General features: G+C 49.2%; 121 protein-coding genes and 7 tRNA genes (2 of these 128 cut by a window edge). 34 read left to right on the forward strand and 94 right to left on the reverse strand.

Translation table 11 applies throughout. The features are described 5' to 3' along the window. The 17 genes from fadA to KXJ70_RS00345 form a co-directional block, all read right to left on the reverse strand. A protein-coding gene (gene fadA, locus KXJ70_RS00265; RefSeq protein ID WP_219041475.1) for an acetyl-CoA C-acyltransferase FadA crosses the window boundary here: on the reverse strand, positions 1 to 575 show its start. It extends 601 nt beyond the left edge of the window; only the first 575 of its 1,176 coding nucleotides appear in the window; its start codon is at positions 573 to 575; its stop codon lies beyond the left edge, outside the window. A gap of 18 nt (positions 576 to 593) precedes the next feature. Beyond that, entirely contained in the window at positions 594 to 2,741 is a 2,148-nt protein-coding gene (fadB, locus tag KXJ70_RS00270) for a fatty acid oxidation complex subunit alpha FadB (protein WP_219041476.1), read from the reverse strand. A 117-nt stretch (positions 2,742 to 2,858) separates the two neighbouring features. Continuing rightward, on the reverse strand, positions 2,859 to 4,028 hold the full coding sequence (locus tag KXJ70_RS00275; RefSeq protein ID WP_219041477.1) for a beta-N-acetylglucosaminidase domain-containing protein: 1,170 nt from the start codon (positions 4,026 to 4,028) through the stop codon (positions 2,859 to 2,861). After that, a complete protein-coding gene (gcvT, locus tag KXJ70_RS00280) occupies positions 3,955 to 5,073 on the reverse strand; it encodes a glycine cleavage system aminomethyltransferase GcvT (protein WP_219041478.1) in 1,119 nt (372 codons plus the stop codon). Before gcvT ends, KXJ70_RS00275 begins: the two co-directional genes overlap by 74 nt. A gap of 44 nt (positions 5,074 to 5,117) precedes the next feature. Continuing rightward, positions 5,118 to 5,894, reverse strand: a complete 777-nt coding sequence (locus KXJ70_RS00285; RefSeq protein WP_219041479.1) for a TatD family hydrolase — start codon at positions 5,892 to 5,894, stop codon at positions 5,118 to 5,120. A 57-nt stretch (positions 5,895 to 5,951) separates the two neighbouring features. After that, positions 5,952 to 6,302, reverse strand: coding sequence for a PilZ domain-containing protein (locus KXJ70_RS00290; protein WP_219041480.1), 351 nt, complete (start codon positions 6,300 to 6,302; stop codon positions 5,952 to 5,954). 60 nt (positions 6,303 to 6,362) lie between these two features. Continuing rightward, complete coding sequence (locus KXJ70_RS00295) at positions 6,363 to 7,352, reverse strand: DNA polymerase III subunit delta' (protein WP_219041481.1); 990 nt, start codon at positions 7,350 to 7,352, stop codon at positions 6,363 to 6,365. Continuing rightward, a complete protein-coding gene (tmk, locus tag KXJ70_RS00300) occupies positions 7,345 to 8,025 on the reverse strand; it encodes a dTMP kinase (RefSeq protein ID WP_255558142.1) in 681 nt (226 codons plus the stop codon). Before tmk ends, KXJ70_RS00295 begins: the two co-directional genes overlap by 8 nt. Beyond that, on the reverse strand, positions 8,026 to 9,096 hold the full coding sequence (gene mltG, locus KXJ70_RS00305) for an endolytic transglycosylase MltG (RefSeq protein WP_255558143.1): 1,071 nt from the start codon (positions 9,094 to 9,096) through the stop codon (positions 8,026 to 8,028). Further along, on the reverse strand, positions 9,074 to 9,901 hold the full coding sequence (gene pabC, locus KXJ70_RS00310) for an aminodeoxychorismate lyase (RefSeq protein WP_219041482.1): 828 nt from the start codon (positions 9,899 to 9,901) through the stop codon (positions 9,074 to 9,076). The genes mltG and pabC overlap by 23 nt, the downstream gene beginning before the upstream one ends. After that, positions 9,901 to 11,145 carry a beta-ketoacyl-ACP synthase II gene (gene fabF / locus KXJ70_RS00315; RefSeq protein WP_219041483.1) on the reverse strand — a complete coding sequence of 415 codons (1,245 nt, stop codon included), beginning with the start codon at positions 11,143 to 11,145 and terminating at the stop codon, positions 9,901 to 9,903. Before fabF ends, pabC begins: the two co-directional genes overlap by 1 nt. Positions 11,146 to 11,280: 135 nt before the next feature. Continuing rightward, positions 11,281 to 11,517 (reverse strand): acyl carrier protein, encoded by a 237-nt coding sequence (acpP, locus tag KXJ70_RS00320; protein ID WP_103684682.1) that lies wholly within the window; start codon positions 11,515 to 11,517, stop codon positions 11,281 to 11,283. Positions 11,518 to 11,728: 211 nt separating this feature from the next. Beyond that, positions 11,729 to 12,466 (reverse strand): 3-oxoacyl-ACP reductase FabG, encoded by a 738-nt coding sequence (gene fabG, locus KXJ70_RS00325; protein WP_219041484.1) that lies wholly within the window; start codon positions 12,464 to 12,466, stop codon positions 11,729 to 11,731. 39 nt (positions 12,467 to 12,505) lie between these two features. Further along, complete coding sequence (gene fabD / locus KXJ70_RS00330; protein WP_219041485.1) at positions 12,506 to 13,450, reverse strand: ACP S-malonyltransferase; 945 nt, start codon at positions 13,448 to 13,450, stop codon at positions 12,506 to 12,508. 27 nt (positions 13,451 to 13,477) lie between these two features. After that, positions 13,478 to 14,488, reverse strand: coding sequence for a phosphate acyltransferase PlsX (gene plsX, locus KXJ70_RS00335; protein WP_219041486.1), 1,011 nt, complete (start codon positions 14,486 to 14,488; stop codon positions 13,478 to 13,480). A gap of 8 nt (positions 14,489 to 14,496) precedes the next feature. Continuing rightward, positions 14,497 to 14,676 (reverse strand): 50S ribosomal protein L32, encoded by a 180-nt coding sequence (gene rpmF, locus KXJ70_RS00340; RefSeq protein WP_103684678.1) that lies wholly within the window; start codon positions 14,674 to 14,676, stop codon positions 14,497 to 14,499. 26 nt (positions 14,677 to 14,702) lie between these two features. Continuing rightward, entirely contained in the window at positions 14,703 to 15,224 is a 522-nt protein-coding gene (locus tag KXJ70_RS00345) for a YceD family protein (RefSeq protein ID WP_219041487.1), read from the reverse strand. A 182-nt stretch (positions 15,225 to 15,406) separates the two neighbouring features. Here KXJ70_RS00345 and KXJ70_RS00350 point away from each other — a divergent pair, with 182 nt between their 5' ends. Next, positions 15,407 to 16,006 (forward strand): Maf family protein, encoded by a 600-nt coding sequence (locus KXJ70_RS00350; RefSeq protein ID WP_219041488.1) that lies wholly within the window; start codon positions 15,407 to 15,409, stop codon positions 16,004 to 16,006. A 13-nt stretch (positions 16,007 to 16,019) separates the two neighbouring features. Here KXJ70_RS00350 and KXJ70_RS00355 read toward each other — a convergent pair whose 3' ends face one another. Continuing rightward, on the reverse strand, positions 16,020 to 16,664 hold the full coding sequence (locus tag KXJ70_RS00355; RefSeq protein WP_219041489.1) for an HAD-IA family hydrolase: 645 nt from the start codon (positions 16,662 to 16,664) through the stop codon (positions 16,020 to 16,022). Further along, positions 16,664 to 17,617 carry a 23S rRNA pseudouridine(955/2504/2580) synthase RluC gene (gene rluC, locus KXJ70_RS00360; protein WP_369409734.1) on the reverse strand — a complete coding sequence of 318 codons (954 nt, stop codon included), beginning with the start codon at positions 17,615 to 17,617 and terminating at the stop codon, positions 16,664 to 16,666. The genes KXJ70_RS00355 and rluC overlap by 1 nt, the downstream gene beginning before the upstream one ends. 530 nt (positions 17,618 to 18,147) lie before the next feature. Between rluC and rne the strand changes: the two genes are divergently transcribed. The 10 genes from rne to KXJ70_RS00410 all read left to right on the forward strand — a co-directional run bounded on the left by rne (position 18,148) and on the right by KXJ70_RS00410 (position 25,805). After that, positions 18,148 to 20,955 carry a ribonuclease E gene (rne, locus tag KXJ70_RS00365; RefSeq protein WP_219041490.1) on the forward strand — a complete coding sequence of 936 codons (2,808 nt, stop codon included), beginning with the start codon at positions 18,148 to 18,150 and terminating at the stop codon, positions 20,953 to 20,955. 161 nt (positions 20,956 to 21,116) lie between these two features. Then, a tRNA-Ser gene (locus KXJ70_RS00370) sits at positions 21,117 to 21,206 on the forward strand. A 108-nt stretch (positions 21,207 to 21,314) separates the two neighbouring features. Further along, on the forward strand, positions 21,315 to 21,986 hold the full coding sequence (locus KXJ70_RS00375) for a Bax inhibitor-1/YccA family protein (protein WP_219041491.1): 672 nt from the start codon (positions 21,315 to 21,317) through the stop codon (positions 21,984 to 21,986). Between the two features lie 45 nt (positions 21,987 to 22,031). Next, positions 22,032 to 22,430 carry a sulfurtransferase complex subunit TusD gene (gene tusD, locus KXJ70_RS00380; RefSeq protein ID WP_219041492.1) on the forward strand — a complete coding sequence of 133 codons (399 nt, stop codon included), beginning with the start codon at positions 22,032 to 22,034 and terminating at the stop codon, positions 22,428 to 22,430. Beyond that, the gene (gene tusC, locus KXJ70_RS00385; protein WP_219041493.1) at positions 22,431 to 22,784 is read left to right on the forward strand and encodes a sulfurtransferase complex subunit TusC; all 354 of its coding nucleotides are present in this window, start codon (positions 22,431 to 22,433) and stop codon (positions 22,782 to 22,784) included. It abuts the gene before it with no gap. Then, positions 22,784 to 23,047, forward strand: a complete 264-nt coding sequence (locus tag KXJ70_RS00390; protein ID WP_219041494.1) for a DsrH/TusB family sulfur relay protein — start codon at positions 22,784 to 22,786, stop codon at positions 23,045 to 23,047. The genes tusC and KXJ70_RS00390 overlap by 1 nt, the downstream gene beginning before the upstream one ends. A gap of 1 nt (position 23,048) precedes the next feature. Next, positions 23,049 to 23,384 (forward strand): TusE/DsrC/DsvC family sulfur relay protein, encoded by a 336-nt coding sequence (locus KXJ70_RS00395; protein ID WP_219041495.1) that lies wholly within the window; start codon positions 23,049 to 23,051, stop codon positions 23,382 to 23,384. Positions 23,385 to 23,402: 18 nt separating this feature from the next. Further along, positions 23,403 to 24,395, forward strand: a complete 993-nt coding sequence (locus KXJ70_RS00400; protein ID WP_219041496.1) for a glycosyl transferase family protein — start codon at positions 23,403 to 23,405, stop codon at positions 24,393 to 24,395. Between the two features lie 25 nt (positions 24,396 to 24,420). After that, on the forward strand, positions 24,421 to 25,521 hold the full coding sequence (gene trmA / locus KXJ70_RS00405; protein ID WP_219041497.1) for a tRNA (uridine(54)-C5)-methyltransferase TrmA: 1,101 nt from the start codon (positions 24,421 to 24,423) through the stop codon (positions 25,519 to 25,521). After that, entirely contained in the window at positions 25,518 to 25,805 is a 288-nt protein-coding gene (locus KXJ70_RS00410; RefSeq protein WP_219041498.1) for a 4a-hydroxytetrahydrobiopterin dehydratase, read from the forward strand. Before trmA ends, KXJ70_RS00410 begins: the two co-directional genes overlap by 4 nt. Positions 25,806 to 25,837: 32 nt before the next feature. Here the strand turns inward: KXJ70_RS00410 and KXJ70_RS00415 are convergent, their stop codons facing one another. From KXJ70_RS00415 to KXJ70_RS00445, 7 genes are all read right to left on the reverse strand, one after another. Then, positions 25,838 to 26,695: a hypothetical protein gene (locus KXJ70_RS00415; RefSeq protein WP_219041499.1), complete on the reverse strand. Its 858-nt coding sequence runs from the start codon at positions 26,693 to 26,695 to the stop codon at positions 25,838 to 25,840. Positions 26,696 to 26,707: 12 nt separating this feature from the next. Beyond that, a complete protein-coding gene (locus KXJ70_RS00420; protein WP_219043039.1) occupies positions 26,708 to 27,304 on the reverse strand; it encodes a dUTP diphosphatase in 597 nt (198 codons plus the stop codon). Between the two features lie 145 nt (positions 27,305 to 27,449). Further along, positions 27,450 to 27,671 carry a hypothetical protein gene (locus tag KXJ70_RS00425; RefSeq protein ID WP_219041500.1) on the reverse strand — a complete coding sequence of 74 codons (222 nt, stop codon included), beginning with the start codon at positions 27,669 to 27,671 and terminating at the stop codon, positions 27,450 to 27,452. Between the two features lie 10 nt (positions 27,672 to 27,681). Next, entirely contained in the window at positions 27,682 to 28,008 is a 327-nt protein-coding gene (locus KXJ70_RS00430; RefSeq protein ID WP_219041501.1) for a hypothetical protein, read from the reverse strand. A gap of 106 nt (positions 28,009 to 28,114) precedes the next feature. Then, entirely contained in the window at positions 28,115 to 28,951 is an 837-nt protein-coding gene (gene queF / locus KXJ70_RS00435; protein ID WP_219041502.1) for an NADPH-dependent 7-cyano-7-deazaguanine reductase QueF, read from the reverse strand. A 12-nt stretch (positions 28,952 to 28,963) separates the two neighbouring features. Continuing rightward, positions 28,964 to 29,737, reverse strand: a complete 774-nt coding sequence (locus tag KXJ70_RS00440) for an ABC transporter permease (protein ID WP_219041503.1) — start codon at positions 29,735 to 29,737, stop codon at positions 28,964 to 28,966. Between the two features lie 64 nt (positions 29,738 to 29,801). Next, positions 29,802 to 30,716 carry an ABC transporter ATP-binding protein gene (locus KXJ70_RS00445; RefSeq protein ID WP_219041504.1) on the reverse strand — a complete coding sequence of 305 codons (915 nt, stop codon included), beginning with the start codon at positions 30,714 to 30,716 and terminating at the stop codon, positions 29,802 to 29,804. A 226-nt stretch (positions 30,717 to 30,942) separates the two neighbouring features. Here KXJ70_RS00445 and KXJ70_RS00450 point away from each other — a divergent pair, with 226 nt between their 5' ends. Then, positions 30,943 to 31,335 (forward strand): PA2817 family protein, encoded by a 393-nt coding sequence (locus KXJ70_RS00450; protein ID WP_219041505.1) that lies wholly within the window; start codon positions 30,943 to 30,945, stop codon positions 31,333 to 31,335. Between the two features lie 53 nt (positions 31,336 to 31,388). Here the strand turns inward: KXJ70_RS00450 and KXJ70_RS00455 are convergent. From KXJ70_RS00455 to msrB, 4 genes are all read right to left on the reverse strand, one after another. Further along, positions 31,389 to 31,464 (reverse strand) — tRNA-Gly (locus KXJ70_RS00455). A gap of 175 nt (positions 31,465 to 31,639) precedes the next feature. Next, positions 31,640 to 31,715: transfer RNA gene (locus KXJ70_RS00460), tRNA-Glu, on the reverse strand. A 175-nt stretch (positions 31,716 to 31,890) separates the two neighbouring features. Further along, positions 31,891 to 31,966, reverse strand: a tRNA-Glu gene (locus KXJ70_RS00465). 156 nt (positions 31,967 to 32,122) lie between these two features. Continuing rightward, positions 32,123 to 32,521 carry a peptide-methionine (R)-S-oxide reductase MsrB gene (gene msrB / locus KXJ70_RS00470; RefSeq protein WP_219041506.1) on the reverse strand — a complete coding sequence of 133 codons (399 nt, stop codon included), beginning with the start codon at positions 32,519 to 32,521 and terminating at the stop codon, positions 32,123 to 32,125. Between the two features lie 184 nt (positions 32,522 to 32,705). On the opposite strand from msrB, the gene KXJ70_RS00475 reads away from it, so the two are divergent. After that, the gene (locus KXJ70_RS00475) at positions 32,706 to 33,944 is read left to right on the forward strand and encodes a pyridoxal phosphate-dependent aminotransferase (protein WP_219041507.1); all 1,239 of its coding nucleotides are present in this window, start codon (positions 32,706 to 32,708) and stop codon (positions 33,942 to 33,944) included. Positions 33,945 to 33,971: 27 nt separating this feature from the next. On the opposite strand, the gene KXJ70_RS00480 is transcribed toward KXJ70_RS00475, so the two are convergent. The 6 genes from KXJ70_RS00480 to KXJ70_RS00505 all read right to left on the reverse strand — a co-directional run bounded on the left by KXJ70_RS00480 (position 33,972) and on the right by KXJ70_RS00505 (position 39,218). Beyond that, a complete protein-coding gene (locus KXJ70_RS00480; RefSeq protein WP_219041508.1) occupies positions 33,972 to 34,670 on the reverse strand; it encodes a YceI family protein in 699 nt (232 codons plus the stop codon). A 168-nt stretch (positions 34,671 to 34,838) separates the two neighbouring features. Beyond that, a complete protein-coding gene (locus tag KXJ70_RS00485; RefSeq protein ID WP_219041509.1) occupies positions 34,839 to 35,762 on the reverse strand; it encodes a class I SAM-dependent methyltransferase in 924 nt (307 codons plus the stop codon). Further along, complete coding sequence (locus KXJ70_RS00490) at positions 35,755 to 36,900, reverse strand: ATP-NAD kinase family protein (RefSeq protein ID WP_219041510.1); 1,146 nt, start codon at positions 36,898 to 36,900, stop codon at positions 35,755 to 35,757. Before KXJ70_RS00490 ends, KXJ70_RS00485 begins: the two co-directional genes overlap by 8 nt. 62 nt (positions 36,901 to 36,962) lie before the next feature. After that, positions 36,963 to 38,081 carry a 4-phosphoerythronate dehydrogenase gene (locus tag KXJ70_RS00495; RefSeq protein WP_219041511.1) on the reverse strand — a complete coding sequence of 373 codons (1,119 nt, stop codon included), beginning with the start codon at positions 38,079 to 38,081 and terminating at the stop codon, positions 36,963 to 36,965. Positions 38,082 to 38,155: 74 nt separating this feature from the next. Beyond that, the gene (locus KXJ70_RS00500; protein WP_219041512.1) at positions 38,156 to 38,731 is read right to left on the reverse strand and encodes an elongation factor P hydroxylase; all 576 of its coding nucleotides are present in this window, start codon (positions 38,729 to 38,731) and stop codon (positions 38,156 to 38,158) included. Then, on the reverse strand, positions 38,724 to 39,218 hold the full coding sequence (locus tag KXJ70_RS00505) for a gamma-glutamylcyclotransferase family protein (RefSeq protein ID WP_219041513.1): 495 nt from the start codon (positions 39,216 to 39,218) through the stop codon (positions 38,724 to 38,726). The genes KXJ70_RS00500 and KXJ70_RS00505 overlap by 8 nt, the downstream gene beginning before the upstream one ends. 177 nt (positions 39,219 to 39,395) lie before the next feature. Between KXJ70_RS00505 and KXJ70_RS00510 the strand changes: the two genes are divergently transcribed. Continuing rightward, positions 39,396 to 40,076 carry a hypothetical protein gene (locus KXJ70_RS00510; RefSeq protein WP_219041514.1) on the forward strand — a complete coding sequence of 227 codons (681 nt, stop codon included), beginning with the start codon at positions 39,396 to 39,398 and terminating at the stop codon, positions 40,074 to 40,076. 10 nt (positions 40,077 to 40,086) lie between these two features. Here the strand turns inward: KXJ70_RS00510 and tusA are convergent, their stop codons facing one another. Genes tusA through KXJ70_RS00530 form a run of 4 tightly spaced genes read right to left on the reverse strand, consistent with a single transcriptional unit; the run spans position 40,087 to position 41,763 of the window. Beyond that, on the reverse strand, positions 40,087 to 40,320 hold the full coding sequence (gene tusA / locus KXJ70_RS00515; RefSeq protein WP_219041515.1) for a sulfurtransferase TusA: 234 nt from the start codon (positions 40,318 to 40,320) through the stop codon (positions 40,087 to 40,089). Between the two features lie 60 nt (positions 40,321 to 40,380). Continuing rightward, positions 40,381 to 40,599 (reverse strand): YheU family protein, encoded by a 219-nt coding sequence (locus KXJ70_RS00520; protein ID WP_255558145.1) that lies wholly within the window; start codon positions 40,597 to 40,599, stop codon positions 40,381 to 40,383. Next, the gene (locus tag KXJ70_RS00525; protein WP_219041516.1) at positions 40,592 to 41,413 is read right to left on the reverse strand and encodes a class I SAM-dependent methyltransferase; all 822 of its coding nucleotides are present in this window, start codon (positions 41,411 to 41,413) and stop codon (positions 40,592 to 40,594) included. Before KXJ70_RS00525 ends, KXJ70_RS00520 begins: the two co-directional genes overlap by 8 nt. 32 nt (positions 41,414 to 41,445) lie before the next feature. Beyond that, on the reverse strand, positions 41,446 to 41,763 hold the full coding sequence (locus KXJ70_RS00530) for an MTH1187 family thiamine-binding protein (RefSeq protein ID WP_219041517.1): 318 nt from the start codon (positions 41,761 to 41,763) through the stop codon (positions 41,446 to 41,448). A gap of 88 nt (positions 41,764 to 41,851) precedes the next feature. On the opposite strand from KXJ70_RS00530, the gene KXJ70_RS00535 reads away from it, so the two are divergent. Next, positions 41,852 to 42,367: a glycine cleavage system transcriptional repressor gene (locus KXJ70_RS00535; protein WP_219041518.1), complete on the forward strand. Its 516-nt coding sequence runs from the start codon at positions 41,852 to 41,854 to the stop codon at positions 42,365 to 42,367. A gap of 11 nt (positions 42,368 to 42,378) precedes the next feature. On the opposite strand, the gene KXJ70_RS00540 is transcribed toward KXJ70_RS00535, so the two are convergent. The 5 genes from KXJ70_RS00540 to prmB all read right to left on the reverse strand — a co-directional run bounded on the left by KXJ70_RS00540 (position 42,379) and on the right by prmB (position 46,394). Then, positions 42,379 to 42,591: a hypothetical protein gene (locus KXJ70_RS00540; protein ID WP_219041519.1), complete on the reverse strand. Its 213-nt coding sequence runs from the start codon at positions 42,589 to 42,591 to the stop codon at positions 42,379 to 42,381. A gap of 32 nt (positions 42,592 to 42,623) precedes the next feature. Beyond that, positions 42,624 to 43,055 (reverse strand): hypothetical protein, encoded by a 432-nt coding sequence (locus KXJ70_RS00545; protein WP_219041520.1) that lies wholly within the window; start codon positions 43,053 to 43,055, stop codon positions 42,624 to 42,626. Between the two features lie 64 nt (positions 43,056 to 43,119). Beyond that, positions 43,120 to 44,292, reverse strand: coding sequence for an MFS transporter (locus KXJ70_RS00550; RefSeq protein WP_219041521.1), 1,173 nt, complete (start codon positions 44,290 to 44,292; stop codon positions 43,120 to 43,122). 5 nt (positions 44,293 to 44,297) lie between these two features. Next, positions 44,298 to 45,398: a chorismate synthase gene (gene aroC / locus KXJ70_RS00555; protein WP_219041522.1), complete on the reverse strand. Its 1,101-nt coding sequence runs from the start codon at positions 45,396 to 45,398 to the stop codon at positions 44,298 to 44,300. Between the two features lie 78 nt (positions 45,399 to 45,476). After that, complete coding sequence (gene prmB, locus KXJ70_RS00560; RefSeq protein ID WP_219041523.1) at positions 45,477 to 46,394, reverse strand: 50S ribosomal protein L3 N(5)-glutamine methyltransferase; 918 nt, start codon at positions 46,392 to 46,394, stop codon at positions 45,477 to 45,479. Between the two features lie 174 nt (positions 46,395 to 46,568). Between prmB and folE the strand changes: the two genes are divergently transcribed. After that, complete coding sequence (folE, locus tag KXJ70_RS00565) at positions 46,569 to 47,111, forward strand: GTP cyclohydrolase I FolE (protein WP_219041524.1); 543 nt, start codon at positions 46,569 to 46,571, stop codon at positions 47,109 to 47,111. Between the two features lie 72 nt (positions 47,112 to 47,183). Here folE and KXJ70_RS00570 read toward each other — a convergent pair whose 3' ends face one another. From KXJ70_RS00570 to sdhC, 15 genes are all read right to left on the reverse strand, one after another. Beyond that, on the reverse strand, positions 47,184 to 48,050 hold the full coding sequence (locus KXJ70_RS00570) for an alpha/beta hydrolase (protein ID WP_219041525.1): 867 nt from the start codon (positions 48,048 to 48,050) through the stop codon (positions 47,184 to 47,186). Then, positions 48,047 to 48,526, reverse strand: a complete 480-nt coding sequence (locus tag KXJ70_RS00575) for a SixA phosphatase family protein (RefSeq protein WP_219041526.1) — start codon at positions 48,524 to 48,526, stop codon at positions 48,047 to 48,049. Before KXJ70_RS00575 ends, KXJ70_RS00570 begins: the two co-directional genes overlap by 4 nt. 13 nt (positions 48,527 to 48,539) lie before the next feature. Then, positions 48,540 to 49,556, reverse strand: a complete 1,017-nt coding sequence (locus tag KXJ70_RS00580; protein ID WP_219041527.1) for an NAD(P)H-dependent glycerol-3-phosphate dehydrogenase — start codon at positions 49,554 to 49,556, stop codon at positions 48,540 to 48,542. A gap of 98 nt (positions 49,557 to 49,654) precedes the next feature. Further along, entirely contained in the window at positions 49,655 to 51,559 is a 1,905-nt protein-coding gene (gene htpG, locus KXJ70_RS00585; RefSeq protein ID WP_219041528.1) for a molecular chaperone HtpG, read from the reverse strand. 84 nt (positions 51,560 to 51,643) lie between these two features. Further along, on the reverse strand, positions 51,644 to 53,335 hold the full coding sequence (locus tag KXJ70_RS00590; RefSeq protein ID WP_219041529.1) for an acyl-CoA dehydrogenase family protein: 1,692 nt from the start codon (positions 53,333 to 53,335) through the stop codon (positions 51,644 to 51,646). Positions 53,336 to 53,364: 29 nt separating this feature from the next. Beyond that, positions 53,365 to 53,970 (reverse strand): TetR/AcrR family transcriptional regulator, encoded by a 606-nt coding sequence (locus KXJ70_RS00595; RefSeq protein WP_219041530.1) that lies wholly within the window; start codon positions 53,968 to 53,970, stop codon positions 53,365 to 53,367. Positions 53,971 to 54,102: 132 nt separating this feature from the next. Next, positions 54,103 to 54,975 (reverse strand): succinate--CoA ligase subunit alpha, encoded by an 873-nt coding sequence (gene sucD / locus KXJ70_RS00600; RefSeq protein WP_219041531.1) that lies wholly within the window; start codon positions 54,973 to 54,975, stop codon positions 54,103 to 54,105. Further along, positions 54,975 to 56,141, reverse strand: a complete 1,167-nt coding sequence (gene sucC / locus KXJ70_RS00605) for an ADP-forming succinate--CoA ligase subunit beta (protein WP_219041532.1) — start codon at positions 56,139 to 56,141, stop codon at positions 54,975 to 54,977. Before sucC ends, sucD begins: the two co-directional genes overlap by 1 nt. A 140-nt stretch (positions 56,142 to 56,281) precedes the next feature. Beyond that, the gene (lpdA, locus tag KXJ70_RS00610) at positions 56,282 to 57,718 is read right to left on the reverse strand and encodes a dihydrolipoyl dehydrogenase (protein WP_219041533.1); all 1,437 of its coding nucleotides are present in this window, start codon (positions 57,716 to 57,718) and stop codon (positions 56,282 to 56,284) included. Between the two features lie 95 nt (positions 57,719 to 57,813). Continuing rightward, positions 57,814 to 59,013: a 2-oxoglutarate dehydrogenase complex dihydrolipoyllysine-residue succinyltransferase gene (gene odhB / locus KXJ70_RS00615; protein ID WP_219041534.1), complete on the reverse strand. Its 1,200-nt coding sequence runs from the start codon at positions 59,011 to 59,013 to the stop codon at positions 57,814 to 57,816. Between the two features lie 58 nt (positions 59,014 to 59,071). Then, complete coding sequence (locus KXJ70_RS00620; RefSeq protein WP_219041535.1) at positions 59,072 to 61,906, reverse strand: 2-oxoglutarate dehydrogenase E1 component; 2,835 nt, start codon at positions 61,904 to 61,906, stop codon at positions 59,072 to 59,074. 266 nt (positions 61,907 to 62,172) lie between these two features. Next, entirely contained in the window at positions 62,173 to 62,889 is a 717-nt protein-coding gene (locus tag KXJ70_RS00625; RefSeq protein ID WP_219041536.1) for a succinate dehydrogenase iron-sulfur subunit, read from the reverse strand. A 17-nt stretch (positions 62,890 to 62,906) separates the two neighbouring features. Further along, positions 62,907 to 64,679, reverse strand: coding sequence for a succinate dehydrogenase flavoprotein subunit (sdhA, locus tag KXJ70_RS00630; RefSeq protein WP_219041537.1), 1,773 nt, complete (start codon positions 64,677 to 64,679; stop codon positions 62,907 to 62,909). A 3-nt stretch (positions 64,680 to 64,682) separates the two neighbouring features. Further along, positions 64,683 to 65,051 (reverse strand): succinate dehydrogenase, hydrophobic membrane anchor protein, encoded by a 369-nt coding sequence (sdhD, locus tag KXJ70_RS00635; RefSeq protein WP_219041538.1) that lies wholly within the window; start codon positions 65,049 to 65,051, stop codon positions 64,683 to 64,685. Then, positions 65,045 to 65,419 carry a succinate dehydrogenase, cytochrome b556 subunit gene (sdhC, locus tag KXJ70_RS00640; RefSeq protein ID WP_219041539.1) on the reverse strand — a complete coding sequence of 125 codons (375 nt, stop codon included), beginning with the start codon at positions 65,417 to 65,419 and terminating at the stop codon, positions 65,045 to 65,047. Before sdhC ends, sdhD begins: the two co-directional genes overlap by 7 nt. A gap of 526 nt (positions 65,420 to 65,945) precedes the next feature. Between sdhC and gltA the strand changes: the two genes are divergently transcribed. Continuing rightward, on the forward strand, positions 65,946 to 67,229 hold the full coding sequence (gene gltA / locus KXJ70_RS00645) for a citrate synthase (RefSeq protein ID WP_219041540.1): 1,284 nt from the start codon (positions 65,946 to 65,948) through the stop codon (positions 67,227 to 67,229). Positions 67,230 to 67,297: 68 nt separating this feature from the next. Here gltA and KXJ70_RS00650 read toward each other — a convergent pair whose 3' ends face one another. Further along, entirely contained in the window at positions 67,298 to 67,741 is a 444-nt protein-coding gene (locus KXJ70_RS00650; RefSeq protein ID WP_219041541.1) for a hypothetical protein, read from the reverse strand. A 326-nt stretch (positions 67,742 to 68,067) separates the two neighbouring features. Between KXJ70_RS00650 and KXJ70_RS00655 the strand changes: the two genes are divergently transcribed. Beyond that, entirely contained in the window at positions 68,068 to 68,841 is a 774-nt protein-coding gene (locus KXJ70_RS00655; protein ID WP_219041542.1) for a glucose 1-dehydrogenase, read from the forward strand. A gap of 89 nt (positions 68,842 to 68,930) precedes the next feature. Continuing rightward, entirely contained in the window at positions 68,931 to 69,164 is a 234-nt protein-coding gene (locus KXJ70_RS00660) for a DUF2789 domain-containing protein (RefSeq protein WP_219041543.1), read from the forward strand. Between the two features lie 20 nt (positions 69,165 to 69,184). Here KXJ70_RS00660 and KXJ70_RS00665 read toward each other — a convergent pair whose 3' ends face one another. Beyond that, a complete protein-coding gene (locus KXJ70_RS00665; protein WP_219041544.1) occupies positions 69,185 to 69,394 on the reverse strand; it encodes a type II citrate synthase in 210 nt (69 codons plus the stop codon). 15 nt (positions 69,395 to 69,409) lie between these two features. After that, a complete protein-coding gene (locus KXJ70_RS00670; protein ID WP_219041545.1) occupies positions 69,410 to 69,796 on the reverse strand; it encodes a hypothetical protein in 387 nt (128 codons plus the stop codon). 147 nt (positions 69,797 to 69,943) lie between these two features. On the opposite strand from KXJ70_RS00670, the gene KXJ70_RS00675 reads away from it, so the two are divergent. Continuing rightward, entirely contained in the window at positions 69,944 to 71,212 is a 1,269-nt protein-coding gene (locus tag KXJ70_RS00675) for a CinA family nicotinamide mononucleotide deamidase-related protein (RefSeq protein WP_219041546.1), read from the forward strand. Positions 71,213 to 71,239: 27 nt separating this feature from the next. Here KXJ70_RS00675 and KXJ70_RS00680 read toward each other — a convergent pair whose 3' ends face one another. Continuing rightward, positions 71,240 to 71,665, reverse strand: coding sequence for an SRPBCC family protein (locus KXJ70_RS00680; RefSeq protein ID WP_219041547.1), 426 nt, complete (start codon positions 71,663 to 71,665; stop codon positions 71,240 to 71,242). A gap of 208 nt (positions 71,666 to 71,873) precedes the next feature. Between KXJ70_RS00680 and KXJ70_RS00685 the strand changes: the two genes are divergently transcribed. Next, positions 71,874 to 73,796 (forward strand): B12-binding domain-containing radical SAM protein, encoded by a 1,923-nt coding sequence (locus tag KXJ70_RS00685; RefSeq protein ID WP_219041548.1) that lies wholly within the window; start codon positions 71,874 to 71,876, stop codon positions 73,794 to 73,796. Between the two features lies 1 nt (position 73,797). Here the strand turns inward: KXJ70_RS00685 and KXJ70_RS00690 are convergent, their stop codons facing one another. The 7 genes from KXJ70_RS00690 to KXJ70_RS00720 all read right to left on the reverse strand — a co-directional run bounded on the left by KXJ70_RS00690 (position 73,798) and on the right by KXJ70_RS00720 (position 81,395). Continuing rightward, entirely contained in the window at positions 73,798 to 74,196 is a 399-nt protein-coding gene (locus KXJ70_RS00690; protein WP_219041549.1) for an HIT family protein, read from the reverse strand. Next, entirely contained in the window at positions 74,193 to 76,277 is a 2,085-nt protein-coding gene (locus tag KXJ70_RS00695; protein ID WP_219041550.1) for a GNAT family N-acetyltransferase, read from the reverse strand. The genes KXJ70_RS00690 and KXJ70_RS00695 overlap by 4 nt, the downstream gene beginning before the upstream one ends. A 4-nt stretch (positions 76,278 to 76,281) precedes the next feature. Further along, on the reverse strand, positions 76,282 to 76,581 hold the full coding sequence (locus tag KXJ70_RS00700; protein ID WP_219041551.1) for a hypothetical protein: 300 nt from the start codon (positions 76,579 to 76,581) through the stop codon (positions 76,282 to 76,284). Continuing rightward, on the reverse strand, positions 76,578 to 76,889 hold the full coding sequence (locus KXJ70_RS00705; protein WP_369409735.1) for a DUF2288 family protein: 312 nt from the start codon (positions 76,887 to 76,889) through the stop codon (positions 76,578 to 76,580). Before KXJ70_RS00705 ends, KXJ70_RS00700 begins: the two co-directional genes overlap by 4 nt. 65 nt (positions 76,890 to 76,954) lie before the next feature. Beyond that, on the reverse strand, positions 76,955 to 77,659 hold the full coding sequence (locus KXJ70_RS00710; protein ID WP_219041552.1) for a TIGR01621 family pseudouridine synthase: 705 nt from the start codon (positions 77,657 to 77,659) through the stop codon (positions 76,955 to 76,957). A gap of 7 nt (positions 77,660 to 77,666) precedes the next feature. Then, positions 77,667 to 79,790 (reverse strand): type IV pilus assembly protein FimV, encoded by a 2,124-nt coding sequence (locus KXJ70_RS00715; RefSeq protein ID WP_219041553.1) that lies wholly within the window; start codon positions 79,788 to 79,790, stop codon positions 77,667 to 77,669. A gap of 342 nt (positions 79,791 to 80,132) precedes the next feature. After that, positions 80,133 to 81,395: an MFS transporter gene (locus tag KXJ70_RS00720; RefSeq protein ID WP_219041554.1), complete on the reverse strand. Its 1,263-nt coding sequence runs from the start codon at positions 81,393 to 81,395 to the stop codon at positions 80,133 to 80,135. 386 nt (positions 81,396 to 81,781) lie between these two features. On the opposite strand from KXJ70_RS00720, the gene KXJ70_RS00725 reads away from it, so the two are divergent. Then, positions 81,782 to 83,296, forward strand: a complete 1,515-nt coding sequence (locus KXJ70_RS00725; RefSeq protein ID WP_219041555.1) for an AbgT family transporter — start codon at positions 81,782 to 81,784, stop codon at positions 83,294 to 83,296. A 27-nt stretch (positions 83,297 to 83,323) separates the two neighbouring features. Here the strand turns inward: KXJ70_RS00725 and phoU are convergent, their stop codons facing one another. The 10 genes from phoU to KXJ70_RS00775 all read right to left on the reverse strand — a co-directional run bounded on the left by phoU (position 83,324) and on the right by KXJ70_RS00775 (position 94,495). Beyond that, a complete protein-coding gene (phoU, locus tag KXJ70_RS00730) occupies positions 83,324 to 84,040 on the reverse strand; it encodes a phosphate signaling complex protein PhoU (protein ID WP_219041556.1) in 717 nt (238 codons plus the stop codon). 61 nt (positions 84,041 to 84,101) lie between these two features. Then, entirely contained in the window at positions 84,102 to 84,902 is an 801-nt protein-coding gene (pstB, locus tag KXJ70_RS00735) for a phosphate ABC transporter ATP-binding protein PstB (RefSeq protein WP_255558240.1), read from the reverse strand. A 77-nt stretch (positions 84,903 to 84,979) separates the two neighbouring features. Then, positions 84,980 to 86,680 (reverse strand): phosphate ABC transporter permease PstA, encoded by a 1,701-nt coding sequence (pstA, locus tag KXJ70_RS00740; protein ID WP_219041557.1) that lies wholly within the window; start codon positions 86,678 to 86,680, stop codon positions 84,980 to 84,982. A gap of 54 nt (positions 86,681 to 86,734) precedes the next feature. Next, on the reverse strand, positions 86,735 to 88,966 hold the full coding sequence (locus KXJ70_RS00745; RefSeq protein WP_219041558.1) for an ABC transporter permease subunit: 2,232 nt from the start codon (positions 88,964 to 88,966) through the stop codon (positions 86,735 to 86,737). A gap of 126 nt (positions 88,967 to 89,092) precedes the next feature. Then, positions 89,093 to 90,061 carry a PstS family phosphate ABC transporter substrate-binding protein gene (locus KXJ70_RS00750; protein ID WP_219041559.1) on the reverse strand — a complete coding sequence of 323 codons (969 nt, stop codon included), beginning with the start codon at positions 90,059 to 90,061 and terminating at the stop codon, positions 89,093 to 89,095. Positions 90,062 to 90,156: 95 nt separating this feature from the next. Next, positions 90,157 to 91,458: a phosphate regulon sensor histidine kinase PhoR gene (gene phoR, locus KXJ70_RS00755; protein WP_219041560.1), complete on the reverse strand. Its 1,302-nt coding sequence runs from the start codon at positions 91,456 to 91,458 to the stop codon at positions 90,157 to 90,159. A 13-nt stretch (positions 91,459 to 91,471) separates the two neighbouring features. Next, positions 91,472 to 92,179, reverse strand: a complete 708-nt coding sequence (gene phoB, locus KXJ70_RS00760; RefSeq protein WP_219041561.1) for a phosphate regulon transcriptional regulator PhoB — start codon at positions 92,177 to 92,179, stop codon at positions 91,472 to 91,474. Between the two features lie 85 nt (positions 92,180 to 92,264). Continuing rightward, a complete protein-coding gene (purU, locus tag KXJ70_RS00765; RefSeq protein ID WP_219041562.1) occupies positions 92,265 to 93,119 on the reverse strand; it encodes a formyltetrahydrofolate deformylase in 855 nt (284 codons plus the stop codon). A gap of 9 nt (positions 93,120 to 93,128) precedes the next feature. Then, positions 93,129 to 93,977: an SPFH domain-containing protein gene (locus KXJ70_RS00770; protein ID WP_219041563.1), complete on the reverse strand. Its 849-nt coding sequence runs from the start codon at positions 93,975 to 93,977 to the stop codon at positions 93,129 to 93,131. A 44-nt stretch (positions 93,978 to 94,021) separates the two neighbouring features. Beyond that, positions 94,022 to 94,495 carry an NfeD family protein gene (locus KXJ70_RS00775; RefSeq protein WP_219041564.1) on the reverse strand — a complete coding sequence of 158 codons (474 nt, stop codon included), beginning with the start codon at positions 94,493 to 94,495 and terminating at the stop codon, positions 94,022 to 94,024. Positions 94,496 to 94,680: 185 nt separating this feature from the next. Between KXJ70_RS00775 and KXJ70_RS00780 the strand changes: the two genes are divergently transcribed. The 3 genes from KXJ70_RS00780 (at position 94,681) to KXJ70_RS00790 (ending at position 97,951) form a co-directional block, all read left to right on the forward strand. Further along, a complete protein-coding gene (locus tag KXJ70_RS00780) occupies positions 94,681 to 96,816 on the forward strand; it encodes a YgiQ family radical SAM protein (RefSeq protein WP_255558147.1) in 2,136 nt (711 codons plus the stop codon). Positions 96,817 to 97,016: 200 nt separating this feature from the next. Next, positions 97,017 to 97,223 carry a cold-shock protein gene (locus KXJ70_RS00785; RefSeq protein WP_219041566.1) on the forward strand — a complete coding sequence of 69 codons (207 nt, stop codon included), beginning with the start codon at positions 97,017 to 97,019 and terminating at the stop codon, positions 97,221 to 97,223. 164 nt (positions 97,224 to 97,387) lie between these two features. After that, positions 97,388 to 97,951, forward strand: a complete 564-nt coding sequence (locus KXJ70_RS00790; RefSeq protein ID WP_219041567.1) for an acyloxyacyl hydrolase — start codon at positions 97,388 to 97,390, stop codon at positions 97,949 to 97,951. Between the two features lie 34 nt (positions 97,952 to 97,985). On the opposite strand, the gene rlmKL is transcribed toward KXJ70_RS00790, so the two are convergent. After that, a complete protein-coding gene (gene rlmKL / locus KXJ70_RS00795; RefSeq protein WP_219041568.1) occupies positions 97,986 to 100,163 on the reverse strand; it encodes a bifunctional 23S rRNA (guanine(2069)-N(7))-methyltransferase RlmK/23S rRNA (guanine(2445)-N(2))-methyltransferase RlmL in 2,178 nt (725 codons plus the stop codon). Between the two features lie 250 nt (positions 100,164 to 100,413). Between rlmKL and rmf the strand changes: the two genes are divergently transcribed. Continuing rightward, a complete protein-coding gene (gene rmf / locus KXJ70_RS00800) occupies positions 100,414 to 100,617 on the forward strand; it encodes a ribosome modulation factor (protein WP_219041569.1) in 204 nt (67 codons plus the stop codon). 101 nt (positions 100,618 to 100,718) lie between these two features. Here rmf and rluB read toward each other — a convergent pair whose 3' ends face one another. The 5 genes from rluB to KXJ70_RS00825 form a co-directional block, all read right to left on the reverse strand. After that, positions 100,719 to 101,510, reverse strand: a complete 792-nt coding sequence (gene rluB / locus KXJ70_RS00805) for a 23S rRNA pseudouridine(2605) synthase RluB (RefSeq protein WP_219041570.1) — start codon at positions 101,508 to 101,510, stop codon at positions 100,719 to 100,721. Continuing rightward, on the reverse strand, positions 101,510 to 102,265 hold the full coding sequence (scpB, locus tag KXJ70_RS00810; protein WP_255558148.1) for an SMC-Scp complex subunit ScpB: 756 nt from the start codon (positions 102,263 to 102,265) through the stop codon (positions 101,510 to 101,512). The genes rluB and scpB overlap by 1 nt, the downstream gene beginning before the upstream one ends. Further along, positions 102,262 to 103,083: a segregation and condensation protein A gene (locus KXJ70_RS00815; protein ID WP_295877668.1), complete on the reverse strand. Its 822-nt coding sequence runs from the start codon at positions 103,081 to 103,083 to the stop codon at positions 102,262 to 102,264. Before KXJ70_RS00815 ends, scpB begins: the two co-directional genes overlap by 4 nt. A 195-nt stretch (positions 103,084 to 103,278) precedes the next feature. Further along, positions 103,279 to 103,908 (reverse strand): L-threonylcarbamoyladenylate synthase, encoded by a 630-nt coding sequence (locus tag KXJ70_RS00820; protein ID WP_219041571.1) that lies wholly within the window; start codon positions 103,906 to 103,908, stop codon positions 103,279 to 103,281. Between the two features lie 19 nt (positions 103,909 to 103,927). After that, entirely contained in the window at positions 103,928 to 104,767 is an 840-nt protein-coding gene (locus KXJ70_RS00825) for a PHP domain-containing protein (protein WP_219041572.1), read from the reverse strand. Positions 104,768 to 104,868: 101 nt separating this feature from the next. Here KXJ70_RS00825 and KXJ70_RS00830 point away from each other — a divergent pair, with 101 nt between their 5' ends. The 5 genes from KXJ70_RS00830 to KXJ70_RS00850 all read left to right on the forward strand — a co-directional run bounded on the left by KXJ70_RS00830 (position 104,869) and on the right by KXJ70_RS00850 (position 108,003). Then, positions 104,869 to 105,570, forward strand: coding sequence for a VC0807 family protein (locus KXJ70_RS00830; protein ID WP_219041573.1), 702 nt, complete (start codon positions 104,869 to 104,871; stop codon positions 105,568 to 105,570). Between the two features lie 8 nt (positions 105,571 to 105,578). Continuing rightward, on the forward strand, positions 105,579 to 105,878 hold the full coding sequence (locus tag KXJ70_RS00835) for a YciI family protein (RefSeq protein WP_219041574.1): 300 nt from the start codon (positions 105,579 to 105,581) through the stop codon (positions 105,876 to 105,878). 85 nt (positions 105,879 to 105,963) lie between these two features. Beyond that, a complete protein-coding gene (locus tag KXJ70_RS00840; protein ID WP_219041575.1) occupies positions 105,964 to 106,635 on the forward strand; it encodes a TIGR04211 family SH3 domain-containing protein in 672 nt (223 codons plus the stop codon). Between the two features lie 2 nt (positions 106,636 to 106,637). After that, the gene (locus KXJ70_RS00845; RefSeq protein ID WP_219041576.1) at positions 106,638 to 107,210 is read left to right on the forward strand and encodes a peptidylprolyl isomerase; all 573 of its coding nucleotides are present in this window, start codon (positions 106,638 to 106,640) and stop codon (positions 107,208 to 107,210) included. 34 nt (positions 107,211 to 107,244) lie between these two features. Beyond that, complete coding sequence (locus KXJ70_RS00850) at positions 107,245 to 108,003, forward strand: pyridoxine 5'-phosphate synthase (RefSeq protein WP_219041577.1); 759 nt, start codon at positions 107,245 to 107,247, stop codon at positions 108,001 to 108,003. Positions 108,004 to 108,095: 92 nt separating this feature from the next. On the opposite strand, the gene KXJ70_RS00855 is transcribed toward KXJ70_RS00850, so the two are convergent. From KXJ70_RS00855 to KXJ70_RS00875, 5 genes are all read right to left on the reverse strand, one after another. Next, positions 108,096 to 109,760 (reverse strand): ShlB/FhaC/HecB family hemolysin secretion/activation protein, encoded by a 1,665-nt coding sequence (locus KXJ70_RS00855; protein ID WP_219041578.1) that lies wholly within the window; start codon positions 109,758 to 109,760, stop codon positions 108,096 to 108,098. 98 nt (positions 109,761 to 109,858) lie between these two features. Next, positions 109,859 to 111,496 (reverse strand): OmpA family protein, encoded by a 1,638-nt coding sequence (locus KXJ70_RS00860; RefSeq protein ID WP_219041579.1) that lies wholly within the window; start codon positions 111,494 to 111,496, stop codon positions 109,859 to 109,861. A 672-nt stretch (positions 111,497 to 112,168) separates the two neighbouring features. Next, a tRNA-His gene (locus tag KXJ70_RS00865) sits at positions 112,169 to 112,244 on the reverse strand. Positions 112,245 to 112,270: 26 nt separating this feature from the next. Continuing rightward, a tRNA-Arg gene (locus tag KXJ70_RS00870) sits at positions 112,271 to 112,347 on the reverse strand. Between the two features lie 28 nt (positions 112,348 to 112,375). After that, positions 112,376 to 112,452 (reverse strand) — tRNA-Pro (locus KXJ70_RS00875). Between the two features lie 171 nt (positions 112,453 to 112,623). Between KXJ70_RS00875 and folD the strand changes: the two genes are divergently transcribed. The 3 genes from folD to KXJ70_RS00890 are packed head-to-tail and all read left to right on the forward strand — an operon-like array spanning position 112,624 to position 114,484. Next, complete coding sequence (folD, locus tag KXJ70_RS00880) at positions 112,624 to 113,469, forward strand: bifunctional methylenetetrahydrofolate dehydrogenase/methenyltetrahydrofolate cyclohydrolase FolD (RefSeq protein WP_219041580.1); 846 nt, start codon at positions 112,624 to 112,626, stop codon at positions 113,467 to 113,469. 14 nt (positions 113,470 to 113,483) lie between these two features. Then, on the forward strand, positions 113,484 to 114,131 hold the full coding sequence (locus KXJ70_RS00885) for a lysophospholipid acyltransferase family protein (protein WP_219041581.1): 648 nt from the start codon (positions 113,484 to 113,486) through the stop codon (positions 114,129 to 114,131). After that, the gene (locus KXJ70_RS00890; RefSeq protein ID WP_219041582.1) at positions 114,128 to 114,484 is read left to right on the forward strand and encodes a VanZ family protein; all 357 of its coding nucleotides are present in this window, start codon (positions 114,128 to 114,130) and stop codon (positions 114,482 to 114,484) included. The genes KXJ70_RS00885 and KXJ70_RS00890 overlap by 4 nt, the downstream gene beginning before the upstream one ends. A 2-nt stretch (positions 114,485 to 114,486) precedes the next feature. Here KXJ70_RS00890 and KXJ70_RS00895 read toward each other — a convergent pair whose 3' ends face one another. Further along, positions 114,487 to 115,194, reverse strand: coding sequence for a hypothetical protein (locus KXJ70_RS00895; RefSeq protein WP_219041583.1), 708 nt, complete (start codon positions 115,192 to 115,194; stop codon positions 114,487 to 114,489). A 56-nt stretch (positions 115,195 to 115,250) separates the two neighbouring features. Then, positions 115,251 to 115,343 carry the 3' portion of a cysteine--tRNA ligase gene (gene cysS, locus KXJ70_RS00900; protein WP_219041584.1) on the reverse strand. It continues 1,311 nt past the right edge of the window, so only the last 93 of its 1,404 coding nucleotides appear in the window; its start codon lies off the right edge, out of view — the gene reads right to left on this strand; the stop codon is at positions 115,251 to 115,253.

The following is a 115,343-nucleotide window of genomic DNA, read 5'->3' on the forward strand; positions in this document are numbered from 1 at the left end:
TCTCGCTCGAAGCGGCCATTAGCCCTCGCGTCAGCAGCTAACATATGCGAGCGCAAACCGAACTCATCTTGCTGCTCACGACCAATACCATGCATCATCGCCAATGCCTCGGCGGTCATTCCCATCATACCGGCGGCGCGGGCAACATATTTGCTGGCCTGTGGATTGGGGTCGACACCATGATTCATCGCCAAATGGCCCATGTGTTCAACACCACCCACCATAAACGTGTCGCCGTAGCCGCTCATGATGGCCTGTGCTGCAGTGTGCAATGCCGACATAGAGGAGCCACACAAACGGCTTACCGTTTGCCCAGCTACTTCATGCGGAAGTTTGGTCATCACAGAAATCATGCGAGCAATATTCCAACCCTGCTCATTGGTCTGGTTAACACAGCCCCAAATCACATCTTCGAATAAAGCAGGATCAATGCCGGGATTACGCGCTAGAAGGCTATCGATTAAAGATGCAGACATATTTTCTGCCCGCACATTTCTATACACACCGTTTTTTGAACGCCCCATTGGAGTACGGGCGCAATCGACGATTACTACATCATTTGCTTTAAAAGTCATGGTTATATCTCCGCCCGATTATTTGAAAAACGTAGTGCCATTGTTCGCCATTTGGCGAAGGCTTTCAGTTGGTTGGTATAGCGGCCCAAGATCCGCGTAGCGATCTGCCATTTCACAGAAGGCTTTCGCACCCATCTGATCGATGAAACGCAGGGCGCCGCCACGGAATACGGGGAAACCAATACCCATCACCAAGCCCATATCAGCATCAGCGGGATCACGTAAGATACCTTCATCTATACAGCGTACTGTTTCAATGCACATCGGGATCATCATGCGTGCAATGATATCGTCGTCAGACAATGTCACGGCAGCTTGCTTGGCAGACTCTGCCATAGAGAGCGCACTGTCATCTTCGCATTTTTTAGGCTTGCCTTTGGCATCCTCTTCGTAGCGGTAGAAACCGATGCCGTTTTTCTGACCGTAGCGCTTGGCCTCAAACATCATTTGCGAAATGCCGGTAAAATCGTGACGCATACGATCAGGGAAACCTTCGGCCATGACTTCTGCGGCGTGGTAACCCGTGTCGATACCGACAACATCCATCAGATAAGCAGGCCCCATCGGCATGCCGAAACCTTCCATGACCTTATCGACTTTACGGAAATCCGCACCGTCGCGGACTAACATGTCAAAACCGGCAAAATACGGGAATAAAACGCGGTTCACATAGAAGCCAGGGCAGTCGTTTACTACGATGGGTGTCTTGCCCATTTGCAGCGCGTATTTTACAACCCTTGCTACCGTACTATCGCTGGTCTTCTCACCGCGAATAACCTCGACCAAGGGCATAGCGTGCACTGGGTTAAAGAAATGCATTCCACAGAAATTCTCTGGCCTTTCAAGTGCTTCCGCAAGATAAGTAATAGAAATTGTCGAAGTGTTTGACGCCAAGACCGCATCGTTGCGAATATGCTTTTCTGTTTCCGCCAGCACTGCCCGCTTCACTTTGGGGTTCTCGACTACGGCTTCGACAATAACGTCTGCTTTATCAAACCCATCGTAATTTAAGGAGGGGCGAATACTGTTTAATACCGCGGACATTTTATCCGCCGTCATACGACCGCGCGACACGCGCTTAGCAAGCAGCTTGCCAGCTTCTTTCATACCGAGCTCTAGACCAGCGTCAGCAATATCTTTCATCAATATAGGCGTGCCCTTGTACGCCGATTGATAGGCGATACCACCGCCCATGATGCCAGCACCCAAAACCGCGGCCTGCTTAATATGGCCGCCAGCTTTTGCAAAACCGCGAGCCGCCTTGCTAACAGCCTGCTCACTTAAAAACAAACCGACTAATGCTGCCGACTGCGGCGTGCGAACCAGCTTGATAAAATGGTCAATCTCAACCTCAATTGCCTCTGCACGCCCTAAGCCCGCATTGCGCTCCATAGACTTTGCAGCGGTTAATGGTGCCGGCATATTTCGTCCAGCTTGTTGTGCAACCATGGCCTTACCGGTAGTGAAAGACATCATACGTTCGATATCATTTAGCTTCACTGGTGACGTTTTCTCGGTGCGACGCGCCTGGTAGTCAAACTCGCCGGCGATTGCATTTTTAAGTAAGTCTAACGACGCTTCATGCAGTACGTCCGGCGCAACGACCGCATCTACACCACCATCTTTAAGAGCTGCATCTGGCTTTTGCTGATTACCCGTAGCAACCCAAAGCATTGCATTGTCGCAACCAATTACCCGCGGCAACCTTACTGTGCCACCGAAACCAGGGTTTATTCCCAACTTCACCTCGGGCAAGCCCACAATGGCGGCGGATGACATGACTCGAAAATCACAGGCTAAACACATTTCAAATCCGCCGCCAAGCGCTACACCATTAATAGCGGCAACGGTAGGGACCGGCAGATCTTCAAAAGCATTAAATATATCGTTGGCCTTGCTCGCCCACTCACGCAAATCAGCATCTGGCAGCTTAAATAGCTCGGTAAACTCAGTAATGTCAGCGCCAACGATGAACACCGATTTGCCACTGGTAACGAGTACGCCTTTCAAACTCGCCTCAGCAGCTAGAGCTGCAGTGGCTTCACCCAACTCCTCTAGAGTCAGCCGATTAAATTTATTTACTGAGTCACCTTCCAGGTCGAAACACAGTTCCGCAATACCATCATCCAGGTACTTTGCAGTTAACGCCTTGCCTTGATAAATCATTTTTGTTCCTCAAAGTGAGTGGTGGCGGCGGCATTTGCCATACTTTTATGTTTACCATGTAAACATTGGGTGCTAAAACTACCGTATTACTAAAATCTTGGCAAGCGCCGCAGTCAATTAATCAGTTAAACACGCGGGGTCAAATTGGTAGCCCTCAGTTAGCCAATCGCAAACCTCTATCGCTACCGGATGCGCTATATTGCGATACTCATCCACTAGGCTAATTTTCTCCACAGACCCTATTCCGTCTAAACCCCGCTGCTGGAAAAGATTAGCATCCCGGGCAATTAACTTTGCCAATTCGTCCGGCAAAACAGCAATTGCTCGCTCGAAAGCAAGCGCAGGGTCGTAGCTGGATTTTGAAGTATAGACGTCGGCCAGCGTTGGCAAGACCAAAGTGGACAAATGAAATTGATTCATTGGGTTTATCGCGTGGCCGCGGCACCAGCCAGCCATGTCCGGCGACCGCCCGCTAAAGGGGGCTAAATGCAAAAACCGACTGGTTTTACGGCCATCATTAACGGGATAGTTATCCCAAATGAGCGGTTTTCTGCCAAGCAACGCCGCTGCCCGCCGACAATCGTCGCCGGAATACGCGTCGCTAATGACGCGATTCCCTGTCCACAATATATCAATATCTAGCGCGAGACCGGCGTTTAAATCTTGAAAGTAGTTCGCTGGACATGCCCCAAACAGCTCTTCGAGTATGGGATCAAAACTGTAATAGCTCGGGCACATGGCGAGCTGTATATCAGGTAGCTGCTGCTGTATATCGCCGACTACCGCAACCTGATTTTCTGCCAGTCGTTTATTTCCAGCAGGCAAATCATCGAATAAAACCCATAAGATATCAGGCTTAAGCCTTTGTATTTCATTAATTTTATTTTTTAATTTCTTCCTTTCACTAACACCGTATTTCGCCTGCAAGCCGACCGGCGACCAGCCTAAGCCCCACGCGATATCCGCGGCATGACATGCCCTACCCAGCTTTTCAAAATTGGCGAACTGCTCACCAGAAAAGGCATGCGACCATTTATGCCGCAAACTAGTATCGCCTTTCGGCGCATAGACGTAGCTGCTGTATCCCCATCTAGCAAGCATCTCTGGCAAAGCATAGCGCTGCTCCCAGCTCCACTGACGGCCGTAAAAACCTTCGATGATCGACGTCGTAAACGATTTGCGCACGTGACCTCTTTCGATTTTACCCAGTAAATTATCCGCGATGATAGCGCTGCTCAACAAAGGATGACTGCCGGACAATAACAGGCAACTGTTTGCCTCTGACACTGGCAAATAATTCCTGCCCTGATTCTAAAGCTGCCGTTGCCACATAAGCCATCACCACGGGCCGTCCAATACTTGGCCCAAAACCACCGCTGCTCACCCAGCCCAACACCTGGTCGTCACCATTAACGATTTGCGCCCCTTCACGAACCGGTGCCCTGCCCTCAACATCAAGTAGCACCCGTTTTTCAGATACGCCATTGGCGAGCTGATCAGCAATCACTTCCGCCCCAGGATATCCGCCGTTGCGCTCACCGTTTGGCCGCCTAATCTTAGAAATAGACCACAGCAAATTAGCGGTAATGGGGGTGATGGTGTCATCCATATCGTGGCCATATAAACATAGGCCCGCCTCAAGACGCAGCGAGTCGCGAGCGCCTAGGCCAATAAACTCAACCTCAGGCTGCGCCAATAAAATTCGCGCTAGTGAATCTGTATGCTCAGGCGCAACGGAAATCTCGAAGCCGTCTTCGCCGGTATAGCCCGAGCAACTAAGCCAACAGGGTATACCTTCGATTGTGCAATCGGCGGTATCCATAAAAATCATATTTGCAGTAGCTGGCGCCAAACGCGCAAGGACGTCGCGTGAGCTCGGCCCCTGCAAGGCTAATAATCCATAATCTGCGAGCAACTCCATTTCAATACTTGCCGGCAGATGTTTTCTCAACCAAGCAAAATCCTGGTCTTTACAGGCCGCATTTACAATGAGCAAAAAGTAGTCACCACAATTTGCGAACATTAAATCGTCGAGAATACCGCCGCGGTCATTTGTGAGAAGACCATAGCGCTGTCGATTTAAAGGTAGCCCAAGTACATCCTGCGGCATCAATTTCTCCAGTTCGAGCGCCACATTGGGCCCTCGCACACGAATTTGACCCATATGGGAGACGTCGAATAAACCCGCAGCGCTGCGCACATGTAAGTGTTCTTTAAGTACGCCCATTGGATACTGTACCGGCATATCATAACCAGCAAAGGGCACCATTTTTGCTGACAGCTCGCGGTGCAAGCTATTCAAGGGCGTAGTCAATAAATTTTCTGTGCTCAATGGACTTCTCCTCGGCGGAATAGACCTGCCGCAATTTCGTTAATTTACTTTGTTAAAGGGAAAAGCCGCTCGAAATTTTGAGTGGTGTGCTGCAATACGTCCTGATAAGAAAGACCCTTGAGATCAGCCACACACTCGGCAACCTCTACCACGTACTTGGGCTCATTTTTTTTACCCCGATACGGCACTGGCGCCAAATATGGTGAATCAGTCTCCACCAACAAGCGCTCTATAGGAACACGTCGCACTACCTCGCGGAGCTCCTCAGCATTCTTAAAGGTGATGATGCCCGAGAAGGAAATGTAGTAACCCATTTCTATCGCGGCTTCTGCCATCTCCCAAGATTCAGTAAAACAGTGCAGAACCCCTCCAACGTCAGGAGAACCATGTTCAGCAATTATCGCCAAGGTATCTTCGCGAGCATCGCGGGTATGAACGATGGTGGGCTTACCGCAGGAAGCAGATACTTGAAGATGTTGGGCAAAACTCCACTGCTGATCGACTTTTCGTTCGCTACTGTAGTAATAATCTAACCCTGTTTCGCCAATAGCGACGACCTTCGGGTGATTCGCCAATTCCGTGAGGGTTTGTATTGAACAAATTTCGTCGCTGATATCGAGCGGATGCACGCCGACCGAGGCATAGATCTGCGGAAATCGCTCCGCGATCGCCACAACAGTTGGCGCATTTCCTAAATCGATTCCTATACACAGCATCTTCGAAACGCCGCGCTCTGTTGCGGCTTGTACCGCTAAATCCAAGTTGCCGCCATAGGGTTTTAAGTCTATGCGGTCGAGATGACAATGGCTGTCTACGAGCATGGGATTTCCGTTTACAGTTTTTGTTTAACGACAGGCCGATGCCGGCCAGTTTTGCACTTACATGGTATGTGTGGGCTTGTCCGACTCCATAATACCCGCTAGGTAGGACTCTATTTTTTTATTGGCAACGCCGTCGCCACCGATAAACTGTACGCCAATTCCAGCCGCACGATTACTTTGGGCACCACGCGGGGTGATCCAGACTACTTTTCCGGCAATGGGAAGTTTCTCGGGCTCATCCATCAAGGTCAAAAGCATAAATACCTCGTCCCCAACCTTATAAGGTTTAGTGGTTGGCACGAATAAGCCGCCATCGCGAATAAATGGCATATAGGCCGCGTATAATACCGCCTTGTCTCTGATGGTAAGGGACAAAATTCCGTTCCGTGCACCCTGCGCACCACTCATACACTCAACCCCAATAACCTAAACACTATGTCAAAAACACAAACTACTATAGCAATACAGCTATGATGCCGCACTACGCTTGCACAATGCCACCCATTCAAGAAACAGAGTTTCTAAAACAAGCTGCTTATTCAACGCTACACCGCGGCTAAAACCTGAACGCAACTCCAAGCCCCGCTGCAAAGTTTGCATTACGAGATTTGCGGGCAAGTTTTTATAACTAGCCCAACTATTAGCAAGCAGCGGCACTCCCGCGAGTTGGTGACGCGACAACTCCATCAATCGCGAGCACCACCAATCAAAAACCTGCAATATATCCTTGTCCTTTAACTCTAGCGCAACTTGCAAGGCCGTTTTGCCGCCATCCAGCAGTGCCGACATCGCCGCATCAAAACTTTCACGCACCGCCAAACCATCTTCATCAAATGTTTGCCTCGCCGCCAAGGGACGCCCCCCCGCCTCTAGAAGCAATTTTTTACTCAGCTCAGCATCGCCAACATAGTCACGTAACCAGGACTCCGCTAGTGAAGAATCTGGAATACCAAACCGTAATTGCACGCAGCGCGATCTTATCGTTGGCAAAAGTTGACTGCTAGTGTGGCTAATCAAAATTAAAATTGTGCCTGAATTAGGCTCTTCCAAGGTTTTTAACAGGGCATTTGCCGTATACACATTCATCGCTTCCGCAGGATGAATAATCACGATTTTTCGGCCTTTATCACGATGAGCGTGTTGCGCAGAAAAACTCTGCAAGCCCCGAACCTGATCGATACCAATTTGGCGCTTGCCCTCGTCAGGACAAATTTCACGATAGTCAGGGTTGCTAGCATCAATTTGAAAATGGCAGCTACGGCATTGGCCGCAAGCGCCTACTTGACTAGGCGATTCACACAATAGAAACCCGGCAAGGGCTTTAGCAAAACGAAGCTTGCCTATCGAATCCGGCCCCGCCAAAAGGAGCGCATGAGGCAGACGGCCAGACTCAATCAAGCGCTGCAAGTCATGCCATTGACTCATTTGCCAAGAATAGGCAAGCAGCGGCTCAGCCATGTCGACCGTCCAGATTTACCTTGTCAGAGGCAGCTTTGTGACTATCAATTTGCAAGCTCAACGCCTTGGCGATACTGTCCTGAACAACTTGCAAATCAGTGCTGGCATCCACTACCACAAACCGATCTGGCTCCTGTGCAACACGCGCTAAGTATGCCCCGCGTACTTTTTCAAAAAAGGCCTGTTTTTCCTGCTCAAAGCGGTCAAGTGCGCCGCGAGCGCCCGCTCTGGCCATACCCACATCGACAGGAGCATCAAGCAACAACGTACAATCTGGTCGCAAGCCGCCCTGCACCAAGTCCTGTAACTGGCCGATAACAGCGGTCGATAATCCACGACCACCACCCTGGTAAGCGAATGTCGCATCGGTAAAGCGATCACAAAGCACCCAGATGCCCTTGGCCAAATTCGGCTCAATAAGTGCCTGTAGATGCTGAGCGCGAGCGGCAAAAACCAGTAACAACTCAGTAAGTTCGCACATTGGCTCCTCTCTGGGCACAACCAACACATTGCGAATTTCTTCTGCCAAGGCTGTGCCGCCGGGCTCTCTTGTTACAATGTGCTGAATGCCGGCTGAGCTAAGCAACCCTTGAATAAACGCGATATTCGTTGATTTACCTACCCCCTCAGTGCCCTCAACAGTAATAAAACGGCCTCTCACTTGCTCAGTCATTTATTTCTCCGAGATCGGTGGCGCAGAACGGTAATTGGTTTTGCGTTGACTCAGTTGATAACGCTTAACGGCCGCTTCATGCTCTTGGAGTGTGGCTGAAAAAGCGTGAGTACCATCACCTTTGGCAACAAAGAAGATGGCATCGCCATCGGCGGGATGTAACGCGGCATGAATTGCCTCCCTGCCAGCTAAGGCTATCGGGCTCGGCGGTAAACCTTGCTGCTTATAGGTGTTGTAGATATTTTTTTCGTCACGTAAATGCGAGCCGCGCAGATTCCCTTTGTAGACATCACCCAAGCCGTAAATTACGGTCGGATCCGTTTGCAAGCGCATCCCCATCCGCAATCTGCGCACAAATACACCAGCTATTTGAGCCCGCTCCTCAGGCACACCGGTTTCTTTTTCAATGATGGACGCCATGACCAAGGCTTCATAGGCATTTTCATAGGGTAATCCAGCCTCGCGCGCCTCCCACTCTTCATTCAGTACAAACTGGAGGCGCTTATATGCACGTAGCAGTATATTGCTCGGCTGATCATTGAGGTGGTAATCGTAGGTATCCGGAAAAAACAGGCCTTCTGGCAGTGTTGCAAGTGGCTCATCGACACCAAGCGCCTCCCATAAACTTGAATCATTTGTTAATGCTTGTTTCACCAGTAACTCTTGGCTCTCTAAATACAAGAGTGCCTGCGCCACCGTCCACCCCTCAAGAAGCGTTAATTGATGTCGAACAACATCTCCAGCGCGCATCATCGCCAACATTTCTGCTAACGTCGCTCCCTTCTCAAAGCGATATTCACCCGCTTTTATTTCCGCTGCGGCAGGGTTGAGCCGGCCGTATAGCTTTAATACCCGCGGCTGCTTAACCCAGCCCAACCCTTGAAGCTGATTTACCATCGCTGAAAAGCCAGTGCCCGGCGCCAGAACAAACACCGCGGTTGGCTCTGTTAGGGGTAGCTCACGATTTAAATAGGTATTGAGATACCACGTTGCTGCTAACACCGTCAGTATAAACGGGAATAGAACCGCCAGTGCGGCCTTAAAAAGTTTATAGATAGAAATAGGTATCAAACTCCCGCTGTAATAGGCGGCTTATTGGGCCAATTTGCATATGCACGCATTCAACTTTGCTAATTGGCCATATCCCGAAAACACTATTGCAAACAAAGGCTTCCTCTGCACTGCACAAAGCTGACACACCGAACTCTTTTATGCGGGTTTCAAGCCCCAAGGCATTGGCATGCTTTAAAACACGCTGACGCATAATGCCGTCTACGCCACAACGACTCAAGGACGGTGTAAACAAAATACCGCCAACAACCATAAATAAGTTGCTGCGACTGCCCTCTACAACCAAGCCCCTCTCTGTCATCAACCCTTCGTGGAATCCGCGACGATGTATCTCTTCAGCCGCCAAGACTTGCTCCAAGCGATTTAAGTGCTTGATACCGGCCAGCTTAGGCTGGGATGAAAGCTGGGTTTGGCAAACTGCCACGGCAATTCCGTCATCCCATAACTGTCGATTTTGGGTATACGCAGCAATGCTAACAATGCGCTCTGGACGTGCCGCATGAGGAGTGTAACCCCGCATACTCGCGCCGCGAGTAATTACGATTTTAAGTGCTGCCGCCGGCTCCGAAAAATCGCCCAACAAGCGAGCGCAATCTCGCTTTAATTCCGCGACATCACAGGGAATATTTAGTTGTTTTGCTCCACTGACTAGTCGCGCAAGATGGTCGTCCAGCCAAAGTGGCCGAAAGTCGCGCACAAGAATGGTCTCAAAAAGCCCATCCCCATAGGCTAAACCTCGATTACCGACGGAGACATCTTTACAAAACTGGCCATTTATCAGCGTTAAATCTGCGCCCTTCGCCATTAATTTTGCAATTGACCAAATAGCAGACTGCCATTGGTACCGCCGAAACCAAAAGAATTAGACAATACGTAGGCGAGATTGCGCTGTTGCGCAGTATTGGGAACGTAATTTAGCGTACATGCGTCGTCGGGTTCGTCTAAGTTTATCGTAGGCGGCGCTACTTGGTCGCGAAGCGCCAATATTGAAAATATCGCCTCTACCGCACCCGCCGCACCTAACAAATGACCAACCATAGACTTAGTAGAGCTCACGGCCACTTTAGCGGCTGCCGACCCAAGTAATTGCTCAATCGCCTTACTTTCGGCGACATCACCAGCGACCGTTGACGTACCGTGAGCATTAATATAATCAATTTTTTCGGCATTCAGACCGGCATCATTGAGTGCATTTTGCATAGCAGCTTGTGCACCACGCCCATCTTCTGGTGGCGATGTCATATGAAACGCATCGCAACTCATACCGAATCCTAGCAACTCCGCGTGAATTTCGGCTCCGCGACGTTTTGCAAACTCATACTCTTCCAAAACCAGCATGCCGGCACCATCACCCAAGACAAAGCCGTCTCGCTGCTTATCCCAAGGCCGGCTGGCAGCCTGCGGATCATCGTTGCGGGTCGACATCGCACGCGCCGCTGCAAAACCGCCAAGGCCAACGGGGGTAGTCGCCATTTCTGCACCACCAACCAACATGGCGTCAGCATCTCCATAAGCGATCATTCTGGCCGCCATGCCGATATTGTGCGTACCCGTTGTGCAGGCAGTAGCTATGGCAATACTGGGGCCCTGTAAATTGTGCTTAATCGCTAATACCCCAGCTACCATATTAATAATGGCACCCGGTACGGTGAAGGGGGATAATTTTCGCGGACCGCTTTTATCTATAATTGTTCGGCTACTTTCTATTAAGCCTATCCCACCAATACCCGAACCGATGGCAGTGCCAATACGCTGCGCATTGGATTCGGTTACTTCAAGGCCGGAATCAGACAGCGCCTGCTCTGCAGCGGCAACGCCGTAATGAATAAATGGGTCAAAGCGCTTTGCTTCTTTCGCGGCCATATAGTCGGCAACATCGAAATTTTTAATAGCACCACCAATACGGGTGGTAAATTCAGACACATCAAAGCGATCAATCAATGCGATACCGCTTTTCCCCGCCAATACATTTTGCCAGGTCTCTGCCACCGAGTTTCCGAGCGGGCTAATCATTCCCATACCGGTGACGACTACTCTTCTTTTAGTCATGAACCACTCCCGAGCTTATTTTTACGCGTATTATACGTAATTTTCACTCTATAGATGTGTACGTACAGGCATAAAAAAAGCCGCCCTACATTACATAGAAACGGCTTTTTAAACGGCTAGGCCGCTACATACTGATTACTGAAGGTTTTCTTTGATGTAATCAATTGCTAAACGAACAGTTGTGATTTTCTCAGCTTCTTCATCAGGAATCTCTGTTTCGAATTCCTCTTCCAGAGCCATTACCAGCTCAACCGTATCCAGAGAATCTGCGCCCAGGTCTTCTACGAATGATGCAGACTCTGACACATCCTCTTCTTTAACACCTAGTTGCTCTGCAACAATCTTCTTGACGCGCTCTTCAATGCTACTCATGGTCGTTGGTGACTCCTAATTAAAATTAAAATTTTGGGCCTGCTCTTTACTTTGCCAAGGTACAAAACCTTAAGTAAAAGCGCAGCCGCCGAAATCGTGTTTCATACTGCCAGCACTTGGGCGCTCATTCTACCGCGACTAACGTCGCTTGTGCATAGCAAAATATGAAAAATTCACGCTCAGATAGGAAAAATCCTTCCTGAACATATGTTTACGCCATATACATGCCGCCATTCACATGTATAGTTTCGCCCGTTACGTACGCTGCGGCATCGCTAACCAAAAACGCAACAACACCTGCGATTTCTTCGGGGCTACCAAGACGCTGCAGCGGAATCTGATTTTTTAGCGCGTCACGCTGATCATCGCCCAATTTTTTAGTCATATCGGTATCGATAAAACCCGGCGCCACGCCATTTACAGTAATACCGCGCGAGCCAATTTCACGCGCCAAGGCACGGGTAAACCCATCCATACCCGCCTTTGCAGCGGCATAGTTAGCCTGCCCCGCATTACCCATGGCACCCACTACTGAGCTTATATTTACAATACGGCCCCAGCGCGCCTTGGTCATGCCACGCAGGCAAGCCTTACTTAAACGGTAAAGCGAATTGAGGTTGGTATCGATAACGTCATACCATTCATCGTCTTTCATGCGCAGCATAATATTGTCTTTAGTAATACCGGCATTGTTTATTAATACCGACGGCGCACCAAATTGCTCATTTATCGATTTAACAACCGATTCTACCGACGCCGAATCAGACACATTCAGCATCATACCAACACCCTCTATACCCGCGTCTTTAAAATGTGCAGTGATCGCCTCGGCGCCCCCCTCAGACGTAGCAGTACCAACGACTGTATATCCCAATTTGCCAACTGCGATGGCGATGGCTTGGCCTATACCGCGACTTGCCCCAGTCACTAATGCTATTTTTGCCGTCATGATAAAACTCCTTAAAAATGTATTTTGAGGCAATAAGCCCTAGCTCACTGATTCCAGCGCTGCTGCCAAGCTGTCAGGCGACTCAATATTGAAGCAGTTCAGCGATTTATTAATGCGCTTATTTAAGCCACTCAGCACTTTTCCAGGCCCACACTCAATGGTGGTTTCAATCCCTGCGGCGACCATTGTCTCGACACAGCCTACCCACTTAACCGCACTGTAAATTTGCTCAACTAATAGCGTCTTAATCACTGCTGGGTCAGACTCAGTCTTGCCGTGTACATTATGAACGACGGGAATAAGCGGCGCTTTTAAAGAAATATCCGCCAGAGCTAACGCCAGTTTTTCACCGGCGGGCCGCATCAATGATGTATGGAAAGGCGCGCTCACTGGGAGCGGCATAGCCCGCTTCGCACCAGCAGCCTTAAGCAATTCGATCGCCCTATCGACCGCTGCAACTTGACCAGCGATAACAACCTGACCTGGCGAGTTGAAGTTTACTGCCTCGACTACGCCAGCACCCTGCGCCGCCTCAGCGCAAATCCGCACTATTTGAGCATCATCCAAGCCTAACACCGCTGCCATGGCGCCTTCACCAACGGGAACAGCAGTCTGCATAAACTGACCGCGGGCGCGCACCAAGCGGACCGCATCAGCGAATTCAAGTGCACCGGCGCAAACCAAAGCAGAGAATTCGCCAAGGCTATGACCGGCAAGCAACGCGGGCTTTATACCGCCCTGCTCACACCACAAACGCCAAACCGCAACACTCGCAGTCAATAAAACAGGCTGCGTGGTTTCGGTTAGATTAAGCTGGGCTTGTTCGCCGTTTTGAATTAAGTCCCACATATCATAGCCCAGCGCATCTGAGGCCTCAGCGAAAGTGGCTTTAATACTACTAAACGACTCGCCAAGCTCGGCCAGCATACCGACTTTCTGAGACCCTTGACCGGGGAAAACCAGAGCAAGTTGCTGTGTGTTCATTTGCTATTCCTTCTTAATGTCGATTTATTACGATTCTGTTGTATTTATCTGGGTAGCTATAAGTTGCGGTAGATGACACTCCACCGCTTTTGCCGCCTTATGAATTGCCGACTCGAAACTCGCAGCGCCAGAGCTACCATGACTCTTAATAACGACGCCATTTAAGCCGAGTAAAGCCGCGCCATTGTAGCGATCCGGGTTTATTTCTCGGGCAAAGGCACTTAGCACTGGCTTCACCACCACGGCTGCAATCTTACCGTAGAGACTTTGCACAAATTTCGCTTTCAGCTGGCCGCGAATAAAATTGGCAGTGCCTTCACAGACCTTAAGCGCCACGTTGCCAGTAAATCCATCACAGATCATCACGTCTATCTGCTCAGAAAAAATATCATTCCCTTCGGCAAATCCAACATAATTAAGCTGAGGATTGGCCGAGATAAGCTCAGCTGCCTCTTTTACTACCGAAGTGCCTTTGATCAGCTCAGCACCAACATTTAACAGTGCTAAACGTGGCCGCTCCCTGCCATCAAGCGCTTTGGCCAGCGCAGAGCCCATGACCGCAAATTGATATAGTTGCTCCGCATCACAACTGATATTGGCGCCTAAATCCAGCATATAGGTTACACCATTGTGAGCCGGCACCGGCGCACAAATGGCCGGGCGACGAACGCCGGGTAAGCGATCTAGAATTATACAACTCATAGCGACAAGCGCACCGGTATTACCAGCACTTACAACACCCGCAACGCTGCCGTCACGAAGTAGCTCTAAAGCGCGATACATCGAAGATTGCTTTTTATATCTAAGTGCTTTCGACGGGATGTCATCCATTGTGACAACGTCTGTACTATGAACAATTTGCAGGCGAGCAGGATCGTATTTTTTTGTGGCGAGCGCGTTAACAATGGCAGGCTCATCGCCAACCAGAGAAACATGAAGGGCTGAATTACGGTTCAGCGCATTGAGTGTGGCAGAGAGAGAAGAGCGAAGACCGTGGTCTCCGCTCATTGCATCAACGGCTAGTCGCAGCGATGCCACGCAAATATTTAGTCGTCTTTACCAGCAACAACTTTGCGACCACGGAAAAATCCGTCCGCAGTCACATTGTGACGAAGGTGCTTTTCACCGCTAGTTTGATCAACAGATAGCGTTGCGCCAGTTAGAGCATCATGTGAACGACGCTGACCGCGACGTGAACGGGTCACTTTACTTTTTTGAACAGCCATGGCCTAAAAATTCCTCGTACTAAAGATTAATCGCGGGGCTTTAATTGCCCCAATATAGCAAACGGCTTCTCACCTTCCTCTATGTCGCTAACCACCTCAACCGGCTCTGGCTCAGGTATAAATTCGCGACACTCTTCGTCATGAAAGCTGACAAAGGGAGTATTTATGATTAACTCTTCTTGCAGCAAATCAGCGAGCACTAGACTTTCCTCTTCCAAAATCAAAGGATCCAATGATTTTGGCAGCGCCTTGGCCTGCTCATCCGTCCACACGATAGCTAAATTAAATTCAGCTTCAATGCATATAGGCATTGGGTTTAAGCAGCGCTGACAAATAACTTCAACCTGCGCAACCGCATTACCTTGTATACACTTAAACCCCTGCTCATCTCGAAAAAAGCGCAAATCAACGTCTACCGAACCGCTATTATTGGCGAGACCGGCAACGAAAAGATCGAGGCCATCAACTTGTCGATAAGCATGAATCTCCATGCCTGACGCAACAAATTTACGAGCATCAACAAACTTGGGCAGGGGCTGTCTTTGCATAGGCGCGCAATCATAGGGACTTCGCACACTATTGTCAAAGCAAAAACACCCGTATTATTGGGGGCTTAGCGGCAAAAAGCACTATACCTTGTGCCTAAGCCTATAAAATCACCAACGTAGCCCCACGATGCAAACAATCGCATGCACAAACCCGCCCCCTATCACTACGGAAACCATAATCGATGCACCCAAATGGCCAGACTCCAGCAAACCTAATACTAGCATCAAGCTCGCAATACCGACTGAGACTTCTCAATCAAATTGGCTTGAACCCAATATGTATTGCACCAGAGATCGACGAGACGGCACACCCTCACGAGCACGCTATCACAATCGCAACAAGACTAAGCGAAGAAAAGGCCCGCGCCGTAGCAGTAAACCAGAGCAACGCACTTATTATAGCCGGCGACCAAGTCTGCGATGTCAATGGTGTAATTCTAGGTAAACCGGGAAATGCAGGGCGCGCAAAACAACAACTAGAGCACTGCTCTGGTCAGGAAGTTATATTTCATACTGGACTATGCGTATTTAATACCGCCACAAATACAATGCACCGCCATACCGAAAAGGTGTTAGTGCATTTCAGGCATTTAAGCGATCGAGAAATCGACAGCTATATAAAGAAGGAGCCGGCCTTTGATTGCGCAGGCAGCTTTAAAATGGAGGGGCTGGGTATAAGCCTATTCAGCAGCATCCGCAGTGACGACCCCAACTCATTAATCGGACTCCCCCTGATTAAACTTTGCGAGTTTCTGAGACTGGAGGGCCTTGCAATTATTTAATCCCCGATTCAGCCTACTGATGAATACCAACCAAGGGCAGCAGCATAGCGAATTCATCTAACACCGACAGCGGTTCCCAGCGCAGCAGCCGCTCTATACTGTGAGCACCGTAAGAAACCCCCACGCTCGGCATGGCAATTCGACTTGCCATCTCCAAATCGTACTCGGTATCACCTACCATAATCGCGTCACGGGGGCTTATTGCCAGCTCGGTGCACAATTGATGAAGCATAAGCGGATCTGGTTTCGATGCAGTCTCATCTGCACAGCGACTCGCGCTAAACAATCCACTAATCTCCAAACCCGCAAACACCCGATCAAGCCCCCTGCGACTCTTGCCTGTGGCAACACACAAATCGTGCCCAGCAGCCTTTAGGTCGAATAAGGTTTCTTCAACACCTGGGAACAATTGGCATGGCTGCTTATCCGCCTCAATAAAGCACGCCACATAGCACCCACGCATTGCCTCCACACCAGCTTTGTCGAGTTCGGGATAGAGCATGGCGATAGCCAAGCTTAATTCAAGGCCAATAATATTGCGTATTTCGTCTGCCGAGCAGACCGGAACGCCGAAATCTCTAGCGCCCTGCTGCATGCAAAAAACGATCTTATCACTGGAGTCTAAAATCGTCCCATCCCAATCAAAAATTATAAGCATTACAATTCACTACCAGCACTATCTAATATTTTTTCTAATTCACTAGGGAGTGGCGCTTTCACATCGACACGCCGCCCATCAAGCGTAAAAGAAAGGGAATGCGCATGAAGAAACAGGCGCTTCAAGCCGAGCTGCTTGAAATGCGCATTCGCTCCATCATCGCCGTATTTGTCGTCACCTAAAATTGGGTAACCCGCGTATTGGCAATGGACGCGAATTTGATGCGTCCTACCGGTGATTGGCTTCGCCTCAATTAAACTTGCACCCGCCACCCTTTTTATCAGCGTGAATTCAGTGAGCGATTTCTTACCGTCTAGCTCGACGCGCACCATACGCTCACCGGAGTTAAGTACATTTTTTTGCAGCGGCGCGTTCACTTGCTGTTTACGCACCGGCCACTTACCCGCGACCAAGGCCAAATAACGCTTATCGACCCCTTTGCGAGCCTTTAACAGCTCGTGCAACTGCTTTAACACACTGCGCTTCTTCGCAACCATCACACAGCCGGAGGTATCTCTGTCCAAGCGGTGCACCAACTCCAAGCTCCGCTGATCTGGATACATTTGCCGCAGAGCCTCAATCAGACCGAGGGATATGCCACTTCCGCCATGCACCGCGAGTCCAGAAGGTTTATTGATAATAATTAAGCCATCATCTTCGTATAAAATAGCCGACCGCAAACTCGAATCAAGCCCACCAGGGACGACAACCCCCTCCCTAACCGCAACCCGAACAGGCGGCACGCGCACCACATCGCCAAAGGCCAGCTTTTGATCCGGTTTTACTCTCGATTTATTCAGCCGCACTTCGCCACGGCGCAATAAGTTATAAATCCGTGACTTAGGGACGCCTTTTAATTCTCTCATTAAGAAATTATCGATACGCTGACCCGCATAATCAGCGTCGACAGTCACCAAGCGCACAGTCGGATTGATGACAGATTCTGAACTCACTTACACTCCCGTAACTCATTGAGTTAGTTATTGAATACTGATATAGTCGCCCGGTAGTTACCGGGTCCGGTTCCCGCCACAGCATGGCTGTGACGTGAGGGAAGACCGCCGGCCATCTACTAAGGTAAAGACTGCGGTTTCACGCATAGCCTTATTTCCATCAGTGAATAGCAGTGTACCGGCGGCATTCTAACGTAGTGTCGGTACATTAATTAATAGTACTGCCGATATTTGTTTACACCACGGCTGTGAAAGAACTCTGAGAAAGCGACGTAAAGAACGTTACCAATACTGGCGCAGTGTATACGCGCCCAACAGTAATAGATGAAAGACGCCCAGCGCGGGACTGTTAAATCACACCCCCAGCGAACTGGAATATAAGGGCCAGGTTGTAGGCCACACTGATGTACCCGTGCAGCGCAGCATTTACAGTGCCGCACCCACAAGGTAATGCAGCGTACATCAGAACGCTTGAAGATGCTCGATCGCACGAGTGGCGCGACAAATCCCGGCTTTTGGGATTTTAGCTCATGAAAAGAATGCTTATTAATGCAACTCAGCCAGAAGAGTTGCGCGTTGCCCTCGTAGATGGCCAGCGCTTATTTGATCTGGATATAGAAAACCGCACCCGCGTACAAAAGAAAGCCAACGTCTATAAAGGGACTATTACCCGTGTAGAACCAAGCCTAGAGGCCGCATTTGTTGATTTTGGTGCTGAGCGTCACGGTTTCCTCCCCCTCAAAGAAATTTCTAAAGAATACTTCTACCGCAACCCATCCGATGTCAGCGGCCGCGCCAAGATCAAAGATCTGGTAAAAGAAGGCACGCAGGTCATTGTTCAAGTGGAGAAGGAAGAGCGCGGCAATAAAGGTGCCGCACTAACCACCTTTATCAGCCTAGCTGGCCGGTATATGGTGTTAATGCCTAACAATCCTCGCGCCGGCGGCATTTCTCGCCGTATTGAAGGTGACGAACGCAGCGAATTGCGCGACGCACTCAGCTCAATAAACATACCCGATTCCATGGGCGTTATCGTCCGTACAGCGGGCGTTGGCCGCAGCTCTGAAGAATTACAGTGGGATTTAGACTACCTTCTACACCTGTGGTCTGCGATCAAGCAAGCCTCTGAAGAGCGCAAAGCGCCCATCCTGATTTTGCAAGAGAGCAACGTGATTATTCGCGCTATTCGCGACTATTTACGCGACGATATAGACCAAGTTCTGATTGATGCCGAAGAGTCCTACAACGAAGCCATGCACTTTGTTGAGCAGGTCATGCCGCACTTCAAAAGCAAGATCAAACTTTATAAAGACCAAGTCCCGCTATTTAATCGCTACCAAATAGAAAGCCAGATCGAATCCGCCTTCCAGCGCGAAGTACAGCTACCCTCTGGCGGCTCAATAGTCATTGACCCGACCGAGGCCTTGGTTTCCATTGACATCAACTCCGCCCGCGCCACCAAAGGCGGCGATATCGAAGAAACCGCGCTGCAAACCAATTTGGAAGCAGCTGATGAAATTGCGCGTCAGTTACGTTTGCGCGATATCGGCGGCCTCATCGTCGTCGACTTTATCGACATGCTAGCGGCTAAAAATCAGCGCGAAGTCGAAAATCGCGTACGCGATGCCATGGAGCCAGACCGCGCACGTATTCAAATCGGCCGTATTTCGCGCTTCGGCTTGCTCGAAATGTCCCGTCAACGCCTTCGCCCTTCACTCGGTGAAACCAGCGCAAAGGTTTGTCCACGCTGCAGCGGCCAAGGCACTATTCGCGATACCAACTCATTGGCACTATCGATTCTTCGCCTAGTTGAAGAAGAGGCCAATAAAGAGAAAAGCGCCGAAATTCGCGTTATCGTACCCGTCAATGTTGCGTCATATTTATTAAACGAAAAGCGCACAGCGATATATGATGTAGAGCAGCGCAGCGGTGTCCGCGTAGTCGTGATCCCAACCCCCGCACTAGATACACCGCATTTTGAAGTAATGCGTTTACGCGAAAGCGATATTGGCGACGAAAAAGAAATCAGCTACAAAATTGTTTCCGAAATGGAAGCTCAGGCAGAAGCGCTGGATGAAGTTACCTCAAGCGCGCCGATAGCAGCGGCCGTTGTTCGCACCTTAGCCCCCAAAGGCCCAGCACCTGTGGCAGCGGCAAGTAGCGAAAAAACGCAAGTAGAAAGCAAAAGCACAACAGAAAGCAGCGAAGGCTTCTTTAGCAAATTAGCCAAGTCACTGAGCGGATTATTTAAATCCGCAGAGCCTGAGCCAGAACCTGAGCCAACACCGGCGCCGCGGCCTCGCAGCAGCAATAATAATCGCAGCAACAACCGCTCGGGTAACAGAAATAACAACCGTGGTGGCCGCAACCGCCGCAATCCAGATCAACGTGAGCGCACACCCCGCGACGACAACCGAGTCACTGATAATCGCGGCAACAAGGCAGAAAGCAGCCCTGCGCCTGAAACAGTGACTGGCAGCGATGCAGCTAGCCCTGAGCAAAATCCGGCAACTGAGAATGGCAATCGCCCTAAACGCCGCCCAGGGAACCGCAAGCCGCGCAACTCTCAGGAGCGTAAGCGTACGCCCGCGCCAGTATCAGAAGAAAATTCAGCGACAGATCAAGCTAGCGCCGACAGCCAGACAGTAATCAACGACACGCCCGCCACCGGCGAACAAGAAAACAAGAGGCCAAACCGCAACGCAAACCGCTCACGCGGCCAGGCAAATACCGACGCACGGGCTGAAGTTAGCGACGCTCCGGCAAGCTCAGCTACCGAGACAAGTAATGCAACACCGACGGCCGAAGATACTAAGCCGGTAAAAAGCGTAAGCACAGATACTCTTGCGCAGACTGAAGCTAAAGCCAACGAAGTCGCAAAAGAGGACACACCCGCAACTCAGCCCCCAGCTGAGTCGCAAGCACCTTCCGAGCCACAAACGCCTTCAGAGCCACAGGCAGCGGAAGAATCAACTGCAAGCCCAATAGCTGAAAGTACAGCTACTGAGGAATCAGCAGCGATTGCCGTTGTAAAAGAAGAAACAGTCGCTGAAGCAGCTCCCGCCGGAGAAAAAGCACCTGTCGCCGAAGAAGCAAAAGAACCTGCGCCCAAACCTGCCCCTGCGAAAGCGGCTGAGCCCGTGAGTACCGCTACGGTAGAAAAAGTGAAACCGGTTGGACGCGCAGCCAATGATCCGCGTATCGCACCAAAACCGGTTCAGAACTTACAGATTACCACTGCCAAGCCAACACCACCGGTACTTGATGGCGCCATTATGGCTCTGCCAGATCCAAGCCGTCCAAAATTACCACGGGCGGTTAACGATCCACGCAACTGAAGCCAGCACTCTTTAAAGGAGTAAACGTAAGCCCAGCTAAAACGCTGGGCTTTTTTTGCCTAAATTTTATCCAATCAGAACGTCATCAAACTGATTTATAAGTCTTTTTTATAATACTGCTTGTTTCGCTAAACAAGCTATGTATAATTCGCAACTGCTGCGGAGGGGTGGCAGAGTGGTCGATTGCACCGGTCTTGAAAACCGGCGTTGGTTTATCCCAACCCAGGGTTCAAATCCCTGCCCCTCCGCCACTTTATCCCCATTCTCGTATCCTCCGATCTTTCTTTGCAAGTCACTCCACACCCAGTATGATATGCCTTCGGTATCAGAATTTTATTTGGCAATTAACGGAGTAAGACATGCAAGATAAATCAGTTTTTCAGACACACGCGGGATCAATGCCTGCGCTGGAAACGAGCAAGGTACTTCGCAATACATACCTATTACTAGGCATGACTCTGGTAACTAGCGCAATGTGCGCCGGCCTGGCGATGGCAATGAACATCGGCCACGGTACCGGTCTTGTGCTATCCATTCTCGGCTTTGTTATGCTTTTCGTGGTGCACAAAACAGCAGACTCTAGCAAAGGCATCGTCGCCATATTTGTGTTCACTGGTTTATTGGGCGCTGCGCTTGGGCCCATGCTAAAAGCCTATTTAGCGCTACCAAACGGCGGTGAGCTTGTTATGCAAGCGCTCGGCGGCACGGCCTTGGTATTTTTTGGTTTGTCGGCATATGTATTGACGACTCGTAAGGACTTCTCCTTCCTTGGCGGCTTCTTGATGATCGGCCTGCTAGTTATCGTCGTCGCGAGCATTGCAAACCTGTTCTTTCAAGTGCCTGCGGCATCTCTGGCGATATCTGCAGCTGCTGTATTTATTATGTCTGGCCTTATTTTGTTTGATACGAGCCGCATTATTCACGGCGGCGAAACCAATTATATTCGGGCCACTGTCGCGCTATATCTAGATATTTATAACCTGTTTGTTCACCTCTTACACTTATTAGGTGTTTTTAGCGGCGATGACTAAGCGCCAAAGCAATAAGTCTATGCAAACTCTAAAACAGAGGCTCCTATGAGCCTCTGTTTTGCTATTCTGGTTACGGGCCAATCGTATTCAGATCAATCAAGCGCCACCGCCTTGCGATTTTGCAAAGCAGTTCTTGCACGTCAGCACCAAATTTACCGCGTTTTCTTTTTTAATGACGGCGTGCACTGTGCAAACAGTTACATCACCCCACCACAAGATGAAAAAGCCTTACCGGATCAGTGGCAACAGCTGCAGCAAGAGCACGAGCTTGACTTAGTAGTATGTGTATCAAGTGCACTTAAACGCGGCATCATCGACGAAAAAGAGGCGCAACGCTACGAGATTGGCGGCCACAATATGGCTGAGGGATTTAGCATAGGTGGTCTTGGTCAATGGGTAGACGCCTGCATAAGCGCTGATCGCATCATAAGATTCGGGAATTAAATGCACTTCCTCTATCTATTTACTCACCAAGCCTATGGGCATAGCCTAGCACGAGAGGCGCTAGATATGGCGCTAGCGACGGCGGCCTTCGACCAAAAGATTAGCCTCGTGTTTCTACAAGATGGTATTTACCAGCTTCTTAGTAGCAAGGACGCCAGCAGCATTGAGACAAAGCCACACTGCGGGGTAATTAGTGCCCTGCCCCTGTACGACATAGAAAACATATTTTACCTAGCGACGGATCGTGACGATCGCTGCATCAATCAAGAAAGTTTACTGGCCCATGCGACTGCAATTTCACCGTCGGATCTTCAGGCATTAATGGCTTCAGCTGATCGGATTCAGAGCTTCTAATGCGCCTACATATATTAAACAGCCCAGAGAGCCTAAGCCGATGCCAATCGCTCTTAATCGAGACGGACTCATTAATATTCATCGAGGACGCCGCCGTCTTAGCGTGCAGGCAACTCAGTGGCGTTAACGCCGACATCGCCCTGCACGCTTTGGACGATGATCTAAAGCGAAGGGGCATTATTGCTGCCAGCAATGTAAGCGCTGTCACAATGGAAGAGTTCGTCGATTTGTGCGCAGAACATAGCCAATGTTTAAGCTGGTAAAATGACCCACCTCGTCGTACACGGAAAAGAAATCGCCACCGACAAAGATGGCTTTTTAAAGCATTTAGACGATTGGTCGCCGGACGTCGCGGCAGCGCTAGCGGAAACTGTCGACATTCAACTGACCGACACTCACTGGGAATTGATTTCATTGGTACAAGAGTTCTACCAAAAATTTGGCCTATCCCCCGCCATGCGCCCGCTGATAAAATACGCCAAGTTCGAACTCGGTGTCGACAAAGGAAACAGCCTTTATTTCTTGCAACACTTTCCCGGCAGCCCAGCAAAAATTCTCAGCAAAGTTGCTGGCCTACCGCGACCGGACAACTGCCTCTAATACAATGCGAGTATTAACATGTCGCTAGAACACCCCTTCGCGCAGTATGTGCGTATTCTTGGCAAAGGCAAAACCGGCTCGCGCTCACTAACCGAAGACGAAGCCCGTGAAGCAATGGGAATGATTTTGCGCGGAGAAGTACAAGACGTACAACTTGGCGCCTTTCTTATGCTGCTTCGCGTAAAAGAAGAAAGCTATCAAGAGCTGGCGGGGTTCGTTCGCGCAGTCCGAGACACCGTTTCTGCACCGTCAATACCAGTCGATCTTGATTGGGCAAGCTACGCTGGCAAACGTCGTCAATTACCATGGTACTTACTTGCGGCACTCGCGCTGGCAGACAGTGGTGTGCGGGTTTTTATGCACGGCGCGGCCGGCCACACCGCCGAGCGAGTTTATAGCGAATACGTGCTTGAAAGCATGGGTGTAAGCCCAGCGAAAAACTGGCAAGACGTAAGCGAAAAATTGGATCAAAGCAACTTCGCCTACCTGCCTTTGTCGGCTTTTTCCCCACAACTGCAGCGTATGATAGACCTGCGCAATGAGTTTGGCCTCCGCTCGCCGGTACACACACTATCCAGGTTATTAAATCCCCTAGCCGCGCCCTACTCTCTGCAAAGCATCTTCCACCCCGCCTACGCCGAAAACCACCAACAGGCGGCGGCCATGCTCGGCCAGGCTCACGCAGCCGTGTTTAAAGGCGAGGCCGGCGAAGCTGAGCGCAAACCAGAAGCAATCTGCAGGGTGAAAATGGTTCACTGTGGCGAGCTATCTGAAGTCGAGTGGCCAAAATTGATTGATGGCCGCCAAGATAAACAAGAAACACTAAACATCGATGATCTAGTCAATGCATGGCGAGAAGATAAGGTTGAAGAGTATGGCAAGCTGGCGATAATTGGCACCATCGCAATCGCTCTACATTTACAATCGCCCGAACTTGATCAGCAGCATTGTCTGGATCGCGCTGATAACATTTGGAAGAACCGCGACCGCACTCGCCTCGCATCACGCTGAAAAGCGCCATACCGCCGGACAATTTATGAATATCAACCCCGTAGACATAGACAATTACCCGAACATTCTCGACGACAAAACAACGAGAATAACGGCCCTATTTAGCGATTTAGCCTTACCTAAACCCACTGTTTTTCCCTCTGAGCCTACCCACTACCGTTTGCGCGCAGAATTTCGCTTATGGCACGACAAAGATTCGGCGTATTACGCCATGTTCGATCCCGCCGAACCCAAAACGCCGATTCGTGTAGACCAATTTTCTGTCGCATCAAAAAGCATCTTTGATTTAATGCCAGTATTGCTGGAAAAACTTAATCGCCAAGTGATGCTAAGCAAGCGTCTTTTTCAAGTGGAGTTTCTCAGCACCCTCAGCGGCGATATGTTGGTAAGTCTTATTTACCACCGCCGTCTGGATGAAGAATGGCAAGTCTTGGCAGAAAAATTAGCTAGCGAACTGGATATTCAAATTATTGGCCGCAGCAAAAAGCAAAAACTGGTGCTTGGCCGCGACTACGTCGTTGAGAATTTAGCGATAGACGGCGAACACTATGTTTACAATCAATATGAAGGCGGATTCACCCAGCCGAATGGCAAACTCAATGCAACAATGATTAGTTGGGCAAAAGCGCAGGTTGGCGAAAACCCTGATACCGACTTGCTCGAGTTGTACTGCGGCAATGGCAATTTCACCATTCCCCTGTCTGCCCAATTCCGAAAGGTGTTGGCAACGGAGATCTCAAAGACCTCGGTAAAAGCGGCACACGAAAATTTTGCGCTAAATAACGTCACAAGTATCGACATATTAAGAATGTCTAGCGAGGAACTCACCTCAGCACTAAATAAAGAGCGCAGCTTTCGCAGACTCGAACACATCGATTTAGACAGCTACGATATCAGCCACGTGCTGGTTGACCCGCCAAGAGCTGGCCTCGACGAAAATACCCGCCTGCTAATTTCAGGCTTCGATAAGATCGTATATATATCGTGCAGCCCAGAAACGCTACATCGCGATTTGCAAATATTAACCAAAACTCATGACGTCGATGCCTTCGCCCTCTTCGACCAGTTCCCGTACACTCATCATATGGAATGTGGAGTGTATTTAAAAAGAAGGGTCAAGCCATGACGGTGAAGCTAACCGATTTAGAAATTAGCAATGCGCTTAAAGACTTAGACGGATGGGCGCTAAAAGACGAGAAATTACATCGCGTCTTTGAATTTGATGATTTTATCAGCGCATTTGCGTTTATGACACGCGTTGCGATTCGCGCTGAAAAGATTGATCACCACCCCGAGTGGAGCAACGTCTACAAAACCGTTACCATTGCATTAACAACCCATGACGCCGGCGGTCTTTCCGCAAAGGACTTAGCCTTGGCAGAGGCGATAAAGATTGAGTATGGTCGCTAGCTAAAAATGCCACCAATCTGCTGCATTTTGGACTAGTAGAAGTCCACACCAAGCTGCTGCAAATGACGACTAAGATAATCATCTAATACCGGCATATCTTCCGGGTGAATGTCCAGCACCGATAAATTCAATTCCTTGCATAACTCAGCTCGGCGCATCCGCGCCGAAATAGCGTCAGAGTGTTCGCCGGCGCCCCAATACTCCAAACACACGCCACTCTCTGGCAAATAAAAATCGCTTAGCTGACATTCATCCACCGGTAATGGCCGATAAATACTGTAGCGAATTCCGGCAAGGTAAAGCCACTGAGCGATTTGGCAGTGCTCCCGCGTTTTGCACGTAACACCATCTAGAGAGACCCAGGTGCCATTTTTATTCTCAAATAAATCATCAGTCGCCTGCTCGTCAATCTGACACTCACGCAATAATCGCGTGAATGGCTCGCGACTGCGAATATCTTCGGGCCACAACACATAGCTCAGGCTACTTTGCTGATTTTCAAAAAGTTGACCACCTTGCGCCCCCCCCGCTTTAGTAAGCTCCCAGCCACGGGTACTGGGCTTTAACCAGCCTAACTCGACAAGAACGCGATTCAACTCGCGACCACTGAGCCCTTCTGAACGGCCAAGTGCCGTGGCGGAAAGGAGTTTGGTGCTCTCCATCGCCTTAAATAATTGATGATCTAGCAAATTTTGCGGCCAAACAATATAACGACCGTAACGCTTGCTAGTTAGGTAACTACCACCCTCAAACTCACCCTTGCTTGTCAACACCCAGCCATCGTCGACTTTGCGTATCCAACCATAATCTTTAAGCACCGAAAATAGCTGCTGAACGGGAATTTCTCCCTGCTTAGCGAGTGCCGACGTAGATAGCTTGTCCGATGACATTACCGTCTCCACCTAGGCCTTGGGATACCTTGCCGCGAGACCTTGATAAACATCATCAGCAAATTGCGGAGAGAGGACATTCGCATTAGCCAGTATCTCAACCAAGTGGACATTGTCTTCCAGACCTTGCCAATTTTTTATATAACTACCGTCTTTGTAGCCATGATCCTGGCGGAAAAAATTTAATACGTTCTTGCCAACGTACTGCTTGTAAAGATCGTCAAAACTTAATTCAGCAGCAGCCATCAAATCCCAAAATAGCGGCACCGAAAAACCTTTGCTACGCAAGCAGTACTCGGCCAAGGCCTCGGTAGATTCCAACACACCGGCCTCGCTCACACGATGACCGTCAAGCGCGACAATAATCTCATCTGCTAGCGTCTCAACGGTTACCCCCTCGCGAAACAAGGCACTCATCCCAAAATGCCAAATATCGACTATTTCAAGCTGTACTTGGGCCAAATCCGGGGTCTGTTTCTTCCACCATTTGTAGCCGTAGTGATCCATAAGCTCACCGCACTCGATCCACGCCGCGCGATACCAGGCATTACCCCGAGCCATCCAATCGACATTTACTTTGCTGTTCATACGGTTCTGCAAGTCCAGCATTGTAATAAATGCTGATCGACGCGTTGAATCGGACACTGTTTACCCCACCCATCTAAAATCTGAGTTCACATGATAAACAAGGAAGGCATATTAAGCAGCGACTATTTGTCGCTTTCTATCGCGGATGATGAGGTTACAAGCGAGATTACTTCGCTAAATTTTCACCTAGTTCAATGAAGTAATTTAAAAGGTCCGCGCCGACAAGCTCGCGATAATCATCGCCCAAGCGGTCACCGATGCTTTCAGGAATCTGCGCTTTGAAATTGGGGCCATAGCTCACCCGCCTCTCTGGTATGCAAAGCGTAATAGTAGATTGCGGCCCATGTACTGAGTAGTGGTTCGATTCTAGCGGGCGACTTCTTTGCATATACCCCATGCTAGGCACAACGCTGCTGATCAAGTGGATAGACCAGCGATAACTTTCGACCGTGAGCAAAATCAATCACCTGTAGTGGCTTTCCAGCAAGGAGGTGTTTTACCGCATTGTCAGGAAGTGAGGGTAAGCACACAATATTATTGGGTGCAGGCGCGTCGGCAAACAGCATGATGAGATCGACAACCTCCGTAACAGAGTCGTCACAACGGCCCCGAGAAAACAGACGCATCTCAACACAATCCAGTTGCTCGGGCAGAATATTGTCGACTGCGAGGTGCTTTACGCTGTCTTTATTGTCGAAACCGAGTAGATAGCTTGCTAACAGCATTGCGACTCTCATTCAATCTAGGAATGATGTCATTATGCCCTTTTCAGGAATTTAGCCTATCCGGTGATTTACTTATCGCCCGCAAACAATGCATTCAAGCCAGCAACTATTGACGAACTCCACGACTATTGGGCGGATCAAAGACAGGATCACTACTGCGCCAAGGGTTTATATCCAAGCCCCCGCGCCGTGTATATCGTGCATAAACGGCTAAGGATTCTGGCTCGCAACGCCGACTAATATCGCTAAATATCCGCTCGACACAATGCTCGTGAAATTCATCATGTTCCCTAAAAGAGACGATATAGGCCAATAGCTGTTCGCGATTAATTTTTGTGCCGCGATAGCGGATTTCTAGACTCGCCCAATCGGGCTGCGACGTTACTGGGCAGCGCGAACGCAGCAAGTGGCTATAAAGTATCTCGCTGTAAACTGCATCACCACTAACCTCAAGCAGCTCAGCATTTGGTGCGTAGCAGAATGGATTTATATCTAAATCATCCAGACATTCGCCCTCAGGCTTGGCAATTTGGTAGGCCTCGCCCCACCGATCAGGAGTAAACACACTTGCCTGCACTACCGCACCGCTAGCCGCGCTTAAATCCTCCGCCAGCGTTTGCTGAACCGCAGAGGCATCACGAAAACGGCTCTGATTAAAGGAGTTTAAATACAATTTAAGCGATTTTGATTCGATAATATTCGGGCTATCAGCAGGAAAACGGAACTCCGCACACGCGACTTGCGGCTTTCCCGACTCGTTTAACCAAGATAACTCATAGGCGTTCCAAATATCGACGCCAGCGAACGGCAGTGGCATCGTCGCGTCAATGCCCAGCCCATCCCGCCCCTGCTTCCTCGAAATGGGATGAAGGCAAGACGGATCGTATTGGTTCGGATAATTAACCTTTTCACCGAGTGGCCCGTGGCCGCTATGCTTAGTCACTTAACGCCCTCTCTACTGACGCAGACGCGTACCACTGGACAACAAATACATACAGTAGGCATAGGCAGCCAGAGTGAAACCGCCAACCATCAAAAATGCGGTAGTCACATTGACGTCAGACACACCGAGTACGCCATACCGGAAGGCATTAACGATGTAAAGCATGGGATTCAATCGCGACACACCTGCCCAAAAATCGGGGAGCAAATCGATTGAGTAAAATACTCCACCAAGATAGGTAAGCGGAGTTAATACAAACACAGGCACAATCGACACATCGTCAAAATTATTGGCAAAGACTGCATTAATAAAGCCCGCCAACGAGAACATAATTGAGGTCATTAATACAATCGCGATAGTGACGCCGACGTGCTGTATGTTCAAACTGGTAAAGAATAGGGACAACATCGTTACGATCAGACCGACCAGCAAACCGCGAGCAACGCCTCCGATTACAAAACCCCACAACACCGTGTTGTTTGACATCGGTGACACTAAAATTTCTTCTACAAATCGCTGAAACTTCGCACCAAAAAATGAGGACACCACATTAGAGTAGGCATTGGTAATGACCGACATCATAATCAAACCAGGAACAACAAACTCCATATAGCTAAAGCCGCCCATCTGACCAATTCGCGAGCCGATAAGCGCGCCAAATATGACAAAATACAACGACATGGTGATCGCTGGTGGTAATAGGGTCTGCATCCAAATACGCAAAAAACGGCGGATTTCTTTGCGGACAATGGTGTAAAACGCCACCCACTGCTCTGCTAATGTCATTTAATACTCCATCCACATTGTGTCGACGATTTTCGCCGGCAAGCCTAAATTTAAAACGCCAAGCTTACTTAGCAGCTAATAGCGACACGAATAACTCTTCCAAGCGATTTGCCTTGTTCCGCATGCTGGTGATAACCATATTTTGCTGAGCTAAAGCGGAGAAAACGTCGTTGAGCGAACTGCCTTTATTCAGCACAAGCTCGAACATATGCTCGTCTAAATAGCGGGTATCAAAGCCCTCAATAGCGAGGTCGGGACTAATAGTATCGCGGGTATCTAATATAAATACCTCCTTCTGAAGCTGTTTTAGCAGCGCCTTCATGCTGGTGTTTTCTACGATATTACCACCGTCAATAATCGCAATATGGCGACAGAGACTTTCCGCTTCTTCTAAATAGTGGGTAGTGAGAATAATCGTTGTACCGCTGCGATTGATCTCGGTTAAAAATTCCCACATTGAGCGCCGCAACTCAATATCGACACCGGCGGTAGGCTCATCAAGAATCAATAAGCGCGGTTCATGAATGAGCGCTCGCGCTATCATTAACCGCCTTTTCATACCACCAGACAGCATCCGCGACGCGACATCGCGTTTATCCCAGAGCCCTAGCTTTTTTAGATACTTCTCGGCGCGCTCGCCCGCAATCGCCCTGCTTAACCCGTAATAACCCGCCTGATTTACGACAATATCCCAGACCGATTCAAAGTTAGAAAAGTTAAACTCTTGCGGAACAACTCCGATCTGGCGCTTGGCCGCGGCCAAATCAGTCTGAATGGAGTGTCCAAAGACGTGCACATCCCCTGCCGTTTTTTTTACTAGCGAGGACACGATACCTATTGTTGTCGACTTTCCCGCGCCGTTGGGGCCGAGCAAAGCGAAAAAATCGCCTTCTTTTACTTCTAAATCAATACCTTTTAGTGCCTCAAAGCCATTGTCGTAAACTTTACGCAATCCTTTAATTTGCAGGGCAATTGCCATAGTATTCGCCTAAAATTATTGATAGCTAAATGTATTCAAGCACTTCGGCAGCGAGATCTTTTGGAACTTTGCAGCAAAAATCGAGGCTTATAGCTTCATTTTTTTGCAAGACGCCCGATCTGACTTGTTACTACCGACGGTAAATTGAAAATGAAAGCCGTCTATTTTGCCACGGCCACGAAGTGGAATACACCTAAGTATGAAATCTACGCCAAATGGAGACACAGTGACGACGCGTTTAGAGTATTACCACCAGCTAAATGATGCACTTAAGGCGCTATGCCTAAAGGCAGTGCCAAACCACCCCTCGCACAGCGACGAAAGCAACGAGGAATTATTGAGTTTATTTATACAGCTTGATGCTAGCCTTTCTGCGGGAGATGATTGTGCACTCATCGGCCAGCAAATTATCACTCGAATCGTCAGTCACTATCCGGATATAACACCGCAGCTGCACCGCGACTTGCTATGGTTTTTTGGCGGTGACTGCCTGCACTACTTGGGCGACGAGGAAATACAAAAATACCAGGATTTAGAAGAGCGCTATTATGAGCTCTGCAACAGCGAAGCCAATGGCTGCTATAGAAACCTTCGCGCCCAAGTTTTTAATATGCACTGATCAAAATAGCAGGCGAAAAAAAAGCGAAGCACAAGCTTCGCTTTTTTAAAATTTGGAGCGGGAAAGGAGGCTCGAACTCCCGACCTCAACCTTGGCAAGGTTGCGCTCTACCAACTGAGCTATTCCCGCAAACTCCGGTTTTAATATTTACCTCAAGTAAATAAATAACCGTACAGCCTTGATAAGAAACACTTTTTTGCCCCTATTCAAAGACCGGCGCATAGTAAAAAGTTTTCTTTAAGCTGTCAACAGCACCGTGGCAGGCATTTTGCTGACATTATTCTACGCGCTGTAACGTAGAAATTGGCGTCCCCTAGGGGACTCGAACCCCTGTTACTGCCGTGAAAGGGCAGTGTCCTAGGCCACTAGACGAAGGGGACGCCGCGAGCCTTTCAGAGCGATACTGCTGTCCCTGAAAGAGGGCGCAATTTTAGAGTGACTCCCCCACCCCGTCAAGGCCATTTTGGCACTAAATAGAGGAAAAACAACAAAAAAAAAGAGAAGCATTTCTGCTTCTCTCTTAGCGTTGCCGGCGATGCCGACATCGCAGAATAATGGCGTCCCCTAGGGGACTCGAACCCCTGTTACTGCCGTGAAAGGGCAGTGTCCTAGGCCACTAGACGAAGGGGACGCCGCAAACCTTCCAGACTCCGAGTCACTTGACGTCTGAAAGTGGCGCGAATTCTAGAAACCTTAGGCCCCGCCGTCAAGTCGCTTTTTACAGTTAATCGCAAAAAAGCAAAAAAACCCCATAAATCGCTTACTTAACAGTCAACTTGGCCACAATTCAATCAGTTGACTCCTCTAATCGCAAAGAAAGGGAGTTGATACAGTAACGCAATCCAGTCGGTTCTGGCCCATCAGGGAAAACATGACCTAAATGCGCCTCACAGCGTGCACACACCACTTCTTCACGAACCATGCCGTGGCTCACATCGCGGTTTACTCCCACGACGTCTTCGTCGACAGGTTTGTAAAAACTAGGCCAGCCAGAACCGGAATCATATTTGGTGCCCGATTCAAACAAGGCCTGCCCGCAACAGCGACACACATAATTACCAGTCGATTTTTCATTGTAATACTCGCCGGTAAAAGCTCGCTCTGTGCCCTTCTGCCGACACACGTAAAATTCGTCGTCTGTTAGAAGTTCCCGCCATTCTTGTTCAGATTTCACTACTTTTTCCACGAATACCTCTCCACCTAGCCACCTTTGAACACGTATACTTGTTTGCTACGCCGTTTAAAGCCTATAAGTGACCTTAGTGTATACCGCTTTAAATGACACACAAGATGATTAACACAGTTCGCAATAAGACTTTGCCAGCTAAACACAAAAACTCCGGCATGCTGCCGGCATAAGAAGGCAGGACATGGGCCAGCATTTAAAATCTAAAAAACTTAACAACGTCTGCTATGAAATTCGTGGGCCGGTATTACAACGCGCCAATGAATTAGAAGAAGAAGGCCACCGTATTCTGAAGTTGAATATTGGTAACCCTGCGCCTTTTGGTTTTAATGCACCCGACGAAATCATTCAAGACGTGATTCGCATGCTGCCTGACAGCGAGGGCTACAGCGATTCAAAAGGTCTTTACAGTGCACGCAAAGCGATCATGCAGGAGTGCCAGAAAATAGGCATTCCCGGTGTTGGCGTAAATGATATTTATCTGGGCAATGGTGCCAGTGAACTCATCAGCATGGCAACACAAGCCCTACTGAACCAGGGGGACGAAGTACTCATTCCCGCCCCAGACTACCCGCTATGGACCGCTGTAGTATCTCTTTCAGGCGCAACCCCGGTGCACTACATATGCGAGGAAGATAATGGCTGGCAGCCGTCGATTGACGATATCGTTAGCAAAATAACGCCGAATACCAAAGCCATTGTCATTATCAACCCGAACAACCCGACCGGCGCCGTATACAGCCGCGAGATGCTTGAGCAACTCGTTGCAATCGCTGAAGCGCACGAGCTAGTGGTGTTCGCCGATGAAATTTACAGCAAAATTCTTTTCGACGACGCCGTCCACATCCCGATTGGCAGCCTGAAAGCAGATATTCTGTGTTTAACCTTCAACGGTTTATCCAAAGCCTATCGTCTCGCGGGATTCCGCAGCGGCTGGTTAATTGTGTCTGGTGCGAAAGATCGTGCTGCAGACTATATCGAGGGTCTGAATATTCTCTCCTCGATGCGACTTTGCGCCAACGTACCGGCCCAACACGCCATTCAAACAGCGCTAGGTGGTTATCAGAGTATTAATGAGCTGATCCTGCCTGGTGGACGACTGCTTGAGCAGCGAGACCTCGCTCATAAAATGCTAAACGAAATCCCCGGTGTGAGCTGCACTAAACCCGCCGGCGCCATTTATATGTTCCCTCGCCTTGACCCCGAGGTATACCCAGTGCGTGACGACGAACAGTTGGTACTGGACTTGCTGAACCAAGAAAAAATCCTGCTGGTACAAGGCAGCGGTTTCAACTGGCATGAGCCGGATCACCTCAGGATTGTGTTTTTGCCAAATAAGATCGATTTGGCAGATGCCATTGAGCGGTTCGCCAATTTCTTAGGCTCTTATCGCAAGCAACTTTTACTAAGTAAACAAGCCTAGCTCGCTTATCCAATCACCGCAGCCGGCTTACGGCTGCGGTGTTCTTCCCTCGCCTGCTTGCGTGAGTGGAGGTCCGGTAAATTCAGCCTCGATTATCACCTCAATGTTATCGCCCACCCCCATCGTCGATCCCGGCTCTGGAATACCGTAGGAAATCCCGAAATCAGATCGCTTAAAACTCCCCCGTGCCGAAAAGCCAATCCGCCCATGCGGATCTAAGGGATGACCAGCGTAGCCTCCATTAAAGACCGCGTTGAGCACAACTGGTTTGCGAACCCCATGCAAACTTAAATCCCCAGTAATCCGCACCGAGTTTTCCCCAGTGGGCTCAACCCGTGTCGAACTGAATTTAATCTCTGGAAACTGAGCCGCATCCAGCCATTGGGCCCCCAACAGGGTATCGAGGAAATCCGCCGGTGGTGATGGCAACACCAGCGAACGCGAATTAATGGTGGCAACGACGTTCATTTCTGCTGGTTTAAGCGGATCAAAATGAAGATCAGCAGAGAAGTTTGTAAAGCGCGCCGTATACCAAGAAAACCCCAAATGATTAACGCGAAACGACAAATCAGCATGGCTAGGATCAACGTGATAAGCCCCGGCGGGCGCTTCAGTTGCAAAGGCTTCAATAGCCACTGCAGTCTGATCCTCGGCCATCGGTCCACATGCAGCTAGCGTGAAAACGACAGTGATCAAAGCCAGGCAGTTTATGGTATTTATCTTCATACGTTATTGCCTTCTCAAAAGTGTTAGGAGTTCAGTGCAGTATGGTCGTTCCCGTATACACCGTGCCAACCTATAGTCGAATAGCCAATTAAAATTCGACAAACATTCGCGGCTTTTATCCGCTTTTCCGCGTTTAGCAGAATCAAACAGCTAAAATATCGAGCTTTATTAAAGCCGATAATGCATCACTTTCAAGGCCGCATCACTATCCGCTTCCGGAAAATCTGCCCGCCCCTCAAGACGAGAGATAAACTCGGCCGCAGGGCAATCCTCAGCCATCAAGTCTTGCAGAAAGCCCTGCCCCAGATAGGGCGCATTTAAACAAACTAAGACGTCACCGCCATCTGCTAACAGTGCCGGAAATTGACGCACCAATTTACGATAATCTTTAATTGCATCGAAACTACCTAGCTGTCGCGATGGCGGGTCGCATATCACAATATCGAAGGGCCCAGATTTTTTTAAACGACCCCAGGATTTAAGAATATCGTGACTTAGGTAAGTTATATCCGCAGGCTGCTTAGATGGCGGATTCAGTCGATGATTTTCGCGCCCCTGCAGCAGTGCGGGTCTGCTGGTATCGATATTAACAATACTCCCAGCGCCAGCCTGTTCAGCGGCGACGGAAAAAGCGCAGGTGTATGAAAACAGATTAAGTATGCGCTTTCCTTCCGCCCGCTCAGCAAGCCACTGTCTCGCCGGCTGCATGTCCATAAAGTAGCCGATATTTTGCTTGCTACTTAAGTCGAGTTTAAATCTGCAATCGCCCTCTTCTGCAAATATCCTTTCTGGACATTCACCCCATAGACAATGGATCGGCGCGGTCTTTTCGTAACGCCGTTGAACCACCGCTGCATCGCAGCAAGCACTAAAGCGAGCTTTTAAAGCTTCGCAAAACTCTGCCCAGAACACCTCATCCGGCTGTCGATATAAGACAATCCAAAGTATTGGCTGAAAGTAATCTACGGTGAAATATTCAAAGCCGGCAAAGCATTGGCCACGACCATGAAACAGCCGCTGGGCGCCATTTTCAGCTGTTAACGCCCAATCAGAAAACTCACAAATATCGGTGAAACGCGTAAACTCACTCACCGCTGGCACTGACTCGATACATGACGCTATCCCGATAGCCGGTCACCACTTTAATAAAACCCTGCCACTCTCGATCTACGTCCGGGTCATTGCTATCAACTAATAATGGGCGGCCGTTTAGCTCGGTAATCTTTGTTTTCGTTGCGACAATAATGAAGTTGTCTCTACCGATTCGCCTAATTATCGCCGGCGTTAGTTGCTGGTTTCCGCGCCCGAGAATATGGCCTTGCCCGCCAATGGCGGTAATTACCGCTTTAAGTGGCCCTTGGTGGTCAGTGATAGCCTGCATTAATAACTTTGCATTAACATCGCTGGCCTGCAGCTCAAAATTAGCGATGAGGTCTACACCCAGCAGGGTATTGTCTAGACCGAGCTGCGCCATAATCGCGGCGGTAGTACTGCCGGGACCGACGACATAAAGCGATTCGGGGTCCATTTCTTCGATAATATGATCGGCAATATCCGCTAGCACCAACTCTTTTTGTTCGCGACCGCCCGCTTTTACATGCTGTAAAAATCCGCCGATAATCGGCACAGTTAGTTCGCCAAAGTATTTAGAACGCACCGTGCCCGCCCTAAACGCCTCTTCATCAATATCCCTGACCTCTTGCTGGGAAACTTCAACCAATTTGCCGGTGATCAGGGCAACGACAATATCTGCCGCACTTTCGGGACTCACGGCGTAAACGCCGGAATGCATTTTCACTCCCGCTGGCACACCAAGGCAGGGAATACGCGTACCTACCGCAGTAAATATGTCACGAGCGGTGCCGTCACCACCGACAAATAACAGCAAATCAACACCGGCTTTCACTATCGCCTGCGCCGCTTCCTGGGTGTCGACTTTAGTCGTCAGATTAGGATCAGCCGGCTGGCCGACGGAAATAAAGGGAAGTCCAGCAATACGGGGAACATCATTCGCTGCGCTTTGGGCGGACATCAAACCGGCAAAGCCATACACGGTCAACTCTTCAATGCCACTCTCAGCTATTCTTTCCAAGCATCGCAAAGCTCGCGCCGCAGATCGGCCCAAGTCCTCGGCGTGAACACGAGACAGATCCAGTCCGTCGCTTCCCTTCATTGCCATGGGGCCTCCAAGGCCCGCAAAGGGGTTAACCACAATCCCAAGTTTAAACATTAAACCCTCAAAACCCGGTTAAATCACCGCTAATTTGTCCAATAGACACGTTACTAAGATGTTCACTTACCGCTCTGCAGAGCGTTTAGCAGCGATAAAAATTTAGCGTTGCCGACTGTTAGATCACTAAACGCAAGCTCTCTGCGAACAGGATAGGATTTGCGTAAGAGATCGAACGCTTCTCCCCGTGCAGATGACTGAATGATTGCGCGAAAGCGCAGATTATCTTCCTCGACGTCATAGACAGAGGCAACCGTGCGACGAATGAAATCAGCTACGTCGTTTCCGTCACAGTATATGGGAGCAGCGTGAGTGACATAATCAGGCTTATCAAAAGACGCCAATTGCACGCCTAAAAACGCCGCCAATTCTGACGCGACCATATTTAGTCCCGTTAACTTGCCATCGGCACTATAGCCGGCAATATGTGGCGTTGCGATGCGGCAAGCCGAAGCCAGGGCGACAGGGAAATCAGGCTCCCCCTCCCAAACATCAAGGGCCAACTGAATATCTGGCCGTCGCGCAATAAGTTGCTGTAGATCCTCGGTCGCCACCACCTCTCCCCGCCCAGCATTGACCAACACCGCATTCTTAGGCATCGCACACAGCTGGTCTGCGCTCATCATATGGTAGCTTGGAAAAGGACCATCGCGGGTTAATGGCGCGTGCAGACACAACAAATCACTGTCAATCACCTCTTCCAAACTACATAACTCAGGGAACTGACTTTGATCTAGTAGTGGATCATAGGCACGGCAAGTGATACCCAAAGCACTTAAACGACGGCCCAAACGACGGCCGACATTACCGTAACCGACAATGCCCACAGTTGCTCCCGCGAGTAGACGGTCCAGTACATTATCGATACGGCATATTACGCTGAGAACGTAGTCCACAACGGATTCTGCATTTGAACCAGGGGCATTACAGTAGTGAATATCATTGGCGTGTAAATAGCTTAGATCGAGATGGTCTGTACCGATGGTAGTTGAACCTACAAAACGAACGCCGCTACCCGCTAGAAGATTCTCGTTAACCTTGGTGACGGAACGAACAATTAAGACCTCCGCATCGCCAATGCTGTCCTTCGTTAATTGCCTGCCATTGACCTGCTGCACTTCGCCAAACTGGGAAAAACACGCCACAGCCGCGGGAATATTTTCGTCAACCAATATCTTCAATCGTTCTATAACTCCCAGGTTAGCTCAAACACAAATCTATAATAAGAATTAACAAACATACATAATTAACTGATTTAATTGCATATTATTTTACCAATTAAATAGTTGTCGGCGTTCGCACAGGAGCCTGTTCTGAAGTGCGCTTGCAATGCCTGGCAAAACAGCGCTGCCCGCCGCGGAAGTCCAAACACCCGATAACGATGCGCCGCTTGCCACACCGCAAGCTGAAAAGGAAAAGGATCAATGGCGCCGCCATCTAAATTGTCGATGCTGACTCTAAACTGACGGCCCGCCGCAACACTGAACATCCATTCCAAAGCCTGGGGTTTAGCCTCTACCGCTTCAAACGTTCGCTGCTGCTCCACGCCTCTTCCGTCAGGCTCGTACCAATATCCGTAGTCAAGCAGCAATCTTCTTTGCTCGCCCGCAATACACCAGTGCGCAGCCTCGTGCAATGCGCTTGCCGCGTAATCTGAGCGGAAAATAATCTGGTGGTAATCGATCTGCTCATCTGCAGGTCGATATAAGGGCTCCGCACCCCCGCCAAGCAAGCGCGTTCGATCCGACGCCCAAAAACAAGACGCAAATACCGAACAGATAAGGTCAGCATCTGTAGAAATGTTACCCGTTGCTAAGTTGGCGTCAGGCATTGCGCAACAAGCCCTGCTCGCCGAGAAGAGGCTCAGAGTATACGCTCTCATGGCCAGTCAATATGTCGATGTATTCACTGGACAAAAACTGGCGTCCGGCCAATAAATGGGCGAGATAGCTACTTTCCGGCAACAATGCATTGTTGATATACGCTGGGTTGGCCAGGTAAATCCACGTCGCACGCTGACCAGAACTTGTGTGAACGTGCATGCACTCTCGGCTATAACGTACCGGCGTACCCTCAAAATGATCCATTAAGCGCAAGTTATCGATACTGGCTAATGTATATAAAACGCCCTCGACATGGCAGTTACTTGCCTGCTGCACGTTGGCATAGGCGACACTCGGCTTGCAGTGCGATTGTTTGTTGAAAACCAACTTAAACCCACGCAGCGACGCAGCTTCCGCCGTCAAAAAGCGCAAGCCGCGAGCCCGCATTCTGGCGGGATTCATATTGGAGCCATAGGCAAAATAGCAAGAAGTCATGGTCAAACACTTGGCAAATCGATAAACAGAGAGTAATTTTAGCAGAAAGGGACATCGCAGCGACCGAGTTTAGTTTATATCGGTATTGATTCGAGGTTTTCCTTGAAAGGTTTTGTGCAAGGTGCACACCTCACAAAATCCGCTGGGATGTACCGCCCGCTACGTGAGGAATGATATATGGCTCCACGTAACCACGGTAAACCTTCGTCCGCGAAGATAATCCCCTTTCCTCTGCGTTCTTCACGCACAGAGCAGCATCGAATCCTTCGAATTTCCCCAGAGTACGAGGGCCTCTGTTTGCTCTACGCCCACCACGCATTGAGTCGTGACAAACTCTATGCGGTGAAGATTCTAGCTTGGGCGCGTTTGGCAAATGGTCAAGATGTCGCGATCTTACCTTGGCTAAGCGGTATTGCTCGTTGCATAGACCTTAAAGACCCTGAATCTGGTCAAACCCGTGGCTATTACGACCCGCGCAGCTCGCGTCATTTTAGTGACATTCCACCCCATCACGCCGCTGCCCTGGACGCGATGTGCGAGTATCCACAACAAAGTGGTATGCACATTGTGCAGGAAATCCCTGACCTTATAGGCAGCCACGCAGCATTATTGAGTGACGACAAACAATTTTTACTAGAACCCGTAATCAGCTGGCGCTTGCATAGCGACGGGAAATTAGAGGCGCTTGTGGCAGACTTAAGTCTTGCCCGAGAATCGCCAGTACTCCCGAGTGACGAGTGCCTTTATCCGGTTCAGCGCGAGGGAAACTTTCGATACTTTTTTCAATACCACATTGCCAATCAAATTAAAGCGGGAGGACAAATTGCAACGCGAGCACTTCAGCAATTATTAACCTGAGCGCATGCTTTTAAGCTTTTTTAACAAAATAACGGTAGTTGCCAGCGCCCTCTTCCTGCGATAGCAATTCATGGCCAAGGAAGGTGCAAAACTTGGGAATATCCCGCGTCGTGGCAGGGTCAGTGGCAACTATTTCAAGCACATCCCCAGAGGAAATATCGCGAATTTTATTGTGCAACAACATAACCGGTTCTGGGCAAAAAAGCCCGCAGGTATCAAGTGTGTGATCTGCGACTATAGCCAAACTTAAACTCCAAAATTGTCATCGTTGTGCACAACACGGCGGTTTTCTGCGTTTATGTCGTTAGTCCTTAGCAATAACGCTCCAACTTTCAGTGTCTGGACTAAACACAATAATAGCCTTGTTGTTTTCCAAGGCCATGCGAAGTTGGCTTATTTTTTCCTCCTGGCTTATTTCTGTCTCGCCGTAATCAGTGCCGTCCCGGGTCACCATTTCCTCTAGCAGGCCTTGAAACGCATCCGCGCTCAGCTTCTGCCAGGGGATTTCAACATAATCACTCATGAACAGGTTTACCAAATTTAAGGGTCATTCGATCGCTTTCGCCAATCGCTAAATATTTTTCACGCTGCTGGTCGCCCAGTCGCAAGCTGGGAGGTAAAGTCCAGACACCTGCCGGATGATCGTGATTATCCTTGCTATTGGCATTAATTTCACTGCTATCAAGCAATAAAAACCCAGCGGATTCAGCCAGTGCAATAACCTGCTTTTCAGAGACATAGCCGCTCTTTATCATGGTTTGCAATGAGGCATCCGGATCTGCCCGATGCTCAACCACACCGAAGATACCGCCAGGCTTTAAGGCTTTATATGCGGCGGCAAAAACGTCCTCAGCGACACCTGACTTAAGCCAGTTGTGTACATTGCGAAAGGTAAGCACCTTATCAGCTGAGCCGGCTGGCGCGATATCTCGATACGCTGGCGGCTGCAGTGTGGTAACCACCACTTTTTGATATACCGCGGGATCTTTCGCCAGCTTGGCATCAAAGGCTGAGCGCGACTTATTGTAATAGCTCACATCACTATCTGTTGCAAAGTGTGCTGTGTAGAGCTTGCCGCAATCTTTAACAATCGGTGTCAGAATTTCGGTGTACCAACCCCCACCGGGCCATAACTCTACTACGGAGTCGCAGGGTTGAACGCCAAAGAAAAGCAGCGTTTGCAATGGGTGGCGATACTCATCGCGGAGGTGATTTTGCGCGCTGCGATGGTCTGCATCCAGCACTTCCGCCCACATCAAATCGTTCACCGCCGGTGCCGCGAAAACACTTCCAATACACAAAGACTGGACAAGCACTAGCATACCGATACGTTTCATTTTATTTCCCTTGGTTAACAAATTGCTCGCATTCACGGTGCCTGCTTGGCCAAATGAGCACGCACATGTTCGACTTTATCTGCAATAGTTTTAGTTTGTTCGCGATCAGATCGCGTTCCAATCTTTAACTGGCTTGACAGCCTAGGCGCCCCCATTTCGTGAAGGCGGACATGGCATCGCTTAACCGCTTCCATTACCACCTCCCACTCACCTTCTATATTGGTACCATAAGCGTGTAGTTGATGAGATAAACCCATATCGATGAGAATTAATTGGCATTCTACAATATACGGCGTCAATGATGTTTCAACCCCTAAGGGAGTAATACAAAAATCCACAATCACTTTCATGTCGAAGCCTCTGCCTTTCTATAGTATTACTCTGTTCGTCAGCTAAGACTATAATCTAACACCACCTACGCATAAAAAGGACGACACCGTGAACAACTCTCTTGTCTTTACCTTTTTGGGACTGGATCGCCCAGGACTGGTTGAACGTCTGGCCGACATTGTCGCTGACCACCAAGGCAACTGGCTAGAAAGCCGTATGACCCAGCTCGCCGGCCAATTTGCTGGCATTGCCCGAGTCACCGTTCCCGCAAGTGAGGTCGACGAACTCAGCAATGCGCTGCTAAGCCTTAACATTGAAGGCTTAACAATCAATATCCAACAAGGCCAGATACCGGCAGCTGGCGCCAAGCCAAAACTGTGTAAATTGCATATTCTAGGTAACGACCGCCCGGGAATTGTGCGCGAAGTCAGTCGCGCGCTAAAGCAACAACAAATCAACGTTGTCGAAATGAGCTCGAATATTACCAGCGCCCCAATGAGTGGCGATGCCTTATTTGAAGCCCACGTCAGCGCGGAAATGCCACAAGGATGTAATTTTGATGAGCTGGAAGAAAGCCTCGATACTATCGCGGATCAACTCAGTGTTGATATTGTTTTAAGCTAAAATAATGAACATTAGCCTTGAATCTTTTTCATTACAAAAACCAGCGCTGCGGCCAGCAGCGCTATAAACGTCACACCCAGCACACACAGTAAAAAATACTGCGCAATATCACGCCAGGGCACATCGAAACTCCAAACCGCTGAGCACACCAGCATAACTGTCGCCAATACCGCCAACACCGGTGTTCGATAGCGCTTGTACGCCTTTACATACTCATTTGCCACGTTGTGTTACCGTTTTAATGTACTTGTATCGCTTAGCTTAACGTATCTTCCCGAACCCACTCACAGCGCAGCTTTCCCGTACCCTGCCCCGGCACATGACATTCGTCTTCTGCCTGCCAAACAAAGGTGTGGGTGCCGCTGTAGGCCGTTTGCAGATGCACCGTTGCCGTCACCCAATACATCTTGTGAAGGACCTTCTCAAACTGCTGCAGCCAAGCATCCCATTCATGCTCTATTGCTTTGTAGGAGCTGCCAAAATGAATCACATCGGTCTGGCAATCGCCGAAATCTATGGCGGGTCGCGGTGCCGAAAACATTTCACGACACAGCAAAGGCCAGTCTTCAGACGCTGGCAAAGAGGCTGTCACCAACTGATTATTGTCCCTTCGCTCAGCGACGTCCTCTTTGCTGCGCGCATACAACATATCTGTGATACAACCGTAAACCACCGATTCCTGTGCCATAACACTACCTAAATAAGTATTTCCCAGCGAGTCTACAAAAGCTGCTCGTCATCGGCTAGTTATTTTAAGAATGCTCGGTGATCGCAGATTGTTCGTATAGCGGCGAGCGAAGATAGTGCCAGGCAATGGCAAAGGCGACTGCAGCTGCAAACGCGGCCACGGTAAAACACAAAACCCCGCTTAAGTCCCAAGCCCAGCCACTCAGAACGGCGCCAGCCGCGCCACCTAAACCAAAACTTAAGCCGCTATATAAGGCCATACCTTGGCCCTGATGACCGACAAAAGACCGCCTAATAATCTCGATGCTCGCCGCGTGATAACTACCAAAGCTGGCCGCGTGCAAGCACTGCGCAAAAATGAGTACCACGGGGTATTCGACAAAATAAGCAATTAACAACCAACGCAAACAAGACAAGCCCAAACTCCACAGCACAATATTGCGAAGGCTAAACGCCGCCAACACCCGGTGCATTCCGATAAAAAGGATTACTTCGGCAATCACGCCTAGCGACCACAAAACACCTATTGCGGACTTTGAATAATCCTGTACCTCAAGATAAATACTGAAGAATGTGTAGTACGGGCCGTGGGATAGCTGCAAAAAAAAGCTGATCGCAAAAAATGCCAGCACCGCGGGATGACGCAGAATAACCAATAGAGACGCGCGGGTTTGAGCCCCCCGCTGACTCCCATTTTTTTCAGAAACCAACAAGCTTGCGAGCCAAATACCGCTTAACAATGCGCTAATAAGATAGAGCAGATGAACAATAGGATGGGTATCTAACCACCACCCCACACCCAGAACCGCGACGATAAAACCGATGGAGCCCCACACTCGAATACGACTATAGCGCCCGTAACGCCCGGCGAGATGAGAAAGCGTCACCACATCAAACTGTGCTAGCACCGCATTCCAAAAAAAACTGTATGCCACCACAACAGCGGCCAACCACCAAAAATCCGAGCGGAGATACACGCCGCTGAATGCCACAATGCCGAAAAAAGCCCCATATCGAATAATCCGGCTTCGGTGACCGTAGTGATCAGCCAGCCATCCCCATAGGTTCGGCGCAACGATCTTAGTCGCCATCACCAGAGCCGACAAAACACCAATTTCTTCGGAGCTAAAACCTAGAGATTTAAGGTAAAGGGCCCAGTACGGCACCCAAGTTCCCAATAATGCAAAATAGCAAAAATAGAAACCCGACAAGCGCCAGTACGGCACCGAGGCAGACACACTAATTACGAGTTAGCAGCGGGAATGACTGGTGTTGTGGAATGCACATCGGCATTTTGTGCCCGATTGCGGAGCAAATGATCCATCAACACAATCGCAACCATCGCTTCAGCAATGGGAACCGCGCGAATACCCACACAAGGGTCATGACGACCAGTGGTGATGACTTCAACGGCATTGCCATCGATGTCTACCGTCTTGCCAGGCACGAGAATACTGGAGGTAGGTTTAAGCGCGAGATGGGCCACCAAATCTTGGCCACTGGAGATTCCACCAAGCACACCACCGGCGTTATTAGAGGTAAAACCGTCTGGCGTGAGCTCGTCGCGATGAAGGCTACCTAAAGCATCAACACAATCAAAGCCCGCGCCCAATTCAACACCTTTTACTGCATTTATGCCCATGAGTGCATGAGCGATGTCCGCATCCAGCCGATCGAACACAGGCTCACCCAAACCCACTGGCATACCGCTGGCGACAACGGTTAATTTTGCCCCCACAGAGTCACCGGATTTGCGCAATTTCTGCATATATTCTTCCATTTCCCCCACTTTACTTTCATCGGGACAAAAGAAGGGGTTGGTCTCCACCACACTCCAATCGACATTTTCCACAGCGATCGGGCCGAGCTGAGAAAGATAGCCCCGCACTTCAATTCCGCAGTGTGTTAGCAAATATTTTTTAGCGACCGCACCCGCAGCCACGCGCATGGCCGTTTCCCGCGCAGAGGAGCGACCGCCGCCTCGATAGTCGCGGGCGCCGTATTTTTGTTGATACGTGTAATCCGCGTGCATAGGGCGAAAACGATCCTTAATTTTACCGTAGTCTTTCGATCGCTGGTCGGTGTTTTCTATAAGTAAACCGATCGAGGTACCAGTGGTTTTTCCTTCAAAAACACCGGACAGAATTTTAACTACGTCATCCTCTCTGCGCTGAGTTGTATAGCGAGAGGTGCCTGGTTTGCGGCGATCTAAGTCCAGCTGCATATCCAGTTCGGAGAGCTCAATACCTGGTGGGCAGCCATCGATAATCGCCCCTAAGGCGAGACCGTGGCTCTCACCAAAGGTGGTTACCGTGAATAATTTACCGATGCTATTACCTGACATGAACCTTCCTGAATCGACTTTAATTAGCGCCACACTGCTGACGGATTATACGGCAAAACGACAAAGGCCGTCAGAACCTCATGCAAAACTGTCTGCATATTCAAGCAATTGCTCGCGAGTCATGACAAAGACCCCGTGCCCTCCGCGCTCAAATTCCAGCCACATAAAGGGTACGTTCGGAAAAGCCTCGTCCAAGGCCACGCAGCTATTCCCCACCTCGACTATCAATACGCCGCCGACATTTAGGTGATCTGCGGCATAACGCAAGATTTGCCGAGTAATATCTAAACCGTCAGGCCCAGATGCTAAGCCTAGCGCTGGTTCGCGGTGATACTCCATGGGCATATCCGCAAGGTCTTCGGCATCGACATAAGGCGGGTTGCTGACAATTAAGTCATAGCGTTCACCGGCCAGCCATTCAAAAACATCTGACTGCACAGCGCGAACGCGGTCAGAGAGCTCGTGGCGAGCAATATTTATATCGGCGACATTAATGGCATCAAGAGAGATATCGGCCAAATCAACACTGGCATCTTCAAATTGATAGGCGCAAGCAATACCAATACAACCGCTGCCGGAACAAAGATCAAGGATTCGCTGCGGGTAAATACCAGACAGCCAAGGCTCAAAATCCTGCGCAATTAATTCTGCAATTGGCGATCTCGGCACCAATACTCGCTCATCAACGTAAAAGGATAGCCCTGCAAACCACGCCTCTCGCGTTAAGTAAGCTGCGGGAACGCGCTCAGTAATCCGGCGCTCTAACAGCGACAGAATTGATTCTCGCTCGGCAATAGTTAAGCGGGCATCCAACAGTTCTGCCTCAAAATCGAACGGCAAATTTAAAACATGTGAAACCAAAACCCGAGATTCGTCGTAAGCGTTATCTGTTCCGTGGCCAAAAAACAAACCTGCGCGCCCGAATTCACTGACACCCCAGCGAAGGTAGTCGCGGATGCTAACTAGTTCATTGGTAATATTGTTTACTTGGCTCACGACGATACCCAAAAAATGTAAAACGTAATTTTACACTAGCTAAACAAAGAATCCTGCACTGTTTTAATATGAGTAAAAGCAGCCGCATAAAACAACAGCTATGTTCAAGATCGTTTGGAAACTCACGGCGGGTTTGCTACCATTCCAGCCCCGATAACGCATGAAGGATAAACAGTGGAAAAGGCGTTTGCAGATATTATTAAAAAAATCGGCGAAGATCCGACCCGTGACGGTTTGATAGATACGCCGACTAGAGCAGCAAAGGCGTTTGAGTTCCTGACCGAAGGCTATCGTCGCAATGTAAAAGACGTTGTCAACGATGCCCTATTCGAGTCTGACTGCAATGAAATGGTGGTGGTATCAGATATCGAACTCTATTCCCTGTGCGAACATCACTTGCTTCCCTTTATTGGCAAATGCCACGTTGCGTATATCCCGCGCGGCAAAGTGCTCGGCTTGTCGAAAGTAGCTCGCATCGTCGATTTGTACGCTCGACGCCTGCAAATCCAAGAGGGTCTCACTACCCAAATTGCGAATACGATGATGGACGTCACTGGCGCAGAAGGTGTCGGCGTTATCATTGAAGCCCGCCATATGTGCATGATGATGCGCGGTGTGGAAAAGCAAAACTCGGTGATGCGCACCAGTGCAATGCTCGGCGCCTTTAAAGACAATCAAGCGACTCGCACCGAATTCTTATCTCTTATCAGCATGTAAATGTATCCGCACCAGACGCTATCAGCTCGAATTAGCAACTGGTGTGGATTGTTATCGTGAAAGCCACTTATTTTACGAGCTTTTAGCCCCGATAAAATCCTTAATCCACGCTACCATTTGTACCGATTGCGCTTCCATATGGCAGTGATGCTGACCTTCAATTTCTTTAACAACGAAACGCTTTGTGATATCGAAGGGCCATTTTGGCAACCATTGCCCCAAGCCCTGTTTGGCGGAAATCAGCAGCGCCGGTGACGAAATCGCATCCAGTGCCGCCTGCAACTGGCCAAGGCTTAACTTTACAGGGGAAGCAAATTTCAATCGTCTATCACTGCGCCAATAATAGCGACCGTCGTCTGTCTTTACGCTAGCTCGCTCTACAATTAAAGCGGCGGCTTTGGCCGTCATTGGCGTCGCCCTTATCCTCGCCGCGACCGCCGCCTCAAAACTAGCGTGCCCCTTGTCACCGCGCGGGGATTTGCTATCCGCAAAATCAGTGATATACCTGCCCAATTGCAGCGGAAAGTTGCTATCGGGTTCTGGCGGTGGCAGTAAACCATCTATACAAATCAGATGGCTCACCCTGTCCGGCAGCGTGGCGCTAAGCAGGGTCGAGATATTGGCACCGCGGGAATGACCAATAACAGAAAACTCAGACCAGCCCATTTGATCTACGACGGCGGTAATAACGCGCAAGTCATCCCAAATCGCATAATTTCCAGACGCTGGCTTGTGATCGCTTAAACCGTGACCAGGTAAATCGATGGCCAACACCTGAAAATCTGTCAATTGGGCGGCAATGCAATCAAAGCTAGCCGCGTTGTCCAACCAACCGTGCAAGGCTATAACGGGGAGTCGCGCATCGTCGCCCCACAATTTTGCCGCAATGTTTAAACCTTCAACATTGAAACGTTTTTCACATGCCAAACGAACACTCATCGCCCGTTATGATCGTAATTAGGATAGTGACGAAGCCATTCTAAATTGCCGCAACCCTGCGCAAATACCTCTGCGCTGATAAGGGCCATACTCGCCGGCTGCATACCCCAGTAGCTTTTATTGGCACCGCCATGCCAAGAGGCAATGATATTGCTCAACAGAGGGTTGTGCGACACCACCATTAGTCGCTCGCCGCGAAACGTAGCCAACATTGCTTCTAATTCTGACTGCGGGGTGTCTGGCGTTAATGACGATTTCAATCTTGGTCGCAGCTGCCATTCGCGATTTAAAATCGCGGCGGTTTGAACCGCGCGCTTGTATGGACTCACCCAAAGCTCGTCGGGTCGCCAGGAACTGGCTGCTATCCAGTCCGCCGCTGCATTAACTTCTTGTTCACCACCCGCGGTTAGTTCACGCTCGATATCTGTTTTGGTATCCCACGAGGCTGAACCGTGGCGTATTAACAAAATTTCCATATTACCTATTACATTACTTAATGATGAACTCTACATCGCGGTTTTGCTCAGCACACATCATCGTGCCAATGACCTCGCTGACTTTACGACCATTGTAAATAATATCGTAGAGACCATTTACCAAAGGCATATAAATCCCTAAGGCTTCCGACTGCTCTTTCATTAATCTAAGGGTATTTACGCCCTCGGCAACCTGCCCCAGACTTTCAACCACCTCATTGAGATCACGCCCCTGCCCCAATTCATAGCCAACGCGGTAATTTCGGCTCAGTGGCGACGTGCAGGTGACAAATAAATCGCCGACTCCAGCCAGACCTAAGAATGTCAGTGGATCGGCGCCTTTCATCACTGCGTAGCGACTCATTTCGGCCAAACTGCGGGTCACGAGCATACTGATCGTATTGTGACCACAACCCATAGCAGCCGCCATACCCGCGGTTATTGCGTATACGTTTTTCAGCGCACCAGCCAACTCCACGCCGTACATGTCACTGCCGGCGTAAACTCGAAAGTATGAGCACTGCAAAATATCCTGAACGACGCTACCCACTTCCGGATCTGCGCTTGCAATTACGGTGCCTGTAATCATTCTGGCAGCTAATTCTTTAGCGAGATTAGGACCGCTCATCACGCCTAAACGAACCTGAGGCAGTTCCTCTTTTAGCACCTCGCTCATGAGTTTATTGGTATCGAACTCTATACCTTTGGTGGTGCTAACCAAAATTGTGCCAGGCGCGAGGTAATCGGCGAGCTGGCGCGCAACTTCGCGGCTGGATTTACTTGGTATCGAGAAAAAAACCGCATCACAAGCCGCGACTGCCTCCTTAAGATCTGAACTAGCCCTTAGGGCGGGATTAAGCTGTATACCCGGCAAGTAAACTTCATTTGTGTGTAGCTCATTGACTTCGTCTACACGTGCAACGGTTCTCATCCACTGGCAGGTATCATGTCCATTATCCGCCATGATGTTAGCTATTGCAGTGCCAAAGCTGCCACCACCAATAATCGCAACCTTATATTGTTTTCCCATACTAGACTTAACCCCTGTCTTATTTACTGGGAGTTTATCACTGCTACACCGGACTAAAACAAAAAAGGCGGCTTTCGCCGCCTTTTACTACAAATAAATTATGCACTTAACTCAAGCAAGAGCTTGTTTAACTTGTGAACGTAGCTAGCCGGATCTTCTAGCTGCGCACCCTCCGCCAAATGAGCCTGATCGAACAAGACGTCTACCAAATCAGCGAAACGATCTTCATCACTTTCTTGATCCAGTTTCTGCACAAGCGGATGAGCAGGATTTAGCTCAAAAATAGGTTTGCTCGGTGGCAGCGCCTGCCCAGCAGCTTCCATCATTCGGCGCATTTGCGCCCCCATATCGTCTTCAGTGACAACTAAACACGCGGGGGACTCGGTTAGACGACTAGTGACTCGCACTGTCTCTACTTTTTCAGCCAGGACTTTATTCACTCGCTCGACCAGATCCTTGTGCTCCTCTGCGAGTACTTCCTGTGCCTTTTTCTCTTCCTCATCTTCCAAATCGCCGAGATCCAGTTCGCCGCGACCTACGTCTAGGAAAGACTTGCCATCAAACTCCGCTAAATGGTTCATCAACCAATCGTCTACGCGCTCGGAAAGTAACAACACTTCGATGCCCTTCTTACGGAACACTTCCAAGTGCGGGCTGCTTGACGCTGTCTTATGACTCTCGCCGGCAACATAGTAAATTTTAGTCTGACCTTCCTTCATGCGCGCCACATAATCTTCAAGTGAGTGCGTTTGTTCAGATTTATTGTCAAAAGTGGTCGCAAAACGCAATAACTTGGCGATTTTTTCTTTATTAGTGAAATCTTCCGCAGGGCCTTCTTTCAGCACTTGACCAAAGGCTTTCCAAAACTGCTGGTATTTCTCAACATCACTTTTTGCCAATTTGCTAAGCATATCAAGCACGCGCTTAGTCAAGGCACTCTTCATCGCGTCGACAGCGGGGTCTTGCTGCAGTATTTCTCGAGATACATTTAAAGATAAGTCATTTGAATCAATAACGCCTTTCACAAAGCGCAAATACAAGGGCAAGAACTGCTCAGCGTCGTCCATGATAAAGGTGCGCTGAACGTATAATTTCAGTCCACGCGCAGCATCGCGATTCCATAAGTCCATCGGCGCTTGGCCAGGTAAGTACAGCAAGCTCGTGTACTCTAATTTCCCTTCAACTTTGTTATGACTCCAGTGCAGGGCCGGGCTAAAGCCATGGCTGACGTGCTTGTAGAACGCTTGATACTCTTCGTCAGTCACTTCACTGCGAGAGCGTGTCCACAGTGCAGTTGCACTGTTTACCGACTCAAAACTCGGCTCCGCTTGCTCTTCACCCTCTTTGGCCTTAGGCGGAGTATTCAGCATTTGCACAGGAATACTAATATGGTCGGAATATTTTTTAATGATGGAGCGAACGCGCCAATCGTCTGCAAACTCGCTATCTTCGGGACGCAGATGGAGTACAACCGTGGTACCACGATCAAGCTTTTCGCACTCCTCTACGGAGAAATCCGCTTCGCCAGTAGATTCCCAATGGGTGGCAGATGACGCCGTGTCACCAGCGCGACGGGTAAACACCTCAACGCGCTCTGCAACAATAAATGCCGAGTAAAAACCAACACCAAATTGGCCAATTAACTGAGAATCTTTTTTGCCATCGCCACTGAGATTCTTAAGGAATTCAGCAGTACCTGAGCGCGCAATGGTACCTAAATTGGCAATAACCTCATCGCGTGACATGCCAATACCGTTGTCACTAATGGATAGCGTATTACCTTCCTTATCAAGGGTAACGCGAACTCGAAGATCGGGATCATTTTCAAACAACGCACTATCGGATAGTGCTTCATAGCGTAATTTATCAGCGGCGTCAGAGGCGTTTGATACCAGCTCTCTAAGAAAGATTTCTTTATTGCTATACATTGAGTGAATCATTAACTGCAGCATTTGTTTTGCTTCAGTTTGAAAACCCAGAGTTTCTTTTTCTGCTGTCGACATTGTTGCTACCTTTCTTCAAAAAAATTAAGTGTGGCCACAGCTTCTGTGGTCAGTGTCTATAAGATGGGGCCATCACTTTTTTTTTCAAGACTCAGCGCAATCAAACTCTGGAAGCACCCTTGATAAAATCATGTGTACGTCGACACCTTCAGGCAAACAGCCGTAAACAGCCTGGCCACCACTCAAACGTGAGCGAACAAAGGCGTCCACAACCGGCTGCGGGGCAGATTGCACCAATAGTGCCGCTTGCATCGTCAATGCTAACTGCTCAATCAAATAGCGCGCCCGAAACTCGAGGCTTCCCGGTTTATTGAAGAAAGTTTGCAGCCGCTCTACTGCAGCGTCTAGCAAGGGATAGCTGCCTGCGGATTTAGCCATCTCCTTAAACCAACGCTCCAGCACCGCGGGCGTTTTTTGGAGGGCCCGTAGCACATCTAATGCTTGTATATTGCCCGAACCTTCCCAGATGGCATTAATCGGGGCCTCGCGGTATAGACGCGGCATAATGCAATTTTCAATAACGCCGTTCCCCCCCAAACACTCCATAGCCTCATAAGCGTGGCCGGGAGTGCGTTTACATATCCAAAACTTGCCAACCGCCGTACCTAGGCGCATTAATAGTTGTTCGCTCGGATCATCCGCGTTATCAAGCGCCTTCGCCATGCGCATAGTCAGGGCAAGCGAGCCCTCAACCTCAAGCTGTAGATCCGCTAAGACATTCTGCATTAAAGGCTGATCTATCAAGCGCGCGCCGAATGATGAGCGCTGTTGAGCGTGATTAACGGCTTGGGCAACCGCTTGGCGCTGCCCTGCCGTTGAGCCAACCATGCAATCAAAGCGCGTCAGCGACACCATTTCGATAATCGCCGATACCCCGCGCCCTTCGTCGCCAACCATCCAACCGTGGGCCTGACGCAACTCTACTTCTGACGAGGCGTTAGAGACATTACCCATTTTATTTTTAAGGCGCTGAACGTAAAGCCCATTCTTGGTGCCATCTTCACGCCAACGCGGCACTAAAAAGCAACTCAGGCCACCCTGAGCCTGCGCCAGCATCAAAAAGGCATCGCACATTGGCGCCGATAAAAACCATTTGTGACCGCTTATTGTGTACAAGGCACCATTGCCCGAAGCAGTGATCGGCTCTGCCACGGTGGTGTTCGCACGCACGTCTGAGCCACCCTGCTTCTCGGTCATCCCCATGCCAATGGTGACAGCACTCTTTTCAAAATACGGGACATTGTCAGGCTGATATTTGTTAGCAAGTATTTTCGGCAGCCATGTTGCAGCCAATGCCGGGCTTAACTTTATCGTTGGAACCGATGCGAAGGTCATCGTTAACGGGCAGCCGTGCCCCGCTTCTACCTGCGCCTGCATATAGCTAAGTGCAGCGCGCTTTAGGTGTGCATTTTTAACGCCATCGCGCCAGGGACCGGAGTGAATCCCATTGCTAAGCGCCAATTCCATTAGGCTATGGTAAGCGGGATGGAATTTAACGAGATCGACGCGCCTGCCGAAACGATCGTGAGTATCGAACTGCGGTTTATTCTCATTAGCGTCAAAGCCCCATGCAATCACTTCAGCTTCACCACAACGGGCACCGTGGGCAACAAGGCTCTCGGTATCTTCAACGCCATAGTGATGAAGGGCTTCTTGAAGAGCGATATCGCTTTTATACAAATTGTAATTTTCCAAGGCAGAGGACTGGTTAAATACCTCGTGAGTTTCACCACTTGTACTTTCAATATGCTCAGCATGCTTTTGTATAAGCGACATACGCCCTCCTCATTGAATATAATTTTGTACTAGGGTTTATATAAAACCCCAACTGCTCTTAAACAAAACTCTCGCAACGCGACTATTGTAAGTGAGTCGCAGCTAGGATGATCCAATGGCCCTAATAGGCTCTCTGCCATTGCGCCAACTAAGGCAGCGGCAGATAAGGACGGAGTCTGCGATACCAATACACCACTATCTACGCCCTCAGCGATCACCGCTTCGAAAAGTGCGGAATAGGCTTTTCGATATTCTAGGCGCGCCAGATCTACTGCCGGATCAACAGGTTCGGCGATTAATGCCCATGCTAGTTTCGGCGCGGCAAATGCGCGCTGGGCAAATACTTCAGCGGCATCCGCGAGACGCACTGCAACCGATAACTCAGCTGACAAGGCGAGCTTGACTGCCTCGAGCTCTCGAATCGTTGCACGTCTAAACACCTCGGTGCTCAATTCATCTTTATTGTTAAAGTAGCGATACACAGTGCCGACACCAACACCCGCCTTTGAGGCGACAGCTTGGATGGTGAGAGCGGCAAACCCGCCCTCCCTCACCAAGGATTCTGCTGCACGAAGCAAACCCGACTTTTGCGCAAGCTTGCGCTGTTTTACCATCGGTGTTTCGCGATATGCCATATAGACTCCCTAAGACGCTAAAGAAGTGAATCATGATTCACTTCTTTAATCAAGACTCAGCTAATTGATTATGTCTGCCCTTAAACGCAAAAAGGCGGCCGAAGCCGCCTTTTCTAACAATACCAACTGAACTTACCAGCCGGTAATTTCTTTCAGCGCTTTGCCGATATCCGCCAGCGAGCGAACAGTTTTAACACCAGCGTCTTGCAGTGCCGCAAACTTCTCGTCAGCAGTACCTTTACCACCAGAGATAATCGCGCCAGCATGGCCCATGCGCTTACCAGCAGGTGCGGTAACACCAGCAATGTAAGATACAACAGGCTTGGTCACGTTTGCTTTGATGTACGCAGCAGCTTCTTCTTCAGCAGTACCACCAATCTCACCGATCATCACAATCGCTTCGGTTTGTGGATCATTCTGGAACATTTCCAAAATGTCGATGAAGCTTGAACCAGGAATCGGATCACCACCGATACCTACGCAAGTAGACTGACCAAAACCATAGTCAGTAGTCTGCTTAACTGCTTCATAGGTCAAAGTACCTGAACGAGATACGATGCCCACTTTACCTGGCAAATGAATATGACCAGGCATAATGCCAATCTTAGACTCACCTGGAGTGATAACACCTGGGCAGTTTGGTCCGATCAGACGCACACCCATCTCATCGCACTTCACTTTACATTCCAGCATATCCAGCGTTGGAATGCCTTCGGTGATACAAACAATCAGTTTGATACCGGAAGTGGCTGCTTCAAGGATAGAGTCTTTACAAAATGCGGCGGGAACGTAAATTACTGAAGCTTCTGCACCAGTAGCATTAACCGCATCGGCAACAGTATTAAATACTGGCAAGCCCAAATGTTCTTGACCACCTTTGCCCGGCGTTACACCACCGACCATTTTTGTACCATAAGCGATGGCTTGCTCAGAGTGAAAAGTACCCTGTGCGCCGGTGAAGCCTTGGCAAATAACTTTAGTATCTTTGTTAAGTAAAACGCTCATTATTTACCCTCCGCTGCTTTAACGACTGTTTCAGCCGCTTCAGTGAGGCTGTTAGCAGCGATAATGTTCAGGCCGCTTTCTGCAAGAATCTTGGAGCCAACATCTGCATTGTTACCTTCTAGGCGAACAACAACAGGGATCTTAACGCCCACTTCTTGTACTGCACCGATGATACCGTCTGCGATCAAATCACAGCGTACGATACCGCCAAAAATATTTACCAGAACCGCTTTCACGCTGTCGTCTGACAAAATAATTTTGAATGCTTCAGAAACACGCTCTTTAGTTGCACCACCACCTACATCGAGAAAGTTGGCAGGAGCGCCACCGTGCAATTTAACGATATCCATGGTGCCCATCGCCAAGCCAGCGCCGTTTACCATGCAGCCGATGTTGCCATCTAGCGCGACATAGTTAAGTTCAAAGCTCGCAGCGTGCGCTTCACGTGCATCTTCCTGTGAAGGATCATGCATTTTTTTCAATTCAGGATGGCGATACATTGCATTGCTATCAACAACCAGTTTGGCGTCTAGGCAGTGCAAATTACCTTCACTGGTAATAACCAGCGGGTTGATTTCCATCAACGCAAGGTCTTTGTCTTGGAACAATTTAGCCAAGCCCAAGAAAATATTTACAAACTGCTTAACCTGAGTTGGGTTTAAACCCAATTTGAACGCCAGTTCGCGACCTTGGTATGGCTGAGCGCCAGTCATCGGATCGATAATTGCCTTGAGAATCTTCTCTGGAGTCTCTTCTGCAACTTTCTCGATCTCAACACCACCTTCGGTAGATGCCATGAAAACGATACGACGTGAAGAGCGGTCTACAACCGCGCCCAAATACAACTCTTGATCAATGTCAGTGCACGACTCAACTAAGATTTTAGAGACGGGCTGACCATGTTCATCTGTCTGATAAGTTACCAGGTTTTTACCTAGCCACTTTTCAGCAAATGCCTTGATCTCTTCTTTGCTGCTAACTAGCTTAACGCCGCCAGCTTTGCCTCGGCCACCAGCGTGAACTTGGGCTTTAACTACCCATTTGTCGCCGCCAATTTTATCAGCTGCTGCTGCAGCTTCTTCCGGGGTATCACAGGCATATCCTGTAGAAACAGGTAGCCCGTATTCAGCAAACAACTGTTTGCCCTGGTACTCGTGAAGGTTCATGTTGGAATTACCATCTCGGTCTGTGGAAGTGTTAAGCGAGTTAGATCCTGTCAGTGACTTGGCCCGCTCCCTCTGCACATTGCAGTAACAACGCGAAATCGGGATGCGTATTTTCCCGAATTTCGCGCACTACCGCAAATCTATTTACGCTTCTTGCGATTCGGCATGTGTATAGCCTGTCCATTTACCGCTAACGCGGCCTCATGAACAGCTTCAGACAGCGTTGGATGACCAAATACAGTCAAGCCAATATCTTCCGCTGAAGAGCCAAATTCCATAGCGATAACAATTTGTTGCACTAAATCCGCTGCACTGGCACCGATAATATGGCAACCAAGAATACGGTCAGTCTCTTCGTGGGCGAGCATTTTAACCATGCCCGTTGAGTCATTTGCAGCTACAGCTCGGCCGATAGCCGCAAATGGGAAAGTACCGACTTTATACGGAACACCCTCTGCTTTCAGCTGCTCTTCGGTTTTACCTACGCCGGCGATCTCTGGGTGAGTATAAATCACCGAAGGGATGCAATCGTAGTTCATCGTGACTTTGTGACCAGCAATACACTCTACCACCATCACGCCCTCTTCAGACCCCTTGTGGGCGAGCATTGGGCCACGAACCACGTCACCTATAGCGAATACGCCAGCGGCATCGGTTTTGCAGTGATCGTCAACAAAGATAAAACCGCGCTCATCAAGATTAACACCACAATCAGGGGCAAGTAGACCATTGCTCATGGGCTTACGACCAACGCACACAATCAACTTATCAAAGATTTCGGTTTTCTCTTCGTCGTTGTGGGTATAACTTACTTCAACTTTACCCTTGGCAGTGTTGGTCGCAGTAACGCGTGCACCCAAACGAATATCTAAGCCTTGCTTCTTAAAGACTTTTGCCGCTTCTTTTGCAATTTGGCTATCTACAATAGGCAGGAAAGTGTCCAAAGCTTCTAGTAGCACTACTTCACTACCTAAACGGGACCAAACGCTACCCAACTCTAAACCGATAACCCCAGCGCCAATTACACCAAGCTTGGCAGGCACGCTTTGAAACTCCAACGCACCTGTAGAGTCAACGATAATGTCTTGATCTACCGGCGCCGGAGGAATTGCCACCGGGATAGATCCAGTAGCGATAATAATGTTCTCCGCTTCGAGAATGCTCGTGCTGCCGTCAGCGGCGGTCACTTCTACTTTTTTACCAGCAAGTACCTTGCCTAAGCCTTCAATAGAGGTAACGCCATTTGCTTGGAAAAGGCCTCCGATACCACCAATCATTTGCGCAACGACAGCATCTTTGCGCTTGATCATTGCGGGCACATCAATCGTTACGTCCCCAGTGCCAATACCATGATCAGCAAAGTTGTCCTTCGCTTCATGATATTTGTAACTGCTATCGAGCAGGGCTTTAGAGGGAATACATCCCACATTTAAGCAGGTGCCACCCAAGGCCAATTTGTCACTTTTGTTACGCGCCTTTTCTACGCAGGCGGTTTTCAAACCTAGCTGCGCTGCGCGAATCGCGGCAACATAACCCGCTGGGCCAGAACCAATTACTACCACATCAAATTTCGACATTTCCACTTCCCGTTCTGTCGTTTGCAGCAGGTAAGCCTACCTTCCGCCAACCACTGCTGAAAAATACACGCGCCGGCGTATTCCGGCGCACTCAATTAAACTTCTAGCAAAATACGCGCTGGATCTTCAATTAAGTCTTTAATCGCTACTAGAAATTGCACCGCGTCTTTACCATCGACCAAGCGGTGATCGTAAGACAGCGCCAAGTACATCATCGGCAAAATAACAACTTCGCCATTTACCGCCATTGGGCGATCCTGGATTTTATGCATTCCCAAAATGGCAGTTTGCGGCGGGTTTAGAATTGGCGTTGACAGCAAGGAACCGAACACACCACCGTTGGTGATAGTAAACGTACCGCCTGTCATATCTTCCATGCTTAGCTTGCCATCTTTAGCGCGCAAGCCGTATTCGCGGATCTTCTCTTCAATTTTAGCCATGCTCATGTTTTCAGCATCGCGAAGTACCGGAACAACCAAACCTTTCTCAGTTGATACCGCTACACCGACATCCTGATAGCCGTGATAAACCACATCATCGCCGTCAATAGATGCGTTTACCGCGGGGAAACGCTTCAGCGATTCACAGGCCGCTTTCACGAAGAAGCCCATAAAGCCCAAGCGGGTGCCGTTGTGCGATTTTTCAAACAAATCTTTATATTGATTGCGCAAATCCATAATCGGCTTCATGTTGACTTCGTTAAATGTCGTCAACATCGCAGTCGTGTGCGTCGCCTCCAGAAGACGCTCGGCAATACGCTTGCGCAAGCGCGTCATTGGCACGCGCTTTTCAACTCGCTCACCGGCAGGCACATCTACCGCTGGCGCAGTGGCAGGTGCTGGCGCCGGTTTCGCAGCGGGTGCCGCGGCAGGCTTAGGCTTATACGCAGCAACGTCTTCTTTAGTAATAACGCCGCCCTTGCCAGTACCGGTAACAGCGGCCGCATCAATGCCTTTTTCATCTAACATTTTACGCGCTGCGGGACTGATCTTGAGATCGGCTGCGGCAGCCGGTGCGGTAGCTTCTTCCGCTGGCTCAGCAGAAACGCTTGCTGATGCACCCTCCTCAAACAAGGCAACGACCTCATCGCTTAGAACCGTATCGCCTTCGCCTTTTATAATTTCTTTCAATACGCCGTCCGCAGGCGCCACAACTTCAAGAACCACTTTATCCGTTTCAATATCTACCAAGGGTTCATCACGGGTCACCGCTTCGCCGACTTTCTTATGCCATGTTGCAATAGAACCGTCTGCTACTGATTCCGGAAATGTTGGCGCTTTGATTTCAGTACTCATCACTCTTCCTGTCATTAAATTCGCTGTACGAGACAGTCTTTATAAGTTGATTAAAACCTTAAAGTTTTAATGCCTGTTTAATAAATTTCTCTTGCTGTTCAAGGTGCAAAGCCATGTATCCAGCTGCAGGTGATGCAGAAGGCTCACGCCCCACATAACCCAACAAAAGGTTTTTCTCCGGCTTAAAGCTGCGAATCACTCGGGTCATACGGTGGCGACTGTTATACCAAGCACCTTGGTTGCGCGGCTCTTCCTGACACCAAACCACCTTCTTGAGGTTTGGATAACCCGCAATCGCATTGCGCAAATCGTCATAAGGGAATGGATATACTTGCTCTAGACGAACAATGGCTACCGAGTCTTTACTATGCTCACGACGAGCTGCTCGCAAGTCGTAGTAGACTTTACCGCTGCACAAAATCATCCGCGTGACTTTAGACTTATCGATATCGTCGGTCTCGTCGATCACATTCTGGAAATGACCTTCGGTTAATTCCTCAATGCTTGAAACGGCCTCTTTATGACGAAGCAAGCTCTTCGGCGACATTACCACCAGTGGGCGGCGCAGAGGCCGAATCGCCTGACGGCGCAGCATATGGTAAACCTGCGCAGGCGTCGACGGGATACACACTTGAATATTGTGCTCAGCACAAAGCTGCAAGAAACGCTCTAAGCGAGCAGACGAATGCTCTGGTCCCTGCCCTTCATAGCCGTGTGGCAGCAACATGGTAAGTCCACACAGACGCCCCCACTTCAATTCACCACTGCTAATAAACTGGTCAATAACAACTTGGGCACCGTTGGCAAAGTCACCAAACTGCGCTTCCCAAATTACTAGGGAGTCTGGCTGAGTGGTCGAATATCCATACTCGAACGCAAGTACTGCCTCTTCCGATAACAAGGAGTCGAAAATAGAAAAGCTAGGTTGATCTGCAGCCATATTCTGCAGTGGAACATACCGGCTCGCATCGCTCTGGCTATGCAGCACTGCATGACGATGCGAAAAAGTACCGCGACCGACATCCTGGCCGGTTAGGCGTACTTTATGACCTTGCTTTAGCAGTGACCCATACGCCAAAACTTCGGCAAAGCCCCAGTTTATCGGCATAGCGCCAGCAGCCATCTTGCGACGGTCTTCATAAATCTTGGCCACCTGACGCTGTACGACAATACCTTCTGGTACCGCATTGACGAGGTCGGCTGTTTCTTTTAACAATTTGGGATCGATTGTGGTATCACCGGCAACATCCCAAGCGTGACCAAGATAAGGCGTCCAATCAACAAACAGTTCAGTATTTGGCTGCATCACTAGACTTTTGGCAACGTGCTCACCGTTATCAAGTGCCTGACGATAATCGTCAGCCATTTTATCGGCTAAGTCTTTAGTTACAGCCCCCTCTTCAAGTAATTTATTAACATACAGCTCGCGTGTTGTTTTTTGCTTGCTGATCTTGCTATACATCAATGGCTGTGTGCCCGAGGGCTCATCAGCTTCATTGTGACCACGGCGGCGATAGCAGATAAGGTCGACAACGACGTCTTTCTTAAACTCTTGACGGAAATCTGCAGCCAACTGACTGACAAACAATACCGCTTCAGGGTCATCACCATTAACATGGAATATCGGCGCCTGAACCATTTTTGCTACATCGGTACAGTATTCAGTCGAACGCGCATCTTCTTGCAGACTAGTGGTAAAACCAACCTGATTATTGATAACAATATGAACCGTGCCACCCGTTTTGTACGCACGGGTTTGAGACATTTGAAATGTCTCCATCACCACGCCTTGACCGGCAAATGCTGCATCGCCGTGCAATACAATGGGGACAACCTTGTCGCCAATTGGGTCGTTTCGGCGATCCTGTCTCGCTCGCACCGAACCCTCTACCACCGGCGAAACGATTTCTAAATGCGATGGGTTAAACGCCAAGGCCAAGTGAACTTCGCCGCCTGGGGTCATCACATTAGACGAGAAGCCTTGGTGGTATTTAACGTCTGCTGAGCCTTGGTATTTAACTTTACCTTCAAACTCGTCAAATAATTCAGCGGGGCTTTTGCCCAGGATATTAACCAGTAAGTTTAAACGGCCGCGGTGAGCCATTCCGATAACCATTTCTTTTGCGCCGTAAGAACCAGCACGCTGGATAATGGCATCCATCATCGGGATTAAGCTTTCTCCACCCTCAAGACCAAAGCGTTTGGTACCTGGGTATTTGGAGCCAAGCGATTTCTCCAAGCCCTCCGCAGCGGTTAAGCGCTCCAGCAAATGGGTGCGCACCTCTAGCCCGTACTGCGGCTGAGACCGAACGCTCTCCATGCGCTGCTGAATCCAGGTGCGCTCGCGGGTATCCACGATATGCATAAACTCTGCGCCGACCGAGCGACAATAAGTCGAACGCAAGGCATTGTAGATTTCTTTTAAGGTCGCCTGGTCTTTGCCAATATAGAGACTGCCAGTTTGGAAAGTAGTGTCAAAATCGGCTTCAGTCAGCTGGTGATACTGGAGCTCAAGATCGGGGACCCGTGCGCGCTGCCACAAACCCAATGGATCGAGTTCTGCCTCCTGATGACCACGCTGCCGATAGGCACTGACCAACTGAATAACTCTTACCTGCTTGCGCTCGTGAACACTAATATCGCTGCTCACTGGACCGCTATACCGAATAGGCGTCTTCGCTAATTGCGCAAAATGATCGCGAATCGGCGAGTGAGGGATATCGTGAGTGGTTTTTTCGCTTACGCGGGGTAACTGTTGAAAATAATCACGCCATTCGTCGGAAACGGCATTGGGATCTGTGAGGTAGGCTTCATACAACTCTTCTACGTAAGTCGCATTGCCGCCAGATATATGTGAGCTCTTCCATAAAAGCTCCATTGAGTTTTTCTGCATTCCTGTCCACCTAAAAATAAGGGAAGTGGCAGTTCGAATGATTCTGGCCCGATAAGGCCTTCCTCACCCTGTGTAGTCCAGCGACATCAGTGTACGCCGCAGAACCGACTCTCACCACAGGGAACGTTTCTTCCCTCTTATACGCTTTAACGCTCATATAGTGCCGGTAAGCACCGAGTTGTATTTTATTTGGCGCTGCTCGTAAGCAGCGCCAGAGGACTAACTATACGCAGAGTTTTATAGCTCGGCCAAAGCCGAGGGAATACTTAAGTTGCTCTGCTTAGCAACATATTCCGAATATGTCCGATTGCCTTTGTAGGGTTTAAACCTTTCGGGCAAACATTGACGCAGTTTTGAATACCGTGGCAACGGAAAACACTGAATGGATCATCAAGATCACTCAAGCGCTCCTCAGTCGCGGTATCCCGACTGTCGGCCAAAAAGCGATAAGCCTGTAACAAGCCACTTGGACCAATAAAACGATCAGGGTTCCACCAGAAAGACGGGCAAGCCGTTGAACAGCATGCACAAAGAATGCACTCGTACAAACCATCCAATTTCTCGCGCTCTTCAGGGGACTGAAGGCGCTCGATCGCGGGAGCCGGCGTGTCGTTTAGCAAGAATGGCTTAATCTTCTCATACTGCTTGTAGAAAAGACTCATGTCGATAACGAGGTCACGAATTACCGGCAAACCAGGCAGCGGACGCAATACTAATTTATTGCCACCTTTGCCATTTTTTAGCGCTTCGGAAATCGGCGTAATACAGGCCAAGCCATTTTTGCCATTGATATTCATACCGTCTGAGCCACATACACCCTCACGGCACGAGCGGCGGTAAGCCAAAGAAGGATCGCTGCCTTTCAACAACTCGAGAACATCTAATACCATCAAGTCTTTGCCTGCGGTATCAAGCTCCACTTCCTGCATGTACGGTTCCTGATCAGTTTCAGGATTGTAACGATAGAGACTAACTTTCAACATATTCGTTTTCCCCTGAATCAGTACGTACGAATTTTTGGTGCAAACGCTTCACGTGTTTTAGGCGTAAAGTTTACCGCCCGCTTACCAACACGCTTCTCACTAGGGAAGTACACAGAGTGGCAAAGCCAATTGTCATCATCGCGCTCTGTGAAATCTTCACGAGCATGAGCACCACGGCTCTCATTGCGCGCTTCAGCGGCGATTGCAGTCGCCTCGGCAACTTCAAACAAGTTATGAAGCTCAAGTGCTTCAATACGCGCTGTATTGTAGGCGTTGCTCTTGTCTTCAAGGTGCGCGTTTTCAATGCGAACACGAAGTTCAGCCAGCTTTTTAATACCTTCCTGCATAAAGTCACCGCGACGGAATACGCCAAAGTGGTTTTGCATGATGGTTTGTAACTCAGTGCGCAACGCCGAAACGCTTTCGCCTCCAGTTGTATTGTTGATCTTATTCAAGCGCTCCATAGCCACTTCAATATTGGCCTCAGAGGCGTCCTTCATTTCAATGCCTTCACGCAGACTCTTTTCAATAAACAAGCCTGACGCGCGACCGAATACGACCAAGTCTAACAGCGAGTTACCACCCAAACGGTTCGCACCGTGCACAGATACGCACGCCACCTCACCGCAGGCATACAAACCTGGGATAACTGTGTCGTTGCCGTCGGCATCAACAGTCAGAGCCTGACCGTTAACATTGGTTGGAATACCACCCATCATATAGTGACAAGTCGGCACCACAGGAACCGGCTCTTTTACCGGATCAGCGTGAGCAAAGGTCCGCGACAGCTCACAGATACCCGGAAGACGACTTTCCAATACTTCTTCGCCAAGATGATCCAGCTTCAAGTAAACGTGATCGCCATTGGGGCCGCAGCCACGACCTTCAAGAATTTCCAAGGTCATTGAGCGCGCGACGACGTCGCGACCAGCCAAATCTTTAGCATTTGGGGCGTAACGCTCCATGAAGCGCTCGCCATCTTTATTGACGAGGTAACCGCCCTCACCGCGACAGCCTTCTGTTACAAGTACGCCAGCGCCGGCGATACCGGTTGGGTGGAACTGCCACATTTCGATATCTTGCACTGGAAAGCCAGCACGCAAAGCCATACCCACGCCGTCACCGGTATTGATATGAGCATTGGTAGTAGAAGCATAAATACGACCAGCACCACCGGTTGCGAATACGGTAGCCTTAGATTTTACATAGACCACTTCGCCAGTTTCGATGCAAATGGCAATAACACCGACCACTTCGCCATCGTCGTTTTTAACCAAATCAGTGGCGTACCACTCATTGAAAAACACGGTATTGTTTTTCAGGTTACCTTGATAAAGGGTGTGAAGCAGCGCGTGACCAGTACGGTCAGCCGCAGCACAGGTACGAGCAGCCTGACCGCCCTCACCAAAATTCTTAGACTGACCACCGAAAGGACGCTGGTAAATACGGCCTTCTTCGGTACGCGAAAAAGGCATACCCATGTGATCCAATTCGTATACAGCTTCAGGGCCAACCTGACACATATACTCAATGGCTTCTTGGTCACCGATATAATCAGACCCTTTTACCGTGTCATACATATGCCACTGCCACTGATCTTGTGGATCTGAGCTAGCAATCGCACAGGTAATACCACCCTGAGCCGACACTGTGTGCGAACGCGTTGGAAATACTTTAGAAATTACAGCTGTTTTGTAACCTGATTGCGCCAACTGCAATGCCGCGCGCATACCTGCGCCGCCGCCGCCAACAATTACACCATCAAAAGAAATTGTACGAATATTAGCCATTGTTTAACTCCAAAGAATCTGGATGCCCCAAACGAGGTAGGTGAATAAAACAACAGCTGACGCTGCCTGAAACGCCAAGCGCAGCACTGTGCCTCGACCACCCATCATTCGTTCAGTTAAATAGTCGGTAGAGACAGACCACAAACCGATCCAGGCATGCGCAACAATGGACAACACCGCAGCCGTACTAAAGACACGCATAAAGGTGCTGTCAAAATAGCCGCTCCACTGCGCGTAGGTCAGCTCTGATCCGCTGCACAGCAAATAAAAACCAACTACCAGCATATACGCCAGCAACACCACACCAGAAACCCGCTGAACCAACCAGTCAGACAAGCCGCTGCGGCCTAAATTCGTTACTGAACTTACCATATCCACAACCCCGTCAGCAGAACCAATACCGCCGTAACAACCAACACCAATTTCGCGCCAGTCTCACCACCTTTCATAGTCTCACCGATACCAGCATCCATCACCAAATGCTTTACACCGGCAGCAGAGTGGTAGCTTAAACCGATCAACACGGCCCAAATACTTAACTTGCCCCAGAACGATGCCAAACACGTCTTAGCTTGAGCAAACCCTTCAGGGCCATCCAAGCTGGTGCCAAGGAACCAAAACAGCAGGGCTACGCCCGCCACAAGAAACACACCACTAATGCGGTGTAAAATAGAGGTATATGCGGTAATCGGCAGCGCGATTGTCCCGATATCCAGGTTTACAGGTCGTTTATCGTTCACGGTATTTGCCACACTTTTAATTTCTGGCTCGATTTTTACGAGCGGTTTAAAGGGAGTGGATCAATCAGATACCGAACTCTCCAATCCGGCATCGCTTCTTTAGGAGCAGGAGTAGGTAAACTCCCGTAGAAACGCCGCGCATTATAGGGCCATCGAAGTGCAATTACAAACCCTTACGCCTCCGTAAATCAGCTGCAAAAAACTCGAATATCAAGGGCTTAAAGCGCTATTTCGCACCATTATGGCGCCATACAATTTTTGAGTCCGACCCAAATTGGCGCACAATAATTAGCAGACATTTATGTACAAACTACAAAAACCTGCCCACTCCGATCATTTAGAATTCCATCCGAGACAATAGCAGGCTAAAATATGCGACCGTTGACAAAACATTTCAGCTCTCTATATTTGTCACTCCCGCAAAAGCGGATTTCCCCTCTGTTACTCTTGGCAATACCTTGCCGGATGCTAGACAAGGGGTACTAACGCCACAAGCTATGTCCAAAAGTTACAGGAGCCCGTCCCAATGAGCGATAAGAAAGCAAGTCTGAGTATCGATGGAAAAACGCTGGACCTTAAAGTCCACTCTGGCACCATCGGTCCTGACGTCATCGAAGTCAGCGCCCTGACGGGGAACGGATACTTCACTTATGACCCCGGCTTCGTTTCAACAGCCGCATGTGAATCAAAAATTACCTATATTGACGGCGACAAAGGCGTATTGCTGCACGGCGGCTACCCCATTGAGCAACTCGCAGAACAATCAGATTATCTAGAAACTTGCTACCTCTTGCTTTACGGCGCCCTGCCAAACGCGACCCAGAAAGAAACCTTTGTCAATAAAGTGCGTATGCACACCATGGTCAACGACCAAATGAGCACCTTTTTCAAAGGTTTCCGCCGCGATGCTCACCCTATGGCGATCATGTGTGGTGTGGTTGGCGCGCTGTCTGCGTTTTACCACGACTCACTCGACATTACTGACGAAAAGCACCGCGAGATTTCAGCGATTCGCCTAATTGCAAAAATGCCAACCTTGGCGGCAATGACCTACAAATACACCATTGGCCAGCCTTTCATGTACCCACAAAATCACCTCAGCTACGCAGAAAACTTTCTGCACATGATGTTCGGCAACCCTTGCGAACAAGACAAGGTAAATCCCGTACTTGCTAAAGCAATGGACAAAATTTTCCTCTTGCACGCTGACCACGAACAAAATGCATCAACGTCTACCGTGCGCTTAGCTGGTTCAACTGGCGCCAACCCATTTGCCTGTATATCCGCTGGCATTGCAGCACTGTGGGGACCATCACACGGCGGCGCGAACGAAGCTGTATTGGACATGCTAAACGAGATCGGCGACGCTTCGCGCATCGACGAGTTTGTTGCTAAAGCGAAGGACAAAGATGACCCATTCCGCCTGATGGGCTTTGGTCACCGGGTTTACAAAAACTTCGACCCACGCGCTAAGGTAATGAAACAAGCTGCCGACGAAGTGCTGGCAGAACTAGGTTTAGAAAACGATCCCCTTTTAATTATCGCTAAACGTCTAGAGCAAATCGCACTGGAAGACGAATATTTTATTGAAAGAAAACTCTATCCAAATGTCGACTTCTACTCAGGCATTATTCTGAAAGCGATTGGCATTCCGACAAGCATGTTTACCGTAATTTTTGCCCTGGGACGCACCCCAGGCTGGATCGCACACTGGAATGAAATGATAAGCGGCAGCTACCGTATCGGTCGCCCTCGCCAGCTTTACACTGGACCAGCTCAGCGCGATTTTGTACCGTTAGACAAACGCTAATTAATAAAAAAGGCCGCTATCGCGGCCTTTTTTATTTCCATTTAATCGCCGTTGCAGCAAAGGTGATGCTAAAACGTTTTATATTCAAAACCCATTTCAGCGCCGTCCACCGAATCCCCATAAGCATCTAATTTACTATTTTTATCGAACTCTGCGCCCTCCTTGATACGAAGTTTCGTTTTTAACTTTAAACGCCGCTCCTCACTTTTGTTCTCCTCAAACCAAGTTTCAACGCCATAGCGGCTTTCTTGCTGCGTATTCCAATCTTGTGTATTTAACTTCTCACTGCTTGGCAAACTTAAATCCAAGGGCTTTAATTCCTGTGATGACGTAACGGAAGCTGGTATCGCTGGCACCGAAACTATTGGCTTTTTTGCCTCGACACTACCTTGCTTTACTACAATCACATTAGATTTCTGCTCCTGCAGCACTGCGCCTTCCTGCTTAACTTTTTCACCGCACGCGAGCAGTAGCACACTAAAAAAAATCATCAACAAATAACGACTCAACATACTTACCTTTCAACTTATTTAAAGACAATCCACAAACCCTAGTACTCCTTCAATTTAATATTGCCTGATGCCAAAGTTTGTAGATTGAGGAACGACATGCCTTCAGGCTGGACGCCCGTCAGGGCACCCCGAAAGGGTTTATCAAACCCAACATGGCGCGATGCTCTACCAACGCTTGTTGGGTATCGCTACCGCTCCACACAACCTACAAAGTCACACGTCATTTTCAAATTGAATGAGTACTAGTCCAATTGGACAATAGCCAAGATCACGAGTGGCGTATACATTTAGCTCATTTTACACCACCAAAAAATAAGGAATATAAAATGAGCAGACTAGCTGGAAAAGTCGCCATAATCACTGGCGCCGCTCGCGGCATGGGTGCGGTAACAGCTAAGTTATTCGTAGAACAAGGCGCTAAGGTTATTATTGCAGACATTCTCGACGACGTCGGCGAGTCCTTGGCTACCTCACTTGGCAACAGTGCTCAGTATGTACACGCCGATGTATCAAGCGAGGCTGATTGGGTAAAACTCGTAAGTGAAGCGGAAAAGCTAGGCCCTTTAAATATTCTAGTAAACAACGCCGCGATATTACACGCCGCCTCCATTGCCGATTCCAATGCCGAGGACTATATGCGGGTTATAAAAATCAACCAGCTAGGCACCTATTTGGGTATTCGCGCGGCGATAGCGCCAATGAAAAAAGCCGGCGGCGGCTCTATTATAAATATTTCATCCATCGATGGCCTACAAGCAAAAAATGGCCTGTCTGCCTATGTCTCAAGCAAATGGGCGGTACGAGGCCTTAGCAAATCAGCTGCAATTGAATTAGGGCCCCATAAAATTCGAGTGAACACGGTTCATCCAGGCGGGATATTCACCGCCATGCACGGCGCAGAAGGCCAAGCTGAGCCATCCGAACAGGACAATGCATTTTACGTTAACCACGCTCTACCCCGAGTAGGTTTACCAATTGAGGTGGCAAATATGTCCTTATTTCTAGCCTCTGACGAGAGCAGCTACTCAACTGGCGCAGAGTTTCTCGTCGACGGTGGCTGGCAGGCGGGGCTCCGTCTCAGCATGTTGCCAAGCTCTTGATTTAGGCGACATCTAAACAAACACTGGAAAGCTAGCAAAGGGTCTTCTATATTGGGCGGGTAACTACGATTTCGTCTGTGGAGGACCCAATGGACACCGAACTACATACAATGAACTTGCTCTTTGACCAGCTTGGCCTGCCTAGCGAAGACAAAGAGATAGAGCGTTTCATTGTGCGACACCGCCCCCTACCCAGAGGCTTACAAATTCACGAAGCAAGCTTCTGGAAACCAGCACAGGCACAATTTCTTAAAGAGTCACTAGATATTGACGCCGAGTGGGCCGAACTTGTCGATGAGTTGGATGCACGCCTGCGCTATTAGCGCAGGTAGTACACCACGATTTAACTATTCCCTTCGTCTAAACCGATATAGCTAATCTTTGGGTACGATACCCATTTAAATATCTGTTGATAACTGCAAATCATGCACTTATGCGGAATTTCACCCGTCGACGGATTCATCTCTCCCGCGCTTACCATCATGCCGTGTCCGCATTTATCGCAAACATAATTTACTTCTATCGCTTGTACCGGGCGTTTTATTTCAGGCATTGACAGAATCTCGTATTAAAGCGGACCGTTACCCGTATTAGGTGCAGGATCGGCACTCGGTGGTGTTTGACTAGGCTGCGTTGTTTGCTTTTGACTTGCAATCCCCTTTTTTGCTCGCTCCAACTCTTTTTCCACTGAATCAATCATAGCGGACCAGCCGTGAATCAGAGCGTCGTTTGCGCTTTCAATTAAGCCGCCTAGCGAATTCTGCTTCATTGTGTCTAATTCTGCTTTAGCTGACTGGATCCGTTCATCAATACTATCCACCCGCTGCGACAAACTTATCAACTGAGTATTTAAGGCGTTTCGATAAGCCCGCTCATCTCGATACTGCCAATACTCAAAGGCGAGCAAAACAAATACAATAATGGCTGCGAGCAACACACCAACGGATGATTTCATAGACACCTCTACCGCACTTTCACGCATTAAAAATAGAGCTTAATCTCTAAAGACATTACTATGCTACGAGAATAAAGCATAGGCCAACTTTATATACCGCACAGCCAGCCGCGACAATCATTTACGCATTAGGGAATTCCGTACAGAATGAAATTACAGCTACTTCTCACCGGTAATGAGCTTATGGCCGGCGATACTATTGACTCAAATTCAGCCATGATAGCCGAGCTCATAACCGACTACGGATGGCGTATCGGAAAAAAAGTGACGGTTGGTGACAACCTTCAATTACTAGAGAATCAAATTCGCAGCCTAGCTGCGGAGTGCGAAGTACTCATTATAAACGGCGGTCTCGGACCAACCGTGGACGACATGACGTCTCTAGCCCTTGCGAAGGTGACGGGCAACACCATCTGCGAGCACCCGGAAGCCCTGGCTCATTTGACTCAGTGGTGCGAGCAAAAAGGATTTCGCCTCAATGCATCAAACCTAAAACAAACCATGTTGCCAGCTGGCTGCGATATTATCGCCAATACCAGGGGCAGCGCGGTCGGCATAAGACTGACAATAGGCAACTGCTTAGTTCTGGCCACACCCGGCGTGCCTAGCGAATTACGCGCAATGATGAACGATGAAATTATCCCCTTGTTGAAAAGGCAATTTGAATCCGACTACGTGCAAACTCAACGACTAGCAGTATTCGGTCTGGGAGAATCGTCCATCCAAGAAATGGTCAACGCAGCCTACCCAGACTGGCCCGATGACGTTGAGCTCGGCTTTCGGGCTTCGATGCCTGTACTCGAAGTAAAGCTCACCACTTACGGCCAACACGCAGGCGAAAAATTAGGCGAATGGCGCAGTAAAATAATAGGCCTAATTGGCGATCATTTACTCGGAGATATGCCGTTAACAATCGCGCAGGCGGTCATCGCTACAGCCAAACAACATAAGCTAAGTCTTTGTACCGCGGAGTCTTGCACAGGTGGCAGAATTGCTGCAGAGCTCACCGGAGTGCCAGGTTCATCGACGGTATTCCCAGGCGGCATCGTTAGTTACTCCAACGCACTAAAACAACAGGTTCTCGGCGTTTCAGAATCCAGTTTGGCAAGCGAGGGAGCCGTTAGCGAAACTGTCGCTAGGCAAATGGCGCTAGGCGCATTGCAGGTTTGCAAAGCTGATTTGGTCGTTGCCGTCACCGGTATCGCCGGACCAGATGGCGGCACTACAGAGAAGCCGGTTGGAACCGTCTGGATGGCATGGGGTAGCAGAGACGACTTACGTGTAGAAAAGTTTTTCCTTCCCGTAGACCGCGGCCTGTTTCAAACCTTGGTGACGGCATTGGGCCTAGATCTTCTCAGACGGCATATAAACGGTATTCCGGGACGTCCAGAGTTAATGACACGTCGCAGAGCTTAGCCCTGTCGGGCTAAGCTCATCACTAGCTTATTTCTCAGCGGCAAACCAATCAACGATCCACTGCAGCAGCATTTCATAAGCACCGTTGATCATTGCAATCGCATCGGAATCGCTAACACCTTGGGGTTCTGCACGTCCATACCAATCAATTTGACAGCGGCCATCATCTAGCGCCGTTACTTTCGCGTTGGCGGAATAATTGGTCACCGGCATTGGCACACCCCGTGGAATATCGTAGGCGAAACTCATCGTAGAAGCGTCTTGCGCGGTTAACACCTCGTCAATAGGGTCGATGCCTTTAATATGTAAACGACGGGTCATCCCGATACCGCTGCCAATCAATTCAATTTTATCAATACCTGGCGCCCAACTTATATCGCCAAAATCTTCCAAAAGTGCCCAGACTCGCTCGGCGGGAATATCTAACTCCCGCGCCAAATGTGTTTCAACCATGCTTTATTGCTACCTTATGACGTAAGTTACTTGCCGCATCATGCCTCATCATTAAAAATCAATCCTCACCCGAACGGCCTATCTCTTCCTAAACCTTTTGCAATGTAAACCTTAGCTAATTGGCGCCTTGTTTAAAGGCTGTTACTCTTAGGTAACAGACCCTTAACATAAAAAGCGTCAGGCATATCGAGACGATCGGAAGACAAATATGACGGCTTCACCAACCACTCCCGTGCTGCTGTTCAGCATGGACTCAGACCAATTTTGGGCGGCACCCACCACAACCGGCGGTTTAAAAGCCTATTACCAAAAATACGGTAGTCAAACTGAAAAATATCATATTGATTTAATTCATTTTAAGGATGAATCCGCAATAGTCCGTTGGCAGCAATCGTGGCAAGACCACTACCTGCCTGCGATACAGGAAGCCACCGAGCGCGGAGAACAGGTGATTGTTGGTTTTAGCATGTACACCTGGAACGCTGCCGAATTTCTCGATCTCATCCATCAAATAAAAGCGCAATGTCCAGATGTGCTCTGCATCGCCGGCGGCCCGCACGTTCAACAAGCGGAGGATTATCTCGGTGAAGATCCTATCGATATCATTATTCTTGGCGAGGGTGAAACTAGCTTTCAAGAAATTTTAGATGCACCGCAACGCTTTCATTGGCCTTCAATTAACGGTATCGCGTATTTAGAAAACGGCGTAATTCAAAAAACGCCTGAGCGCCAGCGCAGAAAAAATCTCGATGAACTGCCCTCGCCGCTTGATGTTGTTGCACTGTCCGACGCAGAAGGCAAGCCCCTCTACGATTCCATTTCATATGAAACCAGCCGTGGCTGCCCCTTTAAGTGCGCTTTTTGCGAATGGGGCACCGGCGCTATTGGCAGCAAAATGTACCAGTTTTCAATGGACAGAGTGCGCAGCGATTGGCACAGGATTGTCGATGCAGGCATAAAAGATATATGGCTTGCCGATTCAAATTTTGGCGCATTAAAAGAAGATCTTGAGAAGGCGCAACTGATTTGCGAACTAAAAGAGAAAACCGGCTTACCCAGCAGTTTCGCAACGTCGTGGTCAAAAAAACACAGCCCGAGAGTGCAGGAGATAGTACTCCTGCTGCATAAAAACGGGCTGCTTCCCCACTACCAATTAGCGCTGCAAACACTGACACCACTGGCATTAGAGCTGAGCAATCGCCAGAATATGGCCGCTAATAAATACGAGCCCATTGCCCGCCAAATGGCAGCCGAAGGTGTACCCATCGCCGCCGAGTTAATTTGGGGTTTACCGGGGGACAATCTCGCGGATTTTGAGCGCAATCTAGATCAATTACTGCGAACCTTTCCAAACCTCAATATCTTTGCTTACACGCTATTACCAGGCACAGAGTTTTATGAAAAGCGGCTTGAATATCAGATTGAAACCATTCCCGTCGCGGGTTATGGCAAGGCCAAGGGTGAATATGTGGTTGCCTGCCATACGTTTGATCGCAATGAGGGAATTGAAGGCTATTTCCTTATCACTGCGCATATTCTCTTTGCCCACGGCCATTTGATTCCTTTGACCATACGCTTCCTTGCACTGCAAAATGGCATCACCACAGCACCGCTACTCCGCGCCTTATTGCGCGCTGTTTGCATCGAATATCAAGACGAGCTGACCGAACTGGACCTACAAGACCGAATGACGGTCTATGAACATCGCGCCAGAATATATACGTGCATTCTTAACGACCCTAAACGGCTGTACTCACTGATAGAGAAGGAAGTCAGTGACTTTTTACAAGCTAGTACTAACAGCCATTTTATCCCTGATACTCGCCGTATACTGGCCTTAGACCACGCCCTGTCGCCACGCTGTGGTAGCGCAACTGAAATCACATACGACTTTGATTTCGATGCCCTCAGCAGCAAAGCGGCACTCGACTGCCTGAGCCTTCCCTGCGAAGAAGACCTCGTCCCCTCGACGTCACAAAGCCTTTTGATCAAAAGTCCAGGCGGTGTTGGCAGTATCTTAAAAGATCCTGACGGCGGCGCATGGCTGAGAGGAGAAGTTTTGCACCGCCAAGTCGATATCCAGACAGTGAAAATACTTCACCCCAATGTAAAACCAGTGCAACCTAGTTGAATCAGGGTGTACTCAAAGCAGCGCGTATTTTCTCCGCCGCGGCTGCTAGGGAATCGCCGTCAGCGCGCTTGGCATTGCTTATATTTGCATCGGCCATATCATTAATTGGCGAGAGATGAATATGAGTATGTGGTACTTCCAAGCCAATAATCATCATGCTGACACGCTGGCAGGCGTAAGCTTTTTTCAAGGCCTTCGCTAAGGTCTGAGCTACCGACATTAAATGTGCAGCCAGCTCGGGCTGCAGATCGTCCCAGTGATCGACCTCCTGCCTAGGAATAAGCAATATATGCCCCTCTTGAATCGGTTCAATGGTTAAAATAGCGACAGCCTGCTCGTCTTCCCAGACAAAATGACCGGGCAGTTCACGTTGAATAATTTTAGAAAAAATACTGCTCATTTTTGCTCCACATCTACAATAGTTAGCATTTGTTCAAACACCTTTCTAAGCTCTTGCTCAACAGCCGCTCGGCCGGCTAACTGATACTTGAGAGACACGCTAGCCCAGTCGAGTGCGAACAAGAGTAAATCGACTGCCAGCGCCGAATGCGTTACTGCGCAAAGATCAACACACAGACTTAAGCGCGTGGCGCTAGCGACAGCCTGCTCGAAAACCAACTCTCTGCGGCAGTAGCGGCGCACCGTATTGCTATCAAACAGAGATAGCGTTCCAGGCCCAACACAAGACAATAGTGTCGCCAGCGAGTCCGTACTCAGATTTCGATGCACGCTTCTCAAGCTCAATGGTAAATCACTGCGCAAGCGCTGCTGCATAAGTTTGAAATCGATATCCAAACCGTCACTTAGCGATTTTACGACAAGAAGAGAATACGCTCCGCTAGCGGAGTCTCTGCGACTCCCAAGCCAAACAGGTAGAAATTCCTGCCGCCGCCAAAACAGAATAACATCTGGAGATATGGCGAAACTGGATGATAGATAGCTCGCACCTTTATGTCGAGCGCACTCCTCAGCCATCCCCAACATCAGGCGGCCAACACCATGTCGACGGCATTCAGTCGCTACCGCGATACGGTTCACACGATAGCTGTGACCGCGAGCGTAGTTAGCATTGCCACTGATATGCGCTAAACGCTGCGCGACCAAGTGCCCTTTCGGGCGACGCTCGCCCGCTATAACTGCGTTGGTGGTTACCTCATCCAACCCCCCTTCTGCCAATAGTTGGCAAACGCCGACGATACTGCCATCAGATTCCGCGACGATCACTTGGCATCGTGAATCCATTAAATATTGGAGATCACTTGGCGTAGTTTGATAATGCGCCTGAACAAGTAGTCCAAAAACTTGGCTTAGCACGCCCTGCTGTTCCAAATCTGTTTGATGCAGCACGCGTACGCTAACGTGTTTTAACGAACTGGCTTTTTTCGGCTCGGCATCTAGAAGAAATGCATTGTTTAAGAATTGCTCAAGAGGATCATCACTCGCCCACCGCACCGGCTCTCGCAACTCAATGCGCCGCCACTGTGGCCGCTCCCGATGGAGAATATCCTTAAAGCGAATATCAAAACCGCGTCCGCTGCCTTCATAGCCGTGAACCGTTGTCGAAAAAACAATTCTCGGGTGCTGTAGCAACTCGCTCAACACGCTTACGGGAAGAGTCGCCGCTTCATCTACCAGCACTAAACCCCAATTATCAGTACGCTTTAAAGCAAAAGCCGGCAAAAATTGCAGTTCGCAGTCATTGAAATAATAAGCATCGCCGTGCCTCTCCCCCGCCGGTATCAACGCCTGAACCCTGCGAAATGCTGCCTCAACGGCCTCTGCGCGCGGCGCCGTTAACGCAATGCGCCGACACAGTCCACCTTGAAAAAGTTCTGCCACCGCAATACCAAGTGAGGAGGACTTACCACGCCCGCGATCTGATCGAATCACCAGTGGTCGCTTCGCTCTGCCGGTGACAACTCGGATGATCGCATTCACCGCAGATTGCTGATCAAATGTCGGCAATTGTGACAGCCACTGCTGGCTTTTACTTGGCAGTTGCGGAAGGCTTTGACTGTCCAACAATCTCTGCTCGCTAAGGTGATAAACCCCCGCGCCATCATCGACCATCGTCAATATTCGGGTTAAGAATTGAGACTCGGGGTAATCCTTTGCAGCGGCAGAATGACGTTGAAAGATTTGCGGCCAACGGCCAAAATCTGGACATAAAATTACGAGCAGCCCCCCGGCCAACAGCGTGCCCGCGGCGGCCAGCCAATCATCTACGGACTGTGCGGAGTTGGCGTCAATAACAACAGAGTTAAACTCTCGGCCCAATTGTTGCTTTGCAATCTTAGGTTTCACACCACACAGTGGATGTGCGGCGAGTAACAAGGTTTCGGTTTCACCTAGCGCAAAGCACGTGAGTTGTTCCTCAGCCCAGCTAGGCTCGCCACTAAGAAATAGTAAATACCGATGACCGTTATGTTGAGCCACATCACGAAGCTGCTCAACAAACTGCTGTAGCTTCGCTATTTTCATAATACTAATCGACCTTAGAAGGATATACCGGCGCTTCATGCATACGGAGATGCAAAACAAGTCGCTCGTCGTCGCGATACCGGGCAGCGCTATCGTCACCCAGATAACGCTCTGCAAGTTTGACTAGACGGCTTTTTATTTCAGTTTCACTAATAAAAGAGGAGAGAATTCCGGCCTCAATAAACCCTTCTAATCGATACAATACGGCGGGAGGAATATCCAAGCCGGATGCTTGATCATCAAAAAATGCCGTAAGTCGCTCATCCAACGCGGCTAAATACTGTGCCGAAACTGACGCTGTCACGCCGGCCTCCGGTCCTGTTGCACCAAAACCCACGGCGCAACGACGACCGCCCACACTTCGCAATTTTCCGCCAACCATGTCATCGCAAGTTTTTCCGTTGCTTTCTGCAATAGATTGTCTTTCATCCACGTCGACACAGCTGCGGCATCGTCATTCGCGACCGCCGCAGCGGTGGCAATTAAATCTAACTCTGGCGCCACCACTAATACAGCGCCTTGCGCATAAAAACGCTGTAGTTCAGTCCACAGAATACGAGAGGTTTCACGATTCAACTTGAGCATTAACTCGGAAGATTCATCTGGGGTCACACGAATACCTTATATATTTTCAAAAACAAAGATCATCACTCGCCGTTTTACATAAAGTGCTAACATTAATTCAGGCTGGGCCATTTGATATTCCACGGCGGATCACAGTCTAGCAGCACTGTTTGTAAGGCTACATCGGTAAATGCCTCTCCTTCATGGGGAAAACAGACATAATGCTTTTCGCCACCTCGGAATTGAAAACGCAATGCCATGGCGTGTAAATACATGCGATCACACTCTTGATTACGCGGCCCGTAGCGGCGATCGCCAAGGATAGGCACCCCAAGACTCTTCATTACCACGCGTAATTGGTGTGTTTTACCGGTATGGGGCTTTAGAAGGTAGGCGCGTCGCCCATCACTTAGTGAATAACTAAAAAATTGACTCACCGCGGGATTAGTGCGCGTGCGGCTGAGCAGATAACTGCCGCTGCGGCTCTTTTTAATGTCGCCAACAATGGTGCCCTGCTTCTTACTCGGCTTGCCATCGGCGAGTGCAAAATAGAATTTTTCAACCTCTCTATTCGCAAATAGATTGCCTAACTCCGCCGCGGCTAGTGGACTTTTTGCAATCAATAACAAACCAGACGTCGCATCGTCCAGGCGATGTACCAAATGCAAAGACTGTCCGGGAAAATCCGCGTGTAACACATCAAGCAAGCTCTGTTGATGCTGGTTTCGATGTAAGTTCACGCCAGGCGCTTTATCAACTACGAGGTAATCTTCATTATTCTCTACAATTAAATAAGTTAGTTCGCGAATACTCGTCATGAATCTTTTAATCAGCTCTGCCGTTGCCAAAGAAAAACGTATTTTTATCTAGCTGTTCACGCAATACCTTTATCTCTCTTTTGACTGACGCCTCAGAAGACGATAACTCAATCTGCGAGGCTAAATTTTCAAACTCATCACGCTCGCCACTGCTGGCATAGACATCCAGCAACTGCATTTTTAGCGCCACATTATCGCGATGAATGATGACACCCTCTTCCAGTATCTCCCGCGCGCCCGCATAGTCGCTTAGCTCAATGCATGCCGACGCTCGGCTAATAAAACTTTCAATCTGTTCTTCGCTTGCGTCAGATGCCGACCAATCTTGATCGAGATCATTAATATCTAGTGCTAAAAACTCTTTGTCATCGTCTAAATCACCGCGCTGACGGAGGGCGTCTTCGTCAAGATCAGCAAAAAAATCATCGTCAATATCAGACATATTAGTATTGCCAATTGCGCCCGCAGACAGTGTGGCCGGGTTGCCCACTTTAGGCTCTGTCTCGTCTATTTCGCCAAATTCGCCATCCGGCGCGCTATTCTCGAACCGTCTGCCCACTGATTTTGCGTCCAGTGCTGAAAAAATATCGTTGAAATGATCTTTGGAAAGATGACGCTCTGCCTGCGCTTTAGCGATAACCGCAGCGCTTACGTCTGATAATTCGCCAGTCACACTAAGATCATCGGTATTGTACGGCGCCGCCGATTCACGTCGATTGCGTACTAACAGCACTACCACCCCAATTATGGGTAGCAACAACCACCACAACCAAGACCAAGAATCTGTGTTGTGAGACGCCATCTCTGGGCTACTATCAACCCTTGCCACTGTCTGCTCAGCAGCACCGTCGTCAATCATGACATCGTCGACGAAATTAGCCTCTTCAGTATATCCCTCGGCCGAAAACTCGTCGCTTTGAACGGGGTCGACGACGATAACGCCATCATCCAAAATATCGTCACGCAATGCCCTATCATCAAATTGCGACGACGAATCCGCGCCGTCACTTTCTACCAACATGGCATCAGGCCGGGGAGTTGAATTAGCCTTCTCGCTCGGTTCAGAATTCAATGATGTCGCTTGCGCGTTTAAACTCGCTAGCTGCACCTCTAATGCTGCTAGCTTCTCTGTCATCAGGGCGATATTGGCAGAGACGTCCGCAACCTGTGTGCGTACTTGTTTTAGGCTTTCTTGTAAGAATTGTTTCTCCGTCAGTGCCTCACTAGCTGAAGAATCACCTAAATCAAACTCTCGCCGAAGGCCGGCATTCTTCATTGCCTCAGGTGATGGGCCTGGTGGTCGACTCGAACCACCCCGCAACTCATCTTTTCTTGCCAGCTTCGGCGGTTCAACCGCTGCGCTTCGCGCTACTATTTGCGCATCAACTACACTTTCAAACAAATCCAGCGTGACACGCTCTTTTAATAAATTACGATTATCGCGAATAAACGCGCGGGGGTTATTTAAATACAGACGCTCCATCCACTCATTGGCACCGCCACCCTTTGCACGGGCAGCACGCTGCGCAATACTCCAGAGGCTATCTCCGCGAACAGTTGTATAAACACGGGTATCAGCATTTATTGCTTGCGGAGGGGAATTTTCAATTGCAGCCCCCCTACTCAGTGCCGCTTGCAAAATACTGGCAGACTGCCTACTATCGTTTAACGGTTCAGCAAGACTAAGGGCTGCATTATTTAAATTTTGAGTATTCGACGCGCTCGCAATACCGTCAGGCAAATCCAGAAGTAAGGTATAAGCGCGACTTAATTGACCGCCCGGCCAGCGAACCGTGATCAAAAAATGAAGATACGGCTCATTAACTACCTCATTACTACGAAGATAAATTGTCCCCGCGCCCAAATTGCCCATTTCACCCACTGCGGAAATAGACCGCGTATCGACACTACCAACCTCGACTCCCGTGTCTGGATCGATAACGGAATGCAACGAGACTCTCACCTGTTCACTACCGATGCCCTCAGCGCCAAAGATTGGAATTCGCGCAAACAGGGGCTGCCCGAGTTTTGAGTCCAAATTTGCCGCCCCCAGGCCCAATGCCATTGCATCTCGCGCCATGAAAACCGCCATGCATAGCGGCAGTAAGGCTGGTAGTTTGCCAAGTCCCATAATATAACTCTCTAATGACTCTGCCAGTCACGAAACATTTTCAATAGGCAGAGTAGAATCCCGTCTTATAAAAACTAATCCAAAAGCACACTTACTATTAAACGCCCACCGAAATGTGAACACAATCACAAATTCGCTCCATAGGGGTCAAGTCACTACCAACGCCGAGTTTTTACATAGCTGTGTATAAGTCCTTGCTGGAAGACGACACTGAAAGAAGGTTTTCCCCAATTAAGGTGAATAAGCTTGTGGATAAGCATGTAGATTACTAGCTTGAGGCAAGGCTCATGGTGCACAGGAGAAACCGCATAGTTTTTAACCAAACTGTCACATACCTATGGTTTAGGCTCGCCATGACTTCTCGAAAAACATGAATAACACAATGACAGCAGACATCACCATCGCCGCACACCAATAGGGGTAGCTCGGCGAGATACGATATAGGGCACCGCCCAACAAGGGTCCGAACATAAAGCCAAGTCCCGCTATAGCGCCCAACAAACCAGCTAATCCACCCTGCTCGTGAGCTTCCACCGTCATGGTTGCAGTAGCGGTAAATGAGGGGCCGGTTAAGCCCATGCCAAAGCCAAACATAGCCATCGCAAGATATAGCATTGCAATATTGCTGGCATTGGCCAAAAGTAAATACGACAACAACATGAATGGCAGGCCGACGCGCAGTAAACGCATCGGCAGCCCGCTATAGCGACGCACCACAAGGAACTGCGCCAGTAATACGGATATCGATGAAATAACCATTGCAGTCGAGAACAATTGTGCTGCACGTTTACCATCCACACCTAAGATATCTTGATAATAGAAACCCAAGGTCTGCTGAACCATTCCCAACAAACTGAATATGGTAAAACCAATGGCGATGTACACCCGATATCGAGGGTCAAAATACGACAATTTAGGCAGCTTTTTACCACTGCTGTTACTGGCGGCAATCGGTGGCAGGTACCGCCAAACTAGTACCCCAACAATGAGGGAAACTCCAGCTTGAATATACAAGGGTGCGAGATAACTAAGCGTTACAAACCATGCCAAAGCGGGGCCGACCATCACCCCTATTTGGTTAAAGGCTTGAAGTTTGCCCATGCCCTTGGTGCGCTCATGAACCGTCGTAACGTCCACCATATACGCCGCCGATGCGGGGTGTGTTGGCGTCATTATCACCGCGTGAAATGCGCGACTGATAATCAATAGTATAAACAGAGGCACACCCAGCAAAACCCCCGAGAGGCCTAATTGAGCAACAGCATTAAATAGCAGCGTGCCGATAACATAGCCAAACAGCCCTAATATAATGAGCGGTTTGCGCCCCCAGCGATCACTGAGGCGCCCCCATTTTGGCGCCACGATAAAAAATACAAACGCAGTCAGTGCTGACAGTGAGGTAATTGCGAGTTCTTTGGGCTGAACGTCGAGGTTGAAAAAAGGTATGTGGAATATTAGCTTATCGAGTTGAAGCTCTCTGCCTAGCATCGGCAGTATTGCGAACACCACTGTTTGGCCCATGCCAACACACATCATGGCAAGGTAAAGACTGAACATCGCCTTATTACTAGGCTTTATCGCGTTTACTTCTGAAACACTACTCACTAATCACCACCTCACGGCCGAATGGAACGCAGAGACAGGGCGAACCGAGATTAAATTATGACCTAGTTGGGCTTTATATACCTTAATCGTGCTGGAAATATTCAGAAATTGATTAATAAATACACGAAACCAAAACTACACACATGAGATTTTAGCACTGCTAAGCAATAGCGAAAATGTAAGCCAGTAAAATTACGTCGCAGCTATACCAAAATAGAAAGTTAAGAATAAAGATACGCTAAAAGAGAGTGGTGCTAACGCGGCCGTCTAGCGACGGGCTTACGCACACCGCTCGCAGAATAGAATTGTCGACACCTATTGCTGAAAAAATAGCTGCGCTAGCGGTTATACTTACGAATTAAAGGTCTAAGACGCAGGCTTCAAAGATGAATAATGTGGAACAAAGCCCAACTTTAATCCAACGCTGGCTAAATCGGCTTGAGAGAATGGGCAACCGACTCCCCGATCCAGTACTGCTATTCATTTTATTCTGTATCGCCATTATCGGTATTTCGGCCATTGCCGATATGTTCGCAGTCTCCGCCGTTCATCCGGTTAGCCATGACATTATCGCCGCAAAATCTTTACTAAGTGCCGACGGTATAAAGTGGATGGTCAGCAATACCGTCGGTAATTTCATTCATTTCGCGCCGGTCGGTTCAGTTTTGGTGGCGATACTGGGCATTGCGGTCGCGGAAGATTCGGGCCTGCTCGGCCACACACTGCAGCGTTTAACCGCGAATGCCCCACCGCGCAGCCTAAGTAGCTTTATCGTATTCGCAGGGGTGATGTCTAGCATCGGTTTTGATTCTGGCTACGTCGTGCTCATACCATTGGCAGCGCTTATTTTCCGAGCAGCTGGTCGCTCGCCACTGGCGGGTATAGCCGCCGCTTTTGCGGGTGTTTCCGGTGGGTATAGCGCCAACCTGTTACTTGGTCCTGTAGACGCTATTTTGTCGGGCATCAGCACCGAAGCGGTTGCCTTAGTCGCACCGGACCAGCAAGTATTAACCAGCGCCAACTATTATTTTACCTTAGCGTCTACATTATTTATCACCATCACCGGCGCCTGGATTAATGAAACCATAGTCGAGCCAAGACTATCGAAACCCAGCGCTCAGAATGCGCTCGCAGAAGATTCGACAGCTATTGAATCCCCAGCCTTAAAAACCGGCATGCGCAGAGTCGGCCTATTCAGCCTATTTTTTATAGGGTTGCTAGTTTACTTAGTTGTTCCCGACCATGGCATCTTACGAAACCCCGACCCCAACGGTTTGGCCGCTTTACCGCTGTTAAATGGCATCGTGGTTTTTATTGCGCTATACGCGACGATTAGCGGGCTAATATTTGGGTACAGTACCGGTAAATACCAACGTCACCGCGACTGGATTGCCGGTATGGAGACAGGTGTACGCACCTTGGCTGGCTATATGGTATTGATGTTTTTCGCCGCGCAGTTCGTGAACTACTTCAACTGGACCGGCCTGGGCGCCATCTCAGCCATAAATGGTGCAAATTGGCTTGCCGGACTCAGCCTGTCGAAAGCTAGTCTATTAGTTGGTTTTATTATAATCAGCGCGAGCATCAATCTTTTAATTGGCAGTGCTTCAGCAAAATGGGCATTGATGGCACCCATTTTCATTCCGATGTTATATCTATTGGGAGTGGATCCAGAATCAGCACAAATGGCCTATCGCATCGGCGATTCAAGCACCAACATTATCACGCCGTTGATGCCCTATTTTGGTGTTGTTGTTGCCTTCATGCAGCGTCATGACAGTGAAGCCGGAATGGGTACCCTAATCGCCTTGATGCTGCCTTACTCGGTGATATTTCTTATCGGATGGGCCCTGCTGCTCAGTCTTTGGCTCGCCGCAGGTTTACCGCTAGGTCCAGGCTAAAACCTGAACCTAGGCAAAGTGGCTCACTTACTCCTGAACCGTAGCCGCCATTTCATCGATATCGACGTGACGTACGTTGGCGCCTTTCACTAAATAAATAACATGCTCGGCAATATTCCGCGCGTGATCTCCGACTCGTTCTAATGAACGCAAGGCCCACATCACTTGTAAAACAGAGGAAATCGTACGCGGGTCTTCAATCATATACGTCACCAAGCTGCGCATGGCGGTGCCGTATTCTAAATCGACTGCCTTATCTTCCTCAGCGACTTCCAAGGCTAAATCGATGTCAAGGCGCGCGAAGGAATCCAATGCGTTGCGCACCATGCCAGACACATGATCGCCAATGTGTCGGATTTCCAAAACGCTGCGCGGCAAACCACCAAGCTCAGTGAGTTTTATAGCGCTGTCCGCAACCTTGCTGGCCTCATCGCCCATGCGTTCAAGATCGCTTAATATTTTACTGATCGATAATACCAGCCGTAAGTCACTTGCCGCCGGCTGACGACGCGCCAGAATGATGGTGCACTCTTCATCAATCGAGACTTCTAAATTATTAACGATTTTATCGCCCAGTTTTACGTCTGAGGCTAAGCCGGTATCCAAGTTCATAAACGCATTGGTGGCATCGGCAACCTGCTTTTCGACCAAGCCTCCCATTTCTAACATACGCGTTTTTATATCGTCCAGCTCAGTATTAAACTGCTGAGATATATGATGAGTATGCAAATTTTTTTCTTTCATTTTCAATCTCCCAAAATCTAATAGCAAACCTCAAGGCATTACCGAATGAGTCAGAACTGCCTTAACCATAGCGACCGGTAATATAATCTTCGGTTTGCTTGTTACTGGGGTTTGTAAAAAGAATATCCGTGTTATCAAACTCAATTAATTTGCCCATATACATAAACGCCGTATAGTCCGAAACACGCGCCGCTTGCTGCATATTATGAGTAACGATAACGATAGTATATTTGTCTTTCAGCTCGTAAATAAGTTCTTCTATTTTCAGCGTAGAAATAGGGTCAAGGGCCGATGCGGGCTCATCTAGCAATAGCACTTCTGGCTCTACCGCGATGGTACGAGCGATAACGAGGCGCTGTTGCTGCCCACCAGACATACCTAGCGCATTGTCGTGCAGACGATCTTTTACTTCGTCCCACAGTGCGGCACCGCGCAATGAGCGTTCAACCACTTCATCCAGTACCCGCTTTTTATTTATGCCTTGGATGCGCAAACCATACGCCACATTCTCATAAATAGATTTGGGGAAAGGGTTCGGCTTTTGGAACACCATACCAACGCGGCGGCGCAAGGTGGCAACATCTACCCGCTTGTCATAAATATTGGAACCATCTAAGGAAATTCCGCCATCGGTCCGACAAGTATCAACCAAGTCGTTCATGCGATTAAAACAGCGCAGTAACGTAGACTTACCACAACCACTTGGCCCGATGAATGCCGTGACCTTTTTACGCGGAATGACCATATTCACATCAAATAAGGCCTGCTTCTCACCGTAATACAGATCCAGATTATTTACGGTCAAGGTGATGTCTTCATCGTGAATAGATTGTTCCACGCGATTACGTCCAAGCGACTCCATATTAATAGCGTGCGCCTTTACCGTTGATTTGTCACTTGTCATAAAACTCGCCGCCTTATCGTTCAGTTCATTCACGATTACATTTCCAATGATTTGTATTTTTCGCGCAGATGATTACGCAAAGCCACCGCACTTAAATTCAGCAAGGCGATGATAACAACCAACAGCAAGGCCGTGGCATAAACCAGGGGTCTCGCCGCTTCTACATTGGGGCTTTGGAATCCAACATCGTAAATATGAAAACCCAAATGCATAAATTTCTGATCTAAGTGGAAGTAAGGAAAATTGCCATCAACGGGCAGCGATGGCGCTAATTTAACAACCCCTACCAGCATAAGTGGCGCCACTTCACCGGCCGCACGCGCAACCGCAAGTATCAAACCGGTCATCATTGCCGGGCTAGCCATCGGCAACACCACACGCCAAAGCGTTTCGGCTTTCGTCGCGCCCAACGCTAAGCTACCTTCACGCAAATTGCGAGGGATACGCGCCAAGCCCTCTTCCGTCGCCACGATAACAACCGGCAACGTTAGCAGCGCCAAGGTCACTGATGCCCACAATAACCCCGGTGTGCCGAAGGTTGGCGCAGGCAATGCTTCAGCAAAAAGGGCTTTGTCCATCTCCGCACCAAGGAAATAGATGAAGAAACCCAAACCAAACACACCGTAAACAATAGACGGTACACCAGCCAAATTATTTACTGCGATGCGCACGATACGAGTCATCAGGCCCTGTTTGGCGTATTCACGTAAATATACTGCCGCCACAACACCAAACGGCGTCACCAATACCGACATAATCAGCACCATAATGACGGTTCCAAAAATGGCGGGGAAAATACCACCTTCGGTGTTGGCCTCCCTCGGCTCATCTGTTAAAAACTCACCAAATTTCGCAAAATAGAAGCCCACCTTCTGAATAAGATTCATGTTATTAGGCTGATATGCTTTCACTACCGTCGAAATACGCTGCTCTTTAACTTGCCCCCCCGCCGTTTTCATCGTGAAGGTATCGCGGTGCCATTGTTTATAGAGATCAGCAAGCTGGCCCTGCAACACTTTATACTCAACATCTAACTCGGCGCGCTCGGCCGCGATATCTGCCTGCATTTGTTGGCGCCGGCTTTCACTTACTGAGCTATCAAGTTCAAGACCACGCTCTTTCAAGCGCATTTTCTCAAGTCGATAATTAATTGCGCCAATGTCTTTCTTTTCTATTCTTTTAATTTCTTCGTGAATATTGTTTGCGCGCGCAATGCGCGCTTGAAATTCATCCCAGGCCTTGCCGTCGTCAATGCTAGCGACGACATTGCCCTGCTCTTTGACATTTTGTAAATAGCCATAAAAATTCCCCCACTCAAGCCGTTCTATAACAACAGCATCAGCTGGGTAACTTATCTCAGACAAATAGCGCGTGATTACCCATTTAAAATCTGCACCAGTGACGTCACGATTACCTAACTTAACTAGTTGGCGATCAACAAATGCATCATCGGTGTCAATGTTAAAACCCGCACTCAGCAGCTGCTCTATAGGTACTGCTTCAGATTCCACCTGCTCAGCTAAAACCGGCGTAGCCTGCTCGCTGGGAAGTGTATATTGAGCCTGCATTACTGACGCGGGCCAAAAATGACCAAAACCACGAACAGCTAACAGCAAAAGCAAGCCGATAACAGCCAAGGTACTGACGGTTACCGCCGACGCATTGAGCCAAATCATAGGCTCGCCGCGCTTACACCACTCTATAAAGCCTTGCTTGTTATCATCGTGCAATGACATGACTTAACATCCCGTAATTCTTAGTCTGGCGCATCAGTAAATTCAGTAAACACATCATAGGTTTCCGTAGCGCATACGCAGGCGCTGACGCACGGTTTCGGCCACGGTATTCACTGCGAAAGTAAACATAAACAGCACAAAGGCCGCTAAAAACAGCACGCGATAGTGCGAGCTATCCACCTCGGTCTCACCGATCTCTACCGCGATATTCGCCGCTAAGGTACGCATACCCTCAAATATATTGGCATCCATAATGGGCGTATTTCCTGTGGCCATCAGGACAATCATCGTTTCGCCAACGGCGCGCCCCATACCAATCATTAGCGCCGAGAATATCCCTGGGCTGGCGGTGGGCATTACCACACCAACTAAGCTTTGCCACGGCGTTGCCCCCAAAGCTAGTGATCCATAGCTTAGATGTTTGGGTACAGAAAAAATGGCGTCTTCGGCGATCGAGAAAATGGTAGGGATAACCGCAAACCCCATGGCGATACCGACAACTAGGGCATTTCGCTGATCGAAGGACACACCGATATCATTTGTTAACCACGACCGCATATCGCCATTAAAAAACCATCGCTCCATGGGGGCGCTCATCTCGACGCAGCCCATTACAACAAGGAGTACGACGGGCACAAGCAATAGCGAATGCCAACCGTCAGGGACATGGCGCCGAAACGTAGATGGCAATTTCGACCACGACCAAGCGAATAACAAAATACCAACCGGAAGTAGCAGGAATAATGAAAAAACCGCCGGTAAATTTTTCTCAATGAACGGTGCCAACCAAAGTCCCGCTAAGAATCCAAGAATGACGGTTGGCAAGGCTTCCATTAACTCAATTAGCGGTTTGGTTTTTCTGCGCAGCGCGGGCGCCATAAAATAAGCGGTGTAAATAGCGCCGCATATCGCCAGCGGTGCAGCAATTAGCATGGCGTAGAAAGCGGCTTTTAAAGTTCCGAAAGCCAAGGGTGCAAAACTGTACTTCGGCTCAAAATCATTACTCGATGCCGACGACTGCCACACATAATCCGGTTCGGGGTAACTTTCATACCACACCTTGCTCCACAGGGCTGTCCATGACAACTCAGGGTGTTCATTGTGCAGGTCAAAACTGGCGAGTCCGCCATTGCTATTTTCTACTAATATTTTATTTGCACGGGGTGAGATTGCCAGGGCACGCACACTGCCTACATCAAGATCTTTTCTCAGTAAACGGCGATGTGAGGTAGTGTAAAATAAATCTAACTGGCCCTGTGGCGATATGCTTACAAACCCTTTTCGACGATGTTCCGTCACCAAAGCGGCGCTGCCACCATCGGGTATTTCAAAACTCCGAACCGGCTGTAATTTATAACCAGATTCACGCTCTTTGTCGCGGACGACAAACCACTGCCCAACCGAACCGTGATCACTGGCGACTAATAGGGAAATGCCTCCCAGTAAAAACCGCGCTTGGCTCAGCTTGCCGTTGTCGAATAAATACCCACGATCTGTAACGACCTGTTTGCGAAGATCAATTAAACGAAAACCGCCATCAGCGGCCAATACATAAAGCCATTGCTGGGCAGGACCAATTAAGACGCGACTGGGCACAATATCTAATTTAGGCAGCAATAGTTCTTCTTCACTGAGGGTGACTTCCTCACTGAGAAAATCTTCCTCTTTCACCCAACGGCGGCCAAATAATGTTCCCTTGCTAATACCTATAATAATAAGCGCATCATCATTATCACTTATACCGAGCTGTTCAATCGGCATGTCTTCTGCCAGTAAAAACGCCTGCTCACCATAGGGGTAGCGTAACACCGGTGTAATAACGCGCTGATCATTGGGGTAGCTGGTTCGATAATCATGTTTGGCAATGAGCACTTTTCCGTCGCTCAAACCCAAAGCAAATAAACGACTCTCCTCAGATTCAAGTGCAAAACTGAGAATTCCCGCTCCCTGCAATGGTAAATCTGAGGCTGACGACACGCTGCCGTCGCTGAGCTGGAAGAACTCTGCATAACCCTTAGAATCCAAACGGAAACCTATTTCCGCCTGCTCTTCCATAGCAAGATATAGGGCTGGCGATTCGCTAGCCGTTGCGAATTGCGAGTCCGCCTTTATAGACGCCGATTGAAACAGCGGCATAATTTCATATAGTAGATAGAAAAAGATAAGGAGGATGGCGAACAGCACACCGATGCCGCCAGCGGTGATCGTCGTCGTAGCGATTCCGTCTTTTACTTGTCGCCATTTACGGTAGGCGGAAGCGGTAGCTCGTACCTCAGATTGACTCATTTCTTCTAGCTCTCTGAAAACTCACAAACACAATATGACACTTTTGTTACAGTTTGATGACGGAGGCTTTTCAAAAAAAATGCCGCGGGTATTCCTACGGCATTTATGCTGATCACTCCATCATTGCTAGAGCGCCATCTTCGCCTTAATTTTCTCTACGACACTCGCTGGGAGCGGTATATAGCCATCTTTTACGACGACTTCTTGACCTTGCTTAGACAGAACCAGTTTCAGGAACTCACGCTCCAAAGGAGCAAGTGGCTTATTCGGTGCTTTGTTTAAATAGACATACAAAAAACGAGACAGTGGATAGGTGCCAGATGTAGCATTTTCTGAATTCGCTTCGACAAACCCGCTCTTGTCATCTTTCGCTAAGGGCACTGTGCGCACGCTAGAGGTTTTATAACCAATTCCAGAGTAACCGATGCCGTTAACTGATGTAGAAACCGATTGCACCACGGAAGCTGATCCTGGTTGCTCGTTCACACCATTTTTAAAATCACCCTTACACAGCGCAGCCTCTTTAAAGTACCCGTAGGTACCCGATACCGAGTTACGGCCGAACATTTGAATATCGCGAGTCGCCCATGCGTCGCCCATCCCCAGTGCGCCCCAGGTCTCTACGTTATCGGGGTGACCACACTTATGCGTGCTAGAAAAAACCGCATCTACCTGCGCCATGGTCATGCCTTCAATCGGATTATCTTTGTGTACAAAAACGGCTAAAGCATCTATCGCTACCGGAATGGCCATTGGTTTATAGCCGTACTTAATTTCAAACGCCTCAATTTCCTTGTCTTTCATTTTACGGCTCATAGGGCCAATGTTTGAGGTGCCTTCTGTCAAGGCTGGCGGCGCTGTAGACGAGCCCGCAGCTTGGATTTGAATATTGACGTTGGGGTAGAAACGTTTGAAATCTTCGCCCCATAATGTCATCAAGTTGGCCAGCGTGTCTGAACCAACGCTGGACAGGTTGCCCGAGACACCGGACGCACTTTGGTATGTCGGCAACGCCGAATCAACTTCAGTTGCGGCTATAGCCACTACTGAAGACAAGGCAACAATGGATCCCGCCAAATACTGTTTAATGTTCACGCACCCTACTCCCAAACCAATTAATTACATCAACGCAGCCACTTTATAGGGCAATTATGACAACTTTGTGACAGTCGCTAGGAATAGTGACGACTTTAAGCCGTCTTAATTTGAACCGCGGCGGAACGGGGAAATACACAGGTAAACACACTACCTTTTTCTGGCACACTTCGAATCCGCAGCTCTGCCCGATGGCGAATTAAAACATGCTTAACAATGGCTAAGCCGAGGCCTGTACCGCCAGTGTCCAGCGAGCGACTTTGATCTACGCGATAAAACCGCTCAGTCAATCGCGGTATATATTGGGGCTCTATTCCGATCCCCGTGTCTTCGACCTCGAAGTAAGCGTGGTCATCATCGCGGTACCAGCGCAGGGTTATGGTGTCGTTCTCTGCGGTATACCGAGCGGCATTGATCGCTAAATTAGAAAACGCACTGCGCAACTCATTGGCATTTCCGCGGATTGAAATGGTATCGTCACATTCAATCACAATACGACGCGGGCCCTTTGCCGCTGAACCGCACTCCTCTCTAATCATCTCCATCAAAGACCGCAAGCTTAAAACGGTATCATCGCCGGCTTTGGGAATCGCCTCTAAGCGCGACAACAGCATAAGATCCTGAATAAGCATATGCATGCGACGTGATTGCTGAAGCATCTGGCTTACTGCACGATCCCAGCGTGGGTTCTCGCCGCCGTGTTCTGAAAACGTTTCGAGGTAGCCATTTATCACGGTTAGCGGTGTGCGAAGTTCGTGGGAAACATTGGCAACAAAATCTTTGCGCATTTTTTCCAAGCGGTGGGTTCTGGTGACATCGCGGGCAAAAAGCAATCGATTGCGCTGGCCGAAGAAGTTCACACTAACGCTCAAGCTTAAACTGCCATTCACTGGCGATGTCATCTCAAGCGGTGACTGATAACGCTCCGCTTCAAAATAACGCAAAAAAGCCGGACTTCGAATTAGGTTAATCAGTTGCCGACCGGTGTCGTCTGACTGGCGTAAACCGAGTAAGTCGTGGGCTGAGGCATTACACCATTCAATATTACCCACCGGATCTAGCATCACAACGGCATCTGACATCGATGCGAATGAAGAGTGAAGATAGTCGATCATCGCCTGTAGTTTAGCGTTATTCTGCGTGGTCTCACGCTGCATGTCATAAATGACATCAAAAACCTGCCCCCACATTCCCGATGCCTCCGGAGGCGCTTTATCAACGCCGCTGTAAAGCCAATCTGACAAGTGCTGCAAGTTGCGTAGCAACCAAGCACAAACCAACAGCGCTGCAATAAATAAAGGCCACAAACCCAAATCAAAAATTGCACAAACAGCCGCTACCGCCGTCAGCAGCAGACCAATGCGCAATAATTCCGTTTTCCAATTGTAATAGCGCATTAATTCATGTGCGCTATGCGCAAACACCTGTCGTCGAAAAACGATAACCGGTGCCGCGTACCGTCTGGATCAGCAAACCACAGTCTCGTTGATCAGTTTGCAGGGCTTTGCGGAGGCGACGAATATGCACGTCTACCGTGCGTTCTTCGACGTAGACATTGCTGCCCCAGACTTGGTCAAGTAACTGACCACGGCTGTAGGCACGCTCTTGGTGGGTCATGAAAAACTTAAGTAGTTTAAATTCTGTCGGCCCCATGTCTAAGGGCTGAGTGTCGACAAAAACGCGATGACTGGCAGGATCCAATTTTAAACCGCCGACTTCAATGCTTTCTTCCTGCTCACGAGTAGTAGATCGGCGCATAATCGCCTTAATTCGTGCCATAAGCTCACGGGAGGAGAAGGGTTTGGTAATGTAATCGTCTGCACCGACATCTAAGCCCTGTACACGATTATCTTCATCGTCTTTCGCCGTTAGCATGATAACGAGCAAGTCGCGGGTAAGCTCATCCCGGCGCAAGCGCCGCAACAACTCTATACCGCTTGTGACCGGCATCATCCAGTCTAGCAAGACCAAATCAGGGCGCTGATCAACAATAATACCGTGAGCGTCCTGTGCATTGCTTGCCTCCAGGCACTCGTAGCCGGCAAGTTCCAGCCCAACGCGGATCATTTCCCGTATGGCGGCCTCGTCGTCAACAATCAGTATGGTGGTTGCAGTCATCCCTCTACCCTTTTTTAACAATATTTGTAAGCAGCATTAAAACGACATTTGGTGACAATTTTATGACAGTGCCCGTTTATCTAGATTAATCAAACACTACCGTCTTATTCCCGAGCACTAGCACCCGGTCTTCTAAATGATTTCGCAACGCCCTCGCGAGCACCGACTTTTCGACATCTTTACCCAAGCGAACAAGGTCGTCCTTGCTGTAGCGATGCGACACACGAATAACATCTTGTTCGATTATGGGCCCTTCATCAAGGTGCTCAGTCACGTAATGGCTGGTTGCGCCAATCAGCTTCACACCTCGATCAAACGCTTTCTGGTAAGGGTTTGCGCCAATGAATGACGGCAAAAAGCTATGGTGGATATTGATCATTCGCCCCGTGTAAGCTCGGCAAAATTCAGGTTGAATAATTTGCATATAGCGCGCGAGGACCACGCAATCTGCTTGATACTCACCAGTAAGTTCCATAATGCGCGCGTGTGCCGGCGCCTTGTTTTGAGGATCTATAGCGACGTATTCAAAGGGAATGCCGTGCCACTCCACCATGCTACGCAAATTCTCGTGGTTAGAGATGACACAGGGAATGTCACAATCCAGCTCACCGCTATGCCAGCGGTGTAAAATATCTGCAATACAGTGCGAGGCATGACTCGCCAATATGACAACTTTGCGTTTTACCGACGAATCCACCAACTCCCAGCGCATACCGTATTCGTCTGCGATCGGGGCAAAAGCGGTGCGAACAGCCTCCGCACCCATCTGCAGAGAATCGGCGCGGATTTCATTGCGCATAAAAAACCAATTATTCTCAGCATCAGCATGATAATTAGCCTCCGTAAGCCAGCCGCCCTGATCCGCTACAAACTGACTTACTCGCGCCACAATACCCACCCGATCTGGGCAACTGATTACCAATCGAAATGTATGTTCCATTAAACGTGTTTAAACCTTATTCAGAATTCCGCGTAAAGCCTGGGGCAAATCCGCTGGCAACACGACGGTTTTAGCATTGTTTGACGTTGATAATTTAACCAGCGCATCCGCATATTTTTCACCCAGAAGATACAAAACTGGTAAATCCTGGTCTCCTACCGCTTCCGACACCAGCGTAATTGCAGCGCCGCTGGCCTTAGCCAACACGACCTGCGCCTGCGCATCGCGACGAGATGCCTCCAAGCGACCATCCGCTTCCAGAATCGCCGCCTGTTTTTCACCTTCAGCTTTGGTTACTGCCGCGCGGCGCTGACGCTCAGCGGCGGCCTGTTCTTCCATGGCTTGCTGCATAGTCATCGACGGGTTTATGTCCTGAATCTCAACTGTCTTGAGAGTGATTCCCCAGTCGGCAATATCGTCTGATATCGCGGCTTTGAGCTTGGCTTTGATCTGATCCCGTGATGACAGGGCGGAATCCAAGGCCATTTCACCAACGATTGAACGCAGTGCCGTTTGCACCAGATTCTGAATCGCAAACGTATAGTTTTCCACCCCATAAACCGCTTTTTCGGGTGAGACGATGTTTATATACGCAACAGCGTTTGCAATGATGACCGCATTGTCTTCGGTGATAACCTCCTGCGAAGGAATATCAAGCACTATATCTTTGGTGGTGAGCTTGTAGGCTACCGCATCAATGTAGGGGATAATAAAATTCAAACCGGGATTCAACGTGACATGATACTTACCTAAACGCTGCACAATGTGTTTGTAACCCTGTGGCACGGTGCGAACACCCTTCGCTAAGGTCACCACTACCAAAATCGCCAACGCGACTACCACTGCTAAGCCATCCATCGCCCATCTCCTTTAATGACGTAATACCATTTCCAATAAATTGCTTAGTGCGCCTGCCCTAAAGCCAGTTTTACAATCAGTGAATTGCCGGACACATCCTCAACCGCAACGCGGTCGCCGACAGACACTGGGTCACGGCAGATAAATTCCCATTCGTCGCTGCCCAGTACCGGTATTGAAAACCGCAATGTACCATGACCAAACTCAGACCCTAGCTTTATCACCATCGCCTCTTGTCCTACTACCTGTTCGCGCGACATCCCCGACAAGGTTTTGTTTTTCATCTTGGGATGAACAAACTTAAACCACACCGCCAAGTCGATCACTGACATGATCAACCATACCAGCAACTGAACGCTGAACGGCATCTCAATCGCAGCCAAGATTAGGCCGACCGCAATGGCACTCGCGCCAAACCAGATCATCACGAAACTGGGGATAAAAATCTCACTTGCCACCAGCAACATGCCAAAAACCATCCAGTGCCAATACGCAATATTGGTATTTAACCACTCCATTTTGTACCCCTTTACAAAAGGTCCGCCCGCAAGGCATCTATTTACTAATTATTTATCAAAATATTCAAGCACTTACTGCATGACTTTATATTTCATTGGAAGCTGACTCAGGCCAGCAAGAAACCACATTATCACGTATAATGCGCCTTCATTCAGAATTCTGCGTCCGCACCATGTCATCAGTTATGCAAACACCTAAAGTCATATTTAGCCATCGCCCGTATTGGGCTGAATGTTTTGGCACCGCCAGCTACCTTCCGACCTCGCGCGCGGAGATGGATGCGCTGGGCTGGGACAGCTGCGACATCATCATTGTGACCGGTGACGCCTATGTGGACCATCCAAGTTTTGGCATGGCGGTCATTGGCCGCGTATTAGAAGCACAGGGCTTTCGCGTTGGCATTATTGCCCAACCTGATTGGCAGTCCGCTGAGGCGTTTAAACAACTGGGCCAGCCCAATCTGTTTTTTGGGGTCGCGTCGGGCAATATGGACTCCATGATCAACCGCTACACGGCTGATCGCCGCTTGCGTCATGACGATGCTTACTCACCAAATAACGAAGGCGGCAAAAGACCTGATCGCGCGGTTATCGTCTACTCACAGCGCTGCCGCGAAGCCTATAAAGACACGCCCATTATTATCGGCTCCATAGAGGCCAGCCTCAGGCGTATCGCCCACTACGACTACTGGAGCGACAAAGTTCGACGTTCGGTACTACTCGATTCTCGCGCAGATTTACTGCTGTATGGCAATGCCGAGAGAGCAATAATTGATGTTGCTCACCGGCTAGGCCGCGGTGACCCAATTGATAGCATCACTGACTTGCGCGGCACAGTCTATGTTATTCGAGACATCCCGACAGGCTGGACCGTAATTGACTCTGCGAGCGTAGATCAATTAGGCAAGGTCGACCCCATTACCAGCCCCTACGTCGATACCAGCGCTACCGAGAGCTGCAAAAAGAACGACGATGAAGACGTTGCCAAGGCGCAAGAAGAAGTTCAAGCCGTCCGCATCATTGATCCCTTGCAAGCGCGCAAGGCTGGCACCGATTCAGCAAAAACAGTCATTCGCCTACCGGACTACGAGGTCGTTAAAAATGACCCGGTAAACTACGCCCACGCGGCACGGGTTTTACATCTTGAGACTAATCCCGGCAACGCCCGCGCCCTAGTTCAACGCCATGGCGATCAAGAAGTCTGGCTGAACCCACCGCCGATTCCCTTGACCACAGAAGAACTTGACTGGGTATTTGAACTACCCTACCAGCGTAAACCACACCCGGTGTACGGCAAGGCAAAAATTCCCGCCTACGACATGATTCGATTTTCAGTGAACATCATGCGCGGTTGTTTCGGCGGCTGTAGCTTCTGCTCTATCACTGAGCATGAAGGTCGCATTATCCAAAGTCGCTCCCACGAATCGATCGTCAAAGAAGTTGAAAACATCCGTGATAAAACTCCGGAATTTACCGGCGTCATTTCCGACCTTGGCGGGCCAACTGCAAATATGTGGCGGCTAAATTGCAAGAGCACCGAAATAGAAAGTCGCTGCCGCCGCCTATCCTGCGTGTTTCCCGGCATCTGTAAAAGCCTGAATACCGATCAAACGCCATTGATAGATTTATATCGTGACGTGCGCTCACTGGACGGCGTGAAGAAGGTACTAATTGCCTCTGGCCTCCGTTACGACTTAGCGATCGAAACCCCTGAGTACGTGAAGGAATTAGTCACTCACCACGTTGGTGGTTACTTAAAAATAGCGCCCGAACATTCGGAAGACGGCCCGCTTTCTAAAATGATGAAACCGGGTATGGGTAGCTATGACAAGTTCAAAGCAATGTTCGATAAATATTCAAAACAAGCGGGCAAGGAACAATATTTAATTCCCTACTTCATCGCGGCTCATCCCGGCACCACCGACAAAGACATGATGAACCTGGCGATGTGGTTAAAAAGCAATGGTTTTAGGGCCGATCAAGTTCAAGCCTTTTACCCGTCGCCAATGGCCAACGCGACTGCCATGTATTACTCCGGCAAAAATCCGCTCAAGAAAGTATCAAGAACCAGCGAAGACGTTGTCAGTGCTAAAGGCTTAAAGCAAAGGCGCTTACACAAAGCCTATCTACGCTATCACGACCCAGAGGGCTGGCCATCGATTCGCGACTCACTGCTCAGCATGGGCCGTAAAGATTTAATCGGCTACGGTAAAAAGCACTTGGTTCCGCCGCGTCAACCCGCTAACTGGACGCCCAAAAATGGCAAAGGTCGCAGAATTCTCACTCAGCACACGGGTTTGCCGCCGAGAAAAACGAAATAAAAAATTCATTTTTTGAGGTGCAAAAGTCTTCCTATCGTGCTTGCGAGTATGTATATAATGGGTCTGCTGGCTACGGATGCAGCTTGGTTTTATGTATATAGCACCACGAAGTCGTTTTTAGTACCTCGTTCTGTTTCATAAGTCCCTGCCTATCTCAGCTCAAGCACCAAAAAAGGCAACCACGCAACGAGGTACACAATATGTCCAGAAGCACTGGAAAAGTAAAATGGTTTAACGAAACTAAAGGCTTTGGTTTTATTGAGCAAGACTCCGGACCAGATGTTTTTGTTCACTTTAGCGCCATTGGCGGTTCGGGCTTTAAAACCCTGGCAGAAGGTCAGGCAGTCGAGTTTGACGTGACGACTGGCCAGAAAGGCCCTCAAGCAGCAAACGTAACACTTCTCTGATTTATCTAGGGCGCCGCAATTGCAGCGCCCTTTTTCTTCCCAGCTATTCCCCAAGCGAAGCCGGTAATATACCGAATTAGCGATCGCCGCTCTGCCGTGGCAGGTGGTAAACATTGGAAAGTTGAGCACAGCCGTTCACGCTATTTATTTCAGGGAAAATAACAATGACCGCAATGCATTTCACTCGCACTCTCTGCTTAACATCGGCAGCTTTATTAATGAGTCTTGGCGCCCACGCTGAATCTTCGACACCTAATATGCTACCGAAACACATCGTATTTTTGGGTGGTTTAGCCCACAACAAGGGTCCAATCGCCAGTGAAACCGAAGATGGGCCCGACGTAAACATTGCCTATCATCATTTGCTGAAACGCTTCGATAATTCTGGCCTTTACGCACATGGCGGCGCTGTCATCAACTTATCAGATGGCACCAGCTACGCCTATATTGGCGGCACTGGACGACTCGCCTTCGGTGCCTCCCCTGTGTATGGAGAGATCGGTGTCGGCTTCGCAGTACACGATGGTGATTTGGAAAAGAAATCGAATAACAAACGCGAGCTGGGATCGCGAGAACTATTCCGATTTGAAATAAGCCTGGGCTACCAAATAAGCGATGCGATATCAGCCAGCTTATTCATGGATCACATATCTAACGGCAGCATTCTCAATAACGACGACAACCGTGGGCTCGACACCTACGGTCTGCGAATAGGCTATAGCTACTAAATTTTGCCGTCATTATTGAAGAAAAACGCCATCCCTAGCGGTGGCGTATATACCAGCAGTAGTGAATCGGTTTACCTGCGCGAGAAAAATCTTCGTCTAAAGACCATCTTGTTTTATCTTCTATTTGATATTTCTCTGCCACGCTTTCGTCGAGACTAAAGTCGCGTTTATTGGTAGAAAATATCAGCAAGCCATCTACTGCTAAGCAGCGCATTGTGTCATCTATCAACTCGCCGTGATCGCGCTGAGTATCGAGCACATCATCCATGCGTTTTGAATTTGAAAATGTAGGCGGGTCTAACAGAACAAGGTCGTATTGATCTTCGCAGCTTTTTAACCACTTTCGACAATCCGCGTGCTCGGTTCTATGCCTAGCCTCGCTGAGGCCATTTAGAGATAAATTACGCCTCGCCCACTGCAAATAGGTTCGCGACATATCCACCGACGTAGTAAAGCGCGCACCGCCGATACCCGCCTGCACGGATGCAACGCCGGTGTAGCTGAATAAATTTAAAAACCGCTTTCCCTTTGCGCGCGCGGCAATATCTAAACGAACCGGACGATGATCTAGAAAAAGTCCCGTATCCAGATAATCAAACAGATTAACCAGAATTTTAGCCTGCCCCTCTCTCAATTCCATAAAAGAATTTCGTGGTGCCTGCCGCTGGTACTGATCTTTGCCGCGTTGCCGCCTGCGCTCTTTAATAGCGATATTACCAGCGGAAACAGAAAATACTTGGCTTACCGCTTCGATGACTTCCCGCAATCTGCGCTCAGCATCTTCTTCTGAAATAGTCACCGGAGCCATATACTCGGCGATATGCACTGCGCTGCCGTAACAATCTACCGCCACCGCGTACTCGGGCATGTCGGCGTCGTAAACTCGGTAGCATTCAATCTCGTTTTTGTTTTTCCACTTACTTAAACGCTTAATGTTTTTCCGAAGACGATTCGCAAACATCTGGCCGCCGGCGGTCAACTGCACATCCGACGCCGCGTTTTTATCCTGCAGCTGCGCCTGATCGCGCTCAACGACAAATGCCTCAGAGTTAATATTAAATAATAATAACTTCGCTGGGATGGTGCCGTTTAAAAGCTGATATTGCTTATGGCTTCTCACGCCCATACGCTTACCTAGATCCGGATTCCCGGTAAATATCGCCGCTTGCCAGCCTGTAAAATGGGCTTTCATCGCTTGACCAAGATGACGGTATAAATGCAGCAACTCCGCCTGTTCCCCTAAGCGTTCACCGTAAGGCGGGTTGGTAATGAGCAAACCTTCAGGCACGGTTCTGTGAGTCGGCATTGCTAATTGCGCGAGCTCACGACGAGATACTTTTACAAAGCGACTTAACCCCGCATTGTCGATATTCTCCTCCGCTTGGGCGACAACTTTGCCGTTGGCGTCGTAGCCGCGAATTTCCGGCCAGTCTTTAGCCATCGCCTTACTGCGCAATGCGCGCGCCTCTTCCAAGAGACTATCCCATGCGATTTGGTCGTGGCCACGCCAGCCGGTAAACCCCCAGCGGCTTCGCAACAAACCCGGCGCAATCTGCATCGCCATCATCGCCGCCTCAATCAGCAGGGTGCCTGATCCACACATCGGATCAATTAAGCCACCCCCTCGGCTAGCCATACCCGGCCAGTCGGCACGCAACAATAATGCCGCGGCCAAATTTTCTTTTAACGGCGCCATAGCGCCACTGCTGCGGTAGGCGCGGCGGTGCAGACTCTCCCCCGATAAATCGATTGCTACGGTGATATAGCCCTTGCGCAAGCGCACATTGACTCGCACATCGGGGTTTTCTTTGTCAACACTTGGGCGCTGCGTCCCGCTAGCCAAAAAATAATCGACTATGGCGTCTTTGCTTTTTAAAGCACCAAAATGCGTGTTGCGGATATCATTAGACTGGCCATTAAAGTCGACAGTAATTTTGCTATCTGTAGATAAATGCTCATCCCACTTTAGATTTTTTAAGCCGTCATACAGTGCATCCGCGCTTTCGCCGCGAAATTCAGTCAAGACCAGTAACACACGGTTGGCCAAGCGCGACCACAAGCAAATTCGGTAAGCTGTCGCGACATCCGCGCTAAAACTCATCGCACCGACGGTCTCGCGATTGAGCTCTGCCCCCAAGGCAGAGATTTCTGAAGCCAAAAGTTGCTCCAAACCCTTTGGGCAAGTAGCAATAAAAGAATATCTTTGACTCATAAAACCTCTAATGGGTGCTAGTGATAGAAAAATTCAACTTACTTAACAACAACTTAATTCTTTATACGTCTTACATCTAAAACCAGCAATACTTATAAGTAATAGGTCTTCGACGAAGCATATGAAAGTTTGATTACATGAAGATCCTGTCGCGATCAAACGCATCGCGATGGTGACAGAAAACCGGCTGTTGCGCGAACAAGCAATACCGTAGCGACATGTTGACTAAATACGTGGAGGCTAATGCCCTATGAGAAGACAGAAACGCGACATGACTGAAAGAGCATATCAACGTGGTTATCAAGCAGGCATTTCCGGCAGGCAAAAAGACAATTGTCCCCATAATCAAGAGCAACTTAAACAGGAGTGGATGACAGGCTGGCGAGAGGGACGCACCGATCATTGGGATGGTATTGATACCGCCACCGCTCTGGAAAAACAGGCGTTTCATTAATCAAACACTATCGATAAAAGGCCCTCAGGGCCTTTTTTTATTCCCGCTCAAATGCCTAGCTTATACTGCCCATCAGCATCTAAAACTGATCAAAACGTTAATTAACGCGTTCTCCGTCCCCGCCCGCCGGCAGGCGTATCAGTAACTGGCATCGCCAATTCTGCCATGCCGTAGACATTGGCAATTTCTTTCTCATCTAACTCTATCCACTGCCCCACTTTAACTTTAGAGGGAATGAATACCGAACCGTAACGCACGCGCTTTAAGCGATTAACCTGTAATTCCTGGGATTCCCAAAGGCGCCGAACCTCGCGGTTGCGACCTTCCATAATGACCACGTAATACCAGTGATTAATGCCTTCTCCGCCACCGTCGACGATATCGCTAAAGCGCGCGACACCGTCTTCCAGTTGCACACCCTCTGTTAAGCGCTTCAACACGTCTTCTGTCGCATTGCCCATCACCCGACACAGGTACTCGCGCTCAATGGTTGTTGACGGGTGCATTAGTTTATTCGCGAGATCGCCATCGGTTGTAAACAATAGCAGGCCGGTGGTATTGAAATCTAAACGCCCAACCGATATCCAGCGCTCACCTTGTAATCGCGGTAAACGATCAAATACCGAGCGTCTTCCCTCGGGATCCTTGCGACTACAGATCTCGCCCTCAGGCTTGTTGTACAGCAATACCCGCGGTTTTGCCGCAGCAGTATCGAGACGCAAAGGCTTACCATCTACTTGTATTTTGACTGCCGCGTCTACGCGGTCCCCCAACGTCGCTACGCGGCCATCGACGAGCACACGGCCTTCGCTAATTACTTTTTCCATTTCCCTGCGTGAACCCAAGCCAGCTCGAGCCAATACTTTCTGCAGTTTTTCGTCGGTTTGTATCATTAAAAGTTGGTCTCGGGTGGGAATTCTTTGTCGTAAACCTCGTCTTCAATCACGTTGCTTTCCGACTCAGCTTCTATTTCAGTATCTATTTCAGTATCTATTTCGGTAACTAGCTCGGACTCTGATTCCGTCTGCGCGTCGGACTCCGCCCTCGTGTCTTCGCCGTTGTTGCTATCTAAAGCAAACTCACCGGTGTGCAGCTCTAACTCACCGTTCATCGTATCGAGATCGGTAATTTCAGCCAGGCTCGGCAATTCATCGAGATTACGCAAATTGAAGTAATCTAAAAATTTACGGGTGGTCGCATACATCGCAGGCCGACCAGGTACATCTTTGTGGCCCACCACGCGCACCCATTCGCGCTCTAACATAGTCTTAATGATTTGCGAACTGACCGCTACACCGCGTATATCTTCAATATCACCGCGGGTGATCGGCTGGCGATAGGCAATCAAAGCCAAGGTTTCTAGCATGGCGCGGGAGTAACGCTGCGGTTTTTCCTCCCACAGGCGACCTACCCAAGGCGCGAGATCTTCACACACCTGAAGGCGGTAGCCACTGGCTACCACTTTAAGCTCATAACCTCGACCAGCGCAGTCCTGACCAATCGCATTCAGCGCATCTTGAATATCGCCCGTGCTCGGCCTTTCGTCGACCTCGAATAATTCGGCGATATGCTGCAGGGATACGGGCCTCCCCACTGCCATTAAGACGGCTTCAATGATTCGTTTTAACTGCGGTAAATCCGGCATCATATAACTTTCGCTTTTACGTGGATTGGCGCGAAGGCCTCTGATTGTACAATTTCTACTAAAGATTCTTTGATCAATTCCATAATCGCCAGAAAAGTTACCACGACGCCTAAACGCCCCTCTTCCGCTTTAAACAAGGTAACAAACGGCACGAAGCTATCCGATCGCAATACGGCTAAGACCTCGGACATACGTTCGCGAGTTGACAGCTTTTCGCGCTGTATTTGGTGGCTTTCAAACAGGTCGGCACGACGCAGTACTTCGCCCAACACAATAAGCAATTCTTTTAGGTCTACATCCGGCTCAGCGCGCACCTTTGACATCGGTGGTGGCTCAATAACAACCGCGTAATTATCACGCCCCATTCGCGGGAGTTGATCGATGTTTTCAGCCGCTTGTTTAAAGCGTTCGTATTCTTGTAAGCGGCGAATCAGCTGCGCACGCGGATCCTCTTCGTCGTCGAGCACGTCCGCCGAACGCGGCAGCAGCATACGCGACTTGATCTCAGCGAGCATGGCCGCCATGAGTAGGTATTCCGACGCCAATTCAAACTGCATCGCGCTCATCATATTCACGTACTGCATATACTGCTGAGTGATCTGCGAGACGTTTATTTCCAGAATATCGAGGTTTTGACGCTTAATAAGATAGAGCAGCAGATCGAGTGGCCCCTCGAACGCCTCTAAAAACACCTCTAGTGCTTCAGGTGGTATATACAAATCTTTGGGAATTTCGGTGAGCGGCTTGCCCTGCACCACCGCGAATGGCATTTCGCCCTGCTGTGGTAATTGCCGAATAGCCTTGAGACTAACAATCTCGATGGCTTGCTGCGCAGCGTCTGGTAAAGGCTCCAGACGACCGAGCAATATGTCAGGCGACACCGAATCCTGTTCAGCCAGCGGCACTGAATCAGGCTGTTCTACGGCGAGCTTTTCTGAAGGTTCATCTTGCACTATTACTGAGATCTCACGATATCATCTACCAAGGGCGCGATTATACGTTGATCTGGGCGCCCGTCACAGCGAATCCTCAAATTGACTCACATCACCCAAACCACGGCGAATAATGACGGGAACATCGTCAACCAAATCGATCACCGAGGTGGCCTCCATGCCGCAGTAACCGCCGTCAATAACAAGGTCTACGAGATTGCCGATGGTATCGCGAATATCGTAGGGATCCGTCATCGGTAGCTCTTCACCGGGCAATATTAAACTCACACTCATCAAGGGCTCGCCGAGCTCCGCCATTAAATCCAAGCAAATCTGATTTGCCGGCACACGCAAACCTACACTTTTACGCTTAGGGTGATGTAAGCGTTTCGGCACCTCTGGCGTCGCCCGCAATATAAACGTATACGGCCCAGGGATATGCGCTTTCAGCAAGCGAAACGCGCTATTGTCGACCTTGGCATAGGTTCCCAGCTCAGAAAGATCGCTGCACATTAAGGTGAAGTTATGCTTTTCATCTAAGCGGCGTATAGATCGCACACGCTCAAGCGCTGATTTATCACCTAATTGACAACCCAGTGCGTAAGCCGAGTCCGTTGGGTAAGCAACCACCCCGCCCCCTCGAATGATATCGGCCGCCTGCTTAATTAAACGAGCTTGCGGGTTTTCTGGATGTATTTGAAAAAATTGTGTCACTGCGCCTACCTTAAAGTACTTATATTGTTGATTCTACATGTTGCCAGCGCGCCCAAACCGGCTTGCACGGCGCCACTATATCGGCATTGCAACCGAGTTCCAGCCAGTTACTGGGCTGGTGAAAATCGCTGCCCGCAGACGCCTCAAAGTCGAATTGAGTGCAGAGCTGACGGAGGTAATTTAAGTCACTAGGCGATGGCCGGCCATTGCAGACCTCCAAGCCTTCACCACCAGCTTCTTTAAAATCTGCCAACATGCGCCGCAGCTTGGCATTGGTCAGCTTGTAGTGCAGTGGATGTGCTAATACCGCCACCCCACCTGCTGATTTTATCCAGTTTATTATGGTTTCAAGTGACGGCCACATCGCCTTAACATCACCCGCTTTGCCCGCACCTAAATATTTATCAAATGCAGTCGCCATTGAATCTACATAACCCTGTGCCACCATAAACCGCGCAAAATCAGGGCGGCCAATGGCGCGTCCATCAGCTAGCGCAGACGCACCTTCAAAGGTATCTTTGAATCCGAGCTTTGCAAGCCGATCACCGATGATTTTAGCTCTCTCGCCACGCGCAGCGCTCTGATCAGACAGCTCTGCCTGTAACCGACTGCAAGTTGTATCTATACCCAAGCCAAGCACATGGATATTAACGCCTGACCACGTACACGATAGCTCTATCCCCGCGATGAGTTTTAATTCTCCAGTGCTGACTTCGCTGATCGCTGTATAGCCGTCAATGGTATCGTGGTCAGTCACCGCCAGTAATTGCACTCCACACTCCTTGGCGCGCAACACCAACTCCGCTGGGCTCAAGCCGCCATCTGAGGCTGTGGTGTGGGTATGTAAATCAACTATCAAGCCAAATATGCTCCGAGGCTAGTGGTCAAAAATTAAAATGGGTATAGTGGGCGGATAATCTTCTCCAACCCTTCTACTGACATTTATCAACGGGATTTCCAATGCCGGACCAGGCAAATACACCTCAGCGTCACAGCGTCATCGTCAATCTTTTGTTCAACATCATTGTCCCAACATTGATACTAACCAAGCTCAGCGGCGATGCATACCTGGGGCCTCGCTATAGTATCGTGATTGCTCTCGCCTTCCCATTAGGTTTTGGCATTTACGACTTCATGAAATCACGTCGCGCCAATGCGTTTGCGATACTTGGCTTTATCAGCGTCTTATTAACAGGCGGTATTAGCCTATTGGAGCTCGACGCCGAATACATCGCCATCAAAGAAGCCAGCATACCGGCAATTATCGGTATCGCCACTTTAGTGTCACTGTATACCCCTTACCCCCTGATCAAAACCTTCCTCTTCAATGACGAAGTTATCTACACTGAAAAAATAAGCAGGGCGCTGAAGGAGCATAACAACGCAAGCATGTTTGACGCGGCACTTCGCAACGCGACCTATTTAGTCGCCTTCTCATTTTTTCTGTCGGCGACGCTCAATTATATTCTCGCCAAAGTACTCTTGGTGAGCCCACCGGGAACAGCTGAATACAGTGCGGAATTAGGAAAAATGACCGGGCTCAGCTTTCCGGTAATCGCGCTGCCTTGTACCTTAGTTATGCTGGGCGCCCTATTCTATTTAGTCAAACAGATCGAAAAATTGACCGCGCTCAGTTTCGACGACATTTTCAGAATACATTAGGATTTTCTATGTTATACGCAGTAATCAGTGAAGATGTTGCAGACAGCCTCGATAAAAGATTAGGTGCTCGAGCAGCGCATATTGAGCGACTTCAAGCACTTAAAGCCCAGGGGCGCCTCGTTCTGGCTGGACCTCACCCCGCTATTGATAGCGAGGACCCGGGCGAAGCAGGTTTTACCGGCAGTTTGATCGTTGCTGAGTTTGCATCGCTTCAAGAAGCACAGCAATGGGCCGACAGCGACCCCTATATTGAAGCCGGCGTTTACGCCAAGGTGTTAGTTAAGCCTTACAAAAAAGTATTACCGTGATTGATGCAGAATTTGAACTACTCTTATAAGTGCTTTATCCTTCAATGTTAAATATTTAGCGCAGTTTATTAACGTGGAAAATACAGTGAAAAAATCATTTATATTCGGCTTGTCAACGGTCCTGTTTTGTTTGACAAGCGCGTCTTTCGCCGACACCCGTTATATCAGCGATAAAATCTACGTACCGCTTCGAGTCGGTGACGGTTCAAAATACCGCATCATTCACCGCGGCCTACCAAGCGGCGAGAAGCTTGATCTAATCAGTACCAACGAAGACAGCGGATACTCAAAGGTTCGCACTGACAAGGGCGTTGAGGGCTGGCTGCCAAGCCATTATTTGACAAACTCTCCGGCCGCACGAAGCCAGCTGGCCACTAACAAAAAGCAAATCGATGAGCTGAGCAGCATCAACAAGGATCTGCAAAAAAAGCTGGAAAACACCACCCAAAGTAGCCAGGAAACCAATAGCATCGTTGAAGAGCTTCAACTCGAAAACAAATCACTAACCGAAGAGCTGGAAGAGATAAAACGTATTTCTGCCAACAGCATTAAGCTGGATGACGACAACCGCCGCCTGCTTGAATCGAATCAAATGCTCAGCAGCGAAGTTGATGTACTAAAAACTGACAATGCCCGCCTTCGTGAAAACAAAGAGAACGAGTTCTTCTTAAACGGGGCATTCGCCGTGCTTATAGGCGTGATGATCGCACTAATAGTCCCGCGAATGATGCCTAAACGACGCTCAGATTGGGGTTAAACATGCGCTTTCTGCCAGCACTGGTCTTTGCGATTTTCAGCCTAGCCGCGGTTACGCCAACTTTAGGTGAGGAAAGTAAGCCCAACCCCGTGGTCGTGATAGAAACTTCGAAGGGCGACATCACCCTTGAACTTTACCCAAATAAAGCGCCGGTCACCGTTGAAAACTTTTTAGGCTACGTAGAAAGCGGATTTTACAACGGCACCATATTTCATCGTGTAATTCGCCGCTTTGCCGTTCAGGGCGGCGGCTTTACGCCAGATTTAGTTGAAAAACCCAATGGCGAAAGTATCGTCAACGAGTCCAAAACCAGCAAACTTAGAAATGATCGCTGGACTGTTGCCATGGCTCGCACAGATGACCCCAATAGTGCCCGCTCTCAATTTTTCATTAACATGCGCATGAATCTGGACCTTGACTCCCGAATGGGACGCGATGGCTATGCCGTATTTGGCAAAGTGATTGAGGGAGAGAACATCGTTCGCGACATCGCCATAAGCAATACTCACTCCGTTGGCGGCATGGACGACGTGCCGGTTGAACCAATTCTGATTATTAGCACGACAATCAAGTAAGCGAAACTATTGCGCCTACGCGCGAGGGGTCATTTTGACTGCGCTAAGTATCAACCTGAATAAGATTGCTTTAATTCGCAATTCCCGCGATACAGAATACCCCAGCGTCGTCTTGCACGCAGTGCGCTGCATTACCGCCGGCGCGCACGGAATTACCGTACACCCGCGCCCTGACCAACGTCATATTCGCGCGGATGATTGCTACGAACTCGCCAGCTTATTAGACGTCGAGTTTAATATCGAGGGCAACCCTTTCGCACCAGCCTGTAAAAGCGATCGGCGTTATGTAAGCGACTATCCCGGCTTTATGGAGATAATCCGCTTAACACGACCTGCGCAATGCACCTTAGTACCGGATACCGACAGCCAACTTACTTCTGACCACGGCTTTGACTTACGTAAAGATGGCGATCGCCTTGCGCCAATCATTGCAGAATTAAAATCCCTAGGCGTTCGCGTCAGCCTTTTTATGGATCCAGATCCAGCTCAAATTCGACTTGCAAAGGACATTGGTGCAGACCGCATTGAGCTTTACACCGGCCCGTATGCAGAAAGTTTCGGCTCACTTCATCAGGACAGCGTGCTGAAGCAATTTATAGCCGCCAGTGACGTAGCCGCAGAAGTCGGGCTTGGCCTTAACGCAGGACATGATCTAAACCTTCACAATTTATTTTTATTTAAGAATAGCGTGCATAAACTATTAGAAGTCTCCATCGGTCACGCTTTCACCGTTGACGCCATCGAACTAGGCATAGATAACTGTATTAAATCGTATCTGAACTGCTTACGTTAAAACCCCAAAATTAAAATCTTCGCGTTTTAATTAGTCTTATTAAAAGCGGCGCTTATCTACATTAAACAGGTAAGCGCCATTCAATGGCTTAATTAAAATACCTTTTTGAGTACAACGTAAAAATCTGCCTCAAGCTTATCTAGCTCATCGCTCGACTCAAAACCATCGTCCATAAGTGGTCTAGCAGCCACAGCATCAAGAGTTATGCCCCAACCTAAGTCAGCTCCAATACGCACGCCCATATCGGCAATACTGCGCTCAGCACCCGCTGCCCCACTAGCATTCTCAAATTGCGATGCACCGTATTCAACAAATACCGACACCGAGAGATCAACGCCACCCAATATAAATTTATGAGTAAAATCCGCTGCAGTGAAGTAACCCGAATCACCAGACAATACACCTGGCAGGTAAGCACTAAGTGCGCTCATACCACCAAGCACCCATTGCTGCTGCTGCGGTAGCTGCTCATCCGCAATTTGCGCCGAGAAATTAAAATTAAGTTCCGAAGCGTCGGATAAAGGCAGTTTCGCCGCGACCTTTGGCAACACCACAACAAATTCCGCAGTGCGGGTCGTAGGCCCGACTTCGGGCGACGTCGCTGTAGCCGTACCAAGAGTACCGCTGTCACCAGTTACTCCTGCTTTTAACGACAATTGCGCCGACCAACGGAAGGTTTTGCCGTCCATCAAACTAGCAGAAAAATATTTTGCGCCAAGTTCCACAGTGCCATATTTTTCGTCTTGCAAACTACCAAAGGAGCCAGCGTCAATTTGCGAATCGATGTATTCTACTTTTTCAAACAGATTAAAACGGTGAGTTATATCGGCTGATAATACTTGCTCACCAGTCAGAGCCACCGCGTCAATATCGGCATCTAATGACAAATTTTGTACTGAAGTTGTGGTTGTCGTTGTTCCGCAACCGATTCCCAATAAACCACAAAGCGGTGTACCGCCAGTCGTCGTTGTGCCAACAATCGTTACCGGACCAAAATCTTGCGAATACTCTGTGTGACTCGCGTTAATACCGTATAAGCCGCCCTTGAATGCTCGATCCGCACCTAGTTGAAAGCGGTGATAGTTTTCCCCATTTCGCGACTCACCTAAATCAGTAAACGCCGTTTCATAGCCAAAAGTTGCTCGCGTACCGTTCTCGAAATTATGGCTTATACCCACATCGCCAAAATAACGGCCAACGTAGCGGCTCCCCTGATTACCAATTTGGAAAACCACGTCAGTTGAGTCAAAATCCTCTACTGGCCGCGGCTCAAAAACCAGCACAACATCTTCAGGATTATTAGCATCATTCTGATACGATACTGAGTAATCCATTCCGATCCGCTGACTCTTCACATTTGCCATAACTCGAGCGCGCTCAAACTCAGCCCGCGTTAGATCCGCATCACCAACTAAACCCTCAAAAAACTCACCAAGCTGATCGCCCTGGACATCCGCCACTCGACCTTGTACTGCGTGTATATAGACAACATTGCTATCGGGTGCATATTGCATCGTCACCAACAAATGACCTTTGCGCAAAACCAGAGAGTTCATTAAAAAAATTGCTTGTGACGGTGTTTTCGCGGCCACGAAAATGGCATCTAACTCGTCGTTACTTAAATAGTGGGTTCCAGAAACCCGCAACTCGTAACCGATAACCTTCCCAATGTAGCTTGCAGAGGCGCCAGACACTGACTCGATATATTGCGGAGTCGTTAACTGTGGCGGTAACGCCGGAGGAAAATCAATTGCCATAAATACAAGTCCTTTGATAAAGGCTTAATATGCAATTGTAAGCATATTAAATTTAATAGAGATTCGACGGGTCAGCCAAAAGCTGACCGTCGTCATAATTACTGATCAGCGTTGTTCTGTTCTTTAACGGATTGAAACACGTCACCGTCGAGAATATTCAACTCTACGCGACGGTTTTCAGCACGCCCTGCCGGATTGTCACTGCCATCGTCATTTTCGTTGCTAGCAACGGGAACAGATTCGCCATAGCCACGATATGCAAGACGCTTTTCTTCAATGCCTGCTTCGATCAAATAGTTATACACGGTCGCTGCACGAGCGTAAGAAAGACGGATATTGTAGTCATCACTGCCTTTGGCATCAGTATGCCCATCCACAGCTACCAAGGCTGCTGGCTTAGCCCCAAGAACCCTGACTGCATGTTCAAGAATTGGCAACGACTCTGGCGTAAGATCAGCGCGATCGAATTCAAAATTAACGCCACGCAAAACAAGCGCCGCATCTTCGGTTAAGTGACAGCCGGTTAAAAAGACTGGCATATCAGCCGGCGTATCTAAACACTCATCGCGATCATCACAAACGCCGTCAGCATCCAAATCTTTACAGCTATCCAGCAAAGCTAGATTATTGCGATCCGCGCAGCCCACCCCACCGGTAGCAGCACAATTACCTGCATCACCACCACCAGAGCCATCGCCACCATTACCCGCCTCATTCGCTACTGCAACCGTAATTAAACCGCCATTTCCAGATCCAGGCCCGTTCAGCGCGCCCACAGCGACTAATCCACCATTCGCCGAGTTAGCACCGTTTAATGCACCAACAGCAACGGTTTCGGAATTACCTGAATTATCGCCATTCAACACAGCAATTGCGCCAAAGTCAGAATTACCGGAATTATCGCCATTCAATACCGCCAGCCCCGCGCTACCGCCATTACCGACATTGTCGCCAGACAAAACAGCTGCGCCAACAGCATCGCTGTTACCGGAATTACTGCCAGATATTGCAGCTATGCCAGCAAGACTGCCGTTGCCACTATTGCTGCCACTTAAAACAGAAACACCAATCAAATCGCCATTGCCTGAATTATTACCAGACAATACTGCAAGACCAATTATGCCGCCGTTACCTGAAGAACCGGGTGTTAACAACGCAATTCCGGCCAAGCCGTCTGCAGCGGCGTTACCCGAGTCAGCCGCACCAAGTAAGGCTAGACCTATTGGCTGACCATCTAAGCCCGGCAGCGACAACATTTGAGCCATCTGAACACCACCAGCAGTAAGCTGGTCGGTAAGACCTTCTAGTGCGCCCACCACGGGAACCACTATCGCTCCCTCAGGACCAACTAAACTGCGCAGTTGCGTGACAATGCCGCTTTCATAATTTAAGCCAAGCGCACCTATTAACTGCGACAAGCCCAGTGCATCTAAAGGTATTGCCGTTCCCGAGCCAGTTTTATTTCCAAAACCTAGAAGCTCACCGGAAGCCAAGGTAAGGCCTAGATCATTCTCTGGGTTGAGGGCATCCGCGCCAAGAAAGTCATTGTCGCCAGTGCCCACGGGGTCCAAAACTGAGGCCCCGACGGTCCCGACTGTCGTTCCGACCTCCGATAAAAGCTGAGTTAAACCTAAGGTATTAAGTAGATCTGTAAGAGCATCTGCTGTTGCAACCGTCGAAAATAACAATGCCATCGTCACAGTAAATATAGACAATAGCTTGCGTAAACACGCCATTATAACGCTCCCCAATGAACACTAAATCTCCAACTCAATTGTCGAAGACACATTACCAAAACCACACGCCAGACGACCGCCAGCAATCGCTTTGCTAGTGGTCACAAAATTCTAACGACGAATAAATAAGGGAATTAAATACAGCTGAGAAGATTTGCCGAAAATATTGCGAGATATAAGAGCGTGTTTTCCGCAGCTGCCTTTAAAAACAGCTGCAACATTACATTTTCGCAAACAAATTGCGTACACAGACCAAAATTGCATTCTCCATGTACGCAGCAGAAACCCTCTACTGGAACGTCATTGTTCCGCGGTACTTAACAACACAAAAGAAAATACCTGCGAACTAAAAACACAGGCTAAAGCTATGGCACTAATACTAATCAAAGGCTTGAAGCTTAAATAGCGAAGCAATAGGTAAAAACCACTATTAATATTGTTTTGTGACGGCAATCACATAGGCAAAACGCGAGAATGGCTACTACGACACATTCGAAGCAACTTGCCCGCTTGACGACTTGGATAAATTTAATAAAAACCAGAACTTAGGAGGAGATAAGGTGTGGCGAAAAACTGAAACCGCTATCAAAAAAAAACAGATAAAAACAAACATTAAAAATGCGATCTGAGCGTCGAAAACGCTAACTATCTTTAGTGGAGATATTTAGAAAATGGGGTGGCCGACGGGGCTTGAACCCGCGACAACAGGAATCACAATCCTGGACTCTACCAACTGAGCTACGGCCACCATTGGGGAAAAAATCGTCCTGTAAATGGCGCACCCGACAGGATTCGAACCTGTGACCGACGGCTTAGAAGGCCGTTGCTCTATCCAGCTGAGCTACGGGCGCAAAACCGTCCGAACTGAGATACGAAAAATGGTCGGGGTAGAGAGATTCGAACTCCCGACATCCTGCTCCCAAAGCAGGCGCGCTACCAGACTGCGCTATACCCCGTTTTTCGTTTCCCGTATGCCCCGCTACAGGAGCTGCGCATGATACGCAGACCTTTTTATCTCGTCAACGGTTTTGGGAAAAATTATTCGATTGATTTGTTGGCCTGTAGTTTGTGCACATGCGACAATAACATCTTAATTTGAATCATCTTTTTATGCGAGACCTATCTGAATGACGGCGTTGATTTTAGACGGCAAAACACTGGCGGCAAGCTGGGAAGAACAACTCACAAACCGCGTTACGGCGCTAAAAAGCCGTTCAAACGGCCGCACTCCCATACTAGCGACAATCTTAGTTGGCGATGACCCCGCCTCCGCTACTTACGTCAAGATGAAGGGCAATGCCTGTCGACGCGTAGGCATGGATTCATTGGCGGTGGAAATGCCCGGATCGACCACCACAGAGCAGTTGCTGGCCAAAATTGATGAGTTAAATAGCGACCCAAATGTTCACGGCATTTTGCTACAACACCCCGTTCCAGAGCAAATAGACGAGCGCGCTTGTTTCGATGCGATTGCTCTTCACAAAGATGTAGACGGCGTGACCTGCCTCGGCTTCGGTCGCATGGCAATGGGCGAAGAAGCTTATGGCTGCGCCACCCCCAAGGGCATTATGCGTATACTAGAGCACTACGAGATTGGGATCGAAGGCAAGCATGCCGTTGTAGTCGGTCGTAGCGCCATTCTCGGCAAGCCAATGGCCATGATGCTACTTGAGGCCAATGCCACTGTGACTATCTGCCACTCACGCACGCAAAACCTTCCAGCCTTGATAAAGCAGGCGGATATTTTAGTCGGCGCAGTGGGTAAACCTGAATTTATCAAGGCGGAATGGATTAAAGACGGCGCGGTTGTTGTCGATGCCGGCTACCATCCGGGCGGCGTCGGCGATATTGAGCTTGCACCTCTAGTCGATCGGGTTAGTGCTTACACTCCTGTACCAGGCGGGGTTGGCCCCATGACGATCAATACTCTGATATTCCAAAGCGTGGACTCCGGCGAAAAAGCCATCGCCTAACACGGACAAGCATCATGGCTAGGGTAAACAAACCACCCAAAAAAATAGGACCCGCGCAGAGGTTTGCGCGGCTGCTGCTTAGCGGTATTCTGCAGATCTTCTTCTGGGTAATGAATACTCTGCGCTTTAAAGGCCAGCTGGCGTTAGAACAACCCTGCGTGATGGCGGTTTATCACGACGAACTCCTCCCCATTATTCACAGATATAAAAACCAGAATATCGCCGCAATAGCCTCACAAAATCATTTCGGCTACTCGATAGCCATGGTGATGGAACGCTACACCTATGAAGTCGCCCTCGGTTCGCCGAGCCGGGGCGGCAAAGACGCCTTTGTGCAGCTACTTAAGGCGGCGAGAAAAGGCAAAACCGTCGCCTTCGCCGTCGATGGCTCTCGCGGCCCCCGCCATGAAATGAAAGCCGGCGCAGTCGTGTTAGCCATGCGGGCAAAGGTGCCGCTCTACCTCATCCGAGCGGACTATCAAGGCTGGAGAATTGAGTCAACTTGGGACAAATCTAAATTCCCGAAACCCTTTGGTAATGTGACCTTGCACAGCGAGCGCTTTCCACTAGAAGACTTTGACGGCCAAGACATTGAACGTATTGTTAGCGCCGCAGAAAAGAGATTAGCGGCCCTGTTACCGGATGATTATCAGCCAAAATGACACTCACCGGAAACACGCTCAGACTCCTGCCCGTTCTGAGCTTCGCGCTTTTCATCGCTTATTTTTCAATACTGCCCTCAGCGGCGATGCCAGACCTAAACCTGTGGGACAAGCTTCAGCACTTTGGCGCCTACCTGGTGTTTGTCTTATTGACCTACCCGCTGACGCTTAAACGTCACCATTTACACCTTGCCGTCATTGCAATTTGTGCCTACGGCGGTCTACTGGAGATAGCGCAAGCCTATTCACCAGGTCGTTATGCGTCGATATTAGATTTCCTTGCAAATAGCCTAGGCGCTATTTTCGGCCTACTGTTACTCAGACTTTGTCCGCCAATCAAACAGCTCGGTTAAGACTAAGATTCACTCGGACTATAAAGCAGCAACGCCGCAGCGAGACTAGCAAGCCTGCGCCGCTCAACTGGGGATAATTTGCTGTCGATCCACACACCGCCTTCGTTCATCACCTGAATTGCTGCAAGCTGCAGGCCATCGCGATAAACGAGATAGCCTACAATCTTACCAACAGGCCAAGCGCTGCCTTCTAGCTCATCAGTGCCAAGCACTTCGTATACCGGCATCGCCTCTTTGCTGGAGAATAAATAGCCGTGTAAGTGTTCGTCGTTAGCTGCCATCACCAGCTTCCAAGCAACGGTTTCGCCCCACTCTAACAACGAGCAATTCAGAAAGGATTCGGCATCAACGATCCACCTGGCGTCGCCGCCGAGCACGCCGCGAAGATTCACGTGGTCGCTGTCTTCTCCACTTTTACAATCAAGCTGGGCAACGTTGTCGGCGCCATCAGAGAATGAAAAGCGATATGCACCGGCTTGGCGAACACTTTCAAAATCGCCAATTTCGAGCGTGCTAGTCTTGTCCCAATCGCGATCAACCTTGCCAGTGACAAAAGACGCAAAACCGAGACGCTGATTAATCAACCAGCCTTGCCGGCCAGTAACAGGAAAATAATCTGCCGCCGCCAAGAAGCCACCATCTAACAATAGGTTTGGTGTGGTGCACCCGACGAGTACTGCAAACATCCATAGAAGAATACTTTTTTTCACCGCAACGCCCTACGCAATAGATAATTGATTTTAACAGCCCTTGCGACGAGATGCCTTTATTCACGGCGCCAAGTAGTACCCTCGCGGCTGTCTTCTAAAATGACACCCTGCGCCTTTAAGGAATCGCGAATTTCATCTGCACGAGCAAA

The sequence above is a fragment of the Zhongshania aquimaris genome (assembly GCF_019312595.1).
Taxonomy (GTDB): domain Bacteria; phylum Pseudomonadota; class Gammaproteobacteria; order Pseudomonadales; family Spongiibacteraceae; genus Spongiibacter; species Spongiibacter aquimaris.

Coding starts and splice junctions, on each gene's coding strand:
- KXJ70_RS00410 (WP_219041498.1), top strand. CDS start 25,518: ATGACGGTGAAGCTAACCGATTTAGAAATTAGCAATGCGCTTAAAGAC.
- KXJ70_RS00530 (WP_219041517.1), bottom strand. CDS start 41,763: ATGAAAGTGATTGTGGATTTTTGTATTACTCCCTTAGGGGTTGAAACA.
- KXJ70_RS00715 (WP_219041553.1), bottom strand. CDS start 79,790: ATGGGACTTGGCAAACTACCAGCCTTACTGCCGCTATGCATGGCGGTT.
- KXJ70_RS00285 (WP_219041479.1), bottom strand. CDS start 5,894: ATGCTCGTAGACAGCCATTGTCATCTCGACCGCATAGACTTAAAACCC.
- KXJ70_RS00650 (WP_219041541.1), bottom strand. CDS start 67,741: ATGTTGAGTCGTTATTTGTTGATGATTTTTTTTAGTGTGCTACTGCTC.
- fadB (WP_219041476.1), bottom strand. CDS start 2,741: ATGATTTATCAAGGCAAGGCGTTAACTGCAAAGTACCTGGATGATGGT.
- rlmKL (WP_219041568.1), bottom strand. CDS start 100,163: ATGAGTCAAAGATATTCTTTTATTGCTACTTGCCCAAAGGGTTTGGAG.
- aroC (WP_219041522.1), bottom strand. CDS start 45,398: ATGTCAGGTAATAGCATCGGTAAATTATTCACGGTAACCACCTTTGGT.
- KXJ70_RS00655 (WP_219041542.1), top strand. CDS start 68,068: ATGAGCAGACTAGCTGGAAAAGTCGCCATAATCACTGGCGCCGCTCGC.
- odhB (WP_219041534.1), bottom strand. CDS start 59,013: ATGAGTACTGAAATCAAAGCGCCAACATTTCCGGAATCAGTAGCAGAC.
- KXJ70_RS00575 (WP_219041526.1), bottom strand. CDS start 48,526: ATGGAAATTTTGTTAATACGCCACGGTTCAGCCTCGTGGGATACCAAA.
- KXJ70_RS00505 (WP_219041513.1), bottom strand. CDS start 39,218: ATGACTTCTTGCTATTTTGCCTATGGCTCCAATATGAATCCCGCCAGA.
- tusC (WP_219041493.1), top strand. CDS start 22,431: ATGCACTTCCTCTATCTATTTACTCACCAAGCCTATGGGCATAGCCTA.
- KXJ70_RS00345 (WP_219041487.1), bottom strand. CDS start 15,224: ATGCAAAGACAGCCCCTGCCCAAGTTTGTTGATGCTCGTAAATTTGTT.
- KXJ70_RS00400 (WP_219041496.1), top strand. CDS start 23,403: ATGTCGCTAGAACACCCCTTCGCGCAGTATGTGCGTATTCTTGGCAAA.
- KXJ70_RS00290 (WP_219041480.1), bottom strand. CDS start 6,302: ATGAGTGGTGCGCAGGGTGCACGGAACGGAATTTTGTCCCTTACCATC.
- KXJ70_RS00830 (WP_219041573.1), top strand. CDS start 104,869: ATGCCGGACCAGGCAAATACACCTCAGCGTCACAGCGTCATCGTCAAT.
- KXJ70_RS00500 (WP_219041512.1), bottom strand. CDS start 38,731: ATGCCTGACGCCAACTTAGCAACGGGTAACATTTCTACAGATGCTGAC.
- KXJ70_RS00480 (WP_219041508.1), bottom strand. CDS start 34,670: ATGAAGATAAATACCATAAACTGCCTGGCTTTGATCACTGTCGTTTTC.
- KXJ70_RS00595 (WP_219041530.1), bottom strand. CDS start 53,970: ATGGCATATCGCGAAACACCGATGGTAAAACAGCGCAAGCTTGCGCAA.
- fabD (WP_219041485.1), bottom strand. CDS start 13,450: ATGAACACACAGCAACTTGCTCTGGTTTTCCCCGGTCAAGGGTCTCAG.
- KXJ70_RS00855 (WP_219041578.1), bottom strand. CDS start 109,760: ATGGCAATTGATTTTCCTCCGGCGTTACCGCCACAGTTAACGACTCCG.
- KXJ70_RS00780 (WP_255558147.1), top strand. CDS start 94,681: ATGCAAACACCTAAAGTCATATTTAGCCATCGCCCGTATTGGGCTGAA.
- KXJ70_RS00520 (WP_255558145.1), bottom strand. CDS start 40,599: ATGAGTGATTATGTTGAAATCCCCTGGCAGAAGCTGAGCGCGGATGCG.
- KXJ70_RS00510 (WP_219041514.1), top strand. CDS start 39,396: ATGGCTCCACGTAACCACGGTAAACCTTCGTCCGCGAAGATAATCCCC.
- scpB (WP_255558148.1), bottom strand. CDS start 102,265: ATGATGCCGGATTTACCGCAGTTAAAACGAATCATTGAAGCCGTCTTA.
- KXJ70_RS00525 (WP_219041516.1), bottom strand. CDS start 41,413: ATGAAACGTATCGGTATGCTAGTGCTTGTCCAGTCTTTGTGTATTGGA.
- KXJ70_RS00775 (WP_219041564.1), bottom strand. CDS start 94,495: ATGGAGTGGTTAAATACCAATATTGCGTATTGGCACTGGATGGTTTTT.
- KXJ70_RS00660 (WP_219041543.1), top strand. CDS start 68,931: ATGGACACCGAACTACATACAATGAACTTGCTCTTTGACCAGCTTGGC.
- lpdA (WP_219041533.1), bottom strand. CDS start 57,718: ATGTCGAAATTTGATGTGGTAGTAATTGGTTCTGGCCCAGCGGGTTAT.
- KXJ70_RS00375 (WP_219041491.1), top strand. CDS start 21,315: ATGCAAGATAAATCAGTTTTTCAGACACACGCGGGATCAATGCCTGCG.
- KXJ70_RS00395 (WP_219041495.1), top strand. CDS start 23,049: ATGACCCACCTCGTCGTACACGGAAAAGAAATCGCCACCGACAAAGAT.
- KXJ70_RS00545 (WP_219041520.1), bottom strand. CDS start 43,055: ATGGCACAGGAATCGGTGGTTTACGGTTGTATCACAGATATGTTGTAT.
- gltA (WP_219041540.1), top strand. CDS start 65,946: ATGAGCGATAAGAAAGCAAGTCTGAGTATCGATGGAAAAACGCTGGAC.
- KXJ70_RS00685 (WP_219041548.1), top strand. CDS start 71,874: ATGACGGCTTCACCAACCACTCCCGTGCTGCTGTTCAGCATGGACTCA.
- KXJ70_RS00490 (WP_219041510.1), bottom strand. CDS start 36,900: ATGTTTAAACTTGGGATTGTGGTTAACCCCTTTGCGGGCCTTGGAGGC.
- KXJ70_RS00390 (WP_219041494.1), top strand. CDS start 22,784: ATGCGCCTACATATATTAAACAGCCCAGAGAGCCTAAGCCGATGCCAA.
- tusD (WP_219041492.1), top strand. CDS start 22,032: ATGAGCCTCTGTTTTGCTATTCTGGTTACGGGCCAATCGTATTCAGAT.
- KXJ70_RS00425 (WP_219041500.1), bottom strand. CDS start 27,671: ATGCAAAGAAGTCGCCCGCTAGAATCGAACCACTACTCAGTACATGGG.
- KXJ70_RS00665 (WP_219041544.1), bottom strand. CDS start 69,394: ATGCCTGAAATAAAACGCCCGGTACAAGCGATAGAAGTAAATTATGTT.
- acpP (WP_103684682.1), bottom strand. CDS start 11,517: ATGAGTAGCATTGAAGAGCGCGTCAAGAAGATTGTTGCAGAGCAACTA.
- KXJ70_RS00690 (WP_219041549.1), bottom strand. CDS start 74,196: ATGAGCAGTATTTTTTCTAAAATTATTCAACGTGAACTGCCCGGTCAT.
- sdhA (WP_219041537.1), bottom strand. CDS start 64,679: ATGGCTAATATTCGTACAATTTCTTTTGATGGTGTAATTGTTGGCGGC.
- KXJ70_RS00745 (WP_219041558.1), bottom strand. CDS start 88,966: ATGAGTCAATCTGAGGTACGAGCTACCGCTTCCGCCTACCGTAAATGG.
- KXJ70_RS00885 (WP_219041581.1), top strand. CDS start 113,484: ATGGCTAGGGTAAACAAACCACCCAAAAAAATAGGACCCGCGCAGAGG.
- KXJ70_RS00420 (WP_219043039.1), bottom strand. CDS start 27,304: ATGCTGGACTTGCAGAACCGTATGAACAGCAAAGTAAATGTCGATTGG.
- phoR (WP_219041560.1), bottom strand. CDS start 91,458: ATGCGCTATTACAATTGGAAAACGGAATTATTGCGCATTGGTCTGCTG.
- KXJ70_RS00770 (WP_219041563.1), bottom strand. CDS start 93,977: ATGGATGGCTTAGCAGTGGTAGTCGCGTTGGCGATTTTGGTAGTGGTG.
- KXJ70_RS00355 (WP_219041489.1), bottom strand. CDS start 16,664: ATGCTTATAATTTTTGATTGGGATGGGACGATTTTAGACTCCAGTGAT.
- KXJ70_RS00295 (WP_219041481.1), bottom strand. CDS start 7,352: ATGGCTGAGCCGCTGCTTGCCTATTCTTGGCAAATGAGTCAATGGCAT.
- KXJ70_RS00475 (WP_219041507.1), top strand. CDS start 32,706: ATGGGCCAGCATTTAAAATCTAAAAAACTTAACAACGTCTGCTATGAA.
- KXJ70_RS00415 (WP_219041499.1), bottom strand. CDS start 26,695: ATGTCATCGGACAAGCTATCTACGTCGGCACTCGCTAAGCAGGGAGAA.
- KXJ70_RS00890 (WP_219041582.1), top strand. CDS start 114,128: ATGACACTCACCGGAAACACGCTCAGACTCCTGCCCGTTCTGAGCTTC.
- KXJ70_RS00570 (WP_219041525.1), bottom strand. CDS start 48,050: ATGAGTGTTCGTTTGGCATGTGAAAAACGTTTCAATGTTGAAGGTTTA.
- sucC (WP_219041532.1), bottom strand. CDS start 56,141: ATGAACCTTCACGAGTACCAGGGCAAACAGTTGTTTGCTGAATACGGG.
- sdhD (WP_219041538.1), bottom strand. CDS start 65,051: ATGGTAAGTTCAGTAACGAATTTAGGCCGCAGCGGCTTGTCTGACTGG.
- KXJ70_RS00675 (WP_219041546.1), top strand. CDS start 69,944: ATGAAATTACAGCTACTTCTCACCGGTAATGAGCTTATGGCCGGCGAT.
- KXJ70_RS00670 (WP_219041545.1), bottom strand. CDS start 69,796: ATGAAATCATCCGTTGGTGTGTTGCTCGCAGCCATTATTGTATTTGTT.
- KXJ70_RS00440 (WP_219041503.1), bottom strand. CDS start 29,737: ATGACATTAGCAGAGCAGTGGGTGGCGTTTTACACCATTGTCCGCAAA.
- trmA (WP_219041497.1), top strand. CDS start 24,421: ATGAATATCAACCCCGTAGACATAGACAATTACCCGAACATTCTCGAC.
- fabF (WP_219041483.1), bottom strand. CDS start 11,145: ATGACTAAAAGAAGAGTAGTCGTCACCGGTATGGGAATGATTAGCCCG.
- KXJ70_RS00845 (WP_219041576.1), top strand. CDS start 106,638: ATGCGCTTTCTGCCAGCACTGGTCTTTGCGATTTTCAGCCTAGCCGCG.
- KXJ70_RS00725 (WP_219041555.1), top strand. CDS start 81,782: ATGAATAATGTGGAACAAAGCCCAACTTTAATCCAACGCTGGCTAAAT.
- KXJ70_RS00590 (WP_219041529.1), bottom strand. CDS start 53,335: ATGTCGCTTATACAAAAGCATGCTGAGCATATTGAAAGTACAAGTGGT.
- KXJ70_RS00860 (WP_219041579.1), bottom strand. CDS start 111,496: ATGGCGTGTTTACGCAAGCTATTGTCTATATTTACTGTGACGATGGCA.
- rne (WP_219041490.1), top strand. CDS start 18,148: ATGAAAAGAATGCTTATTAATGCAACTCAGCCAGAAGAGTTGCGCGTT.
- KXJ70_RS00785 (WP_219041566.1), top strand. CDS start 97,017: ATGTCCAGAAGCACTGGAAAAGTAAAATGGTTTAACGAAACTAAAGGC.
- KXJ70_RS00695 (WP_219041550.1), bottom strand. CDS start 76,277: ATGAAAATAGCGAAGCTACAGCAGTTTGTTGAGCAGCTTCGTGATGTG.
- sucD (WP_219041531.1), bottom strand. CDS start 54,975: ATGAGCGTTTTACTTAACAAAGATACTAAAGTTATTTGCCAAGGCTTC.
- KXJ70_RS00710 (WP_219041552.1), bottom strand. CDS start 77,659: ATGACGAGTATTCGCGAACTAACTTATTTAATTGTAGAGAATAATGAA.
- tmk (WP_255558142.1), bottom strand. CDS start 8,025: ATGACTGAGCAAGTGAGAGGCCGTTTTATTACTGTTGAGGGCACTGAG.
- pstA (WP_219041557.1), bottom strand. CDS start 86,680: ATGTCATTGCACGATGATAACAAGCAAGGCTTTATAGAGTGGTGTAAG.
- htpG (WP_219041528.1), bottom strand. CDS start 51,559: ATGTCGACAGCAGAAAAAGAAACTCTGGGTTTTCAAACTGAAGCAAAA.
- KXJ70_RS00445 (WP_219041504.1), bottom strand. CDS start 30,716: ATGGCAATTGCCCTGCAAATTAAAGGATTGCGTAAAGTTTACGACAAT.
- KXJ70_RS00625 (WP_219041536.1), bottom strand. CDS start 62,889: ATGTTGAAAGTTAGTCTCTATCGTTACAATCCTGAAACTGATCAGGAA.
- KXJ70_RS00790 (WP_219041567.1), top strand. CDS start 97,388: ATGACCGCAATGCATTTCACTCGCACTCTCTGCTTAACATCGGCAGCT.
- KXJ70_RS00350 (WP_219041488.1), top strand. CDS start 15,407: ATGCACCCAAATGGCCAGACTCCAGCAAACCTAATACTAGCATCAAGC.
- rpmF (WP_103684678.1), bottom strand. CDS start 14,676: ATGGCTGTTCAAAAAAGTAAAGTGACCCGTTCACGTCGCGGTCAGCGT.
- KXJ70_RS00620 (WP_219041535.1), bottom strand. CDS start 61,906: ATGCAGAAAAACTCAATGGAGCTTTTATGGAAGAGCTCACATATATCT.
- phoU (WP_219041556.1), bottom strand. CDS start 84,040: ATGAAAGAAAAAAATTTGCATACTCATCATATATCTCAGCAGTTTAAT.
- KXJ70_RS00580 (WP_219041527.1), bottom strand. CDS start 49,556: ATGGGAAAACAATATAAGGTTGCGATTATTGGTGGTGGCAGCTTTGGC.
- KXJ70_RS00680 (WP_219041547.1), bottom strand. CDS start 71,665: ATGGTTGAAACACATTTGGCGCGGGAGTTAGATATTCCCGCCGAGCGA.
- rmf (WP_219041569.1), top strand. CDS start 100,414: ATGAGAAGACAGAAACGCGACATGACTGAAAGAGCATATCAACGTGGT.
- KXJ70_RS00835 (WP_219041574.1), top strand. CDS start 105,579: ATGTTATACGCAGTAATCAGTGAAGATGTTGCAGACAGCCTCGATAAA.
- fabG (WP_219041484.1), bottom strand. CDS start 12,466: ATGACGGCAAAAATAGCATTAGTGACTGGGGCAAGTCGCGGTATAGGC.
- pstB (WP_255558240.1), bottom strand. CDS start 84,902: ATGGAGTCGCTTGGACGTAATCGCGTGGAACAATCTATTCACGATGAA.
- folD (WP_219041580.1), top strand. CDS start 112,624: ATGACGGCGTTGATTTTAGACGGCAAAACACTGGCGGCAAGCTGGGAA.
- purU (WP_219041562.1), bottom strand. CDS start 93,119: ATGGAACATACATTTCGATTGGTAATCAGTTGCCCAGATCGGGTGGGT.
- pabC (WP_219041482.1), bottom strand. CDS start 9,901: ATGGCGAAGGGCGCAGATTTAACGCTGATAAATGGCCAGTTTTGTAAA.
- phoB (WP_219041561.1), bottom strand. CDS start 92,179: ATGACTGCAACCACCATACTGATTGTTGACGACGAGGCCGCCATACGG.
- rluB (WP_219041570.1), bottom strand. CDS start 101,510: ATGATACAAACCGACGAAAAACTGCAGAAAGTATTGGCTCGAGCTGGC.
- KXJ70_RS00430 (WP_219041501.1), bottom strand. CDS start 28,008: ATGCTGTTAGCAAGCTATCTACTCGGTTTCGACAATAAAGACAGCGTA.